The organism is Streptomyces sp. NPDC006610 (assembly GCF_040611575.1).
In the GTDB taxonomy this organism is placed as follows: domain Bacteria; phylum Actinomycetota; class Actinomycetes; order Streptomycetales; family Streptomycetaceae; genus Streptomyces.
This window is the reverse complement of record NZ_JBEXOP010000001.1, coordinates 169,569-281,724: the sequence shown is the minus strand read 5'-3', so window position 1 is coordinate 281,724 and position 112,156 is coordinate 169,569. Positions and strand designations below refer to the sequence as shown.

Here is a 112,156-nt window from a genome sequence, read left to right as displayed (position 1 = left end):
CGGCGTAGCGCAGCGGGATGTACGCGCCCGGCGGCTCCCAGCGCAGGGTCTCCTCGACGACGTCCTCCCAGCCGGCGCTCCCCTGCCTGACCAGGGCGAGCTGGTCGGGGTGGGTGAGCAGGGCGTGGATGGAGCGGTCGATGAGGTTGACGGTGGTCTCGTATCCCGCCGAGATCATCAGCAGCAGGGTGTCGACCAGTTCCTGGTGGCTCAGTCCGCGGTCCTCGTGGTCGTGGACGGAGATCAGGTCGCTGGCGAGGTCGTCGCCGGGCTCGGTCCGTTTGAGGGCGACGAGGTCGTTCAGGGCCGCGTACAGCCGTGCGCCGTTGGCCTGGGCCTGTTCCGGGGAGACGTTGGTGAGGAAGGTGACGTCGATGGTCCTGCGCAGCTCGCCCTGGAGTTCGCCGGGCACGCCCAGCAGTTCGCAGATGACCCGCACCGGCAGTTCGCCGGCGAACGCGGAGCGCAGGTCCACGGGACGGCCGGGACGTGCGGTCGTCTCGATGCGGGTCAGCAGGTCGTCGACGATCTCCCTGACGCGGGGCTCCAGCGCGGCGGTCCGGTGGGCGGTGAAGGCGCTGGAGACCAGTTTGCGCAGGCGGCGGTGCTCCTCTCCGTAGGCCGTGATCATGCTGCGCACGGAGACCCAGATGGCCAGCGGCCAGTCGCGCGGGACGCGGCCCTCGATCCAGTCGGGCCAGTGCAGTTCGGCGTCCTTGGACACCCTGGGGTCCGTCATCAGCCGTTTGACGAGCGCGGCGCCCGTCACGGTCCAGGCGCGTACGCCGCCCGGCAGCTCGACCGGCGCCACCTGTCCGTGCTCGCGCAGTCGGGTGTTCTCCCCGTGGATGTCGCGGCCTTCGGGATCAAGGGCGACGGGGCAGGAACGGTTCAGCACAAGACTCTCCCCCCGGTAGTCGGAGCCTGCGTGAAACCAACCGCGCGACCGGCCCCTTGTCAACGAACACCGGGTGAACGGGGCACTTCTCGGGAGACGCTCGCGGGCAAGAAACAGGCAACGCGGTCTTTATCCAGGGCCACCCTCGTGACTACCGTCACAGTAGGTACACGGTCAGGTTAACGCAACCGTCATTTGGGCCGCCAGAGGCCGAAAACAGCAGGTGATCCATCGCACAACTGATCGGTCACCTACGATTGAAAACCAGCAAGCCGGTATGCTTCTATGGCGCAAGTGCACACCGGGTGACGAAAAGTGCTCGCAGAGCCGCCACCGGCGGCCTTCCGCATCTCGTCGTCGCCCCCGTGCGCAACGGGGTGGACGCCGTGCCGACGCGCACCTACCCGCAACCGTCAGGCCGCAGCATCTACGCGGGCAGAGGGCGACCCGCGTGGACATCGATTCTTGGCACGGATGGGGGCTCGCGATGATCGACGCCTGGTTCGACTACAGGTTTCCACTGAGCATGTTGACCCGGCATCTCCTGACCAGAGAGCTGGGCGACACCGGACTGCAGGCGAGATGGCATCCCAGCGAGTGCGCGGACGACACCTGGGATCCCGCCTGGCTGGCGCGGGCCTGGGACCGCAGCGTGCGCCCGCTGGCCGAACGGCTGGGCGTGCGGGTGCACACGGCCCCCCCGCGGCCGGCCTCCACCCGTCTCGCCCTGCACGGCTACCAGTACGCACTGGACGAGGGCCGTGCGGACGCCTACAACGACCAGGTCTTCCACGCCCGCTTCGCCCAGCGCCTGGACATCGGCGACCCGCAGACGCTGCGGATGATCGCCTTCAGGGCCGGCCTCGAACCGGACCGGTTCATCGCCGCCGCCTCCTCGCCGCACTACGCCGAGCGGCATCGCGCGGCGGTCGGCAAGTGGCCGCCGGTCAAGGTGGCGCCGACCCTGGTGTGCCGCGGCTACCGGATAGAGGGCGTTCCCAGCCCGGCGCAGCTGGCGAGGCTGGTGGCCGCGTCCACGGCGCCGCACACGGAGAACGGCGCCCGCGGCGCCGACGGGGCGGGCGCGACGGCGGCCGCCCGGCCCGCCGAGGCGACGACGCCGGAACGCGGGGCGACCACGCCGGCGGGACGAGGGCCCGCCCGCGCGGCCGACCAGGCGAACGGCCCGGTCCGCGCGGCGGCCGTCCGGCGCACGCCGGCCGCGTTCGCGGGCTGATCCGCCGGGCCCTTCCCGCCCTTCCCGGGATGGCCGGATTTCGCGACTGCCGGTTGATGGCCGTCGCACGCTCGGTTATCGTCTCGCCGAAAAGCTTTACCAAAAGGTAAGTAGGGGAGGGGAGGGGCATGGCCACGTCGGAGGACCTTCGCCGGCTGGACGGGCACGCGCAGTCGGAGCTCTTACGCACCGGGCAGCTGTCGGAGAAGGAGCTTCTGCACGCGGCCGTCGAGCGCATCGAGGAGATCGACGCACGGCTGGGCGCCGTCGTCGTCACCGCCTTCGACCGGGCCCTGGCCGAGGCCGACCGGCCGGTTCCCGGGCCCGCCGAGCGCGGCCCCCTGTACGGGGTGCCGTTCCTGCTCAAGGACCTCGGGCCGACCGTCGCCGGCCTGGAGGCGACCATGGGCTCACGCTTCCTGGCCGGTTTCGTTCCCCGGCAGGGCAGTGAGCTGGGCGACCGGTTCCGGGCCGCGGGCCTGCGCGTGCTCGGCAAGGCCAAGACCGCCGAGTTCGGCGTCCTGCCCACCACCGAGCCGCGCTTCCGGGGACCGACCGTCAACCCGTGGGACCCCCGGCTCAGCGCCGGCGGCTCGAGCGGCGGCTCCGCAGCCGCCGTGGCGGCCGGACTGGTGCCCGTGGCGCACGCCAACGACGCCGGCGGTTCCATCCGCATCCCCGCCTCCCTCTGCGGCGTGTTCGGCCTCAAGCCCACCCGCGCCCGCACCCCGCTGGGACCCGCCGTCGGGGACCTGATGAACGGCCTGGCGTGCGAGCACGTCGTCAGCCGTTCCGTGCGGGACAGCGCGGCCGTGCTCGACGCCATCGCGGGGCCCGCGCCCGGCGACCCGTACTGGGCGCCGCCCTGTGCACCCGGCGCGTTCGCCCGGGCCGTACGGGAGGGCCCCGGACGGCCGCTGCGCATCGCCTTCACCGTCCGCCCCGGCGCCGGCGGCGCCCTCGACCCCGAGTGCGCCGAAGCGGTCCGCGACGCCGCCGCGCTCTGCGCCGACCTCGGGCACCACGTCACCGAGAACGCGCCCGCCGTCGACTTCGCCGGCCTGGCAGAACCGTTCCTGGTGCTGTGGGCCGCCGGAGTCTCCTCGGCGATCAGCTCGTACGCGCAGCTCAGCGGCAGGGTCCCGGAGCCCGGCGCGTTCGAGGAACTGACCTGGGACCTCTACGAGCGGGGGCGGACGCTCAGCGCCGCCGACTACCTGCTGGCCGTCTCCACCCTCCAGCGGGCCGCCCGCGAGATCGCCGCCTTCCACGAGCGGTACGACGTCCTGCTCGGCCCCGTCACCGCCCGCCCGGCGCCGCGGCTCGGCGCCTTCTCCACCGGCACCCCACGGCAGCAGATCACCCGGGCCGTGGAGTTCTGCCACGAGACACCCCTCGCGAACCTCACCGGACAGCCCGCCATGTCGGTCCCCCTGCACCGGACCGGCACGGGCGTCCCCGTCGGCGTGCACGCCACCGGACGCTTCGGCGAGGAGGCGACCCTGTTCGCCCTCGCCGCGCAGCTGGAACAAGCCCGCCCCTGGGCGCATCGCCTGCCCGACCTCGAGCACCTGCGATCGGAGACCCAGTCTTGCTGAAGATATCCCTGGCGCACCGGGGGACGGACGCCTGGCGCGAGGCCGGCGCCTTCGCCCGCGCCGCCTACGCGCACATCCACCGGGCGACCATCGACCCCCGCCCCGACGCCTTCATCGTCGCCACCGGTCCCGACGACCGGGGCGGCACCGCCGTGCGCGGCTGCGCCGGCTGCACCTACGCCTCGGACCGGCCGTTCTTCTCCGAGCGCTACCTCGACACGACCGTCGAGCAGGCCATCGGGGAACTCAACGGCCTGCCGGTGGACCGCAGCCGCATCGTGGAGATCGGCGCGCTGGCCGGTCCGGGCGGCGCCGGACAGGAGATGGTCCGGCTCATCCCGATCATCGCCTGGTGCATGGGCATGGAGTACATCCTGTGCACGGTCACGTCCCGGCTGCACGAGCTGCTGCAGCGACTCGACATCACCTTCACCCCGCTCGGCACCGCCACCGCGGAGCGCCTGGACCCGGCCGAGCGCGCGGCGTGGGGCACGTACTACGACCAGTCGCCCCAGGTCGGATTCATCGAACTGCGCGTCCTGGCCTCCCTGTTCGCCGGCGCGACCGGTCGCTACGCCTTCTTCGAGCCCGTGGTGGAGCTGCTCACCGGCACCGCCACCCCGCGGGAGGTGGCCGGCCGTGCGAGCCGTTGAGCGCGCCCTCGCCCGTCACGCGGAGTCCGACGCCACGCTCGTCCAGGTCCTGGACGCCGACGGCGGCCGGGCCGCCGCCTTCAGCTACCGCGAGATCACCCGGGCCGCGCAGGCGCTGGCCTCGCGGCTGGGCGCCGTCCCGGAGACGACGGACGGCAGCCGGCGCGTCGGCGTCCTGTGCGGCAACACCCCCGAGTTCGTCGTCGCGGACCTGGCGCTGCTCGCCGCGCGCCGCACCGAGGTGCCCGTCCCGCTGGCGTTCTCGCGCGACCAGGCCGCCGGCCTCCTGCTGGAGGCGGAGATCTGCCTGGTGGACGAGTTCGGCGCGGCGCGGCTGGACGAGTGGGGCCGCGACAACGTCCTGCCCGCGGGCTGCCGGGTCGTGGAGATCCGGCTGGCCGAACTCGTGCGGGGAACCGTCCCCTACGCCGTCCCCGCGGGCGACGAGGACTGGATCTGCAAGATCATCCACACCTCGGGGACCACGTCCCTCCCCAAGGGCGTGCGCATCCGCTCCCACGGCGTCGACGCGCTGATCGGCTCGCTGCACTCCGCGATGCCCGCCCGCGCCTTCACGCGCTACGTGTCCTTCGTGCCGTTCAGCCTCCTCATCGAGCAGGTGACGGGGCTGTACCTGGTGGTGCTGGACGGCGGCTGCGTGACGCTGCTGCCGCCGGACGCCCCGCTCGTGGGCACCAGCGGCGCCGCCGTGGAGACCGTGCTGCCGCTGCTGGCCGCCGCACGCCCGACCGCCGTCGTCGCCACCCCCGCCCCGGTCACCGCGCTGCTGGCGGCCGCGCGCCGGGCCTCGGCGGCGGGCGAGGACGTCAGCCGGGCCCTGTTCGGCACCGAACAAACGCCCCTGATCTGCTGCGGCGGCGCCCCGGTCCACCCGGACACCCTGCGCGAACTGGACACGTTCGGGATCGCCGTGCACGAGGGGTACGGCCTGTCCGAGAACAGCTCCGTGGTCAGCCTCAACACCCCCGGCGCCCGGCGCATCGGCACGGTCGGCCGCCCGCTGGACCATGTCAGCGTCCGGCTCGGCGAGGACGGCGAACTCCTCGTCCGCAGCGCCTCCCTGTTCGCCGGCTACACCCGCGAGGACCCCTCGAGCTGCGACGTGGTCGACGGCTGGCTCCACACCGGCGACCTCGCGTCCATCGACGAGGACGGCTACCTCACCATCACCGGGCGCAAGAAGAACGTCATCATCACCGCCGCCGGGCGCAACGTGGCGCCCGAGTGGGTGGAGGCCCAGTACACGCGGCTTCCGTTCGTCCGCGCCGTGGCGGTGGTGGGCAACGGACTGCCCGCCCTGAACGGCCTGTTCGTCATCGACCCGGACACCGACCCGGCCGAGGCGCAGCGCGCCATCGCCGCGTTCGGCGCCGAGCACCTCTCCGCCGTGGAGCGGGTCGAGAAGGTCCATCTCATGAGCACCGAGGACGCCGCGTACCGCCGGCTGTTCACCGTCACCGGCCGTCCCGTCCGCAAGGCCATCACCAAACAGCTCCTCTCCCAGTGACAAGAGGAACGAGGTCGAACATGTCCCTGAGCCAGCCCGAGATTCAGCCCTTCGGCACCGGAACCGGAAGGCTGGTCCTCGCCACCGCCGACTGCGCCGCCCTGAGCGACCTGGAGCCCCTGGACGTCGTACGGCTGCTGGCCGAGGCCGGCTTCCTGGTCCTGCGCGGCTTCCGGCCCTCCCTCGAGGACTTCTCCGGGTTCGTCAAGACGCACTCCGACCGGGTGACGCTGGACCCCGCCCGCTCCTTCCACGGCGGTGACGTGGCGCAGAAGGTGGACGCCGGCACCCAGGCGGTCGGCCTGCACCTGGAGAACGGCAACAGCCCGTTCGTCCCCGACCTGACCTGGTTCCTGTGCGAGCGGGCGGCGGCCGACGGCTCGCAGACCACGGTGTGCGACGGCTACCGCGTGTGGGACGCGGCGACCGAGGAGGACCGGGCGGCCTTCGCCCAGGACATCACCTACTCGCGCCGGGTCGAGGAGGACAAGTGGAAGCAGTTCGTGCTGCACCAGAGCGGCGGCGCGAAGCGGCTGGAGGACATCACCTTCGAGGACTTCCGCGCCCTGGTCGCCGGCTCGCGGGACACCACGCTCGTCCACCTGCCGGACGGCGCCGCGCACTACACGTACCGCACCCCGGCCGCCCGCACCACGCTGTTCGGCGAGCGGCTGTCCTGGGCCAACAGCATCTTCGGCCCCTCCTACAACTACGAGAAGCCGGTCATCGCCTTCGCCGACGGCACCCCCCTCTCCCCCGGCCTGACCGACCGCATGAAGCGCCTCACGGACGAGCTGACCGAGGACATCGACTGGCAGGACGGCGACGTCGCGCTCATCGACAACACCCGTGTGATGCACGGCCGCCGGGCGATCACCGACACCCGCCGGACCATCTACAACGCGCAGAGCTACCTCCGCCGCGACCTGCTGGAAGCCGTCACCGCCTGACCGTCCGCCCGCCCGTCCAGGGCCGGCCGTACGGCAGCTCGCACACCACGGGAGATCACCTTGTCCGTCCCGCCCGTCCGCCCCGGCGCCCCGGGGCTCGACGACCCCGCGGTCCGCTCCGTCCTCACCAGGCTGTACGCCCAGGCCGAGCGTGCGGACAAGGAGGTCATGGAGCGGGCCTACGCCCACGCCGCCGAACTCCCGGCGCCGCCCACCGCCGAGCAGGCGAGCGCGCTGTGCGCCGACGCCCTGCTGCCCGTCGACCCGCACATCGGCCGGCTGCTCTACACCCTGACCCGGATGCTCCGGCCGCGCGGCGTCGTGGAGTTCGGCACCTCGTTCGGCACCTCCGCCATCCAGATCGCCGCCGCCCTGCGGGACAACGGCGGCGGCCGTCTGATCACCTGCGAACTGGACGCCGGCAAGGTGCGCCGGGCCCGGGAGAACATCGCCGAGGCCGGGCTCGCCGACCTGGTCACCGTCCTGGAGGGCGACGCGCGCGACACGCTGGCCGGCCTGACGCAGCCCGTCGAGCTGATCCTGCTCGACGGCTGGAAGGAGCTGTACCTGCCGGTCCTCCAGGTGCTGGAGCCGGCCATGGCGGACGGCGCCGTGATCGTCGCCGACAACCTCTCGATGCTGCCGGAGGAGTACCTGCGGCACGTCCGCGACCCCGAGCGCGGCTACGTCTCGCTCGACCTTCCGCTGGGCGACGGCGTCGAGATCACGACCTGGACGCGGGGCACTGCGTGACGGACGCCCGGCCCCGGGTCCCGCAACCCGACCCCGTCCCGATCCGTCCCTCACCCGGAGATCCCATGTCATCCCTGTTCGACCCGCTCACCGCGGGCGCCCTGGCGCTGCCCCACCGTGTGGTCATGGCGCCCATGACCCGCAACCGCGCGGGCTCCGACGGCGTCCCCGGCCCGCTGATGGCCGAGTACTACGCGCAGCGGGCCTCCGCCGGTCTCATCGTCACCGAGGGATCGCGCGTCAGCGCCGCCGGGCACGGGCCGATCGGTCAGCCGGGGCTGCACACCCGGGCCCAGACCGAGGGCTGGGCCCGGGTGACCGACGCGGTGCACCGGGCGGGCGGCCGCATCGTGGCGCAGCTGACCCATCACGGGCGCATCGCCCATCCCGACCTGTTGCCGGAGGGCGTGCAGCCGGTGGCGCCGTCGGCCGTGACCGCGCTCAGCGACGCGCGGACGGCGAAGGGGCTGGTGCCGACGGTGCGTCCGCGCGCGATGGAGCCCGCCGACATCGCCGAGACCCTGGAGGACTTCAAGGCCGCCGCCCTGGCGTCGGTCGAGGCAGGCTTCGACGGCGTCGAGATCCAGGGCGGCAACGGGTACCTGATCCACCAGTTCCTGTCGGACGACTCCAACGTCCGCGACGACGGCTACGGCGGTGACGCCGCCGGGCGCATCCGGTTCGCCGTCGAGGCCGTCCGCGCGGTGGCCGGCGCGATCGGCCCGGACCGGGTGGGACTGCGGATCTCCCCCGGCAGCGGCTACAACGACACCGCCGAGTCCGACCCCGCGCTGGTCTACGGACTGCTCGCCGACGCCCTGAACGCGGAGAACCTCGCCTATCTGCACGTGGTCGAGGGCCCGGACGCGGAGCTGCCGCGGCTGCTGCGCCAACGCTGGACGGGCGTGATCGTCAGCAGCCCGTTCACCGGCGACGACCCCACCGACCCGGACACCGCGCGCGAGGTGCTCGCCTCCGGGCGCGCCGACGCGGTCAGCTTCGCCCGGTACTTCGCCGCCAACCCCGACCTGCCCGAGCGGATCCGCGCGGGCGCGCCGCTCACCGAGCCCGACCCGGACACGTTCCACGACGGGGACGCCGTGGGCTACACCGACTACGCCGTCCACGGGCACGCGATCGCCTGACGGCCCGCACGCAGGGAGTGCACGACCCATGACCACGCAGGACGACCAGTACGCCGCCATCGGCGACCGCTACTCCGACTTCAAGGACACGGCCCCGCTGGCCGGTCCCGAGCAGTACAACGTGCTCAAGCACCTGGGCGACCCGACCGGCGCCCGGGTGCTCGACCTGGCCTGCGGACACGGCCACTACAGCCGGCTCATCAAGCGCGCGGGCGCCGCCGAGGTGGTGGGCGTCGACCTGTCGCCCGTCATGGTGGAGCTGGCGCGCAAGACGGAGCGGGAGCAGCCGCTGGGCATCTCCTACGAGGTGGCCGACGCCGTACGGCTGCCCCGGCTCGGCGCCTTCGACCTGGTGAGCGCCGTATGGCTGCTCAACTACGCGACCACCGAGGACGAGCTGACCGCGATGCTGCGCGGCATCCACGACAACCTGGTCCCCGGCGGCCGGTTCGTGGCCGTCGCGGTCTGGCCGGACTTCGACCCGCACGGGCCCGAGTGGGACGCCTACGGGCTGCGGGTGGTCTCGGAGACTCCCGCCGAGCACCGGGGCGTCCTCGTGACCGATCTGATCGGCGGCACGGAGACGTCGACGATCACCACGTCCCGGTGGAGCCACGAGGCGTTCGCCCGGTGCCTGGCGGCGGCGGGCTTCACCTCGTACGACTGGCACAAGCCGGAGGTGCCGCAGGAGTCCGTGGCCCGGTTCGGGGACGCCTTCTGGGACAACTACCGCGCCAACCCGGTCCCCGGCCTCCTCGTCGGCGTCCGCACCGCATCCGTGACGGAGTCCGGCGGGGCGGCGGGGGTGCGCGCGGCGGCCGAGGCGCTCGGGCGGGACCTCGCGGCGGGCGCCTGGTCCCCCGTCGAGCTGGAGAAGGTGCTCGCCCGGCAGCTGCTCGACTCCGCTGCGGCGGGCGGGACGTTCACGCCGGCGGCGGTGCGGAGCGTGTTCCGGGAGGGCTCGGAGGCCTTCCCCAGGGACAACGGCGGCCGGCTGGCCGCCGTGCTCGCCGATCTGCTGCCGGTGCTGGAGGCCGGGGGCGAGGACGCCGCCGAGACCGGCCGGACGGTCTCGGCGCTGCTGCGCTCGATCGTCTGAGGAACGCGACAGCCGGTGGGCAACCGTGCGTCGCGCACGGTCGCCCACCGCGCGCTGTCGGGAAAGGTCGCAGGCCATGAAAACGGTCAGGTCCGTCATGCCGGCCGGGGGGACGAGCCACCCCGAGCCGCCGCCGGCGCGGCGGCTCACCGCGGTGCACCTGGTGCCCGTCGCGGCGCTGCGGGACGCCGACTCCCCGCGCGCCTGCCCGGAGAACCCCGAGCATCTCCAGTTGCTGGCCGCGGCGGAGAGTTCGCTGCCGCCGATCGTGGTGCACCGCGCCACCATGCGCGTCATCGACGGCACGCACCGCCTGAAGGCCGCGAAGCTGCGCGGCCGGACCGAGATCGAGGTGCAGTTCTTCGACGGCAGCGAGGCGGACGCGTTCGTCTACGCCGTGGAGACCAACACCCGGCACGGGCTGCCGCTGACGCTCGCCGAGCGCTCCGCCGCCGCCGAACGCATCCTGCGCTCGCACCCGCACTGGGCGGACCGGGCGATCGCCTCGGTGACGGGGCTCTCCGCCCACACGGTCACCGGTCTGCGCCGGGGGGCGGCCGCCGGCCGGGACGCCGTGTCACCGCCGGTGCGGCTCGGCCGGGACGGCAGGGTGCGGCCCCTGAGCACGGCGCAGGGCCGGCGTGAGGCGGAGCGGCTGCTGCTGTCCTCGCCGCAGGTGTCGCTGCGGGAGATCGCCCGGCGGACCGGCATCTCCCCGGCCACGGTGCGCGACGTCCGCGACCGGCTGCTGCGCGGCGACGACCCGGTGCCGGAGCGGATGCGGGCCGAGGAGCGCGGCGCGCGCCCCGCGCCCCGGCGATCGTCGCCCCCTGTGCGCAGGCCGGCCCCGGAGCGGGACGTGACGGCCGTCTACCAGAACCTGTGCCAGGACCCGGCGCTGCGGCACAGCGAGAAGGGCCGCCTGCTGCTGCGTCTGCTGAGCGCCCTCGCGCTGCCCGACACGGAGTGGCGCAGCATCGCCGACGAGATCCCCGCCCACCGGGCCGACGCGGTGGCCGAGCTGGCGACGGAGTACGCCAGGCTCTGGCGCGAGTTCGCGGACCGTGCCCGGGACAACGCGCCGGACGCGCCGGCCGACCGGTAACCGCGGGCCGTGCGGCGCGGCCACCACCGGCGGCCGGCGCGAGGGCTCGGCGCCGATCAGTACCCCACCGCCCGGATCCGCGGCCCGTACGGCGCCGTGTCCAGCCAGTGGCCGGCGCGGGGCCAGACGGGGGAGGCGGTGGCCGCGGCCCACTGGAGGCAGCGTCGGCCGGCGCCGGTGGCCAGCAGGTGGTCCAGGGCCGCGCCCGCCGCGCGGACGTTGGCCTCCGCCGCGGCGCGCCGGGACCGGGCGTAGTGGTCGACGCTGCCGGCGCGCACCGCGCGGGCGGCGGCGACGGCGTCGCCGATGCCGGAGTTCATGCCGCGGGCCCCGAACGGCGGCAGGAGGTGGGCGGCCTCGCCCGCCAGGAGGACGCGCCGGTGGGCGTCGGTGAAGCGGTCGGCGACGCGCTGCTGGAAGCGGTAGACCGACGACCAGGTGATCCGCGGGTCGGGCGCCTGGGGCAGCACCCGGGGCAGCCACTCGGGCGCCCGGGCGACCAGGTCCCGCGCGTCGTCCCCGGCCCGGCACTGGACGTCGACGCGCCAGCCGCCCCGGAACGGCACGAGGAGGACGTTGCGCCCTCCGGCGCCGGGGTGCCGGTAGTGGAACACCCGCTCGGCGTCGTCGGACCGGACGTCGGCGGCGACGTCGAGGACGACGAACTCGGTGGTGGAGGTGTCCCCCTGCAGGGCGATGCCCGCCTGCGCGCGCACCCGGGACCGGGCCCCGTCCGCGGCGATGACGTGGCCGGCGTCGTGGACCGCGCCGCCTTCCGTCCGCAGCCGGACGCCGGCCGGGGTGCTGTGGACCTCCTGGACGGGGTCGCCCCAGACCGACCGGATGCCCGCGGCGTCGCAGGCCCGCAGCAGCAGGTCCTCGACAGCGGTCTGGGGAAGGCTGGTGAACGGCACGGCGGCGGTGGGGGCGTAGGTGCGGACGTGGACCTGGCGGCCGGCCCACAGGGTGCGCTTGGTGCGCCACACCAGCCCCTGGGCGAAGACGCTCTCCCCCAGGCCGGGGCTGACACGGTCGAGGTGGTCGAGGGTGGCGCGGTGCACGAAGATCGCCCGGCTGCCGGGGCGCGCGGCGGTGCGCGGCCGGGCCTCCAGCAGGACGGGGTCGAGGCCGAGAGCATGGGCGGCGAGTGCGGCGGCCAGGCCGACGGGCCCGGCGCCGACCACGGCGACGGCGCTCATGACGCGGCCACCGCCGGCCGGCGCCCCGCGGCGGCGACGGGGCCGGAGGGGCCGGGCCGCTGTCCCGGTGAGACGACGGCGGGGTTGAAGGTCTCCTCGACGTGGAGCGGCAACGCGCCGTCCAGGTGCAGCAGATAGCTTCTGGCCACGGCGGGCAGCGTGCCGTGGGCGACGGGCCAGCCGGAGAGTCCGGCGGTCCGCGGGGTCCGCCGGTGCGGTGTCCCGCTCGCGGCGACGGCGCGGCCCAGCGGGGTGGTGCGGCTGGTGACGGCGGCGGCCAGTTCGTCGTCGTCCGGGAGCGGGCCGGTCACCGTGTTGCGGGAGACCACCGTGCCCTCGGGCGTCACCAGTTCGGTGCGGCGGACCAGGAACGGCGGCGCGGGACGGGGCGGCCGGTGGCCGCCCGCGGCGCGGGGTGCGAGGGTCTGGGCGCGCACCCGGACGCGCAGCGGGCGCCCGAGGTGCTGCTCCAGGAGGTCGGTCGTCATCCCGCGGTGGCCGAGCAGCCGGCGGGTGAAGGCGTCGGCGAAGTTCCGTACGGGGACGGCGCGCAGGGGCGCGGGGCCGGCCGGCTGTTCCGGGTGGGCGGGCATGGCGGCGGGTCTCTTCGGTCGGGGGGCAAAAGGAGCGAGGCCGCTGCGAGAGCGGCCTCGGCCGTGCCGCGTCCGGGGTGTGAGCCGGACGCAGGGACCTGGCCGGGCGGCGGGCCCGGTCAGGCGGAGGTACTGGTCAGGCGGAGGGCTTGTAGTTGCCCGGGGTGAGGCGCTGGGTGATCGCGAGCCGGTTGTAGCTGTTGATCGCGACGATGACGAACAGCAGGTGGGAGAGCTGCTCGTCGCCGAAGACCTTCTGGGCGCGCCGGTAGGCGTCGTCCGGGACGTGACCGTCGTGGACGAGGGTGACGGCCTCGGTGAACTCCAGCGCGGCGCGCTCCCGTTCGGTGAAGAACGGCGTCTCCTCCCACGCGTTGAGGGCGTAGATGCGCTGCTCGGTCTCGCCGGCGTTGCGGGCGTCGATGGTGTGCATGTCGATGCAGAAGGCGCAGCCGTTGATCTGCGACGCGCGGATGCGGACGAGTTCGAGCAGCGCGCTCTCCAGACCGGCCTCCTGGGCGGCCTGGGCGGCCGTGGAGGCGAGGCGGTGCATGGCGGAGTAGGTGCGCTCGGCGTGGGTGTTCAGGTCCAGGCGCTGGCTGTTCTCGGTGGTCATGGCCGGGATCGTAGGAGCGGGCGCGGGCGGGTGGCCAGTGCTCGCGTCCCGCAGTTGAACAGCCGATCGCGCACCGGATCGAACAGGTGACTGCGTGCCGGGGCGACCGGGCGAGTGCGCGCCGGGCCGAACAGGCGACTGCGCGCCGGGGCGGCGCTTGACAGTCAGGTGTCTCACGGAAAAGGTAAATCGGGAGCAGGGCGGTGAGGCCACCGCCGGCACGCCGCTCGCTGCCCTCTGGGTCCGCTGCGCCCTCTTCCGGGTCCGCCGCGCCCGCCGGCAGGGCGATTCGCCCGGACCACGGCTCGTACCTCCTGTGTTTCGGCGCCGCGCCGCGCCCAGTACCCGCACGTCCGGTGCCTTGCGGCACCGACCCGACGAAATGGCTGGACGTACATGACTGACCTGGCAAACGACACGCTGCGGGCCGGTGGCACCGGCACGGCGCCGGAACACCTGCGTGCCGTCCTGCGCTGGCACTTCGACCCCGCCACGGGTTCCCCGTTCTGGCTGCGCAAGGCCGCCGGTCTGGGCTTCGACCCGCTCACCGACATCGTCGACGTCGCCGACCTGCGCCGCTTCCCGGACGTCAGCGGCGAGTTGCGCACGGTCCCGGCCGAGGACCTCATCCCGGCGGGCAGTTCGGGCAGCGGCTTCGAGGTGTTCGAGTCGGGCGGCACGGTCGGCGCCCCCAAGCGGGTCGTCGACAGCACCTCGCGGACCCGCAACGTGGAGTGGGTGAGCGACGTCCTGGCCGAGCACGGCTTCCCCGCCACGGGGCACTGGCTGCACGTGGGCCCGACCGGCCCGCACGTCGTCGGCCGTACCGTCCGGCACCTGGCGCAGCTGCGCGGCTCCCTGTGCTTCACCCTCGACTTCGACCCGCGCTGGGTGAAGCGGCTGATCGCCTCCGGCCGCACCGAACTCGCCGCCGAGTACCGCGCGTACCTGCTCGACCAGATCGAACCGATCGTCAATTCCCAGAACATCAAGGTGCTGTTCGTCACGCCTCCCGTGCTGGAGGCGATCTGCGCCCGCCCTGACCTGTACGAGCGGCTCGCCGCGTCGCTCGAGGCCATCCTCTGGGCGGGCACCAGCATCAGCCCCGAGTCGCTGCGCCAGATCGAGGAGACCTTCTTCCCGCGGGCCAGGGTCGCGGCCATCTACGGCAACACCATCATGGGCATCGCCCCGCAGCGGCCGCGCGAGGCGGACGACCCGTACCCCTGCGTGTTCCGCCCGTACTTCCCGCAGTCGATCGTCGAGCTGGTGGACCCGGAGACCGGCGGCCCCGTGGCGTACGGGGAGCGCGGGCAGGTCCTGATGCACCAGCTCAGCCGGGACATGTTCCTGCCCAACGTGCTGGAGCGCGACACCGCGATCCGGGTCCGGCCGGCGAGCGGGGACGACGTCGACGGCCTGGCCGACATCGCCCCGCTGAAGGCCAAGGACGCCCCGGCCGTGATCGAGGGGGTCTACTGATGGCCGCGGCCCTGCCCGTCGTCAATCCCGTCCTCGGGGGCGCCGACGTCGACAGCCGCGACCGGGTGGAGCTCGCCGCGCTCGACGGTTCCCCGCTCGCCTCGGTCGGACTGGCCCCGCGTCTGCTCGCGCAGGCCGCCCTCAACCGGCTCCGGGCGGCGCCGGCCGGGCCCGCGCCCGCCGGAGAGGTGTTCGCCGAGGCCGGCCGGCTGTTCGCCGAGGCCGAGCTGGACGGGGAGTCCCCCGAGGAGTACCGGCGCCGTGTCGTGCTGGCCACCGGCACGCCGGGCGGCGCGATCACCCGGGCGATCCGCGGCATCCGCTCGCAGCTCGGCATGATCGAGCGGATCAACCAGGCCGAGTACCCGGAGCCGTTCGAGACCCCGGGCTACCGCACGGTCTGGGTGCCGCGCGGCGCGCTCCTGGCCGCGATCGTGCCCAACAACCACCCCGAGCCCAACGTCACCTGGGTGCGCGCCCTCGCCATGGGCGCGCGTGTCCTGGTGCGGCCGGGCAGCAGGGACCCCTTCACCCCGCGCAGGCTGTTCGCCGCCCTCCTCGCCGCCGGCGTGGACCCGCAGACCCTGGCGTTCCTGCCCGGCGACCACGACATGGGCGAACACCTGCTGGAACAGGCCGACCTGGGGCTGGTGTACGGCGGACCGGCGGCGGCGGAGCGCTTCGCCCGGCGCAGCGACGTCCTGGTGCGCGGGCCCGGCCGCAGCAAGGTCCTGGTCGGCGCGGGGGCCGAGAAGGACGAGGAGCTGCTCGACGACCTCGTCCAGTGGATCGCCGACGACGGCGGGGTGCGGTGCAACAACATCTCGCTGGTGCTGACCAGCGGCCCGGTGGAACCGCTCGCCGACGCGCTCGCCCACCGGCTCGCCGGACTCCCGGTCCGCCCCGCCCTGGAGGAGCAGGCCACCCTGCCCGCCGTCAGCCCGGACAACGCCGCCGCCCTGGCCGACCACCTCGCCGGGCTGACGAAGGACGCCACCGACCACAGCACGCACCGCTACGGCGGTTCGCTGCCGGCCGACCCGGGCGACGGCACCCGCGTGATGCGCCCGCTGGTCGTCTCCGTCGACCGCCCCGACCACCCCCTGGCCGGCACGGAGCTGGGCTTTCCCTTCGTCGTGGTCGCGCCGTGGCGGCCCGCCGACGGGGTGCGCCCGCTGCGCGAGTCCCTGGTGGTGAGCCTCCCCGGCGAACACGCCCCGCTCGCCGAGGCCGTACTGCGCGAACCCTCCGTCCGCAAGGTCGTCACCGGGCGCGTCAGGCCCTGGTCCGGCGTCCCCGAGACCCCGCACGACGGCAGCCTCGCCCAGTTCCTGCTCGAACCGAAGGGCCTGGTCACGGCTGAGACCGACAGCTGACCGGACACCCCGTGCCCCACTGCCCGCACCCGCCGCCATACGGACGGAAGGGATGAGCCGTGTCCTCGTTCGCCGATCATCCGCCGGTCGCCCCGGCTCCCCCCGCGCCGCCGCCCGCAACGGAGTGGCGCAATCTCCCCGCCGACCAGCAGCCCGCGTGGCCCGACCCCTCCCGGACCGCCCGGGTCCAGGACCAGCTGGCCCTCGCCCCCGCCCTCACCGCCCCCGGTGACGTGCGCCGCCTCGGCTCCGCCCTAGCGCACACGGGGGCGGGCCGCGCCTTCCTGCTCCAGGCGGGCGACTGCGCCGAGCCCGTCGGCGCCGCCGGCGTGGCCGCCGTCCGGGGCAAGCACCGCGTCATCGGGGAGATGGCCGAGATCATCAGCGAAGCCTCCGGTCTGCCGACCGTCACCGTCGGCCGGATCGCCGGCCAGTACGCCAAACCCCGCTCGCGGCCCCAGGAGACCGTCGGCGACCGGGTCCTGCCCGTCTACCGCGGCGACCTGGTCAACTCCCCCGACGCCGACGAGCGGGCCCGGATCCCCGACCCGCGCCGCATGCTGCTCGGGTACAGCACCGCCCGGGCCGTCCTGAACGAACTCCACCTCATCGCCCACGAGTCCGCCCTGACGCTCCATTCCTGGGACGGCTGGGACCAGTGGGACGGCTGGGACGGACGGCGGGTCACGGGCGGCCCGGGTCTGCCCACCCGGGCGTGGGACGGCAGCCTGCGCTCGGTGCTCAGGGACTACGGCCAGACGATCCTGCTCGACGGCGCCTGGCGGCGCACGGGCCTGTGGACCAGCCACGAGGCGCTCGTGCTGGACTACGAGCAGGCGCTGGTGCGCCGTGACGCCCACACCGGCGAGGAGTACCTGCTCTCCACCCATCTCCCCTGGGTGGGCGAGCGGACCCGCCGGCTCGACGGCGCCCACCTCGCCTTCCTCGCACGGATCGCGGGCCCGGTCGCCTGCAAGGTCGGTCCGGCCACCGATCCCGGGACGCTGCGCGAGATCTGCGCCCGCCTGGACCCGCACCGCAGGCCCGGCCGGCTCACCCTCATCGGCCGCTTCGGCGCCGGCCGGGTCCGGGAGGTGCTGCCCGGTCTGGTCGAGGCCGCCCGCTCGGCCGGGCACGAGGTGGTCTGGGTCTGCGACCCCATGCACGGCAACACCGTCACCACGTCCCGCGGTGTCAAGACACGGCGCCTGAGCGACGTCCTCGACGAGATCACCGGGTTCTTCGAGGTGCTGCGCCGGGCGGGCCAGTGGCCGGGCGGCGTCCACCTGGAGATCGCGGGGGACGACGTGACCGAGTGCCTCGGCGCCGGCGGACCCGACGGCGAGGACGGCCTCGGCCGCGCCTACCGCACCCTGTGCGACCCCCGCCTCAACGACGCCCAGGCACTCCTGGTCGCCCGGACCGTCTCCGAGCTGATCGCCAAGGGCTGATCCGGAGCGCAGCACGCCGAACGCCCGCGACCCCCACAGAGAGCCCGTGATGAGAACCCTGCTGATCGACAACTACGACTCGTACACCTACAACCTCTTCCAGCTCATAGCGGAGGTCAACGGCGCCGAGCCGGTCGTCGTGACCAACGACGACCGCGGCGCCGACGGCATCGACCTGGCCGCCTTCGACAACGTCGTCATCTCGCCCGGCCCCGGACACCCCGCCCGCCCCCGCGACTTCGGCGTCTCCGCCCGGGTCCTGGAGACCTCGCCCGTCCCCGTGCTCGGCGTCTGCCTGGGGCACCAGGGCATCGGGCACGGCGAGGGCGCCGCGATCGTGCCCGCCCCCGAGCCCCGGCACGGCTACCTCAGCCGGATCACCCACGACGGGCAGGACGTCTTCGCCGGCCTGCCGCAGGGCTTCACGGCGGTGCGCTACCACTCGCTGTGCGTGGCCGACCCGCTCCCCGACGCCCTGGAGGCCACCGCCTGGTCCGAGGACGGGGTCATCATGGGCCTGCGGCACCGCACCCGCCCGGTCTGGGGCGTGCAGTTCCACCCCGAGTCCGTCTCCACCGAGCACGGCCGCCGCATGATGGCGAACTTCCGCGACCTCACCCTGGCCCGCCGCACGACCGCTTCCCGCCCGGCGGCCGCCCCCCCGGCCGAGCGGGAAGCGGCGCCGGCGCCGGCCGGCCGCGCCGTCCCCGTCGAGCCGGCCGCCGGCTACCGGGTGCACGTGCGCACCATCGAGACCGCCGTCGACACCGAGTCCGCCTTCACCCACCTGTACGCGGGCTCCGACGTGCCCTCCTTCTGGCTGGACAGCGCCCATGTGGAGCCGGGCCGCTCCCGCTTCTCCTACCTGGGCGACGCCTCCGGCCCGCTCGCCGAGACCGTCCGCTACCGGCTCGCCGATCGCGAGGTCGAGGTCGTCCGCGCCGACGGCGAGCCGCGGTGCTTCCCCGGGACGGTGTTCGACTACCTCCAGACGCAGCTGCGCCGCCGCCGGCTGGACGTGTCCGACCTGCCGTTCGGCTTCACCGGCGGCTACGTCGGCTACTTCGGCTACGAGCTGAAGGGCGACCTCGGCTCGGTCAACAAGCACGTCTCGCCGACCCCGGACGCCGTCTGGATCTTCGCCGACCGGGTCGTCGTGGTCGACCACCAGGAGGACGCCACCTATCTGCTGGCGCTCAGCGACGCGGACCCCGCCACCGAGTCGGCCGCCGTCCGCTGGCTCGACACGACCGCCGCGGCCCTGCTCTCCCTGCCGCCGGCCGAGCCCGTGGAGGTCGGCGACGGCGTCGGCGCCGAGCCCTGGCTCACCCACGACCGCGCGGCCTACCGGGCCCGGATCGACGAGATCCAGAAGAACCTGCGGGCCGGGGAGAGCTACGAGGTCTGCCTCACCACCTCGGCGTGGCTGCCCGCCGAGGGCGACGGCTACACGTACTACCGCGCGCTGCGCCGGGCCAACCCCGCCCCCTACGCCGCCTACCTGCGGCTCGGCGACGTAGAGATCGCCAGCTCCTCGCCCGAGCGGTTCCTCACCATCGACCGCTCCGGCGTCGTGGAGACCAAGCCGATCAAGGGGACGGTGCCGCGCAGCGCGGACCCCGAGGAGGACGAGGCCCTGCGCGCGTCGCTGGCCGCCAGCGCCAAGACCCGCGCCGAGAACCTGATGATCGTCGACCTGCTCCGCAACGACCTCGGACGGGTCTGCGAGGTGGGCAGCGTCCATGTGCCGCGGCTGATGGCCACCGAGAGCTACACCACCGTGCACCAGCTGGTGTCCACCGTCCGCGGCAGGATCCGCACCGGACTCGACGCCGTCGACGTGGTGCGCGCCTGCTTCCCCGGCGGGTCGATGACCGGGGCGCCCAAGCTCCGCACCATGGAGATCATCGACGAGTTGGAGTCCGAGGCCCGCGGCGTGTACTCCGGCTCCATCGGTCTGCTGTCCACCAACGGCACCGCGGACCTGAACATCGTCATCCGCACCGCCGTCCGGGTCGGCGACCAGTGGCGGGTGGGGGCGGGCGGCGCGATCGTCCTGGACTCGGACGCCGACGACGAGTTCGACGAGATGGTGCTCAAGGCGTCCGCGCCGCTGCGCGCCTTCCGCGTCCCGGAGCAGCTCACCGCATGAGCCCGACCGCCTTTGTCCGCGCATCCGTCGACGACAGGAGCCGTACACCATGAACGTCGCCGCAGCGCTCGAACATGCGGCCGAGGAGCGGGGCTGGTCGGACCGGGCCGCCTTCCACGAGGGCGACCGGACCGTGACCCACCGGGAGGTGCACGCCCTGGCCGCCCGCGCCGCCTCGGTGCTCGCCCGGCACGGCGCCGCCCCGGGCCGCAGCGTCCTGATCGCCCTGCCCGACACCCTCGCCTGGGTCGTCGCCTTCCTCGCCACGGCCCGGCTCGGCGCCGTGGCGGTGGTCGCCAACCCGCAGCTGACCGAGGAGCGCCACGGCTACCTCGCCAAGGACTGCGACGCGGTCCTCGCCGTCGCCGACGAGTCGCTCGCCGGCCGCTTCCCGGGCGCCGCCCACCTGACGGGCGAGCGGTTGCTGGAGGAGGCCGCCGGCGCCGAGGCCGCCCCGGCGGCGCCGGTCGGCGCGGACCATCCGCTGTACATCCAGTACACGTCCGGGACGACCGGGCTGCCCAAGGGAGTCGTCCACCGCCACGCGGACCTGGAGCTGTACCACACCGGCGCGGGCGCGCAGGTGCTCGGCTTCGGCGCGGACGACGTCGCCCTGTCGGTGTCGAAGCTGTTCTTCGCGTACGGGCTCGGCAACACGCTGGCGTTCCCGCTGTGGTCGGGCGGCTCGGCGGTGCTGGAGCCGGGGCCGCCCCGGCCCGCCCGGATCGCGGAGCTGGTCGCCCGGCACCGGGTCACCCAGCTGTTCGCCGTGCCGTCCGCGTACGCCAACATCATCGCCGAGACCGACGCCGCCGACTTCGCCAGTGTGCGCTCGGCGGTCTCCGCGGGCGAGCGGCTGACCGACGAACTGCGCGAGCGGGCCGCCGCGTTCTTCCGCTGCCCGCTGTACGACCAGCTCGGTTCCACGGAGGCGGGGCACGCCATCGCCACCAACGGCGTCGCCTTCCACGCGCCGGGCACGGTGGGCCGGCCGGTGCCCGGCTTCGAGGCCGAGGTGCGCGACCGGGACGGGCGGCCGGTGCCCGACGGGACGCCCGGCGAGCTGTGGGTGCGCGGGCCGACGGTCACGCGCGGTTACCACCGTCTGCCGGAGGAGACGGCCCGTGTCCTGGTGGACGGCTGGCTGAACACCCGCGACCAGGTGGTCCGCCATCCCGACGGCACCCTGACCCACCGGGGCCGCACCGACGACCTGGAGATGGTCGGGGGCATCACCTTCTCGCCGGTCGAGATCGAGCAGCTGCTCGCCCGGCACCCCGACGTCCACGACATCGCCGTGACCTGTGTGCGCAACGAACGGGGCGCGTCCAAACTCCGCGCCTTCGTCGTGCCCCGGCGGCCCGCCTGCGACCCCGCGACGCTGGAGTCCGAGCTGGTCGCCCTCGCCAGGGCCCACCTCGAGCCCTACAAGGTGCCGCGTGCCGTGCAGGTCGTCGAGTCCCTGCCGCGCACCCCCACCGGGAAGCTCCAGCGCTTCCTCCTCCGCCAGGGCGGCTGACAGTCCACCGCCCTTCCCTCCGTCAAGAAAGCAGCCGCCTCATGTTCTCCAGGATCACCAAACCGCTGCCGGAGACGGCCTTCTACCTCGGCCTGCTCTGGGAGAAGGCCGCGGCCAAGTTCCCGGGCACGCCCGTCACCCTCGACCAGCCGCTCGCGACCCTGCCCCACCTGGGGACCAGCTTCAGCTACGCGGAACTGGCCGACGTGGTCGACGACCTCGCGGCCCGGCTGTGGGCGACGGGCATCCGGCCCACCGAGCGCGTCGCCGTCCACAAGTCGGACAACTTCGACATCTCGCTGCTGGCCTGCGCGGTGGCCCGGATCGGCGGCGTGCCGGTGATGATCTCCTCCGCGCTGCCCGGGGAGATCGTGGGCAAGCTGCTCGGCCGGCTGGACAAGCCCTGGCTGATCAGCGACGCCGCCAAGCTGACCGGCCCGCTGGACGGCGTGGACGTGCGGTCGCTGACCCACGAGACGGTGCTGGCCGGGACCGAGGCGCACGACGGACTGCGCCGGCTCGCGGACCTGGACGGGGCGCCCCGCCGCCCGGCCGTGCGCCTGCACTCCTCGCAGCCGGCGCTGATCACCCACACCTCGGGCACCACGGGCGTGTCCAAGCTGATGGTCCACAACGCGAAGGCGCTGTTCCACCGGCTGCTGCCGCAGCAGGTCATCGCCTGGCCGGTGCGCAGGAAGGAGACGGTGGCGCTGTGCATGTCGTTCGTGCACTCCCGCTTCTTCCACTCCCTCGGCGTCTTCCTCAACTACGGCAACCCGCTGCTCGTCCTGAACGACCCGGACCCGGACAAGATCGCGCCCATCTTCGTCAGGCACCGCCCCGGCCTGGTCGAGACGCACCCGAACAACTTCATCCAGTGGGAGGACCTGGCCGACGCCCCCGGCGCCCCGCTGTCCAGCGTCCGCTACTACAGCAGCACCTTCGACGCCATCCACCCCCGCACCATCCAGCGGCTGCTGCGCGCCTCCAAGCGCCCCCGCCCGCTGCTGATACAGCTGTACGGGCAGAGCGAGACCGGGCCCATCTCCGGCGCCTGGTACAGCGCGAAGACCGCCGACAAGACGGACGGGCGCGACGTCGGCTACGTCCTGCCCGGCTTCATCCGGCTGCGGGTGGTCGACGACAGCGGCAGGCCCGTCGCCAAGGGCAAGCCGGGCCATCTCGAACTGCGCGGCCGGGGCCGCATCATGACGTACCTCGGCGAGCACGAGCGCTATCTGAACAACTTCAACGACGGCTGGTGGCGGCTCGGCGACATGGGCTACCTCGGCCGGTTCGGGAAGCTGCACCTGATCGACCGCGAGATCGACCAGATCGACGAGATCGACAGCAACCTCGAACTCGAGGACATCCTGCTGTCCCGCCTGGAGGAACTCCTCGAGGTGATCATCGTCACCGGCCCCGAGGGCGACCCGGTGCCCGTCGTGTGCACCCGCCGGGACGCCCCGCTGGACCCCGAGCGCTGGGCCCGCGCCACCGCCGGTCTGCCGCCCCTCGCCCCGCCCCTGCACTGGCCGTTCAACGAGGTGCCCCGCACCTCGACGTGGAAGGTGCAGCGCGTGGAGATCAGCCGGATGCTCCGCGAGAACAAGGCGCCCGGCGGCGTGCGCGCTTCCGACTGACGACCGCGCCGGACGACCAGAGGGAGAGTTGTCATGTCCTCCAATCCCCCACCGCCCGAACGGGTCCCGGTCCTCGTCGTCGGAGCCGGCCCCGTGGGGCTCACCGCCGCTCTCGCCCTGCGCAGCCACGGCCTGCCCGTCACCGTCCTGGAGGCCGAGCCGGAGGACCGGGTGCGCCCGGGAAGCCGCGCCCTGTTCGTGCACCGGGAGTCGCTGAACGTGCTGGGCCGGATCAGCCCGGGCCTGGACCGCACCCTGATCCGCAACGGGGTGGTCTGGCCGACCCGCCGCACGGTCTACCGCACGAAGGAGGTCTTCGCCCGCACCTACCCGCCCCGGCCGAACGACGCGGGTCACACGCCGCCGTTCACCAGCCTGCGGCAGATCGAGACGGAACGTCACCTGATGGCGGCCTGCCGCGAGGCGGGCGTCGAGTTCCGCTGGGACAGCGAGGTCACCGGCGTGGAGACGTTCCCGGACATCGCCCGGCTCACCACCGGCAAGGGCGCGGTGTGGGAGGCCGAGTACGTCATCGGGGCCGACGGCGCGCGGTCCCGGGTGCGCCGGTCCCAGGGCATCGAGATGGAGGGCGAGCGGTCCGAGGCCTTCCACGTCGTGGTCGACATCGAGGAGGACCCCGACGATCCGCTGCCGCTGGAGCGGGTGTTCGTCTACGAGCATCCCGCGCTCGGCGGTCGCAGCGTGATGCGGGTGCCGTTCGCCGGCGGCTTCCAGCTGGACCTGCAGTGCAAGGACGGCGACGCGCCCGAGGAGTGGGCCGACGAGGCCGCGGCGGCCCGCTGGGTGGCCGCCGTGGTGGGCGAGAAGTACGCCGACCGGCTCCTGTGGGTGTCCAAGTACCGCTTCCTGCATGTGGTGGCCGCCGACTTCACCGACCGCTGCCACCGGGTGCTGCTGGTCGGCGAGGCCTCCCATCTGTTCCCGCCCTTCGGGGCGCGGGGCATGAACAGCGGCATCGCCGACTCGGCCGCGGCGGCCGACGCGGTGGCCAGGGCGCTCGCGCGGCCGGACGAACGGGTCCTCGCCATACGGGAGTTCGCCACCGAGCGCCGGCAGGCCGCCGTGTTCAACAGCGAGGCCGCGCGGACGGCCCTGGCCCATCTGCGGCCGAGCAGCAGGCTGACCCGGCTCAAGCAGGCCGCGGGCGCGGCGCTCTCCCCGCTGGTGCCCTCCTGCGGGGAGTGGCTGGAACGCGCCCCGTACGGGCCGCGCACCGGAGCACCGACCAACACCAAGGGACGGTATTGACACGATGGCCTGCACGGAGCGGTGGCTCGCCTGGGACGGCGAACGGGGGTTCGCCCCCGCGGCCGACCCGGCGGGCGATCTCCTGGTGGCCGACTCCTGGCTGGTCGCGGACGGCCGGGTGCGCGCCGTCGAACGCCACGGGGCGCGGTTCGCCGCGTCCTGTGTGCGGGCGGGCCTGCGGCAGCCGGCCGTGCGGCGGTTCTGGGACGCCGCCGTGGCCGAACTCCCGCGCGAGGGCCAGTGGTTCCCGCGCGTGGAACTGCATCCCGACGGGACGCTCGCCCTTAACCTGCGGCGCGCCCCGGACCTGGCCCCGGCCGTGCGCGTCCTGCCCTGGCCGTACGCGGACCCGCGCACCGCTCCCCTGGTCAAGGGGCCGGACATCGGCCGCCTCGCCCAGGTGCGGGCGCGGGCCCGGGCCGCCGGCGCGGACGAGGCGCTGTTCACCACCGAGGACGGCCGGGTCACGGAGTCGACCACGGCCAGTCTCCTGTGGTGGGAGGGGCCCGACCTGTGTCTGCCGGACGCCGAGGACCGGGTGCTGCCCGGCGTCACCAGCGCCCTGCTGTCCGGGCTGGCCCGGGACCGCGGCGTCGTGGTGCGCCGTGCGAGGGCGGCCTTCGAGGACCTGTACGACCGGGAGACCTGGCTGGTCAACGCGCTGCACGGGATCCGTCCGGTGACGGAGTGGATCAGCTCCGGGCGCCGGGCGGCGCCGGCCGAACGGGCACCCCGGTGGCAGCGGCTGCTGCGGGCGCAGGCCCGGCATCTGGACGACTCGCCCATCGCGAGCGAGCACGCACACCGCGTGCCGTGAACTCACAAAGGAAACTGGACATGATCAAGCGCAGGACCCTGCTCGCCGCCGGTGCGGGCCTGACCGCCGCCGGCGCGAGCCTCGCCGCCGTCGGCACCGCCGAGGCCCGCCCGAAGCGGCGCCGGTACGGCACCGCCCCGTGGGACCGGCTGCGCGCCTCGCTCACGGGCGACCTGGTCCTCCCCGGCGACGCCGACTACGACCGCGCCCGGCTGCTGGCCAACGCCCAGTTCGACGACATCCGTCCGCAGGCCGTGGTGTACGCCGAGACCTCCCAGGACGTCGCCACCGCGATGCTGTTCGCCCAGGACCACTCCCTGCACACCGCGGTGCGCAGCGGCGGCCACAGCTACGGCGGCTGGTCGACCACGGAGGGCCTGGTCATCAACCTGACCCGGCTCAACCGGGTGCACGCCGGGCCGGGCCAGGTCTGCCTCGGCCCCGGCGTCCAGGCCGTGGACGTGCTGCCGCGGCTGAGCCCGTACGGCATCAGCGTGCCGGCCGGCTTCTGTGCGACGGTCAGCCCCGGCGGCTTCCTCACCGGCGGCGGCACCGGCTGGCAGTACCGCAAGTACGGCCCCGCCTCCGACCGGCTGCTGTCGGCGCGGGTGGTGCTGGCCGACGGGCGGATCGTCACGGCCTCCAAGGACCGCAACGCCGACCTGCTGTGGGCGCTGCGCGGCGGGGGCGGCGGCAACTTCGGCGTGGTCACCGAGTTCCGGATGGCGCCCACCCCGATCACCCGGGTCGTCCACTACACGCTGACCTGGACGTGGGACCACGCCCAGCGGGCCGTGCCGGGCTACCTGGAGTGGTCGCGGCAGGCGTCCGCCGACCTGGCCTGCGGCGGTCTGGTGAGGCTGCCGGACGCGCGGCCGGGGGCGCTGCCGACGATCATCGTCTCGGGCGTGCACTTCGGCACCGTGGAGCAGCTGGAGGCCGAACTGGCCCTGCTCACCTCGCTGGTGGGCGTCGCGCCCGCCACGCGTGCGGTGCAGGAGATGACGTACGAGCGGGCGATGATGCGGGTGTTCGGCTGCGAGGACAAGACGGTCGACGCCTGCCACACGACCGGCAGCAACCCCGAGGCCACGATCCCCCGGCAGGCCTGGGTCAAGAACCGGGGCCGGATGTTCAGCCGGGTGCTGCCGCAGACGGGCGTGGACGAGTTCCTCGCCGCGTTCGACGCGGACCGGCGGGCCGGCCAGTCCCGGGTGGTCAGCCTGCTCGGCCTGGGCAAGAACGCCAACCTCCCGGCCGTCGACGCCACGGCGTGGCCGCACCGCGACGCGCTCTACAGCGCGACCCTCACCGTCAGCCTCGCCTCCTCCACTCCGCCCGCCGAGGAGCGGGCGGCGGCGGAGAGCTGGCTGAACGGCCTGTTCGACGCCATCGACGGCTACTCCAACGGGCGTTCGTACGTGAACTTCCCCGACACCGAGCTGAGCGACTACGCGCACGCCTACTACGGCCCCAACCTGCCGCGGCTGAGCGGGGTCAAGCGGAAGTACGACCCGTACGGCTTCTTCACCTTCCCGCAGGCGGTCCCGGCGTGACCGCCGCCCCGCCGGTCACGGCGACGGCCGTGGCCGGCGGGGCCCCGGCACGGGACGGCGGGCCCGGGGGGCGTCCTGGGCTCTCTAGCGCTGCTTCGCCAGCCATTCGTCGAAGGTGGTCGGCGCGATGCGGACCCGCTCGCCGGGCAGCAGCGCCTCGCCGGCCATCTCCGGCCCGAATCCGGCCCGCCAGGTCGGCACGAGCCTGATCTCACGGCCGCGCGCCTCGTTGGTGCGGCGGGCCATGTCCACCAGGTCGTGCTGTTCGGGCCCGGCGATGTCGGCGTACCGCCCCTGCGGCTCGCCCGTCGCGATCTCGGCGAGGATGTCGGCGACGTCCGCGGGCGCGATCGGCTGGACGAGCAGCGGGGCGAGGGTGGCGACGCCCTCGTGCTCGGTCCAGCTCGTCACCATGGCGGCGAAGTCGTGGAACTGCGTCGCCGGGACGATCGTCCACGGAACCGGCCCCTCGGCGACGAGGCGCTCCTGCTCCCGCTTGCCCGCGTAGTGCGCGTTCCCCTCGACCCGGTCGATCCCGACGATCGAGAGCAGCACGTGGTGGCGTACGCCCGCCCGCTCCTCGGCGGTGAGCAGGTTGCGGGTGGTGGCCGCGAAGTACGCCACCGTCTCCGCCCGGTCGCTCGCCGGACCGTTGGTCGCGTCGACGACCGCGTCCACCCCGGCGAGGGCGTCGTCGAGCCCCGCGCCGGTCGTCAGGTCCACGCCGGACGAGCGGCTGATGCGTACGACGTCGTGCCCGTCCCGCTCCAGTGCGGCGACGGTCAGGGCCCCGATGTTTCCGGTCGCGCCGGCGACAGCGATGCGCATGGTGACCTCCCCATTCCAGTTGACCGGAAAGTATCATGGACTAAATGACTCCACAATGTCTTCGATAGACTCGGGGCTGTGAAGCTGCCTGTGAGTACGGAGTGGGTCCTGCACTGCGCCGCGACGCTGGCGCAGCTCGACCCGGGAGTCAGCGCGTCGGCGACGCAGCTCGCGCAGTACTACGACCTCCCGGCGGCCTATCTGACCAAGCAGCTCAAGGCGCTGGTCCGGGCCGGCGTGCTGGCCGCGACCAGCGGACCGCGGGGCGGCTTCCGGCTCGCGCGGCCCGCCGCCGAGATCACGCTCCTGCACATCGTCGAGGCCGTCGACGGCACGTCGTCGCCGTACGAGTGCCGGGAGATCCGCCAGCAGGGGCGGGGGGCCCTGCCGCCCGAGGACTGCCGGCGCACGTGTGTGCTCGCGGAGAAGATGGCCGAGGCGCACGAGGCGTGGCGCGCCAGCCTCGCCGGGGTCACCCTCGCCGAGATCGTCGCCTCCCTGCCCCCGTCCGCGCCGTCCCGCACCCGGCTGCGCCTGACGGGGACGGCGTAGTCCTCGGGCGCGGTCTCGCGTCGGGGGCGGTCAGACGGGCGTGACCAGGCGGGCGACCAGGTTCCGCCAGCCCGCCTCGACCCGCTGGGGATCGAGGCCGCGGTGGTGGACCAGGTAGGAGTACAGGCCGACGTCGAGGAAGCCCAGCAGCGTCTCGGTCAGCAGTTCGGTGTCGGCTCCGGGGACGGCCTCGCGCAGCAGGGCGTGCAGGTGGTCGCGCTTGACCTGCTGCGGTGAGGTGCCGTGGCACAGGACGGAGTCCGGGCGGGCGGCCAGGTACAGCTCGCCGTGACCGGCCCAGTGGCGCAGCGTGGCGAGCCCGAAGGCCTCGATCCGCTCGACGGCGGGCGCGCCGGGCCCGAGCGGCGGCGGACCCTCGCGCAGCGCCCGCCGGTAGGTCTCCTCGGTCTCCTCCAGCAGTGCCATGACCAGGCCCGTGCGGTTGCCGAAACGGCGGAAGACGGTGCCCTTGCCGACCCGCGCGCGGACGGCGACCGCCTCCATGGTCAGGCCCCCCACCCCCCGCTCGGCCACCAGTTCGGCGGCGGCGTGGAGGAGCCGGGCGCGGTTGCGGGCGGCGTCGGCGCGCACCGTCCCGCGCCGGCCGGCCGGGCGGGCGCCGTCGAGGACGAGCGCGTCGGAGGTCGTACGGTCGCGCAGGCCGCCCGGGTCGGGAGCGCCGGGCGACTGCGGTAAGGAAGGCGTCATGGGATCTCATCCTAGGGAGGCGGCCCGGCCGCGTCCCCGGCCCGCTGGTTAGGGTGGCGGGACAGGGCGGTCAGGCCGAAGTCGCAGACCAGACAGGGGAAACCATGAGCACTCCACGCCTGAGCAGTACGCCGTTGCCGGGGATCGGGGTGCGCTACGACCTCACCACGCGGGAGCGGCGGCGGGTGTCGGTCGTGGCGCACCGGGACGGGTCGCGGACGCTGAACGCCTACCGGCAGGACGATCCGGACGCGTGCGCGCTGTCGGTGCGGCTGACCGCGGGCGAGACGGCGGCGCTGATCGACGCCATGATGCCGACGCACCACAGCCCCAACCTGCTGTCCACCACCTCGCTCGGGCTGGTCGCCGAACGGGTCGAGCTGGCGGCCTCCTCGCACTGGAACGGGCGGCTGCTCGGGGAGACGCGGATGCGCACCGCGACGGGCGCCTCGATCGTGGCCGTGCTGCGACGGGCGGAGGCGATCCCGTCGCCCGCGCCGGACTTCCGGCTCGCGGGCGGGGACACCCTCATCGTGATCGGCACCCGTGAGGGTGTGGAGGCGGCCGCGGCGATTCTCGGGCGGGAGTGAGCCGTGCACTCGTCCGCGGTCTTCCTGATCGAGTTCGGCGCGATCATCCTCGGCCTGGGGCTGCTGGGCCGGTTCGCCGCCCGGTTCCGGCTGTCGCCGATCCCGCTCTACCTGCTGGCCGGGCTCGCCTTCGGCGAGGGCGGGCTGCTGCCGCTGGGCACCAGCGAGGAGTTCGTCGCCATCGGCGCCGAGATCGGCGTCATCCTGCTGCTGCTCATGCTGGGCCTCGAGTACACGGCCAGCGACCTGGTCTCCAACCTGCGCACCCAGTACCCGGCCGGCCTCGTGGACGCCGTGCTGAACGCGCTGCCCGGGGCCGCCATGGCGCTGCTGCTGGGCTGGGGGCCCGTGGCGGCCGTGGTGCTGGCGGGGGTGACCTGGATCTCCTCGTCCGGCGTGATCGCCAAGGTGCTGGGGGACCTCGGGCGGCTCGGCAACCGGGAGACGCCCGTCGTGCTCAGCATCCTCGTCCTCGAGGACCTGTCCATGGCCGTCTACCTGCCCATCCTCACCGCCCTGCTCGCCGGGTCGGGGCTGGCGGCCGGCAGTGTGACGCTGGCGGTCGCGCTCGGCGTCGCCGGGGCGGTGCTGTTCGTCGCGGTGCGCTACGGGCGCCACATCTCCCGTTTCGTCTCCAGCGACGACCCCGAGAAGCTGCTGCTGGTCGTGCTCGGGCTGACCCTTCTCGTCGCCGGGCTCGCGCAGCAGTTGCAGGTGTCGGCCGCGGTGGGCGCGTTCCTCGTGGGGATCGCGCTGTCCGGCGAGGCCGCCGAGGGGGCGCACAGTCTGCTGGCGCCGCTGCGGGACCTCTTCGCCGCCGTCTTCTTCGTCTTCTTCGGCCTGCACACCGACCCCGCCAGCATCCCGCCGGTCCTGCTGCCCGCGCTCGCGCTGGCCGTGGTCACCGCGCTGACGAAGATCGCCACCGGATACTGGGCCGCGCGCCGCGCCGGGATCTCCGCCAAGGGCCGGTGGCGGGCGGGCGGGACGCTCGTCGCCCGCGGCGAGTTCTCCATCGTCATCGCCGGGCTCGCCGTCACGGCGGGCATCGAGCCGTCCCTCGGCCCGCTGGCCACGGCGTACGTCCTGATCCTGGTGATCGTCGGACCGCTCACGGCGCGGTTCACCGAGCCGGTGGCCCTCCGTGTGACGGGCCGCCGCCGCGGGAACGGCCCGGGAATCGGCCCCGACCCCCGGCCGGAGGCGGCGCCGGACTCGCTGGCGGGCTCGGAGAAGTAGCCCCCTGCCGTCGCCGCCCCCCGGCCGTCTCACCCACGAGGACGCCCCATGACCCGACTCCCCCTCGCCCACCTCACCGGGGCGGCCCGGCCATGACCGACGACCTGCCCTTCGTGGACGAGCACACCGTGCTGGTCGCCGCCTCCCCCACCGCCGTGTGGCGGTCCCTCGCCCACGCCTACGGCGGCGGCTCACCCTCGTGGGAGGCATACGGCCGCCTGGTCGCCGCCGACCCCGGCAGGACCACCGGCGCGCCACTCGCCGAGGGTTCCACGCTCCCCGGTTTCGAGGTGACCGAGTCGGCCCCCGCCCGCCTGCTCCGCCTCACCGGCCGCCACCGGTACTCCCGCTACGCCCTCACCCTCACCCTGACCCCCCGCCCCACCGGCACCCTCCTCACGGCCCGCACCCACGCCTCCTTCCCGGGCGCCGCCGGCCGGACCTACCGCCGCCTCGTCATCGCGTCCGGCGCCCACAGGATCCTCATGACCCGCCGGCTCGGGGGCATACGACGCCGGGCCGAGTCGGAGGCGGCGATGTGATCACGCCGAGCGCTTGCGGGACGCCGTCTTCTTCGCCGGGGTCTTCTTCTGCGCGGTCTTCGACGTCCCCGCGGTCTTGGACGTGCCCGCGGTCTTGGACGTCCCCGCGGTCTTCGACGTGCCCGCCGTCTTCTTCGCGGCCGACGCCGACTTCGACGCCGTCTTCTTCGTGGACGCCGTCTTCTTCGCCGGGGTCCTGCCCGTCGTGGACGTCGACTTCTTGCCCGCCGGCTCCTTCGGGGTCGTCTCGCGCGGCGGGAGTCGTCTGACCTCCGCCTGCTCCTCGCCGCGGGACTCCCGCGCCGCCCGGACGCTGTTCTCCAGGGCCGCCATCAGGTCGAGCACCTTGCCGCCCTTCGCCGGCTCGGGGGTCTCCGGGGGCGCCTCGCCCGCGGCCTTCGCGGCGATGACCTCCTCGACGGCCTCGCGGTACTCGTCGTGCAGGTCCTCCAGGTCCACCTCGCCCAGCGTGTCCATCAGGGCGTCCGCGAGGTCCAGTTCCTTGTCGCGGACGGTGACGTCCGTGTCGGGGGCGACGCCCTCGGGGGCGCGCACCTCGTCGGGCCAGAGCAGGCCGTGCATCGCGATCGCCTCGCCGACCACCCGCAGCATGCCCAGCCGCTCCCGCCCGCGCAGCGCGAACTTGGCGATCGCCACCTTGTTGCTGCGCTTCAGCGCCTCCCGCAGCAGGGTGTACGGCTTGGCGGCCGGCGCGCCGCTCGCCGCCAGGTAGTACGCCGCGTCCATCTGCAGCGGGTCGATCCGGTCGGCCGGCACGAACGCGACGATCTCGATCGTCCTGGCGGTCGGCAGCGGCAGCTGCGCCAGGTCCTCGTCCGTGATCGGGATGATCGACCCGTCCGCGTCCTCGTACCCCTTGCCGATCTCCGCCTGGCTGACCTCGCGGTCCTCCAGTTCGCAGACCTTGCGGTAGCGGATCCGGCCGCCGTCCTCCGTGTGGATCTGGCGGAACGAGATCGAGTGGCTCTCCGTGGCGTTCACCAGCTTGATCGGGATGCTGACGAGGCCGAACGAGATGGCGCCGTTCCAGATGGATCGCACGGGCGGCATCCTTTCGCGCTGACCGGGGAGTCGCTTTACGGCGATATGTGACGATTTCTGTGATTCTCATCGTATGACGCCGATCACAGAGGTGGAGGGGCGACGGGTCGCGCTCAGCAATCTGGACAAGGTGCTGCACCCGGCGACCGGCTTCACCAAGGCCGAGCTGCTGCACTACTACGCGACCACCGCCGAGGTGCTGCTCCCCCATCTGCGGGACCGGCCGGTGTCCTTCCTGCGCTACCCGGACGGTCCCGACGGCCAGGTGTTCTTCACCAAGAACGTGCCGCCCGGTACGCCCGACTGGGTCACCACCGCCGAGGTCCCCCGGTCGGAGGGACCCTCCCGGATGGTCCTGGTGCAGGACCTGCCGAGCCTGATGTGGGCCGCCAACCTGGTCGCCGAGTTCCACACGCACCAGTGGCTCGCCGGCGCCCCGGAGATCGCCGACCGGCTGGTGTTCGACCTCGACCCGGGCGCCCCCGCGACGGTCGTGCAGTGCTGCGAGGTCGCCCTCTGGCTGCGCGAACGCCTCGCCGCGGACGGCATCGAGGCCCACCCCAAGACCTCCGGGTCCAAGGGGCTGCACCTGCTCGCGGCGGTCCGGCCCGCGCCCTCCTCCGACGTGACCGAGTACGCCAAGGCCCTCGCCGTCGAGGCGGAGCGGGCCATGCCCCGGCTGGTCGTCCACCGGATGACCAGGAGCCTGCGGCCCGGCAAGGTCTTCGTCGACTGGAGCCAGAACGCCGCCCGCAAGACCACCGCCGCCCCCTACACCCTGCGCGCCCGCCCCGAGCCCACCGTCTCCGCCCCCGTCACCTGGGACGAGGTCACCGCCTGCGGCGCCCCCGAACAGCTCGTGTTCACCGCCGCCGACCTCGGACCCCGCGTGCAGGACTACGGCGACCTGCTGGCCCCCCTCTTCGACCCCGACCGCGCCGGGCCGCTGCCCTGACCTCGGCGCGGCCCTTTCGTACGACCGCCGACCACCCCATCCCGAAGGAGTCCCATGGACGCGTCCCCGCCCTCCCCCCGATCCCACCGCACCCCCCGCCGCACCCTCCTCGCCGCCCTCACCGCCCTCGCCCTCGCCGCCGCCCCCTGGTCCGCCACCGCCGCGCCCGAACGGCCACCGGCACCCGGGGCGGCCGGCCCGCAGGTGATCCTCGACTGGAACCGCACCGCCGTCGCCACCATCAACACCGACGCCCGGCTGTACTCGGCGGAGCAGTTCCTCTGGCACGGCTTCGTCTCCGCCGCCGTCTACAACGCGGTGGTCGGCATCGAGGGCCGCTACACCCCGTACAAGTGGGACGTACGACGCCCTCACGGCGCCTCCGCCGAGGCCGCCGCCGCTGCCGCCGCGCACGAGGTGCTGCGGACGTACTTCCCGTCCTCCCGCAAGCGCCTCGACGCCGCCTATGCCGAGTCGCTGGCGAAGATCCCCGACGGGCGCGCCGAGGAGCGCGGCGTCGCCTTCGGGCGGCGGGCCGCCGAGCACGTCGTGCGGCTGCGCGCGGACGACGGGCGCGGGGCCCGGGTGACGTACGCCAAGGCCCCCGCCCCCGGCGTCTGGCGGCCCACCCCGCCGACCGAGGCGCCCTTCCACGCGCCGTGGCTGGCGAAGACGCGCCCCCTGCTGCTGGACTCCGCCGAGCGGGTGCTGCCCGCGGCCCCGCCCGCGCCGGCCTCCCGCCGGTACGCGCGGGATTTCGCCGAGATCAAGGCGATGGGCGGCAGGAGCGGCTCACTGCGCACGGCGTGGCAGACGGAGACGGCCCGCTTCTACGCCGACGTCCTGCCGGTGCAGCTCCAGGACGCCTACCGCGGCCACGTCGAGCGGCGCGGGCTGGACCTGGTGGACGCGGCCCGGCTGTTCGCCGCCGCCAACACGGCGACCGCCGACGCGTCGATCGCGGCGTGGAACGCCAAGTACACGCACGGGCAGTGGCGTCCCGTCACGGCGATCCGGCTGGCCGGCACGGACGGCAACCCGGCCACCGAGGCGGACCCGGAGTGGACGCCGCTGCTGCGCACGCCGCCGTACCCGGACTACGTCAGCGGGCACTGCACGGTGGACGGCGCCGCGGTGACGGTCCTGGACCGGCTGAGCGGCGGCGACCTCGACCTGCGGATCTCCTCGGCGGTGACGGGGACGACGCGGACGTACACGCGGGCCGCCGACTTCCGGCGGGACGTGATCAACGCCCGGGTGTGGGGCGGGGTCCACTTCCGGACCAGCGATGTCGTCGGCGACCGGCTCGGCAGGGACATCGGGGCGTTCACACTCGATCACTACTTCACACCGGTCGACCAGGAGGCCGACTGAAAGCACCGCTCACAGCCGCCTGCCACCCGCCACCCGCCACCCGCCACCCGCAGTCGCCTGCGGCGCACGGACGGCCGCTCTCACAGCCGCGCCCAGGTGTTCCGGTCACGGGCCAGCGCGTACAGGCCCTCCACGTCCGCCGGCTTGAGCACGCCCCCGAGCCGGGCGAGCCCCGCGAGGTCCGCGTCCTCCAGGACCCGCACCTCCCTCAGCGGCCCGGCCACCTCCAGCCGGGCCGCGGGACCCGCCAGCGCCAGCACCGGACGGACCTCGGCGGTCAGCGCGTACGAGGCCCGGTCGGCGTCCGCCCGCACCCGTCGCAGCAGCGGCCGCTCCTCCCTCCGCCCCAGCGCGGTCAGGCGCACCACCGGATCGGCGATCCGCACCCTGCGCCTGCGCGCGTACACCGCGTGCACGGCGAAGACCCCGCCCGGCCCGATCACCAGGTGGTGGACGCGGTCGCCGCCGGGCAGCGGGACCGAGTGCAGCGTGCGCCAGCCCGCGCCCTCCAGCCCGTCCAGCGCCTCCCCGACCGTCCGCTCGGCCTCCAGCGCCCGCCGCCGCGGGTCGGCGCCCAACCGGCCCACGGAACCGGCCGCTCCCAGCCCCCCGGGGTCGCGGTCGAGGGCGATCAGCAGGGCCTCGCCGGGCCGGTTGGGAGCCAGGTCGTCGTCGGGGTGGAGGCTGAGCCGGGCCAGTTCGGCGGGGGTCGGCACGGGCGGCGGGCCCACCGTCACCGGGCCCGCGACGAAGGGGCGCAGGGCGGTGAGGACGTCGTCCCTGCGGTCCTCGGCGATCAGGTGGACGCGGGCCGTCCCACGGTCGTACCAGGCGATGCTCCTGCCGTCCGTGAGACAGACGTACAGCCGCTCCCGGCCGGGCCCGAGGGCCGGGACGACGCGCAGTCCGGTCATGCGCCATCACCTCATGACCATGGGAACAGGCCGGGTGCTCCCGGAGCAAGAACCCGGCTGCTGGTGAGGAGTTGGGCGTACGGTTGGGGAGGCGCCGGTGGCTGCCCGCGGGAAGCGGCCCGACGTCCCCTCGCCGGAGCGCCCGTGGGACGAGATCGCGCCCGGGCCGTGGAGGGGCGGGCACGAGTGCGCGAGCCGGTCGGGCGGCCCGGAGTCCGCGGTGTACGGGACGAGGTCGATCTCGTGCAGACCCTGCTGCGGCTGCCGGGGCACGGGCCCGGTCCCGGCGTGGAGCACCAGGTGCGGCCCATCCTGGACGGGCCGCTCGACGGCGCCCGGCTCGCGGGCGTGATCCGGCTCGCGGAGGCCGCGCGCGAGGCGGTGGCCGCCGGCCGCAAGGTGCCGGTGCGCGGCTACCACGGCTACAACCGCTCCGGCCCGGTCGCGGCGCACGCCCTGATGCGCCAGGGGCGGTCGGCGGAGGCGGCCGTCCGGCTGATCCGGTCCCGCCGCTCGCCGTGGGCGCTGCACGACGACCTGTTCGTCGAGTACCTGCGGGCGGGGCTGCCGACGGCCCGGCTGCTGGAGGAACTGGCGGAGTGAGGCCCCGGCCTGCGGCCGTCCGGCCCGGGCGGCCGTCTCGGCAAGCAGCCGCTCCTCCCCATAGGCCGCCTCTCCCTGATGGCCCAGTGTGGAAGGCGGCGCCGACACCACCCTCCTAATGTGGCGATTGACCCACTTCACCCCCATTCATGGAGGTACCCCATGTCCCTGCGCGCCTCGCTCACCCGCCTCGCCATAGCGACCGCCGCCGGCGCCCTCGCCACCGCCGCCGCCGTCGTCCCCGCAGGCGCCCTCGGCACCGCCCCCGCGAACGACGAGTGGGGCGGCGACGGCGCCTCCGTCGTGTCCGGCGAGTACCAGCCCCAGGGCGGCGGCTTCGGCGGCGGAGGAGTCGGCGGCGGCGGAGGAGCCGGAGGCGACGGCTTCGGCGGTGGCAGCGGCGGCGCCGGCGGGAACGGCCTCGGCGGCGACGGACGCGACCCGCACGGCGGCGGCCACCACGACTCCCGCTACTACAAGGGCGTCGTCACCGCCCAGCGGCTGCTGCTGCGCAGCGCGCCGAACCGCGGCAGCCAGGTCATCCGGGCCGTGCACCGCGGCGACGTCGTCTCCATCTACTGCAAGGCGCCCGGCGAGACCGTCGACGGCAACCCGCTGTGGTACCTCCTCACGGACGGCACCTGGGCCTGGGGCGCGGCCCGCTACATCGACAACATCGGCCCGGCCCCGCGCTGGTGCTGAGCACAAGAGGAGAGCAAGACGTCATATTCCGCTAGGTTCCGGACATGATCGAGGCCGGAACCGGAACCGCCGTCGCCGCGCGGACGCCCGCTCCCCCGGCGCGCCTCCCCCGGCGCCGCGGCATCGAACTCACCCTCGTCCTGGCGGCCGTCCTGCTGTCGGTGTGCGGCTACTGCGCCGTCGGGCTCGCGCACGACGGCTCCCTCCCGCCCGGCGCCGCCGCCCACGGCGCCGGGCTGGGCGCGTTCGCGCTCCTCGCCCACCTCGCGGTCCGGATGCGCGCCCCGTACGCCGACCCGCTGCCGCTGCCCATCGGCGTGCTGCTCAACGGGCTCGGCCTGGTGCTGATCCACCGGCTGGACCTGGAGACGCCGGGCGACCGCGCGGCCCCGGCGCAGCTGGTCTGGTCGGCGTCCGGCGTGGTGCTGTGCGCCCTGGTCGTGGCCGCGCTGCGGGACCACCGCCTGCTGCGCCGCTACGCCTACGTCAGCGGCGCCGCGGCCCTGGTGCTGCTCACGCTGCCGATCCTGTTCCCCCCGGTGAACGGCGCCCGGATCTGGGTCCGCTTCGCCGGCCTCTCCCTCCAGCCGGGCGAGTTCGCGAAGGTGCTGCTGGCGGTGTTCTTCGCCGCGTACCTGGCCGCGAACCGCGGCGCGCTCGCCCACGCCGGCCGTCGCGTCCCGCGCCTGCGCCGGCTCCAGCTGCCCACCGGACGGGTCCTCGGCCCGATCGTCACCGTGTGGCTGGCGAGCGTCGGCGTGCTGGTCCTGGAACGGGACCTCGGCACGTCGCTGCTGTTCTTCGGCCTGTTCGTGGTGATGCTGTACGTCGCCACGGGCCGCACCGGCTGGATCGCCGTCGGCCTCGCGCTGGCCGCCTCCGGAGCGTGGGCGGTGGGCCGGCTGGAGCCGCACGTGCACGCCCGCATCCAGGACTGGCTGCACCCCTTCGCGTCCGTCGACGCCGGCCAGGGCCCCGGCCAGCTCGCGCAGTCGCTGTTCGCCTTCGCCGCGGGCGGGCTGACCGGCACCGGGCTCGGGCTCGGCGACTCGGAGCTGATCGGCTTCGCCGCGAAGTCCGACTTCATCCTGGCCACCGCCGGCGAGGAGCTGGGCCTGGCCGGGCTGGCCGCGGTCCTCGTGCTCTACGCCCTGCTGGTGGAGCGCGGCTTCCGGGCGGGCCTCGCCCTGCGCGACCCGTTCGGGCGGCTGCTCGCGGTGGGGCTCGCCTCGCTCGTGGCGCTCCAGGTGTTCGTCATCGCGGGCGGGGTGACCGGGCTGATCCCGCTGACCGGGATGGCGATGCCGTTCCTGGCGCGGGGCGGCTCCTCGGTGGTCGCCAACTGGGTGATCGTGGCGCTGCTGATCCGGGTGAGCGACGCGGCGCGCCGGGAGTACGACGGGCGGCTCGCCCCGTGAGCCGGCACATCCGGCACGCCGCCGCCTTCTGCGCGCTGCTGCTGGCGGCGCTGCTGGTCAACGCCGCCCGCGTCCAGATCGTCCAGGCCCCCGCCCACGACGCCAACCCGGCCAACCGGCGGGACACGATGGCCCGCTACCGCGAGCCGCGCGGCGACATCCTGGTGGAGGGCCGCCCGGTCACCGGCTCCCGCGACACCCGCGAGCATCTTCGCCACGAACGCACCTACACGGACGGGCCGCTGTACGCGCCGGTGACCGGGTTCGCCTCGCAGCTGTACGGCACGGCGTTCCTGGAGCGCACCGAGGACGCCCTGCTGTCCGGGGCCGACCCGGCACTCAGGCCGCTGCCGCTGTGGAACGACCTCACCCGCGCGCGCCCCTCGGGCGGCGACGTCGTCACCACCCTGCACGCGGCGGCGCAGCGCGCGGCCTTCACGGGGCTCGGCGACCGCAAGGGCGCGGTGGCGGCGGTGGAACCGGCGACGGGACGCGTCCTGGCGCTGGTGTCCACCCCGTCGTACGACCCCGGCGAGCTGTCGGGGAACGGACGGGCGGCGATGCGGGCCTGGGCGCGGCTGAACCGGGACCCGGACCGGCCGATGCTGAACCGGGCGACGCACCGGACGTATCCGCCGGGCTCGACGTTCAAGGTGGTCACCGCGGCGGCGGCGCTGGACGCGGGCGTCGTCCGCGACCTGGACGCCCCCACCCGCACCCCCGTCCCGTACACCCTGCCCGGCACCGCCACGGCCCTGCGCGACAAGGCCCGGGAGTGCCGCGACGCCTCCCTGCGCGAGGCGTTCGAGCGGTCCTGCAACACGGTGTTCGCCAAGCTCGGCGTGGACGTCGGGGTGGAGCGGATGACCGCCGCCGCGCACGCCTTCGGCTTCAACGACCCCGATCCGCGCATCCCCTACCCGGTGGCGACGAGCACCTTCGACACCTCGGTGGACCGGGCCCAGCTGGCGCTGTCGTCGATCGGCCAGTTCAACACGCGGGCGACGCCCTTGCAGATGGCGACGGTCGCGGCCGCCGTCGCGGGCGGCGGGCTGGTGCGCGAGCCGTACCTGGTGGAGCGCCGTACGACGGCCCGCGGGGCCACCGTCTCCTCGGCGGGCGCCCTGCCCGCGCGGTGGGCGATGTCGCCGTCGACGGCGCTGCGGCTGCGGCAGCTGATGCGGGACGTGGTGGAGCGGGGCACCGGCCGGGGCGCGGCGATTCCCGGCGCGGTCGTCGGCGGCAAGACCGGCACCGCGCAGCACGGGGTCGGCAACTCCGGGACGCCGTACGCCTGGTTCGTGTCCTGGGCGCAGCGGGAGGGCGATCCGGAGCCGCGGGTGGCGGTCGCGGTGGTGGTGGAGGACGCTGCGGCGGACCGCGGCGACATCACCGGCGGCGGGGTGGCCGCGCCGGTCGCCCGGGCGGTGATGGCGGCGGTTCTCGGCCAGTGAGACGGGGGGTGCCGGGCGAGGGCGCGCCGACCTACCGTTCGGTCATGACCGATCCCACCGCGTACGAACTCGCCCAGGTCAACATCGCCCGTCTCAAGGCCCCGCTGGACTCACCGCAGTTGAAGGATTTCGTGGACGCGCTCGACCCGGTGAACGCCGACGCCGACGCGGCCGACGGCTTCGTGTGGCGGCTGAAGGGCGACTCCGGCAACGCGACCGACGTGCCCGTGTTCGGGGACTCCTGGCTGATCGTCAACCTGACGGTGTGGCGGGACCCCAACGCCCTGACGGCGTACATGTACCAGGGCCGGCACCGGGAGATGCTGGCCCGGCGCCGGGAGTGGTTCGAACGGCTGGAGGAGGCGGTGACCGCGCTGTGGTGGGTGCCGGCCGGTCACCGTCCGACCGTCGCCGAGGCCGAGGCGCGGCTGCTGCACCTGCGCACCAACGGGCCGACGCCGTACGCCTTCACGCTGCGCACCTCCTTCCCGCCCGAGGGGACCGCGCCGGTGACCGGCGAGGTGGCGGAGGACCTGGGCTGCCCGGTCTGACCGGCGCGCCCTACCCCTGCCCGCCGCCCGCACCGTCCTCGCTCGCCGCTCCGTCCTCGCCCGCCGCTCCGTCCTCGATCGCCCGGCTCACCTCGGCGACGCGGTCGCGCTCCTCGGCGGCGAAGCGTTCGGCGTCCAGCCGCTCGGCGACCTCCTCGTCCTGCGCCATCAGCAGGTCGAGGCTCGCGTCGCCGAGCTCGAGGACGCCCATGTCGACGTAGGCCTGCTGGAGGCGCGGCCCCCACAGGCCGATGTCCCTGACGCAGGGGACGATGCGGCTGAAGAGCAGCTTGCGGAACAGGGCGAGGAACTCGGAGCGCTCGGTGAACTCCACCGCCTCGGCCCGCGGCACGCCGAAGTTCTCCAGCACCGCGACGTCGCGCAGCCGGTCGCGCATCAGGTGGCAGCCCTCGATGACGAACTCCTCGCGCTCGCGCAGTTCGGCGTCGGTGAGCTGCCGGTAGTAGTCGCGCAGGGCCATCCGCCCGAAGGCGACGTGGCGGGCCTCGTCCTGCATGACGTAGGCGAGGATCTGCTTGGGCAGGGGCTTGTTCGTGGTGTCCCGGATCATGCCGAAGGCGGCGAGCGCCAGGCCCTCGATCAGCACCTGCATGCCGAGGTAGGGCATGTCCCAGCGGCTGTCGCGGAGGGTGTCGCCCAGCAGGGCCCGAAGGTTGTCGTCGACCGGGTAGAGCATCCCGAGCTTCTCGTGCAGGAAGCGGCCGTAGATCTCGGCGTGCCGGGCCTCGTCCATGGTCTGGGTGGCCGAGTAGAACTTGGCGTCGAGGTCGGGCACGGACTCCACGATGCGGGCGGCGCAGACCATGGCGCCCTGCTCGCCGTGCAGGAACTGGCTGAACTGCCAGGCGGCGAGGTGCCGGCGCAGCTCGCCCCGGTCACGCTCGCCGAGCTTCGCCCAGTACTTGGTGCCGTACAGGGAGAGGTACTCGTCGGGGGTGCCGAGCGGGTCGTGCGGATCGACCTCGAGGTCCCAGTCGATCCGTCTGCGCCCGTCCCACTGCTTGTCCTTGCCCTTCTGGTACAGGGCCAGCAGACGGTCGCGGCCGTCGTCGTACTCCCAGGAGAACCGGGCCGCGCCGGACGCGGGCACCTGCCAGTCGGGACCGTCCGGATCCATCGCGTACAGGTCGAAGGTCGGCATGTTTCGCAGATTCACATGTGGTAGACGGCGGGTCAACAAGTTGCGCACGGGGGATTGACGGGCTTGCTGACAGGCAGTCTCATAAGGAGTGACCGCGGGTAACCCGAACGCGTCCCGCACCGCCCCCGAAAGCCCCCGCACGACGAGGTGGACAGCCCATGACGACCCTGACGGATGCCGACGCGCTCTCCGGCCTGCGTGACGCGCTCGGTCTGCTCAAGGACCGCGAGCAGGTGGCCGAGCGACTGCTCGACTCGTCCGCCAAGCACTCCTTCGACCCCGACAAGGAACTGGACTGGGACGCGCCCTTCGAGGAGGGCAAGTGGTTCTGGCCGCCGGAGCTGGTGTCGCTGTACGACACCCCGATGTGGAAGAAGATGAGCGAGGAGCAGCGGATCCTGCTCTCCCGGCACGAGGCCGCCGCGCTCGCCTCGCTCGGCATCTGGTTCGAGCTGATCCTGATGCAGCTGCTGGTCCGGCACGTCTACGACAAGTCGGCGACCAGCGCCCACGTCAGGTACGCGCTGACCGAGATCGAGGACGAGTGCCGGCACTCCAAGATGTTCGCGCGGCTGATCTCGCGCAGCGAAACGCCCTGGTACCCGGTGAGCCGCACCCATCAGCAGCTCGGCCGGCTGTTCAAGACCATCTCCACCACGCCCGGCTCCTTCACCGCCACGCTCCTCGGCGAGGAGGTGCTCGACTGGATGCAGCGGCTGACCTTCCCGGACGAGCGGGTCCAGACGCTGATCCGCGGGGTCACCCGCATCCACGTCGTGGAGGAGGCCCGCCACGTCCGGTACGCCCGTGAGGAGCTGCGCCGTCAGATGCTGACGGCGCCGAGGTGGTCGCAGGAGTTCACCCGCGTCACCTCCGGGGAGTTCGCGCGCGTCTTCTCGGTCGCGTTCGTCAACCCCGAGGTGTACACGAACGTCGGCCTGGACAAGCGCGAGGCGATGGCCCAGGTCAAGGCCAGCGGCCACCGCCGGGAGGTCATGCAGACCGGGTCCAAGCGCCTGACCGACTTCCTGGACGACATCGGCGTGCTGCGCGGGGTCGGGCGACGGCTGTGGAAGTCGTCGGGGCTGCTGGCCTGAACGCGCCGCACGGGGGCGTCCTGTGGACGGCCGGTGGAGGACCTGCGGACGGACGTGCGGTTACGCTGCCGCCCATGACCCCGCAGGTCCCCACCCCCGCCTACCGCCGGCTCAGCGTCGAGGAGCGGCGCAGCCAGCTGCTCGACGCGGCACTCGGCCTCTTCGCGCACCGCGCGCCCGAGGAGGTCTCGCTGGACGACGTGGCGGAGGCGGCCGGGGTGTCCCGGCCGCTGGTGTACCGGTACTTCCCGGGCGGCAAGCAGCAGCTGTACGAGGCCGCGCTGCGCTCGGCGGCCGAGGAGCTGCGGCAGTGCTTCGACGAGCCCCGGATCGGGCCGCTGCTGCCCCGGCTGCACCGGGCGCTGGACCGCTATCTCGCCTTCGTCGACGGGCACGACACCGGTTTCGCCGCGCTGCTCCAGGGCGGCAGCGTGGTGGAGACGTCCCGGACGACCGCCATCGTGGACGGCGTGCGGCGGGCCGCCGCCGACCACATCATGAGCCACCTCGGCGTCGCCGACCCCGGCCCCCGGCTGCGGATGACGGTCAGGATGTGGATCACGGCGGTGGAGGCCGCCTCGCTGATCTGGCTGGACGAGAACAAACAACCGCCGCTGGAGGAGCTGCGGGACTGGCTGGTGGAGCAGTTCGTCGCGGTCCTGTCGGTGACGGCCCGCCGGGACCCCGCGACGGCGGCGGTGGTGCACGCCCTCGCCACGGAGGATGGCTGAGACTGGAGGGGTGAAGAGCGAAGACACCCCGTTCGAGGGCGGCCCGATGGACGGCCGGGTGCTGCCCGTGCTGCTGGGCATCACCGGGCACCCTCCCAAGACGTACCGCATCCCCGTCCCCGACCCGGCCGGCGGTCCGCCCACGGTCCTGGTCTACCGCCGCGTCTCCCTCGGCCAGGGCCGGCTGACCCGCCGCTGGAAGTACGTCCACGACCCGGAGGGCGAGACGGGCCGCCGCCGGAACCGGCCCTGGCGTTAGATCCCCGGGCGCGGGGCGCGCGGGCCACGGCGACCCGCCCCGCTGCGAGGTTCCCCACGCGGGGACACCGCCCTCGGCCGGATCGGCCCGTGCCCACCCGTCCGTCTCGTCCCGCCGCCACGCCGCCCGGCAAGTCGGACGACGCCCACGGGTGACCCCCTTACGCCATCCCGCGCACACCCGCCGCGCGGACCCGCCCGGGCGGCCGCATGCTCGCGGTGCGGAGCGGACCGTCCGCGTCGCACCGGAGGTGATGTCGTGTCAGGAAGGCTTCTGCGACTGGCCTGTACGGCGACCCTGGCCGCCCAGGCCGTGCTCGTGCCGCTGCCCGCCGCAGCCGCCCCCGAACCGGGCGGGCGGCCGGTCGCCGCGCTGCTGACGGACCTTCAGCGGCTGTACCGGGACGCCGAGAAGGCGACCGAGACGTTCAACGCCACCGAGGAGCGGCTGAAGCGGCAGCGCGCCGAGGTCGCCCGGCTCGACCGCGCGCTGGCCCGCGCCCGGCTCGCCCTGCACGACAGCCGGGGGGCTGCGGGCCGGCTCGCCCGCCAGCAGTACCAGGGCAGCACCGACATCTCCCCGTACGTCCGCCTGCTGCTCGCCCGCGATCCGCAGCACGCCCTCGACCAGGGCCATGTCATCGGGCGGCTGGCGCGGGGGCGGGCCGCGACGGTGCGGGAGCTGTCCGACGGTGAGCGCCGCGCCGACGCCCTGGCCCGCCGCGCCCGCGCCGCCCTCGACCGGCAGCTCACCCTCGCCGAACGGCACCGCAGGGCGAAGGACGACGTGCGCGACCGGCTGAACGCCGTCCAGCGCACGCTCGCCTCCCTGAGCGCCGAACAGCTCACCGCGCTGGCCGAGTTCGAGCGCAAGGGCATCGCGAGGGCGCAGCGCCGGTTCATGGCGTCCGGCGCGGTCGGCCGTACCGCCCGCACGCCCTCGCGGGCCGGGGAGCGGGCGCTGCGGCACGCGGTGCGCCAGCTGGGGAAGCCGTACGCCTGGGGCGCGGAGGGTCCGGCGTCGTACGACTGCTCGGGGCTCACCCAGCGGGCCTGGGAGCGGGCCGGGACGCCGATCCCGCGTACCAGCCAGGAGCAGTGGGCCCGGCTGACGCGCGTCCCGCTGGAAGAGCTGCGCCCCGGCGACCTGGTCGTGTACTTCCCCGAGGCCACCCATGTCGCCCTCTACCTCGGCGACGGCCTGGTGGTGCACGCCCCGCGCCCGGGCGCCCGCGTCAAGGTCTCCCCCGTCGCCGCCAACCCGGTCCTCGGCGCCGTGCGCCCGGACCCGGACGCCGCACCGCTGCCGCGCTACACGCCGCCGGAGCTGCCCGAGGGCGCCCGGGCCGGCTCGGACGAGGGGTACGCCGCTCCCGCGGCGGACGCCCCGGGCGAGGGCCGGACGGCGGACGCCCCGCGCGCGGATCAGGCGCCGGACGCGCCCGAGACCTCCATGAGGTAGGCCTCGGTCTTCTGCGGGTCGTAGAAGTACTCCTCGAAGTCCGCGGGGTTGTTGAACCCGTTGGCGAAACGGTCCGCCACCGGCTGGAGCTGCCCGGCCGCGCCGATCAGGTTCAGCACGTGCTCGGGCGGCGGCGCGAGCATGGCGTTGGTCCACTTGGTGACGTGCTGGGCCGTCTGCCAGTAGCGGTCGAAGGTCTGCTGCATCCATGCCTCGTCGAACGGCTTGTCACCGTGCTCCAGGATCGAGGCGAGGTAGGTGGCGGCGCACTTGGACGCCGAGTTGGAGCCCTGCCCGGTGATCGGGTCGTTGGCGACGACCACGTCGGCGACGCCGAGGACCAGGCCGCCGCCGGGCAGCCGGCCGATGGGGTTGCGCACGGTCGGGGCGTAGCGGCCGGACAACGTGCCGCCCGCGTCGGTCAGTTCGACCTTGGTGGCCCGCGCGTACTCCCAGGGGAGGAACTTCTCCATGAGTTCCAGGGTCAGGGAGAGGTGTTCGGCGGGGTCCTTGACGCCGTTGAAGACGTCCAGCGGGCCGCCGGGTATGCCCTCCCAGAACAGGATGTCGGCGCGTCCCGAGGTGGTGAACGTCGGCATGATGAACATCTCGCCGACGCCCGGCACCAGGTTGCAGCGGACCGCCTCCATGTCCGGGTGCTCCGGACGCGGGCCCAGCCCGTGGACGTAGGCCACCGCGAGGGCGCGCTGCGGCTCGCTGTACGGGGAGCGGGAGGCGTCCCGGCCGAACATCTGCACGAGCTCGCCCTTGCCCGCGGAGACGAGCACCAGGTCGTACGCGCGGGAGAAGTAGTCCAGGTCGCCGACCGCCGCGCCGTGGATGACCAACTGGCCGCCGCGCTGCGCGAACGTCTCCATCCAGCCGGCCATCTTCACCCGCTGGTCCACGGACTGGGCGAACCCGTCGAGCCGCCCCACCCAGTCGATCGCGCGCTGCGTCGGCCCGGGGTCGTGCGAGCCGGGCGCGGCGACCGAGACGCCGAGGCCCTCGATCTTCGGGGCCTGCGACTCCCAGAAGTTGAGCTGGAGGTCGCGCTCGTGCTGCAGCGCCGTGTGGAACATGCACTGCGTCGACATGACCCGGCCCGAGCGGATCTCGTCCGCGGTCCGGTTCGACATCAGGGTGACCTCGTACCCGTGCGACTGGAGGCCGAGGGCGAGCTGGAGACCGGACTGGCCGGCTCCGACGACGAGTATCTTCCGCATGACGGGCTGTCTCCTACTCGGGGGTTTCGTCGAGCGCGTGGCCCACCAGGGCCAGGAGGGTCTCGATCACGGAGATCCGGCGGCGCGCATCCATGATCATTACAGGTATGTGCTTCGGGATCGTCAACGCCTCCCGCACATCCTCCGGCTCGAACAGCTCACTGCCGTCGAAGTGGTTGACCGCCACGACGTACGGCAGGCCGCAGCTCTCGAAGTAGTCGAGCGCCGGGAAGCAGTCCTTCAGCCGCCGGGTGTCGGCCATCACGACGGCGCCGATCGCGCCGCGCACCAGGTCGTCCCACATGAACCAGAACCGCTGCTGGCCCGGCGTGCCGAACAGGTACAGCACCAGGTCGTCGTCGAGCGTGATGCGGCCGAAGTCCATGGCCACCGTGGTGGTCAGTTTCTCCGGCGTGGCGCTCAGGTCGTCGGTCTCCTCGCTCGCCTCGGTCATCAGCGCCTCGGTCTGCAGGGGCGTGATCTCCGAGACGGCGGTGACCAGCGTGGTCTTGCCGACGCCGAAGCCGCCCGCCACCACGACCTTGGTGGCGATCGGCGCCCGGGTGCGGTCCGTCTGCCAGGACTTGAGATCCTCGTCGGGCTCGGCGACGAGGGGGGAGACGCCCCGAGCGGCGTCAGAGACGACGGAGTCCACTCAGCACCCTTTCCAGCAGCGCGCGGTCGGGCCGGCCCGTGCCGTGCCCGGTTCCCGTGCCGTACACACGGATCTTTCCCTGGTCCGCCAGGTCGCTCAGCAGCACCCGGACCACGCCGAGCGGCATCTTCAGCAGCGCGGCGATCTCGGCCACCGTGCGCATACGGCGGCACAGTTCGACGATGGCCCGCATCTCCGGCATCACCCGGCTGGAGAGCGAGCCGTTGGTCAGCTCCTTGCGCTCCTCGGGCGCCTCCAGCTCGGCCGTGGTCGCCACGAAGGTCTCCACCAGCAGGACGTGCCCGAAGCGGGTACGGCCCCCGGTGAGCGAGTAGGGGCGCACCCGGGCGGCCCTGCGGTCGCCGCCGCGCACCGGCAGCTGCTGTTTCGGCTTTCCGGGCCTGCTGCTGCTCATCGGGCACTCCCCGCCGAGTCGGACTCCAGTGATTTCCGCAGCTCACTGCGGAGTTCGGGCGTCAGCACATGCCCGGCGCGGCCCACGAACAGCGCCATGTGGTACGCGACCACACTCATGTCGCAGTCGGCGGAGCCGTACACGCCGAGCAGCGAGCCGTCGCTGATCGACATCACGAACAGGCTGCCCTCGTCCATCGCGACCATGGTGTGCTTCACGCCGCCGAACTCCAGCAGCTTGGCGGCGCCGATGGTCAGGCTGCCGATGCCGGAGACGAGCGTGGCGAGGTCCGCGGAGGAGCCGCGCGGGCCGGCGTTCCTGCCGTCCCGGGCCCGGCGTGCCTCCTCGTGCCGCCCTGGGTCGGACGAGAGGAGCAGCAGCCCGTCGGAGGAGACGACGGCGACCGAGAGGATGCCGGGCACCTCCTCGACGAGGTTGGTCAGCAGCCAGTGCAGATTGCGGGCCTCACTGCTCAGTCCGAAGGTACTGGGCGCGGTCAACTGCTTGCCTCCTCGACTGTGCCCCCCGTGGCTTCTTCGCTCCGTGCTGGTCGTGCGTGCGGCGCCCGGTCCGTGCGCCGCTCGGCGAATTCCGCCTCGACGTCCCGGCGGCCGGCCTGCGCCCCCTGGTGGAATCCCCCCAGCCGGCGGCGCAGCGCCTCGGCGTCGACGCCCCCGCCGTGCGCACGGGGCGCCGCGGCGGGCGCGGTGATCTTCGGGGTGCGCTTGGGCAGCCCCTTGTCGGTGACGCGTTCCTCCCCCTCGTCGGGGGTGCGCTCGTGGGCGTCGGGACCGATGGCGTAGGGGTCCTGCCCGTCGCCGGGCGCGGCGGCCGGGGCGTGCGCTGCCGCCGGGGCGGGCTCCGGGTCCGGCTCGGTCGCGGGCGGCGCGGAGTCCGTCCCGGAGGCGCGCTCCGGCGCGGACGCGGTGTCCCGCTCGGCGGCCGGCTCCGGACCGGTTCCGGGGTCCGACGCCACCTCCGGGAGCAGCAGCTCCATCGTCGTCTCGGCGGGGCGTTCGGCGGGCTCGGCCGCCGTGTCCTCGGCGGACTTCGCCGTCACGGCCTCGGCGGATTCCCCGTCCTGCGCCTCCGCGTTCCCGGCCGCCTCAGCCGCCGCGGACTCCGGTGCTGCGGAGTCCCGGGCCGACCGCTCGCGTACGGCCTTCTCCGCCAGCGCGACCAGCGGGTCGCCGTCCTTCGGCCGCCCCGTCAGCACGTTGGAGTTGGCCTCCGCGTCGGCGCCGGGCAGCGAGAAGGACTGCGTGCCGGAGGACGGCTGCGAGGCCGACGGGACCGCGGCGGGCGTCCCCTCGGTGAGCAGGGAGCGCGGCAGGACGACGACGGCCGCGACCCCGCCCTGCTTCTGCTCGCGCAGCTGCACCCGCACCCCGTGCCGGTGGGCGAGCCGCGCGACGACGTAGAGGCCGAGCCCGAGCCCGTCCTCGGCCTCGTGGTCGTAGGGCGCGTCGGGGTCGAAGTCGGCGAGGCGGGCGTTGAGCCGGGTCATCCGCTCGTCGGTCATGCCGATGCCCTCGTCCTGGACGGAGAGCATGACCTCGCCGTTCTCCAGCAGCCAGCCGGAGACCTCGACGGGCAGGTCGGGCGGGGAGAAGGAGGTGGCGTTCTCCAGCAGCTCGGCCAGCAGGTGGCTGAGGTCGTCGGCGGCGAACCCGGCGATGTGCGCGTGCGGCGGCAGCGCTGCGATCCGCACCCGCTCGTACCGCTCGATCTCGCTGACGGCGGCCCGCACGACGTCGACCAGCGGGACGGGCCCGGCGTGGTGCTGACCGTGCTCGGTGCCGGCCAGCACGAGCAGGTTCTCGCTGTGCCGGCGCATGACGGTGGCGAAGTGGTCCAGCTTGAACAGCGTGGCGAGCCGCTCGGGGTCCTGCTCGCGCTCCTCCAGGCCCTCGATGACGGCGAGCTGCCGTTCGACCAGGCCCAGGGTGCGCAGGGCGAGGTTGACGAAGGTGCCGCCGATGCTCTCCCGCAGCCGTTCCAGGTGGGCGGTGGCTTCGGCGAGTTCGTCGCGCAGCTCCTCGCGGGCGTCGGCCATCTTCTGCCGCTGGCCGACCAGGTGCTTGCGGTCGGCCTCCAGCGTGTTGACCCGCTCCTGGAGGGCGACGGCCTGCGCGTGCAGGGCGTTGACGGAGCGGACGACCTGGGCGAACTCGTCGTTGCGGCCGGTGAAGCGGACCGGTTCCTCGGCGGCCGGGTGTTCGGCGCCGGCCAGCCGGGCGGAGCCCAGGCGCAGCACCGCGAGCGGGCGGGTGAGGCTGCGGGCCATGCCGGTGGCGACGCCGACGGCGAGCAGCATCAGGGCGCCGAGGACGGCGATGCGGATCTCCAGCGCGGTGACGTCGTCGTCGCGCAGCTGCTCCAGGGCGTCGGTGCGGCGCTCGTACAGGGAGGACTCCGCGCCGCGCATGAGGTCGACGCGGGCGGAGAGGGCGGCGTCCAGCTTGCCGGTGTCGGTGCCGAGTTCGTCGTCGGTGAGGGCGGGCTGGTCGGTGAGGGCGGCGAGGTACTTCTCGGCGCTGTTGACCTCGGGGCCGGTGACCGTGGAGTCGTAGGTGGTGCGGGCGGCCTTGGTCGCGGTGTCGGCGAAGCCGGCGAGGGCCGCGTCGGACCGCAGCCGGGCCTGCTGGGCGGCGGCGGTGAGCAGGGCGCGCTGCTTGGCGTCGGCGTCCGAGGTGGAGGCGACCTCGGTGGGCAGGCCGGTGACCGGGTCGATGACCGTCTCGGTGCCGCGCGGGACGCCGAGGGCGGCCAGCAGCAGGCCCCGGGCCGCGGCGGCCTGCTGGACGGCCGTGTCCAGCTCGGCGAGGGCGTACGCGCCGGCGCCGGCGCGGGGCGGCAGCCGCTCGGCGAGGTCCTCCGCGAGGCGGTGCAGCTCGGCGATGGCGTCCGAGTAGGCCTCGTGCGCCTCCAGAGCACTGCTCTTGCCGGTGAGCGCCGCTCTGCGCACGGCCGCGATGCCGTCGAGGTCGGAGCGCAGCGCGGCGGGCGTGTCGGTGTCGGCGCGCAGCTCCTCGACCTGCCGGTCCACCCGGGCGCTGCGCTCCTCGGAGGGCGCCTTGTCCTTGGGGCGGCCGGCGGCGATGTACGGGGTGACCTCGTCGCGCTCGTCGGCGAGGGAGTGCGCGAGGACGAGGGCGTCCTGCGTCTGCTCCGCCAGCGTCACCAGGTCCTGGCTGTCGCTCAGCTGCCCGGAGGCGGCGATCACCGAGGGCGCTCCCGCCCCGGCGATGGCGGCGGCCACGACGGCGACGGCCACGATCAGCCGGTTGCGTACGTGGGTCGGACGGCCCTTGCCGACCGGGGTGCTCTCGGCGCCCCCTTCGGAGGCCGCCTGCTTGCCTGTGCGCCGAGGCCGCGTCTTCTGCACCGGTGCTCGCATTCCTGACTCGTGTACCCATGGGCCCGGGTGACGTTCCGTCAACTGGTGTGCGCACCCGGTGCGGTTCCGGTCCCCGACCCTCCCAGTGCCGGTGGTCAGGGGTCGCACATCGCCCGACCCGCCACCCGAAGGAGTGAACATCCTCGGGGAGTTGGCGGGCAAGTTCCTCCGGCGTGTGCCAGGGCGCGGCGCGGCGAGCCGGTTGGACGTGGGCGGCGGGCTTTGGCAGTATTCGCCGCCACGCTTTCCCGGAGTGCTCCATTCCGACCCAAAACCGGCGACTGACCTGCGGGTGTGCAGCGTTTCCGTGACGACCGGCACCTGTTCGCGGGCGGTGTGAAGGGCTCGTGCAGACTGGCCGGATGCGCACGGAACTTGTCTCGGAGCCCGGCGACCCGCAGTACCCCAACGAGGACTTCGCCGGTGTCGGACTGCCCGCCTCCGGGCAGGGCGGTTCCCTGGTACTGCTGGACGGGGTGACCCCGCCGAGTGGCGGGACGGGCTGTCTGCATTCCGTTCCCTGGTACACGGCCAGGCTCGGCGGAGCGCTGACCGAACTGACCGTTTCCCTCCCGGATGTTCCGCTGGCCGAGGCCCTGGCGCGGGCGATCGCCCGTACCGCGGCGGCGCACGCGGACGACTGTGACCTTTCTCACCCCCGCACTCCGCAGGCAACCGTCGCCGTGGCCCGCTGGTCCCCGGCGGCCGTCGAGTACCTGGTCCTGTCCGACTCCGTCCTGCTGGTCCGCGCCCCCGACGGCACGGTCACCCCGTACCTCGACGACCGGCTGGCCCGGCTGCCGCGCGCCGCCCTGGCCACCGACGCCCTGGTCGACGCCACCCTGCGCAACAGGGAGGGCGGCTTCTTCACGGCGGCGGCGGATCCGGCCGTGGCGGCGCGGGCGGTGACGGGAACCCTGCCGCGCGCGGAGGTGACGGCGCTGGCGGCGCTCACGGACGGGGCGGCGCGGTGGACGGAGACGTTCGGGGAGGGCGACTGGACGGACCTGTTCGCCTTCCTGGAGAAGCGGGGCGCGCAGGCGCTGGTGGACCGGGTCCGCGCGCTGGAGCGGGCCGACCGCGGGACCCGCGTGCGCCTCGGGCGCGGCAAGACCCACGACGACGCGACGGCGGCGCTGGTCCACCTGTGAGGCGCACCCTCCGGTGAGCCCCGCCTCCCGGTGAGCCCCCGCGCCCCGACGGGTCCCGCCGCCCGGTGCGTCCCGCCTCCGGGTCGCCCCCTATGTCCCCTGCGTCACTTCTCCATGCCCACGTTCAGCTGGTGGAGCAGCCGGGCCAGCTCGGCGACCTCGCGGCGGTCCCAGTCGGCGAGCTGGCTGACGTACCGGGCACGGCGGGCCTCGCGGACGCGCTGGACGCGGGTGCGGCCCTCGTCGGTGAGGCGCACCAGGGACGCGCGCCCGTCGGCGGGGTCGGGTTCGCGCGCCACCAGGCCCAGCTCCTCCAGGGCGCGCAGCTGCCGGGACATGGTGGCCTTGCCGATGCCGATGTAGGCGGCCAGTTCGGTGGCCCGCTGCCGGCCGCACTCGTCCAGCCGCACCAGCAGCCCGTACGCGGCGCTCTCCAGGTCCGGGTGGACCGCGCGGGCCATCTCGCCCTGGTTGGCCCGCACCCGGCGCATGAAGACGGTCAGTTCCCGCTCCAGGGAGAGGAACTCCGGGTCCACACCGCCCGGCAGGCCGCCGTTCTGGTCCTCGCGCACGTCAGCACCCCTGCTCCGGTTTTCCCGCTGCTGAAAGTTCTCGTCAATGCCCCGCGTCGCCGCAGCTCCGCCAGTATTTCGCAGGCGTAGACCAACGGCGGCCACCGGCGCCCCTTCCCGGCGGCCCTCTCCGCGCGTAGCGTCACGACCGGGCCGCATAGGCATGTACACGACACTAATCGAGTACGGACGGCCGTACGCGCACGACCGTCACCCCAACGGCCCGCACTCCCCTGCTCCCCCCACCGCGCACCACCGAGTCCACGGAGGCACGCTGATGCCCGTGCACAGACCCGGAACCACCCGCTCCCGCCGCCTCGCCCTCGCCGGGGCCCTGCTCGCCGCCCTCTGCCTCGTCCCCGCCGTCCTGTCCGCCCCGGCAGCGGCCGACGCCGACGACGTCCCCGCCCGCGGCACCGCGTACATGGGCATGGGCGTGCTCGCCCACGACGGAAGGCACGGTCTCCCCACCACCAGGGCCGTCCAGACCGAGGGCGTCGACGTCAGCGGCCACCAGGGCAACGTCGCCTGGACGACCCTGTGGAACAGCGGCGTCCGCTGGGCCTACGTCAAGGCCACCGAGGGGACGTACTTCAAGAACGGGTACTTCGCCCAGCAGTACAACGGCTCCTACAACGTCGGCATGATCCGGGGCTCGTACCACTTCGCCACCCCCGACACCACGACCGGCGCCGCCCAGGCCCACTACTTCGTCGACAACGGCGGCGGCTGGTCCCGCGACGGCCGCACCCTGCCCGGCGCGCTCGACATCGAGTGGAACCCGTACGGCGCCGCCTGCTACGGCAAGACCCAGGCGCAGATGGTCGCCTGGATCCGTGACTTCCTGAACACCTACAAGGCCCGCACCGGCCGCGACGCGGTGATCTACACCGCCACGAGCTGGTGGACCCAGTGCACCGGCAACTACTCGGGATTCGGCGCCACCAACCCCCTGTGGATCGCCCGCTACGCCTCCACCGTGGGCACGCTGCCGGCCGGATGGGCGTACTACACGATGTGGCAGTACACCTCGACCGGGCCGACGGTGGGCGACCACGACAAGTTCAACGGCGCCCTGGACCGGGTGCAGGCGCTCGCCTACGGCTGATGCCCGGGAGGTGAGCGGGGCCCGGTTCTCCCGCGCGGGAGAACCGGGCCCCGCAGCCGTCACGCCGCGACCGGCACCTCGGTGGTCGTGGTCGCCGGGGTCAGTGCCAGGTCCAGGACCTGGCGGACGTCGGTGACCGTGTGGACGTCGAGCTTCTCCAGGACCTCCGCGGGCACGTCGTCCAGGTCGGGCTCGTTGCGCTTGGGGATGATCACCGTGGTGACGCCCGCCCGGTGCGCGGCGAGCAGCTTCTGCTTGACGCCGCCGATGGGCAGCACCCGCCCGGTCAGCGAGACCTCGCCGGTCATGGCCACGTCCGTGCGGACCAGGCGGCCGGAGAGCAGGGACGCCAGGGCCGTCGTCATCGTGATGCCGGCGCTCGGGCCGTCCTTGGGGACCGCGCCCGCCGGGAAGTGGATGTGGACGCCCCGCTCCTTCAGGTCGCCGACCGGCAGTTCCAGCTCGGCGCCGTGGGAGCGCAGGAAGCTCAGCGCGATCCGCGCGGACTCCTTCATCACGTCGCCGAGCTGGCCCGTCAGGGTCAGGCCCGCCGCACCCGTCTCCGCGTCGGCGAGGGACGCCTCGACGTAGAGGACGTCACCGCCCGCGCCGGTCACCGCGAGGCCCGTGGCCACGCCGGGCACCGCCGTGCGCCGCTCGGCCGGGTCCTGGGCGGACTCGGGAACGTGGTGCGGCCGGCCGATCAGGTCGCGCAGATCGGCGTCGGTGACGGTGAACGGCAGCTTCCGCTCGCCCAGTTCGTGCTGCGCGGCGATCTTGCGCAGCAGCCGGGCGACCGAGCGCTCCAGATTGCGCACGCCCGCCTCACGGGTGTACTCGCCGGCGAGCTTGCGCAGCGCGCTCTCGTCCAGGGTCACCTCGTCCTTGCCGAGCCCGGCGCGCTCCAGCTGGCGCGGCACCAGGTGGTCACGGGCGATGACGACCTTCTCGTCCTCGGTGTAGCCGTCGAGACGGACGATCTCCATGCGGTCGGCGAGCGCCTCGGGGATGGCCTCCAGGACGTTGGCGGTGGCCAGGAAGACGACGTCGGAGAGGTCGAGTTCGACCTCCAGGTAGTGGTCGCGGAAGGTGTGGTTCTGGGCCGGGTCGAGGACTTCCAGGAGGGCCGCCGCGGGGTCGCCGCGGAAGTCGGAGCCGACCTTGTCGATCTCGTCCAGCAGCACGACCGGGTTCATCGAGCCGGCCTCCTTGACCGCGCGCACGATCCGGCCGGGCAGCGCGCCGACGTAGGTGCGGCGGTGGCCGCGGATCTCCGCCTCGTCGCGGACCCCGCCGAGGGCGACGCGGACGAACCTGCGGCCCATGGCGTGCGCGACGGACTCGCCGAGGCTGGTCTTGCCGACGCCGGGCGGGCCGACCAGGGCGAGCACCGCGCCGCCGCGCCGTCCGCCGACGACGCCGAGGCCCCGCTCGGCACGCCGCTTGCGCACCGCGAGGTACTCGGTGATGCGTTCCTTCACGTCCTCCAGGCCCGCGTGCTCGGCGTCGAGGACGGCCTTGGCGCCCCGGATGTCGTAGGCGTCCTCGGTGCGCTCGTTCCACGGCAGTTCGAGGACGGTGTCGAGCCAGGTGCGGATCCAGGAGCCCTCGGGCGACTGGTCGCTGGCCCGCTCCAGCTTGTCGACCTCCTTGAGGGCGGCCTCGCGGACCTTCTCGGGCAGGCCGGCGGCCTCGACGCGGGCGCGGTAGTCGTCGGACTCCTCCCCCTCCTTCTCGCCGTTCAGCTCCCGCAGCTCCTTGCGGACGGCCTCCAGCTGGCGGCGCAGCAGGAACTCGCGCTGCTGCTTGTCGACGCCTTCCTGGACGTCCTTGGCGATGGTCTCGGCGACGTCCTGCTCGGCGAGGTGGTCGCGCAACTGCTGGGTGGCGAGCCGGAGGCGGGCCACCGGGTCGGCGGTCTCCAGCAGCTCGATCTTCTGGTCGGCGGTCAGGAACGGCGAGTAGCCGGAGTTGTCGGCGAGCGCGGAGACGTCGTCGATGGCCTGGACGCGGTCCACGACCTGCCAGGCGCCGCGCTTCTTCAGCCAGGCCGTGGCGAGGGCCTTGTACTCCTTGACGAGTTCGGTGACCTGTCCGGGCAGCGGGTCGGGCAGGGTCTCGTCGACGCGCGTGCCCTCGACCCACAGGGCGGCGCCCGGACCGGTGGTGCCGGCGCCGATGCGCACCCGTCCGCGCCCGCGGATCAGCGCGCCGGGGTCACCGTCGGCGAGCCGTCCGACCTGCTCGACGGTGCCGAGCACGCCGGTGTTGGCGTAGGTGCCGTCGATCCTCGGGACGAGCAGCACCTTGGGCTTTCCGGGCTCCGACCGGGCGGCGGCCTGCGCGGCCTCCACCGCGGCCCTGACCTCGGCGTCGCTCAGGTCCAGCGGAACCACCATCCCTGGCAGGACGACCTCGCCGTCGAGCGGCAGCACGGGCAGGGTGAGCGGTGTGAACGGCGCGGACTCAGCAGCCATGATCTCCCCTTCGGCAGTCAAGTTGAGCTATGCCGACTCAATGCTCGACGGCGGCCCGATGTTCCCGGTCCGGCGTTCGCTCTCAGCGATCAGCCCGTCGGCCCCGCGCCGTCACACCCCGTCAACTCCGGCTCCGCCCCTCGGTCGTCGTTCGGTCAACAGGCCACCGCGAAAGTGCCAGGATGGGCGGATGCCCACCGTCTACGACATCCCCGAAGTCCTGGACCGTCGCGAGGGGCCCTACGGCGAGGTCGTGCTGCGCCGTCACGGCGAGCTGCTGCAGATCATCGCCAACGGCTGCTTCCTGATGGACACCTCCGACGGCCGCTCGGAACGCCTGCTGGTCGACGCCGCGCTGGACGCCCTCGACGACCGCGCCGCACCCCGCGTCCTGATCGGCGGGCTCGGCGTCGGATTCTCGCTCGCACATGCCGCGGGCAACCCCCGCTGGGGCCGGATCACGGTGGTGGAGCGCGAGCCCGCGGTCATCGACTGGCACCGCGACGGACCCCTGGCCGCCCTCTCCCGCGACGCCCTCGCCGACCCGCGCGCCGAGGTGGTCGCAGCGGACCTCGTCGCGTACGTCAATGAGACTTCCGCCACGTTCGACGCGCTGTGTCTCGACATCGACAACGGGCCGGGATGGACCGTCACGGACGGCAACTCGGGGCTGTACTCCCCGGCCGGACTCGCAGGCTGCGCACGGGTGTTGAGGCCGGGCGGGGTGCTCGCCGTATGGTCGGCGCAGCCCTCCCCGGAATTCGAAGAAACCTTGCGGAATGCCGGATTCCGGCATGTGCGTACCGAAGAGATCCCCGTTGCCCGGGGCGTTCCCGACGTCGTGCACCTCGGCGTCCGACCTGGATAGCCGAGGTGCGGCGACTCCCCGTACGCTGCTTCCCTGACGCCGATCATTCAAGCGTCAAGCGCAGTCATGGGATCACCCCACGGATTCCGGAAAGCACACTTCAGGGGCGGGCGATGGAGCAGACACACACCTCCCACAGCGGCACGGCGGCGACCCCGGGCGCACAGCGCCGGGTGCTGGTGGTCGAGGACGACCCGACGATCGTCGACGCCATCGCGGCCCGTCTGCGCGCCGAGGGATTCCTCGTGCAAACGGCCGGCGACGGCCCGGCCGCGGTCGACACGGCCGAGGCATGGCAGCCCGACCTGCTGATCCTCGACATCATGCTGCCCGGCTTCGACGGCCTGGAGGTGTGCCGCCGGGTGCAGGCCGCGCGGCCGGTGCCGGTGCTGATGCTCACCGCGCGCGACGACGAGACGGACATGCTGGTCGGGCTCGGCGTCGGCGCGGACGACTACATGACCAAGCCGTTCTCCATGCGGGAGCTGGCCGCCCGCGTGCACGTACTGCTGCGCCGCGTGGAGCGGGCCGCGCTGGCCGCCGCCACCCCGCGCAGCGGCATCCTGCGCCTGGGCGAGCTGGAGATCGACCACGCGCAGCGCAGGGTGCGGGTGCGCAGCGAGGACGTCCACCTCACGCCCACCGAGTTCGACCTGCTGGTGTGCCTGGCGAACACCCCGCGCGCGGTGCTCTCCCGCGAGCAGCTGCTCGCCGAGGTGTGGGACTGGGCGGACGCCTCCGGCACCCGGACCGTCGACAGCCACATCAAGGCCCTGCGGCGGAAGATCGGCGCCGAGCGGATCCGCACGGTGCACGGCGTCGGCTACGCCCTGGAGACGCCGACGCCATGAGCCCGGACCGGGATGCCGCCCGCCGCAGCGCCCAGGGACCCTGGGGCGGCATCCGCCCGTTCTCGATCAAGACCAAGCTGGGCGCGCTGGTCGTCATCGCGGTGCTCATCACCACCGGCCTGCTGATGATCGCCGTGCGCACCGAGACCGAGCTGCGCTTCATCACCGTCTTCTCGATGATCGCCACGCTGCTGATCACCCAGTTCGTCGCGCACTCGCTGACCGCGCCGCTGGACGAGATGAACGCGGTCGCCCGGTCCATCTCCCAGGGCGACTACACCCGCCGGGCCAGCGAGAACCGCCGCGACGAACTGGGCGACCTGGCCGTGCGGATCAACCGCATGGCCGACGACCTGGAGGCCCAGGACCGGCACCGCAAGGAGCTGGTCGCCAACGTCTCGCACGAGCTGCGCACGCCGATCGCGGGGCTGCGGGCGGTGCTGGAGAACGTGGTCGACGGCATCGCCGAGGCCGACCCCGAGACCATGCGGACCGCCCTGAAGCAGACCGAGCGGCTGGGCCGGCTGGTGGAGACGCTGCTGGACCTGTCCCGGCTGGACAACGGCGTCGTCCCGCTCAAGCAGCGGCGGTTCGAGGTGTGGCCGTACCTGTCGGGGGTGTTGAAGGAGGCCAACATGGTCGCGTCGGCCCGCGCGGGCATCGCCTCCGGGTCCGGCAGCCACACCCGCACCGACGTCCACCTGCACCTCGACGTCTTCCCGCCCGACCTCACCGCGCACGCCGACCCCGAGCGCATCCACCAGGTCGTCGCCAACCTGGTGGACAACGCCGTCAAGCACAGCCCGCCGCACGGCCGGGTCACCATCAAGGCGCGGCGCGGAGCGCGGCAGGACTCGCTGGAGCTGGAGGTCCTCGACGAGGGACCGGGGATTCCGCGCTCCGAGTGGCACCGGGTCTTCGAGCGGTTCAACCGCGGCGCGGTGACCCGCCCGCACGGACCGGGCAGCGACGGCGGCACCGGGCTCGGGCTGGCGATCGCCCGGTGGGCGGTGGATCTGCACGGCGGCCGGATCCGAGTGGCCGAATCCGAACGGGGCTGCCGGATTCTTGTCACACTCCCGGGCCTGCCGTCCGTGCCAAGTTGACGTAAAGTTCGAAGCGGAGCCACATGATCCATGAACGTCCGCGCTGACGGACACGTGTGATCAGGCAGGGGCCCGCGTCTCGTGCGCGCGCGGCCGGGGCCGTCGTACCCGTTTTCCCCGGGATCCCACCGGAACCGCGTTTGTTTCCCGCCATATTCAGCCCCGAAACACGGTTTCCGATGTGACTTACGCGACGATGAACGGGCCGGGCCTGACCTTCGCGGTCTTGGAGGCGTAGCCTTAATTCCCGCTGTCCATCACCTTGTGAAGCGGAAGAGGGCGGTTGCCGCCGTGTCGCCACAGTCCCCCAGTAACGCATCGAGTGTCTCGACCGAAGCCGACCAAGCGGGCAAGAACCCCGCCGCGGCCTTCGGACCCAACGAGTGGCTCGTCGACGAGATCTATCAGCAGTACCTCCAGGACCCGAATTCGGTAGACCGCGCCTGGTGGGACTTCTTCGCCGACTACAAGCCGGGGGCCCCCGCGGCCTCGGCTCCGGCGGGCACCGCGGCCTCGGGGGCCGCGGAGACCACCACGGCTCAGCCCCAGGCCGCCCCCGCGGCCCCGGCCCCCCAGGCCGCCCCCGCTGCCCCGCAGCAGCAGACCGCCGCTCCGGCGCCGGCGCCCGCCAAGGCCGCGCCGGCCGCGGCCCCCGCTCGGGCCCAGGCTCCGGCCCCGGCGAAGCCCGCCGCCGCGAAGCCCAAGGCCGAGCCCGCCGCCGAGGCCCCCGAGGGCCCCGAGCTGGTGACGCTGCGCGGCCCCGCCGCCGCGGTCGCGAAGAACATGAACGCCTCGCTGGAGCTGCCGACCGCCACCTCGGTCCGCGCGGTCCCGGTGAAGCTGCTGTTCGACAACCGCATCGTCATCAACAACCACCTCAAGCGGGCCCGGGGCGGGAAGATCTCCTTCACGCACCTGATCGGCTACGCGATGGTGCAGGCCATCAAGGCCATGCCGTCGATGAACTGGTCGTTCGGCGAGAAGGACGGCAAGCCGACGCTGGTCAAGCCGCCGCACGTCAACCTCGGCCTGGCCATCGACCTGGTCAAGCCCAACGGCGACCGCCAGCTCGTCGTGGCCGCCATCAAGAAGGCCGAGACGCTGAACTTCTTCGAGTTCTGGCAGGCCTACGAGGACATCGTCCGCCGCGCCCGCGAGGGCAAGCTGACGATGGACGACTTCACCGGCGTCACGGTCTCGCTGACCAACCCCGGCGGCCTCGGCACCGTCCACTCCGTGCCGCGCCTGATGCCCGGCCAGTCCGTGATCATGGGCGTCGGCTCCATGGACTACCCGGCGGAGTTCCAGGGCACCTCCCAGGACACCCTGAACAAGCTCGGCATCTCCAAGGTCATGACGCTCACGTCGACCTACGACCACCGGGTCATCCAGGGCGCCGCCTCCGGCGAGTTCCTGCGCGTCGTCGCCAACCTCCTGCTCGGCGAGAACGGCTTCTACGACGACATCTTCGAGGCGCTGCGCATCCCCTACGAGCCGGTCCGCTGGCTCAAGGACATCGACGCCAGCCACGACGACGACGTCACCAAGGCCGCCCGCGTCTTCGAGCTGATCCACTCCTACCGGGTCCGCGGCCACGTCATGGCCGACACCGACCCGCTGGAGTACCGCCAGCGCAAGCACCCCGACCTGGACGTCACCGAGCACGGCCTCACCCTGTGGGACCTGGAGCGCGAGTTCGCCGTCGGCGGCTTCTCCGGCAAGTCGATGATGAAGCTGCGCGACATCCTCGGCGTGCTGCGCGACTCGTACTGCCGCACCACCGGCATCGAGTTCATGCACATCCAGGACCCCAAGCAGCGCAAGTGGATCCAGGACCGCGTGGAGCGCCCGCACGCCAAGCCGGAGCGCGAGGAGCAGCTGCGCATCCTGCGCCGGTTGAACGCCGCGGAAGCCTTCGAGACCTTCCTGCAGACGAAGTACGTCGGCCAGAAGCGCTTCTCGCTGGAGGGCGGCGAGTCCGTCATCCCGCTGCTGGACGCGGTGCTGGACTCGGCCGCCGAGTCCCGCCTCGACGAGGTCGTCATCGGCATGGCCCACCGCGGCCGGCTCAACGTCCTCGCCAACATCGTCGGCAAGTCGTACGCGCAGATCTTCCGCGAGTTCGAGGGCAACCTCGACCCGAAGTCGATGCACGGCTCCGGCGACGTGAAGTACCACCTGGGCGCCGAGGGCACCTTCACCGGACTGGACGGCGAGCAGATCAAGGTCTCGCTCGCCGCGAACCCCTCGCACCTGGAGGCGGTCGACCCGGTCCTGGAGGGCATCGTCCGCGCCAAGCAGGACATCATCAACAAGGGCGGCACGGACTTCACCGTCCTGCCGGTGGCCATCCACGGCGACGCGGCCTTCGCGGGCCAGGGCGTGGTGGCCGAGACCCTGAACATGTCGCAGCTGCGCGGCTACCGCACCGGCGGCACGGTCCACATCGTCATCAACAACCAGGTCGGCTTCACCGCCGCCCCGGAGTCGTCCCGCTCGTCGATGTACGCGACGGACGTGGCGAGGATGATCGAGGCCCCGATCTTCCACGTCAACGGCGACGACCCCGAGGCCGTCGTCCGCGTCGCCCGGCTGGCCTTCGAGTTCCGCCAGGCGTTCAACAAGGACGTGGTGATCGACCTCATCTGCTACCGCCGTCGCGGTCACAACGAGTCGGACAACCCGGCCTTCACCCAGCCGCTGATGTACGACCTGATCGACAAGAAGCGCTCGGTGCGCAAGCTCTACACCGAGTCCCTCATCGGTCGCGGCGACATCACCCTGGAGGAGGCCGAGCAGGCGCTCCAGGACTACCAGGGCCAGCTGGAGAAGGTCTTCACCGAGGTCCGCGAGGCCACCTCGCAGCCGGCCGCCGCGGTGACCTCCGACCCGCAGGCCGAGTTCCCGGTCGCCGTCAACACCGCGGTGACCACGGAGATCGTCAAGCGGATCGCCGAGTCCCAGGTCAACATCCCCGACCACATCACCGTCCACCCGCGGCTGCTGCCGCAGCTGCAGCGCCGGGCGGCCATGGTCGAGGACGGCACGATCGACTGGGGCATGGGCGAGACGCTCGCCTTCGGCTCGCTGCTGCTGGAGGGCGTGCCGGTGCGGCTGGCCGGCCAGGACTCCCAGCGCGGCACCTTCGGCCAGCGCCACGCGGTGATCATCGACCGCAGCACCGGCGAGGAGTACACGCCGCTCCAGTACCTCTCCGAGGACCAGGCGCGGCTGAACGTCTACAACTCGCTGCTGTCCGAGTACGCGGCGATGGGCTTCGAGTACGGCTACTCGCTGGCCCGCCCCGACGCGCTCGTGCTGTGGGAGGCGCAGTTCGGCGACTTCGTCAACGGCGCCCAGACGGTGGTGGACGAGTTCATCTCCTCGGCGGAGCAGAAGTGGGGCCAGACGTCCGGCGTCGTCCTGCTGCTGCCGCACGGCTACGAGGGCCAGGGCCCGGACCACTCGTCCGCCCGCCCGGAGCGGTTCCTCCAGCTGTGCGCCCAGAACAACATGACGGTCGCCATGCCGACGTCGCCGTCGAACTACTTCCACCTCCTGCGGTGGCAGGTGCACAACCCGCACCACAAGCCGCTGGTCGTCTTCACCCCGAAGTCGATGCTGCGCCTGAAGGCCGCCGCGTCGAAGGCGGAGGAGTTCACCACGGGCCAGTTCCGCCCGGTCATCGGCGACGCCTCGGTGGACCCGGCGGCCGTCCGCAGGGTCGTCTTCTGCGCCGGCAAGGTCTACTACGACCTGGACGCCGAGCGTCAGAAGCGCGGCGTGACGGACACGGCCATCATCCGCATCGAGCGCCTGTACCCGCTGCCGGGCGCGGAGCTCCAGGCGGAGATCGCCAAGTACCCGAACGCCGAGAAGTACCTGTGGGCCCAGGAGGAGCCGGCGAACCAGGGCGCGTGGCCGTTCATCGCGCTCAACCTCATCGACCACCTGGACCTGGCGGTCGGCGCGGACATCCCGGCCGGCGAGCGCCTGCGCCGCATCTCCCGCCCGCACTCGTCGTCCCCGGCGGTGGGTTCGGCGAAGCGGCACCAGGCGGAGCAGGAGCAGCTGGTGCGCGAGGTGTTCGAGGCCTGAGCCGCCACTGGGCACGGCTGAACCGACGGGCGGGGCCCGTCCCCCGGCAGGGGGGCGGGCCCCGCCCGTTCGGGTGAACGCCGCATAACCTGGAGGCGTACGACCGCAGGCCGACCGGCCCAGCCCCAGGAGAACAGGCGTGTACTTCACCGACCGAGGCATCGAAGAGCTCGAGAAGCGGCGCGGCGAGGAGGAGGTCACCTTCGAGTGGCTCGCCGAGCAGCTGCGGACCTTCGTCGATCTGAACCCGGACTTCGAGGTGCCGGTGGAGCGGCTCGCGACCTGGCTGGCGCGGCTGGACGACGAGGACGACGAGTAGGCGGGGCCGCCCCGCGTCCCCTGGGGGAGACGGTGCCGCTCCGGGGACGGGTATCGCGTCACCCTCGCGAGTGTCTTGACTTTCCATGACCGCGATATATCGTGAAGAGTGAATGACGCGATATGGCGTGTCTAGGAGGTCTGCACCATGTCCGAATGGTCCGTCGCGGAGCCGACCAGGCTCACTTTCGACGAGCCCGTGCGCGAGCTTCAGGTACGGATCGTGAACGGCGCGGTGAACGTGGTCGGGACGGCTGAAGCCACCGCCCGCCTGGAGGTCGGCGACATCGAGGGCCCGCCCCTGGTGATCACCCAGCGGGACGGCACGCTGACCGTGGCCTACGAGGACCTGCCCTGGAAGGGCTTCCTCAAGTGGCTCGACGGGAGGGGCTGGCGGCGCAGCGCCGTCGTCTCCGTGGCGGTGCCGGCCGGCACGCGCGTCGAGGTGGGGGTGGTCGGCGCCTCGGCGGTGGTCTCCGGCATCGAGGGGCGCGCCGAGCTGAAGGGCGTCTCCGGCGACTCGACCCTGGTGGGCCTGGCGGGTCCGGTCCGCGCGGACACCGTCTCGGGGAACGTGGAGGCGCAGGGCCTCAGCGGCGACCTGCGCTTCAACTCCGTCTCCGGGGACCTGACCGTGGTCGAGGGCGCGGGACCGGCCGTGCGGGCCGACTCGGTGAGCGGCTCGATGATCGTCGACCTCGATGCGGCGAGCGGCGCGACCGACGTCAGCCTGACCAGCGTCTCCGGCGAGATCGCGATCCGGCTTCCGCACCCGGCCGACGCGGAGGTGGACGCCAACACCGCGAGCGGGACCGTCTCCAACGCCTTCGAGGACCTCCGGGTGACCGGCCAGTGGGGCGCCAAGCGCATCACCGGCCGGCTCGGGGCGGGCACCGGCCGGCTGAAGGCCACGACCGTCTCCGGCTCCATCGCCCTGCTGCGCCGCCCGGAGGGCAGCCCGAACGACAAGAAGGTGCTCTGACATGCCCCCCGTCTTCGCGCACGGCCGCCTGCGCCTCTACCTGCTCAAGCTGCTCGACGAGGCCCCGCGCCACGGCTACGAGGTCATCCGCCTCCTGGAGGAGCGCTTCCAGGGCCTCTACGCCCCCTCCGCGGGCACGGTCTATCCGCGCCTGGCCAAGCTGGAGGCCGAGGGCCTGGTCACCCACACCACCGAGGGCGGCCGCAAGGTGTACGCCATCACGGACGCCGGCCGCGCCGAGCTGGCCGACCGCAGCGGGGAACTGGCCGACCTGGAGCTGGAGATCCGCGAGTCGGTGGCGGAGCTGGCCGCCGAGATCCGGGCCGACGTACGGGGCGCCGCGGGCGACCTGCGCCGCGAGATGCGGGCGGCGGCGAGCAAGGCCCGCGCGGAGGGGGGCGCCGCGGAGCCGGGGGAGAACGACGCGTGGCGCGCCGCCAAGGAGGAGCTGCGCCGCGTCAAGCAGGAGTGGAAGGACCAGGCCCGGCGCGCCAAGGACGAGAGCCGCCGAGCCCGTGAGGAGGCCGAGCGGGCCCGCCGCCAGGCCCAGGAGGCCCAGGACCGCATGCAGCGCATAGCCCAGCGGGTCCAGCAGCAGGTCCAGGACGGCTTCACCCGCGGCGACTGGCCGACGGGCCTGCGCGAGGGACTGTCCGAACTGGCGAAGGAGTTCGGCGACTTCGGCAGGACGCACGGCAAGGACTGGGGCAAGGACTTCGGCTTCGGCCGGCCGGCCACCGCCACGGACGACGTCCGCGCCGCCACGGAGGACGTCCGCGCCGGTGAGAAGGACGTCCCCGTCGGCGAGGAGCCGTCGTGGGCCCACGAGGCCCCGACCGACGACCCGGCCCGTGACCTGGAGCGCCTCCTGGACCGCTTCCGCGACGACATCCGCGACGCGGCCCGCGACCACGGCGTCACCCAGGCCCAGCTCCGCGAGGCCCGCCGCCACCTCTCCACGACGGCGGCCCACATCGGGGCACTGCTGCGCACGGAGAAGCGGTAACGACGGCCGCGGGAACCGCCCCGTGCGCGCCCGCCACGGGGTCGGCCCCAGGGGGTGTCTGGTAAATGAGCGCGGGAGAAGGAGCGGCTTCTGGTGCGTGGGATCGCAAGGCGCCGAACCGCCCTCGTAGCGGAGCTACCAGGGCGGTTCGGCAACGCGGCTGGGGGTGCCCCCTGTGGGAGAGTGCGTGCCAGGAGCCGCGACGCCGCGGACATTTGTCAGACACCCCCTAGGCGGGCCCCACGCGGCGGGGGGCATCGGGCGGGCGTCGCCGGGGACGCGCGGCCGGACACGCGCCGGCCGCTCGTGCCGCCGGGCGGCACGGCCGCCGGACAGGCAGCCGCGCGTCGCCCTCGCCGGGCACGTTCACCCCGCGCGACCGGCCCACCGGCAGACGCCCGAGTACAGCCGGCCGCGGTCGCCAGCCGGGTCGCGTCGGCGTCGAGCAGGGCGCAGACGGTGCGCAGCGGGCCTGCCGCGCACCGGTAGAGGCCGTCGACGCCGTGCGGCCGGCCCCGCCCACCGCCCCCCGCCAGGCTCGCCCACCGGGCTCGTCCATCGGCCCACCAGGCCCGTCGCGGCCTTGACGCGACCGGGCCCCCGCATCTCACCCGGCGCGCCCGGCCCCGCCTCATCTCACCCCGCCTTGGCCGCGCTCCCCGCTCCCCCCTCCCCCAGCACCCGCGTCACCGACTCGTACGTCACCCCGTGGTCCGCGAGGACCTCAGCGGCGACGCCGGGGAGGGTCGTGAGGGCGAGCAGGATGTGCTCGTCGCCGATGTAGCGCTCGCGGCGGGCGAGGGCGACGCGCAGGGACTTCTCCAGCACGTCCTTCGCGTCCCGGCCGAAGGAAGGGCGACGGCGCCCCGGCCGCCACGCCCCCGACAGGGCCCCGACGCCGTGCGTCTCCTCCACCCGCGCGACGACCTCCGTGACGTCGATCCCCAGCCCGGCCAGCGCGTCCGCCTCCGCCTGCGTCAACCCCGCCCGCCGCCGCGCCTCCTCCAGCGCCCGCGTCACCGAGTCCGTGCGCTCGGCGAGCCCCAGCGCGGCCAGCGCGAACGCCCCCTTCCCCGCCCCGTGGTCCAGCAGCGCGAGCAGCAGATGCCCGGCGCCCACGGTCCCCGCCCCCGACCGCTCGCAGTGCTCCAGGGCGCCCTTCACCACGTTGCGGGCGTCCTTGGTGAACCGTTCGAACATCATCGCCTCCCGTACTTCTTGTGCACGGCCTGCCTGCTCACTCCCAGCTCCGCGGCGATCTCCTGCCACGACCAGCCCTGTTGGCGCGCACTGCGCACCTGCACGGCCTCCAACTGCTCCAGCAGCCGGCGCAGCGCGGCGACCGCCCGCAGACCGACCCTCGGGTCACGATCACCGGCCCGCTCGGCGAGATCCGTCGCATCCGTCATGGTGTCAACATAGGTTGACACCAGGGGTCGCGTCAACCGAAGTTGACAGCGCGGGCGGGAAAAACGGCGGGCACGCAAACGGCGGGCCCGGAACCCCGGACCCGCCGTACGTCGACCCGCCGCTCAGGACGCCGTCAGGGCACCCTGACGGCCGTCAGAACACCCTCACGACCCCGTCAGCACGATCTTCCCGAACTGTTCGCCCGCCGCCAGCCGCTCGAACCCCTCACGGGCCCGGTCCAGCGGCAGCACCTCGTCGATGACGGGACGCACCCCCGTGGCGGCGCAGAAGGACAGCAGGTCCTCCAGTTCGTCCTTCGTCCCCATCGTCGACCCGACGACCTTCAGCTCCAGGAAGAAGATCCGCGTCAGCTCGGCGTGCGACGGCCGGTCCCCGCTGGTCGCACCGGAGATCACCAGCGTGCCTCCGGGCCGCAGCGACTTCACCGAGTGCGACCACGTCGCCGCGCCCACCGTCTCGATCACGGCGTCCACCCGCTGCGGCAGCCGCGCGCCCGGCTCCAGCGCCTCCACGGCCCCCAGTTCGAGCGCCCGCTTCCGCTTGGCCTCGTCCCGGCTGGTGGCGAACACCCGCAGCCCGGCGGCCCGGCCGAGCACGATCGCGGCCGTGGCGACACCACCGCCGGCGCCCTGCACGAGCACCGAGTCCCCGGGCCGCACCCCGGCGTTGGTGAACAGCATCCGGTACGCCGTCAGCCACGCCGTCGGCAGGCAGGCGGCCTCCTCGAAGGACAGTTCCTTCGGCTTGGGCAGGATGTTCCACGTCGGCACGGCGACGCGCTCGGCGAACGTGCCCTGGTAGCGCTCGGTGAGGATGGACCGCGGCTCCTTCGGCCCGACGCCGTGTCCGGTCTGGCCGATGACGGAGTGCAGGACGACCTCGTTGCCGTCCGCGTCGATTCCGGCGGCGTCGCAGCCGAGGATCATCGGCAGCCGATCCTCGGTGAGGCCCACACCGCGCAGGGACCAGAGGTCGTGGTGGTTGAGGGAGGCGGCCCTGACGTCGACCGCGCTCCAGCCGGGCGGGGGCTCGGGAGCCGGTCGCTCCCCCAACTCCAGGCCGGTGAGCGGCTGGTCGCGGTCGATTCGGGCGGCGTAGACAGCGAACATGGGAGCGACGATAGGGTTCCGCCCCGCCGCAGGGAACCGCGTGGCCCTGTGACACATGCCCTCTTGCCACCCGGACGGCCGTACGCCCCGGTAAAAACCCGCACAGGCCGGGCTCCGACTCCCCTCGACACCTGCTCGACCTGCTCGACGCACACACGAAGAGGCCCCGCCCGTTCTCGGGCGGGGCCTCCTCCAGGCCGGTTCGGCGGCTCGCCTCACGGCCTCACGGCCGTGCCGTCACCGTGTCACCGCCGCGCCACGCCCTCCGCCCGGGCCGCCGCGGCCACCGCCGCGGTGACCGCGGGGGCGACCCGCTCGTCGAACGGCGAGGGGATGACGTAGTCGGCCGCCAGATCGTCGCCCACGACGCCCGCCAGCGCCTCGGCCGCCGCGAGCTTCATGCCCTCGGTGATCCGCGACGCCCGCACCTGGAGCGCGCCCGCGAAGATGCCGGGGAACGCCAGCACGTTGTTGATCTGGTTCGGGAAGTCCGACCGCCCGGTCGCCACGACCGCCGCGTACTTGTGCGCCACCTCGGGGTGCACCTCGGGGTTCGGGTTCGCCATGGCGAAGACGAACGCGCCCTCGGCCATCGAGGCCACCGCCGCCTCCGGGACCGTACCGCCGGAGACGCCGATGAAGACGTCGGCGCCGGCCAGCGCGGCCTCCAGGGACCCGGTCAGCCCCGCCCTGTTGGTGAAGGAGGCGAGTTCCCGCTTGACCGGCGTGAGGTCGTCCCGGTCGGCCGAGACCACGCCCTTGCGGTCGGCCACCGCGACGTCCCCGACGCCGGCCTCGACCAGCATCCTGGCGATCGCGACGCCCGCCGCACCGGCGCCCGAGATGACCGCCCGCAGATCGGCGAGACCGCGCCCGCTGAGCCGCGCGGCGTTGCGCAGCGCGGCCAGCGTGACGACGGCCGTGCCGTGCTGGTCGTCGTGGAAGACCGGGATGTCCAGCCGCTCCTGGAGCCGGCGCTCGATCTCGAAGCACCGGGGCGCCGAGATGTCCTCCAGGTTCACGCCGCCGAAGGACGGGGCGAGGCGGACCACGGTCTCGATGATCTCGTCGACGTCCGTGCAGGCCAGGGCGATGGGGACGGCGTCGACGCCGCCGAACTGCTTGAAGAGGATGGCCTTGCCCTCCATCACGGGGAGGGAGGCCTCGGGCCCGATGTCACCGAGCCCCAGCACGGCCGTGCCGTCGGTCACGACGGCGACGACGGACGACTTCCACGTGTAGTCGTGGACCAGGTCCGGCTGCTCGGCGATCGCGGTGCACACCTTCGCGACCCCGGGCGTGTATGCGAGGGACAGGTCGTCCTTGTCGCGGACCGGCACGGTGGCCTGCACGGCCATCTTGCCGCCGCGGTGCAGCGCGAACGCCGGATCGAAGGAATCGAGGGGCTCCGCCCCGCCCTCCTGCTCCGTACTGCTGTCGCTGCGAGGATTGACGATCTCCGCTGCCACTTTGTCGTACCCCTTAAATCTTCATCGGTTGAGGGTGGGACCACTCCTGGTGAGGGGTGGGCGGGGACGCGCAGAGCCCTGTCGTTGATGCAGGTGGACGTCTGCGCGACGGGCGCGCCGCACACGCGCCCTGAGCCCCGGATGAGGGGTGTGAAGAACCTTCTTACCGGACCGAGGGTGCCGCCGACGAGTCCATAACGTGAAGGTCACCTCCCGGTGACATGACTCATACCCGGGCGACTGGACAGGTCCATATTCCAAGACGCCACCGAAGATTCTCCGGCCGGAAGCACGGATTCCCGTAGATGGTCCGGTCGTGATGTACCGGATGGTGTGGTTCGGGGATCACCCGTTATCCGATTTTGACATGGGCGGTCACCTGAATGGTTCCGTCCGAATGGCAAGATGCCCTAATCACACGGGGTCGCGACACTCGAAGGCGTGTGTTCTTGTCGACCCACGGCATCTGCCGAACCCATCGGCCGGTGCCGGCCCCCATCGGCACACCACCCATCCGCCGGAGGAACCCACAATGACCGCAAGCACCACCCGTCGTCCGACCGCCGCGCGTTCCCGGCTAGCAGCGGTCGGTGCGATCGCGGTCGCAGGCACCCTGCTTCTCACCGGCTGCGGTGACCAGACGGAGGACGGCGGCTCGGACAGCGCGGACACCGCGTCCGCCGCCGCGGCCCCGCTGGCCGACAAGCTGCCCAAGGAGATCCGCGACAAGGGCGTCGTGAAGGTCGGCTCGGACATCGCGTACGCGCCGGTCGAGTTCAAGGACGAATCCGGCAAGACGGTGGGCATCGACCCCGACCTCGCCGCGGCGATGGGCAAGCAGCTCGGCGTGACGTTCGAGTTCGAGAACGGCACCTTCGACACCCTTCTCGGCGGTCTGCGCTCCGACCGCTACGACATGGCCATGTCGGCCATGACGGACTCGAAGGAGCGGCAGCAGGGCATCGACCCCGAGACCGGCAAGCAGGTCGGCGAGGGCGTCGACTTCGTCGACTACTTCATCGCCGGCGTGTCGATCTACACCAAGAAGGGCGACACCCAGGGCATCGAGACCTGGGCCGACCTGTGCGGCAAGAAGCTGGTCGTCCAGCGCGGCACGACCTCCCACGACCTCGCCAAGGCCGAGGCGAAGAAGTGCCCCGCGGGCAAGAAGCTTGCCATCGAGGCCTTCGACAACGACCAGCAGGCCCAGACCCGCCTGCGCTCGGGCGGCGCGGACGCCGGTTCCTCCGACTTCCCGGTCGCCGCGTACGCGGTGAAGACCTCCGGCGGCGGCAAGGACTTCGAGCTGGTCGGCGAGCAGGTCGAGGCCGCCCCGTACGGCATCGCCGTCGCCAAGAACGACACGCAGCTGCGGGACGCGCTGCAGGCCGCGATGAACGCGATCATCGAGAACGGCGAGTACCAGAAGATCCTCGAGAAGTGGGGCGCCGAGGACGGCGCCATCGAGGAAGCCACCATCAACGGAGGCAAGTGACCGACGGCTCGGCCGGCGGCACTGAAAGGCAACACCCGTGACTGTTGACATCGACAAGTCGGACGGCCCGGCGGGCACCCCGCCGGCCGGCCCGGAGGCCATCAGGGCCGTCCCGGTCCGGCACTACGGCCGCTACGCCTCCGCGGCGATCGCCCTCGCCATCTTCGCCTCGCTCATCTGGGCGTTCGCGAACGGCGACATCAACTGGGGCGCGATCCCCGACTACTTCTTCAACGACCGCATCCTCACCGGCGTCCGCGAGACCCTCTGGCTGACGTTCCTGTCCATGGTCATCGGCATCGCCGGCGGCCTGCTGCTGGCCGTGATGCGGCTGTCGAAGAACCCGGTGACGTCGTCGATCGCCTGGTTCTACATCTGGTTCTTCCGCGGCACCCCGGTCCTGGTCCAGCTGTTCGTCTGGTTCAACCTGGGCTTCGTCTTCGAGTACGTGAACCTCGGCCCGTTCTACAAGGACGAGTGGTCGGACTTCATGACGCCGTTCCTGACGGCGCTGCTCGGCCTCGGCCTCAACGAGGCCGCGTACATGGCGGAGATCTGCCGCGCCGGTCTGCTGGCGGTCGACGAGGGCCAGACCGAGGCGGCGCACGCGCTCGGCATGAGCCACTCCAAGACGCTGCGCCGGATCGTGGTCCCGCAGGCGATGCGCGTGATCGTGCCGCCGACGGGCAACGAGGTCATCAACATGCTGAAGACCACCTCGCTCGTCGCGGCGGTCCAGTACTACGAGCTCCTGCGCTACGCCCAGGACATCGGCACGACCTCGGGCGCCACCGTCGAGATGCTGTTCCTCGCGGCGGCCTGGTACCTGATCCTCACCTCCGTCCTCAGCGTCGGCCAGTACTACGTGGAGCGCTACTACGCCCGCGGCTCCAGCCGCCAGCTGCCGCCCACCCCGTGGCAGCGGGTCCGTGCCCACCTGACGTCCTTCTCCAGCCGCAAGGGGGTCACGGCATGACGAACGCGATGGTCAAGGCCGAGGGCGTCCACAAGTCCTTCGGCCAGGTCGAGGTCCTCAAGGGCATCGACCTGGAGGTGAAGGCCGGCGAGGTGTTCTGCCTCATCGGCCCCTCCGGCTCCGGCAAGTCGACCTTCCTGCGGTGCATCAACCACCTGGAGAAGATCAACGCCGGGCGGCTGTACGTCGACGGCGAGCTGGTCGGCTACCGCCAGAAGGGCGACAAGCTCTACGAGCTGAAGGACAACGAGGTCGCGCTCAAGCGCCGGGACATCGGCATGGTCTTCCAGCGCTTCAACCTGTTCCCGCACATGACGGCCGTCGAGAACATCATGGAGGCGCCGGTCCAGGTCAAGGGCGTCGGCCGGCAGCAGGCCAGGGACCGCGCGATGCAGCTGCTGGAGCGCGTGGGGCTGGCCGACAAGGCCGGGAACTACCCCTCGCAGCTCTCCGGCGGCCAGCAGCAGCGCGTGGCCATCGCCCGGGCGCTGGCCATGGAGCCGAAGCTGATGCTGTTCGACGAGCCGACCTCGGCCCTGGACCCGGAGCTGGTCGGCGACGTCCTCGACGTCATGCGCGACCTGGCCGAGTCCGGCATGACCATGGTCGTCGTCACCCACGAGATGGGCTTCGCCCGCGAGGTGGGCGACAGCCTGGTCTTCATGGACGGCGGCGTGGTCGTCGAGTCCGGCGACCCGCGCCAGGTCCTGACCGACCCGCAGCACGAGCGGACGAAGGCGTTCCTGTCCAAGGTGCTGTGACGGCGAGCGCCACCGAGGGGCGGTACGGAGCCGGTCTCCGTGCCGCCCCTCGCGCGTACTCCGCGGACCACCCGCCGACCGGGTAATACGCTGGAATCAGCACCGCCCATTACGCCCACCGACCGTTACGTTGAGGACCGAAGTGGAACTGGCCTACTACTCGGACTACGCCGTGCGCCTCGTCAACAGCGAGGAGCCGGCCCGGGGCAAGGACGCGCTGACCTCGGTGGAGGCCGTCCGGGAGCTGTTCGTCAACCAGTCGGCGGCCCGCCGGGCGACCGAGGCGGACGTCACCCGGTTCCGGTCGGTGCGGGCGCGGCTGCGGGCGGTCTTCGAGGCGGCGGACGCCGGAGACGAGACCCTGGCGGTGGATCTGCTGAACTCGCTGCTGCTGGAGTTCCCGGTGAGCCCCCAGATCTCCGGCCACGACCTGCGCGACGACGACGGCCGCCCGCTGTGGCACATGCACCTGGCGGACCACCCGTCGAACGCGACCGCCGGCTACGCGGCCATCGCCGCGATGGGCCTGGCCTTCCACCTCACCGAGCACGGCGTGGACCGGCTGGGCCTGTGCGAGGCGGCCCCGTGCCGCAACGCCTACCTGGACACGTCCACCAACCGCTCCCGGCGCTACTGCTCCGACCGCTGCGCGACCCGCGCCAACGTCGCCGCCTACCGCGCCCGCAAACGCCTGGAGGCCGACCGGTCCGGCCGCACCGGCCTGACCGCCGAGAGCGCCCAGCGCGCCACCGCGAGCGGCGACCGCTGATCGGCCCGGCGCGGCCGGTACCGCAGCAGCACCCGCCCGAGGACCAGTTCCTCCGGTACGACGCCGTAGTCCCTGCTGTCGCCCCCCGCGTACGCGTTGTCCCCCAGCACCCACCAGCCGGCCTCCCGGCGCTCGGCGGCCCGCTTGACGACGAGCAGGTCCTGCTGGAAGGGATGGCGGAGCACGATCACGTCCCCCGGCCTGACCCGGGCGCCGTAGCGCACCACGAGCTGGTCGCCGTGGTACAGCGTGGGCACCATGGACGGCCCGGTCACCTCGGCCGGCCCATAGCGCGGCCCGCCCCGGCGCTCGCTCTCCTGCGACAGTTCCGGCATGCCCGGCACCTCCCCGGTCCGTTACTCCACCAGTCCCAGTCTCACCCCGGACTTTTGTCCTAAGCCCAAGGGGGCACCCGCGAAAACCCGTGGCGCAGGGAGTAATGTCCCACCTGAGAAGACGATCACGAGGAAGGAATGCTCCATGCTTTCCCGCCTGTTTGCCCCCAAGGTCAAGGTCAGCGCGCACTGCGACCTGCCCTGCGGCGTGTACGACCCGGCCCAGGCCCGCATCGAGGCGGAGTCGGTGAAGGCCGTGCAGGAGAAGATGGCCGCCAACGACGACCCGCACTTCCAGGCGCGTGCCACCGTCATCAAGGAGCAGCGCGCCGAGCTGGCGAAGCACCACGTCTCCGTGCTGTGGAGCGACTACTTCAAGGCCCCGCACTTCGAGAAGTACCCCGAGCTGCACCAGCTGGTCAACGACGCCCTGAAGGCCCTCTCGGCCGCCAAGGCGTCCACCGACCCGGCGACGGGCCAGAAGGCCCTGGACTACATCGCCCAGATCGACAAGATCTTCTGGGAGACGAAGAAGGCCTGACCCGAGGCCCTGTCCGCACGACCCGCGATCGGTGCACCATTGCAGGTCGCAGCGGCGACAACCGGGACGGCCCGACCGCGACAGGCGGTCGGGCCGTTCTGCGTTCCGGGTTCGTTCGTCGAGGTCCCGGCGCGGCCCTACGCTTGCCGCCGTGAACAGACGCAGGCGGAAGAAGCTGGCGCGCCGGCTGGTCGGGGCGGCGGTGTTCGAGGACGTCCGTGCCGTGGGCGCGCTGGTGCGGGCGGGGGCCGATCCCGACGGGGCCGACGCCGACGGCACCACGCCGCTCTACGCCGCCGCGGTCGGGGGAGCGGCCGAGGCCGTCGCCCGGCTGCTGGAGGCGGGGGCGTCACCGAACCGGGAGAGCCGTGGGGAGACGGACGGCACCCCGCTGTGCGCGGCCGCCGCGTGGGGGCACGTCGACGTGGTGCGGCTGCTCCTCGCCCACGGCGCCGACCCGTTGCTGCGCGAGGACGACGGGGAGGGCCTGTCTCCCCTGGAGTGGGCCGAGCGCGGTGGTCACGCCGAGACGGCCGCGGTGATCCGCGCGGCCGGCGCCTGATCGTCGTACGGCTGCCTCACGGCCGGGCATCGGCGCCACCGGGTTCCCCGTCCCCCAGGCGGGCCGCCCGCGCGTACAGGTAGCGCTGTTCCGGCAGGCTGAGGGTGTGGCGCGCCGCCGACTCGTAGGCGGCGCGTGCGGCGTCGTACGCGCCCGTGCGCTCCAGCAGGTGGGCCCGGACGGCGTCCAGGCGGTGGGAGACCGGGGTCGTGTCGCCCGCCAGGGCGTCGAGTTCGGCCAGGCCCGCTTCGGGGCCGTGGGCCATGGCGACCGCCACCGCGCGGTTCAGGCGCTCCACCGGGCCCGGCACGAGGCGGACCAGGACGTCGTACAGGCCCAGGATCTCCGCCCAGTCGGTCTCCTCGGCCGAGGGCGCCTCGTCGTGGACGGCGGCGATGGCGGCCCGCAGCTGGTACGGGCCCGGGCGGCCCGCCGACAGGGCGTGCGTGACCAGGGCGACGCCCTCCTCGATCGCCGCCCGGTCCCAGCGGTGCCGGTCCTGCTCGTCGAGCGGGACGAGTTCGCCGTGCGGGCCGGTGCGGGCGTCGCGGCGGGCGTCGGTGAGCAGCATCAGCGCCAGCAGACCGGCCACCTCGCCGTCGCCGGGCAGCAGCCGGTGCACGGCGCGGGTCAGCCGGATCGCCTCACGGGCCAGCTCCCGCCGCTGGAGGGCGGCGCCCGAGGTGGCCGTGTACCCCTCGTTGAAGATCAGATAGAGGGTGTGGAGCACGGCCGGCAGCCGCTGGGGCCAGTTCTCCGGCCGGCCGAAGCGCACCCCGCGCAGTTTCTGCTTGGCCCGGCTGATGCGCTGCGCCATCGTCGCCTCGGGGACCAGGTGGGCGCGGGCGATCTCCGCCGTCGTCAGGCCGCCGACCGCGCGCAGGGTGAGGGCGATCTGCGCGGGCTGGGTCAGGCCGGGATGGCAGCACAGGAAGAGCAGGGAGAGGGTGTCGTCCTCGCGCGGGGCCCGGTCCGCGCCGGGCGGCGGGACCGTGAACGCGTCCCTCGGGACGAGGGCCGCCGCCCGCTCCTCCCGCTGCCGGCGCGCCTCCTCGCTGCGCAGGGCGTCCGTCAGCCGCCGCGAGGCGACCCTGATCAGCCAGCCGCGCGGATTGTCGGGGACCCCGTGCGCGGGCCACTGCCCGGCCGCCGCGAGCGACGCCTCCTGTACGGCGTCCTCCGCGGCGTCGAAATGGCCGTACCGCCGCACGAGCGCCCCGAGGACCTGCGGCGCGTGACGGCGCAGCAGGTCCTCGATGCCGTACGGCACTCCCACGACGGTCGGCGGCCCGTGCTCAGCACAGGTCGCCGGAGCCGTCCTGGATGGGCCGGATCACCACCGGGTAGTCCTTGGTGCCCTCCGGGACGGGGCACCGGGTGATGCGGTCGGCGATCTCCGTGACCCGCTCCAGGCTCGCGCAGTCCAGGACCCAGTAACCGGCCAGCAGTTCCTTGGTCTCGCCGTACGGCCCGTCCGTGACCACCGTCCTGCCGTCCTCGCCGCGCGTGACGAACCGGGTCCGCTCGGGGTCGGTCAGGCCCTGGGCGTCGACGAGTTCGCCGGTCTCGGAGAGGTCGTCGTTGATCGCGCCCATGAAGGCGTACATGGCCTGCAGCTGTTCCTCGCTCCAGGCCGGCGCCTCCGGGGAGCCCTTGCCGCGCATCGCGTCGTAGTCCGCCTGCGATCCCTGCACCATGACCAGGTACTTCATGATTCCGCTCCTTCGGCCGGGCCGCCTCCGTCAGGCGGCTCTCACAGGGGACGTCGGAGCCGGTCCCGGATTCTCGACACGCAGCCGGGTTCCTTCGGGCTCTTTTTCCGTGGCGTGTCCCGCGGCGTGCTCGTGCTGTGGGGCGCCGGGACGGTCAGCCGGCGGTGGGGCCGGGCATGCGGTCGGCCTTGTTCCCGGCCGGCTCCGTGGTCCCGGCGCTCTCGGCGGATGCCGCGGGTTCCGCGGGTTCCGTGGTGTGCGGGTGCTGGTGTTCGTGCTCGCCGCCCTCGGCGTACGCCGCGCACTCCGGGTTCCGGCATGGGCCGGGGACCCACTTCGGCACCCATGCGCCCGGCGTCCTGTGACGCCGGACCACACTTTCGACGGGCTGCCCGCAGTCGGGACAGACGTGCTTTCCTCTGTCCATGTCCTCAGAGTAGGGCCGGGCGGGGCTCAGCGCTCCCTGCTGTACGTCCGCACCACCACACCGGGGCCGACCGTGCGCACCGAGTCCAGGGCGAACGCGTCCACCGCGAACCCGGAGCCGAACATCGGCATGCCGCTGCCCAGCACGATCGGGTACGTCTTGATCACCAGCTCGTCGATCTCGCCGATCAGCTCACCGGCGAGCCGTGAGCCGCCGCAGAGGTAGATGCCGAGCGGGCCGTCCTCGGCCTTGAGCTCCCGGACCCTGCCGACCAGGTCGTCGGAGATGATCTCGACGTTCGGGTCGGGCGACCGGGTCAGGGTGCGCGAGGCGACGTACTCGCGCAGGTGGGCGTACGGACTGGTGACGCCCTCGTCGAGCGCGAGGTCGTAGCTGGCGCGGCCCTGGACGATGGTGTCGAACCGCTTGTTCGGCAGGTCGTCGACGCCGAGCGCCCGGCGGCTCCGGGTGGGCAGCGTCTCCGGGTACTCCGCCTTGACGTACTCCAGGAACTCCGCGTCCACGTAACGGAACATGGCGGAGGCGTCGCCGCCCGGGTCGCCGATGAACCCGTCGATCGAGCAGGCGATGTAGTAGGTGAGCTTTCGCAAGCTGTTCTCTTCTCGTAGGCTGCGGGCGTCCAACCACTTCGGTTGTCGTGCTTCAGTTGTAGTACTTCGACTGTAGTGGTGGCAAGGGGTTTCACGCCGGCAGTGCTCGGCCGAGGAAAGTGGGAGAGGGGATTCCGTATGGCGGGTAATCCGGAGCGCCGGGCGGCGCTCGTCGACGCCGGGATCGAGGTGCTCGCACGGGAGGGGGCGCGGGGGCTGACCTTCCGCGCGGTGGACGCCGAGGCCGGGGTGCCCGTGGGCACGGCCTCCAACTACTTCGCCTCCCGCGACGACCTGCTGCGCCAGATCGACGGGCGGCTGCACCGGCGTCTCGCGCCCGACCCGGAGGTGCTCGGCGACCTGATGACGGCGCCGAGGGACCGCTCCCTCGTCGCCGCCCTCATGCACGACCTGATGTCCCGCGCGACCGGCGACCGCACGGGCTATCTGGCGCTGCTCGAACTGCGGCTGGAGGCGACCCGGCGTCCGGAGCTGCGCGCCTCGTACACCGAGTCGGTGCGCGGGGACCTGGAGTTCGGCATGCGCTTCCACCGCGAGGCCGGGCTGCCGGGCGGCGACGAGACCGTGGCCGTCCTCTATCTGGCGATGCTCGGCCTGTGGGTCGACCACTTGACGCTGCCGGGCGTGCTGGACGGGGCGCTGCCCGGCGTTTCGGTGCCGGAAGGGCTGGTGGAGCTGATCGTGGGGGCGGTGGTGCCCGAGGGGTAGGGGGCGGTGGCGGCCGGGAGGTGGGGCGGTGGTTGCCCAGGTACGGGGAGGAGGGCTCCGCTTCGGGGGGGGTGTGGGTGTCAGGTGCGGGGCTCGCGCCACATCGGCTACGTCGGAGCCGTCGGGCAACCGCAAGGGCTGCCCGGGAGTGCGAAGCCGCGGCGCTCATACAGGCGGCGGCTGCCCCTGTCCGCCGGCCGACGTCTGCGCATGGCGGTTGAGCCCGGCTGCCGACGGCTGACACGGGTGGGGGCGGGGGACGGGGCCCGCACACCGTGGGGATGTGCGGGACCCGTCGGGGCCGGAGCCGTCGGCGGGCGTGCGGGGTCAGGAACCGCACGGTCCCGGTGGCTCCGGGGTCTGTCGGGTGCTCTCGGCTCTCAGGTGCTGCGCCGGGTCACGAGCTGTGCTCAGGTGGTGCGCCGGGTCACGAACGCCGCCAGGGAGAGCAGGCCGGCCGCCCGCTCCGGGTCCGGGAGCGCCCGGGCCAGCTCCCGCGTCGCCCGCGCCATGTGCGTGGCCGCCCGCTCCTGCGCCCAGGTCCGTCCGCCCGCCCGCTCCACGGCGCGGATCGCGGGGTCCAGGTCGCCGCCGTCGTACGGGAGCGCGTACAGCTCGGCGAGTTCGGCCGCCGCCGGGGTGCCCGACGTGAGCGCCGCGACCACCGGGAGGGACTTCTTGCGGGCGGCCAGGTCCGCTCCGGCCGGCTTGCCGGTGCGCAGCGGGTCACCCCATATGCCCATGATGTCGTCGATGAGCTGGAAGGCCAGCCCGGCCTCCCGGCCGAACCCGTCCAGCGCCTCGACGTCCGCGGCCGGCGCCCCGGCGTAGAGGCCGCCGATCGCGCATGCGCACCCCAGCAGCGCCCCGGTCTTCGCCTCGGCCATGGCGAACACCTCGTCGAGGGCGACCTCCGTGGGCTGCCGCCGCTCCAGTGCCGTGTCGGCCTGCTGACCGGCGCACAGTTCGACGACGCAGTCCGCGATCCGGGCCGTCGCGGTCAGGGACGCCGGGTGCGGGTCGCGGGCCAGGATGCGCTGTGCCAGCGCGTGGAGCGCGTCCCCGGTGAGGACGGCGTCGGCGTCGCCGAACACCGTCCAGGCCGTGGGGCGGTGGCGACGGGTGGTGTCCCGGTCCATCAGGTCGTCGTGGAGCAGGGTGAAGTTGTGCACCACTTCCACCGCCGCGGCGGCCGGTACCGAGGCCGCCTCGGCCTTTTCCCCGCCGAAGGCGCGGGCCGCGGCGAGGACGAGGGCGGGGCGTATCGCCTTGCCGGCGCCGCCCGGACCGCCCGCACGCCCCCGGGCGTCGTCCGCGGGCCCCGGACCGCCCGGGCTGCCGTCCGCGGCGCCGCCGGGGTGCTCCCAGCCGAAATGGTGGAGCGCGACCCTGCGCAGCGGGGCGGGCAGCGACTCCAGGGCCGAGCGCAACGCGGGATCGACGGCCGCCCGTGCCCGCGCCAGGAGCGTCCTCGCCTCGTGCCCGTCGGCCGGCCCCGGACCCGGACCGCCGTCCGGGTGCGGCGCTGCGACGGCGCCCGGGCCCGCGGGCGCCGTCAAGGAGTCGGTCATCGGATCGAGTTCTCCCCTCGGAGAGTCCCCGGACGGCGGCCGTCCCACCGGGCGCACACTCCCGAGGTCTACCCGTCTGAAGGGCCTGGGACACGCCGGCACGGGACGCGTCACCTCCAGCGGCCGATCTCGACGTTCTCCAGGACCCCGAGCGCGTCCGGGACGAGGACCGCGGCCGAGTAGTAGGCGGTCACCAGGTAGTTGATGATCGCCTGCTCGTTGATGCCCATGAAGCGCACCGACAGGCCCGGCTCGATCTCGTCCGGGATGCCGGACTGCCTCAGTCCGATGACGCCCTGGTCCTCCTCGCCGAGGCGCATGGCGATGACGGAGGTGGTGCGGGCCTCGGTGACGGGAATCTTGTTGCACGGGTAGATCGGGACGCCGCGCCAGGTGGGGATGCGGGTGCCGCCGACGTCGATCGTCTCCGGGACCAGTCCCCGCCGGTTCAGCTCCCGGCCGAACGCGGCGATCGCGCGCGGGTGGGCGAGCAGCAGCCCGGTCCCGCGCCGGCGGCTGAGCAGTTCGTCCATGTCGTCGGGGCCCGGCACGCCGTCGTGCGGCTGAATGCGCTGGTCGTACTCGCAGTTGTGCAGGAGACCGAACTCGCGGTTGTTGACCAGCTCGTGTTCCTGGCGTTCCCTCAACGCCTCGACGGTGAGCCGAAGTTGCTGTTCGGTCTGGTCCATGGGCTGGTTGTAGAGGTCGGCCACGCGCGTGTGGATGCGCAGCACGGTCTGGGCGATGCTCAGTTCGTACTCGCGCGGCCGGGCCTCGTAGTCGACGAAGGTGTGCGGGATCCGCGGCTCGCCGGTGTGGCCCGCGGCGAGGTCGATCTCCTTCTCGCCGTACGGGTTGGTGCGCTGGGCGGGGATGGACCGCTGCCGCCGCAGGTGCGCGCGCAGCGAGTCTGAGCGCGCCGCGACCCGCTCGACCTCCTGCCGGCTCAGCACCAGGACCGTGCAGGGGGTGACCGCCCGCACGGTGTACTCCCAGATGGCGCCCGGGTCGAGCAGGGCCTGCTCGCCGAGGTAGGCGCCGTCGGCGAGGACGCCGAGGCTCTCGTCCTCGCCGTAGGGACCCGTGCCGATCTTCTCGACGCGGCCGTGGGCCAGCAGGTACACCTCGTCGGCCCGGCTGCCGAAGCCGGTGATCACCTCCCCGGGGGCGATCTCGCGCTGTTCGCAGCGCCGGGCCAGTTCGGTCAGCACGTCGTCGTCCGCGTACGCGCGCAGCGCGGGCAGCTCGGCCAGTTCGGCGGGGACGACCTCGACGCGGTCGCCGGTCTTGACGAAGGTGACGCGTCCGTCGCCCACGGCGTAGGTCAGTCGTCGGTTCACCCGGTACGTGCCGCCCTGCACCTCCACCCAGGGCAGCATGCGCAGCAGCCAGCGGGAGCTGATCTCCTGCATCTGGGGTACGGACTTGGTGGTCGTGGCCAGGTTCCGTGCGGCCGCCGTGCCAAGGCTCTGCTGCGGCCCGTCCTGCTCCGCGCGGACCTCTTCGCCTACCGACATAAGGAATTGCCCTCCCGTCATGCCCTGGCGGCGGTCTGCCGCCGGGCATCGATCTCACGGGCAACCCTTCCATCACCCAGTGTGTTCGTTCCATTACCCGAAAGAGCGGGAATGGATCATCGCGGGCTGGGCATGCCCGCGAAACCGCCGCCTCCGGCCGTGACCGACAATGGAGCCGTGACCAGCCCCGACGCCCTCGCCGCCCTGGGTCCCCAGCTGCCCTCGCCGGTCCTGGAGGTGCGCGACGAACGGTTCGACCGGCGCGGGATCCGGCTGCTCCTCAAGCGCGACGACCTGATCCACCCCGACCTCGTCGGCAACAAGTGGCGCAAGCTGGCTCCCAACCTCGCCGCGGCGGACGGTCGTCCGGTGCTGACCTTCGGCGGCGCCTACTCCAACCACCTGCGGGCCACCGCCGCGGCGGGCCGCCTCCTGGGCCTGCCCACGATCGGTGTGGTGCGCGGCGACGAACTGGCCGGCCGGCCGCTCAACCCCTCTCTCGCTCGGTGCGCGGCCGACGGAATGCGCCTGCATTTCGTCGACAGATCGATGTATCGATGCAAGACCGAGCCGGACACGCTCGCGTCGGTGCTGCGCGCGGCCTCCGCCGAGGACGCCCTCGTCCTGCCCGAGGGCGGCAGCAACGCGTCCGCCGTGCGCGGCTGCCGGGCCCTCGGCGAGGAGCTGCGCCCGCTCGCCGACGTCGTCGCGGTCGCCTGCGGCACCGGCGGCACGCTGGCGGGCCTTGCAGCGGGCCTCGCACCCGACCGGAGGGCCCTCGGCATACCGGTCCTCAAGGGCGGCTTCCTCGCCGACGGCATCCGGGCCCTTCAGCAGCGGGCCTTCGGCGGGCCGCGCGGCGACTGGCGCCTCGACGGCCGCTTCCACTTCGGCGGCTACGCCCGCACGACCCCCGAACTGCACGTCTTCGCCGACGACTTCGAGCAGCGCCACGGCGTGCCCGTCGAACGTCTCTATGTCGCCAAAATGCTGTACGCGCTGGCCGTCCTGGCCGAGGAAGGCGCCTTCGCCCGCGGGACGACGGTCGCGGCCGTCGTCACCGGCCGCCCGTTTCCCTGAGCACACCGCTTCCGCCCGCACGCGGCGCGCCGCTCCCCGCCCGCGCGCCGCCTTCCCGACGCCGCCGATGGTCCCGGGCGCTCCGCTTCACGTCGTCGTCTCCCGGTACGCCGCCGCCTCCTCCAGGTCGAGCCTGCGCAGCAGGGAGCGGAGCATCTCGTCGTCGATGTGTCGCAGGTCGCGCAGCTTGACGAAGACCTCGCGCTCGGCGCCGATCATCTCGCGCGCGAGCCGGCGGTAGGTGTCGTCGGCGGTCTCGCCCGTTACGGGATTGGCCTGGCCGAGACGTTCCCAGACGGCGTTGCGGCGGCGTTCCAGAACCGAGCGCAGCCGGTCGGCGAGGGGCTCGGGCAGGGCGTTGCGCTCGTCGGCGAGGAGGGCGTCGAGGCGCTGCTCTGCGGCGCGGGAGGCCTGCGCCTGGGCGTTGGCCTCGGCGAGGGTCTCGGCCTGCCGGTCCCGGCCGGGCAGTTCGAGCAGCCGGATCAGCGGCGGCAGCGTCAGTCCCTGGACGACGAGCGTGCCGATGACGGTCGTGAAGGTGAGGAACAGGATCAGGTTGCGGCCGGGGAAGGGCTCGCCGCCGTGGACGGTCACGGGGATGGAGAACGCGATCGCGAGCGACACCACGCCCCGCATCCCCGCCCACGAGATGACGAACGCGCCCTTCCAGGTGGGGTTCTCCTCCCTCTCGCGGATGCGCGCCGACAGCATCCGGGGCAGGAAGGTCCCCGGGAACACCCACACGAACCGGGCCACGACGACCACCAGGAGCAGCGCCACCGCGTACCAGGCGGCGTCCAGGCCCTCGTACTCCCCGAGTCCCTTGAGGACCACCGGCAGTTGCAGTCCGATCAGCGCGAACACCGCCGACTCCAGGACGAACGCGACCATCTTCCACACCGCCTCCTCCTGGAGGCGGGTCGCGAAGTCGACCTCCCACGCGCGGTGCCCGAGATAGAGGGCGACGACGACCACCGCGAGGACGCCGGAGGCGTGGAACTGCTCGGCGACGCCGTAGGCGACGAACGGGATCAGCAGGGAGAGGGTGTTCTGGAACAGCGCCTCCTTCACATGGGTGCGCAGCCAGTGCAGCGGGATCATCAGGACCAGCCCGACGCCCACACCGCCGATCGCCGCCAGCAGGAACTCGCCGATCCCGTCGGCCCAGGTGGCGCCCTCGCCGACGGCCGCCGCGAGGGCCACGCGGTAGGCGGTGATGGCGGTGGCGTCGTTCACCAGGGACTCGCCCTGGAGGATCGTGGTGATCCTCGACGGCAGGCCGACGCGGCGGGCGATCGCCGTCGCCGCGACCGCGTCCGGCGGGGCCACCACCGCGCCCAGCACGAGGGCGGCGGTCAGCGGCAGCCCCGGCACGAGCAGATAGGCCGCCCAGCCGACGGCGAAGGTCGCGAACAGCACGTACCCGACGGACAACAGCGCCACGGGCCGCAGTTGGGCCCGCAGATCGAGGTAGGAGCTGTCGACGGCGGCCGTGTGCAGCAGCGGCGGCAGCAGCAGGGGCAGCACGATGTGCGGGTCGAGCTCGTAGCCGGGGACGCCGGGGATGTACGAGACCACCAGTCCGGCCGCCACCAGCAGCAGCGGCGCGGGCACCGGGGTGCGCCGGCCCGCCGCGGCGATCGCCGCACTGCCCGCCACCAGCAGCAGCAGTGGCATCACGTCCATGATCTCGCCCGCCCTCGTATTCCGCGCGGCACCGCGCGCAGCCGTCGTAACCTGGCAATCATGAAACAGTGCACGCACGCCGACGCGCTGCCGCACCCGGAACCCGCTCCGCTCACCGACACCTGCCCGGAGTGCCTGGCCTCGGGCATGCATCCGGTGCAGTTGCGGCTCTGCCTCTCCTGCGGTCACGTCGGCTGCTGCGACTCCTCGCCGGGCCGGCACGCGACGGAACACCACAAGGAGTCCGGCCACCCGGTGATGCGGACGTTCGAACCGGGGGAGAATTGGCGTTGGTGCTTCGTCGATCACGTGCTCGTGTGAGCGGTCCGGTGTGAGTAGGGTGCGAGTCCGTCCCCTGCGGCCGGTATGCGGCACCGATCCGACGGTTCGCGCGTCTGACGTGTGGGTACGTCAATGCGGCGCGCGCTGTTCCCAATTGGGGCCGCCCACCCTCTAGCCACTGTGTGTATTCATGTGTTTACTATGAGTGACAGCAGGGGTTGGGGTCCCGGGGACAGGAATGTCGAGAGCGCGGTAGCGTCACCGCTGCACCACACGCGCGTTACCCCCGGGGGGCGACCCTCGGCCCTGTAGAGCTTGTACCACCTTGGAGGTGAGGGTGTCCCAGATCGCAGGCGAGCCCGCGACCCAGGACTTCGTGGAAGTCCGGCTGCCGGCCGCGGGTGCCTACCTGTCGGTGCTGCGGACGGCCACGGCCGGCCTCGCGGCCCGTTTGGACTTCACCCTCGACGAGATCGAGGACCTGCGCATCGCGGTGGACGAGGCCTGCGCGATCCTGCTGCAGCAGGCCGTGCCCGGCTCGGTGCTCAGCTGTGTCTTCCGGCTCGTCGACGACTCCCTGGAGGTCACCGTCTCGGCGCCGACCACGGACGGCCACGCGCCCTCGCGGGACACCTTCGCCTGGACCGTCCTGTCCGCCCTCGCGGGCAAGGTCTCCTCCGCCGTGGACGACGACAGAACCGTTTCGATCAGCCTCTACAAACAGCGCGGCGCGGGACCCGGGCCGGCGTGAGGGACGGGGACGGGCCGGTGCGGGACGAAGAGCGCGACACACGGGAGCTGCCTGCCGAGGACACCGGCGGCGCGGGCGGTGCGAGCGGTTTCCGGCGCATGGTGGACGGCATCGACGGCATCCCCGAGCAGGCCCGGCCGCATCCCGAGGACGACGCCGACGACACCGCGAGGGCCGGTCTCCCGGGCGACGGGCCCCTGGATCGGGAAGGCGCCGCACGGGGCGCGTCCGACGAGGAGCGGCGGATCGGGGGCACCCCTGTCCGGGCCGAGACGAGGCCCTGGGGAAGGGCGACGGGCGGGACGATGAGCGAGCACGAGCGATACTCCGAGGACGAGGCGCCGGCCGCGCCGAGCGCGCAGGCGGTCACCCAGGTCACCCAGCCCGTCACCCAGACCTCACCGGCCGCGCATCCCGCTCCCCAGGACCGCAGCGGAGCGCGCGCCATGTTCGTCGAGCTGCGCGCGCTCCCGGCCGGCAGTCCGGAGTACGCCGAGCTGCGCAACCAGCTGGTCCGGATGCACCTGCCGCTCGTCGAGCACCTCGCCCGCCGGTTCCGCAACCGGGGCGAGCCGCTGGACGACCTCACCCAGGTCGCCACCATCGGGCTGATCAAGTCGGTGGACCGGTTCGACCCGGACCGCGGCGTGGAGTTCTCGACGTACGCCACCCCGACGGTCGTCGGCGAGATCAAGCGGCACTTCCGCGACAAGGGCTGGGCGGTGCGCGTCCCGCGCCGGCTCCAGGAGCTGCGCCTGTCGCTGACCACGGCGACGGCCGAGCTGTCCCAGCTGCACGGCCGTTCCCCCACGGTCCACGAGCTCGCCGAGAAGCTGGCCATCTCGGAGGAGGAGGTCCTGGAGGGCCTGGAGTCGGCCAATGCCTACTCCACGCTGTCCCTGGACGTCCCCGACACCGACGACGAGTCCCCGGCGGTCGCCGACACCCTCGGCGCGGAGGACGAGGCGCTGGAGGGCGTGGAGTACCGGGAGTCGCTCAAGCCGCTGCTGGAGGACCTCCCGCCGCGCGAGAAGCGGATCCTGCTGCTGCGCTTCTTCGGCAACATGACGCAGTCGCAGATCGCGCAGGAGGTCGGCATCTCCCAGATGCACGTCTCCCGTCTGCTGGCCCGCACGCTGGCCCAGCTCCGGGAGAAGCTGCTGGTGGAGGAGTAGGCCGGGACGACGTCCGGGTCCGCCGCCCGGGCAGCCTCCAGGTCCGCCTCCCCGAGCCGCGGCCGGCCGGCGCGCCCTACCGGCGCCTCCGACCCGGCCGCCCGCACCCGCGTCCACGCCCGACCGCGCCGGGCGTCCGCGCCGGGCGTCCCTCTACTACCGGGACCGCTTCTTACGCTGCTGCTTCCCGCCTGGCCTGCCGGTGTTCCCGGCGGGCCCGCCGCTCTTCGGGCCGGAAGCGCCGGAACCACCGGCTGCGCCGGATCCGCCAACCCCGCCGGAAGCACTGGCCCCTCCGCGTGCCTCCGTCGCGGGCGGCTGGGCCGCCTCGCCCGGGCCTCGGATGCCGAGGGCCCGGTTCGTCTCGGGGTTGACCAGGAGCAGCAGGCCCGCGACGGCCACGGCCGCCAGGGCGATTCCCGCGGGGATGGCGATGCTGTCGGCCTGGAGCAGGTTGTAGGCGACGGGCAGCGCGATGATCTGCATGAAGACCGCCGGGCCCCGGCTCCAGCGGCGTCGGCGCAGCAGCCCGCGGGCGGCGAGCAGCGGCAGCAGCGCCAGCACGAGCAGGGTGAGGCCCCCGGTCACGGCCTGCTGCCGATTGTCCGCGCCGTCCGTCAGACCGAGCACGGCGATCCAGACGCCGCCGACCAGCAGGACGAGCCCTTCGAGCGCGACCAGCGCGGCGGCCGCGGTCAGCCGCACGGGACGGGGGCCCGCCTCTTCGGCGGCTTCGGGGCTGGGGTTGGCTTGAGAGCTCACGCCAGAAGGGTAGCCGTCGCGCCCCGGCCGCCCGTGTCGAGGTTCACGGCCCGATCCGGTCCCGAACCCCGGTCCGGCCTGTGCCCGGTACCACCCAGTAGGTACCCTGCCAGTCATGCGTGCACTTCTCGTGGTCAATCCGGCGGCAACCACTACGAGCGCACGTACGCGCGACGTCCTGATCCACGCCCTCGCCAGCGAGATGAAGCTGGAGGCGGTCACCACCGAGTACCGGGGGCACGCGCGTGACCTCGGCCGGCAGGCGGCGGAGAGCGACGAGATCGACCTGGTCGTGGCCCTCGGCGGCGACGGCACCGTCAACGAGGTCGTGAACGGACTGCTGCACGCCGGACCCGACCCGGACCGCCTCCCCGGCCTCGCCGTGGTCCCCGGCGGCTCCACCAACGTCTTCGCCCGTGCGCTGGGCCTGCCGAACGACGCCGTGGAGGCCACCGGCGCGCTGCTGGACGCGCTGCGCGAGGGTCGCGAGCGTACGGTCGGCCTCGGCCTGACCTCCGGCACGCCGGGCACCGAGGACGAGGCCGTGCCGTCGCGGTGGTTCACCTTCAACGCGGGGCTCGGCTTCGACGCCGGCGTGGTCGGCCGGGTCGAGCAGCAGCGCGAGCGCGGAAAGAAGTCGACGCACGCCCTGTATGTGCGCCAGGTGCTGCGCCAGTTGCTGGGCGAGCCGAGCCGGCGGCAGGGCCTGATCACTTTGGAACGCGCGGGTGAAGACCCGGTGACGAATCTCCTGCTGTGCATAGCGTCGAACACGGCTCCGTGGACCTTCCTCGGCAACCGGCCGATGTACGCCTCGCCCAGGGCGTCGTTCGACACGGGGCTGGACGTGTTCGGTCTCAGCCGGATGTCGACGGCCTCGGTTGCCCGGTATGGGACGCAGTTGCTCACTTCGTCCCCCGAGCGCGGACCCCATGGCAAGCACGCGGTCTCCCTGCACGACCTGACCGAGTTCACCTTGCATTCGAAGGCGCCGCTGCCCCTTCAGATGGACGGCGACCACCTGGGACTGCGCACCAGCGTGACGTTCACAGGCGTACGCCGTGCACTGCGTGTGATTGTGTGAGCGGAAAACGCCAAAGTCCTTTCACTCGAACGTTTAGGCCAGGATCCACCCCATGGAAGTACGGCTGTGACCTAGTCGACACCGAGGAATCAAAAAAAACTTTCCGGAAGGGGTTGTATCCGCCGCCGAGGTTTGCGAGTCTCTACATGGCGATCGGGACGGCCCGCAACACCGGCCTCCAGAGATCACCGGAACCCCTCACAAACCACGGACCACGCCGGGAAGATCCGGCGGGCGGCCCTTCACTTGTTGAGGGATTCGTGAAAGCGTTCACATTCACAAGCACTAGCACGTAATACCCAAGGAGAGGTAGCAGCCATGGACTGGCGTCACAACGCCGTTTGCCGCGAGGAAGACCCCGAGCTCTTCTTCCCCATCGGCAACACCGGTCCTGCGCTGCTGCAGATCGAGGAAGCCAAGGCCGTCTGCCGCCGCTGCCCGGTGATCGAGCAGTGTCTGCAGTGGGCGCTCGAGTCCGGTCAGGACTCCGGCGTCTGGGGTGGTCTCAGCGAGGACGAGCGCCGTGCGATGAAGCGCCGCGCCGCCCGCAACCGGGCCCGTCAGGCCTCCGCCTGACACAAGCCACCCCGCTGACAGCCTGAGCTTGGCGGCGCGTACAGCGAGTACGCACTCCCCCGCCTCCGAGTCGCAGCGCGCAGTACCCTGATTGCGCTTACGCTTCAACGAGCACGGCGAGCACTGGCCTCGGACCGACAAGGTCCGGGGCTTTTTGCTGTGCCGGCACTTCCGTACCGGCGCTCCCGGCGCGCCCCACGTCTCCGGGCGCCACCGGCGCCGGAAACCACCGGCCTGCCGGACCACCGGCGTGCGCGGCTCACTTCTGCGGGCGCACCGGGATGTCCAGGACGACCTGCGTGCCCCGCTCCGGCGCCGGGACCATGTCGAACGTGCCGCCCAACTCGCCCTCCACCAGCGTCCGTACGATCTGCAGGCCCAGGTTGCCGGAGGTGTGCGGGTCGAAGCCGTCGGGCAGGCCGACGCCGTCGTCCTGGACGGTGACCAGCAGACGGGCCTCCTTGGTGGTGCCGCCGCGGACGGCCGAGACCTCGACGGTGCCGGTGTCGCCCTCGCGGAAGCCGTGCTCCAGCGCGTTCTGCAGCACCTCGGTGAGGACCATCGACAGCGGGGTGGCGACCTCGGCGTCCAGGATGCCGAAGCGGCCGGTGCGCCGGCCGGTCACCTTGCCGGGGGAGATCTCGGCGACCATCGCCAGGACGCGGTCGGCGATCTCGTCGAACTCCACGCGCTCGTCCAGGTTCTGCGAGAGCGTCTCGTGCACGATGGCGATGGAGCCGACGCGGCGGACCGCCTCCTCCAGGGCCGCCCGGCCGCGTTCGGACTCGATGCGGCGGGCCTGGAGGCGCAGCAGGGCGGCGACGGTCTGGAGGTTGTTCTTCACCCGGTGGTGGATCTCCCGGATGGTGGCGTCCTTGGTGATCAACTCCCGTTCGCGCCGCCGCAGTTCCGTGACGTCGCGCAGGAGCACCAGCGAACCGATGCGGGTGCCCTTGGGTTTGAGGGGGATCGCCCGGACCTGGATCACGCCCTCGGAGGACTCGATCTCGAACTCGCGCGGGGCCCAGCCGCTGGCCACCTTGGCCAGCGCCTCGTCCACCGGACCGCGGGAGGGGGCGAGTTCGGCGGTCGTACGGCCGAGGTGGTGGCCGACGAGGTCGGCGGCGAGGCCGAGGCGGTGGTAGGCGGAGAGGGCGTTCGGGGAGGCGTACTGGACGATGCCGTCCGCGTCGAGCCGGATCAGGCCGTCGCCGACGCGGGGCGAGGCGTCCATGTCGACCTGCTGGTTGGCGAAGGGGAAGGCGCCGGCCGCGATCATCTGGGCGAGGTCGGAGGCGCTCTGGAGGTAGGTCAGCTCCAGGCGGCTCGGGGTGCGTACGGTGAGCAGGTTGGTGTTGCGGGCGATGACGCCGAGGACGCGGCCCTCGCGCCGGACCGGGATGGACTCGACGCGGACGGGGACCTCCTCGCGCCACTCCGGGTCGCCCTCGCGCACGATCCTGCCCTCGTCGAGCGCGGCGTCCAGCATGGGGCGGCGGCCGCGCGGGACGAGGTGGCCGACCATGTCGTCCTGGTAGGAGGTGGGGCCGGTGTTGGGCCGCATCTGGGCGACGGAGACGTAGCGGGTGCCGTCGCGGGTGGGGACCCACAGGACCAGGTCGGCGAAGGAGAGGTCGGAGAGCAGCTGCCACTCCGAGACCAGCAGATGGAGCCACTCGAGGTCGGAGTCGTCGAGGGCGGTGTGCTGGCGGACCAGTTCGTTCATGGAGGGCACGTCTGTGAGCGTACCCGTGCGGTTGTACGACGCTGAACCGTACGGCCCGGGAGACACCCGCGGGCCGCGGCGCCTGGGAGGGACCCTCAACCCTCCCGGCACCGCAGCCCGGAGCAATCATCGGCCGTGGGGTGTGCGGTCCCGATCGGCCGAAGGATGAGGAGCCGGGGCAGTCAGGGCAGAGAGCTCCGGTTCCTCGGTCCGCCTTCCTGTGCGGGGAAGACGGAGGCTGTGCGTCCCGCTGCGATTCCCTACGATTGTGGACTAGACCAGTGTCCGTGTCCATGCGCCGGGAGCCGCTTGTTGCCGGGGCCGTGCGTCGGAGGCTGTGCGGTTGTTCGCGCTTGGAAGCGTAACCCGGCCGGGTGGCCAGCGGGGCCACTTGGCGAGGGGAATTTTGCTCGCGATCCCCACTTCTTCCGGACGCTCCCGAGCCCACGCCCGCAATGTCCGATCGACGCCGCTCACCTGATCGAAGCCCTGCTCAGAGGGGGTGCGCACGGGTGGGTCGTATACAGCCGGCGGACAGTTCGAGGGGCCCACGCGGCCGGTCCGGACGGCCGCCCCTCTCCCCCGCTCCGACCCCTGCTCTCCGCAGCCCCGTTCTGTTAGATTGGTCTAAACCACACGCCCCCTTTCGGGTGCCCCGAGCCCTCTCTCAGATCGGTAGGACCAGCGTGGAAGTTGTCATCGTCCCGGACGCCGAGGCCGGCGGCGAGCTGATTGCCGAGGCCATGGCGCAGCTGATCCGGCGCAAGCCCGACGCCCTGCTCGGTGTGGCCACGGGGTCGACGCCGCTGCCCGTCTACCGGGCGCTGGAGGCCAGGGTGCGGTCCGGCGCCGTGGACCCCGCGCGCGTGCGGGTGGCGCAGCTGGACGAGTACGTGGGGCTGCCGGCCGAGCACCCGGAGTCGTACCGCTCGGTGCTGCGGCGCGAGGTGCTGGAGCCCCTCGGCATCGGGACGGAGGCGTTCCTCGGGCCGGACGGCACCGCCGAGGACGTCGCGGCGGCCTGCGCGGCGTACGACCGCGCGCTCGCGGAGGCCGGCGGGGTGGATCTCCAGCTGCTCGGGATCGGGACCGACGGGCACATCGGGTTCAACGAGCCCTGCTCGTCGCTCGCCTCGCGCACCCGGATCAAGACGCTCACGGAGCAGACCCGCGTCGACAACGCCCGCTTCTTCGACGGTGACATCGACCAGGTCCCGCACCACGTCATCACCCAGGGCATCGGCACCATCCTGGAGGCGCGGCACCTCGTGCTGCTGGCCACCGGCGAGGGCAAGGCCGACGCGGTCGCCGCGACCGTGGAGGGACCGGTCGCCGCGGTGTGCCCGGCCTCGGCGCTCCAGCTCCACCCGCACGCGACGGTCGTCGTCGACGAGGCCGCCGCCTCGAAGCTGAAGCTCGCCGACTACTTCCGGCAGACGTACGCGAACAAGCCGGCCTGGCAGGGCATCTGAGCCGGTCGGCGGCTCACGCGCCGGCGATCTCGTCCTCCGCGGGCTCGTCCCGGGCCGTGAGGCCGGCCACCCACAGCGGCATCAGCCAGTGGACCACCAGGACGGCGACGAGGACGGGCGCGGCGTAGGCCCTGGGGGCGTGGCCGTCAATCGCGCCCGCGGTCAGCAGGGCGGCCACGGCCACCAGGAGGAGCAGCATCGTCACCCGGTGGGCGCGGGCCAGGACTCGGCGGCGCTCGGCGGCCTGCCGCTCGTCGAGGATGCGCTCGCGCAGTTCCAGCAGGCCGCGCGTGGCGCTGTTGATGATTCCCGTCGCGACCATCCAGGGCAGCAGGAGCAGCCCCGCCGCGACGAGGGCCCACACCGGCTCGCCCGGCGCGAGGAAGAGGTGGACGAGCAGCGCCCCGATGGCCGCGGTGAGCACGGCGTGGACGGCGACGACCAGGCGCCGGCGGGTTGCCGTGGCGTGGATCCGCCGCCCGCGGGGGTTGTTCATCAGCCGCAGCATGGTGCGGTCGTAGCCGGTCAGGCGCGTGGTCGTCATCGCTGGTTCCTCCCGTAGACCTCGTCCGTGAGCGGCGGGAACGGTTCGAGGGAGAACAGCGCCTCGACCGGCAGGGAGAAGAACCTCGCGATCCTCAGCGCCAGGTCGAGGCTGGGGTTGTACTGGCCCCGCTCGATGTAGCCGATGGTCTGGTAGTGGGCGCCCACCGCCTCGGCCAGGCTCTGGCGCGACACCTTCCGTTCCGCGCGCACCATCGCCAACCTGTTGTGCACCTGCTCACTCATGTATAAGAAGTACTACATGTGTGAGCAGGTGTGCAACGTGCTGTCCGGGTGAACGGGGGGAGAGGGCCGGCCGTCAGGCTCCCGCGATGACCTCTGCCGCCGCCCGGCCGCAGACCTCGGCCGCGCCGTGGGTGGCAATGTGCAGGGCGCCGCGCGGCGGGGCCTGGGGGACGCCCATCTCGACCACGATCGTGTCGGGGCGGGCCGCCAGCAGGGCGTCGAGGGCGTCGGCCATCCAGGGATGGCGGTGCTCGTCGCGGACCACCGCCACGATCCGGCGGGCGCCCGCCTCCGCGAGGGCCCCGGTCGCCGCGTCCGCGCCGGAGAAGGCGCCGGCCCCGGTGCCGGGCAGCAGCGCGGCCAGCGCCGCTCCCAGGCCCCACGGCGTCTCGTCGCCGACGGCGATGTTCGCGACCGGCGTCAGCACGGCGACGTACGGCGCGGCGGTGAGCGGCGTGAAGCCGTCCGCGCCGGTGACGCGCAGGGCGCGGCGGGCGGCGCGCAGGCCGACCTCGGTGTCGGCGGTCGGGCCCGCGGCGGCGGCCGAGGAGGTCGCCGTCCAACGGGCCAGGTCGCGCACCCGCTGGGCCGCGTCGGCCAGCCGTTCCTCGGGCAGCTCGCCGGAGCGCACCGCGGTGACCAGGGCGTCGCGCAGTCGCCGTACCGTCTCGTCGTCCGCTAGCCCGCCGCCCACGCAGATGGCGTCGGCGCCGGCCGCGACCGCGAGGACGCTGCCCCGCTCGATGCCGTAGGTGCCGGCGATGGCCTGCATCTCCATGCCGTCGGTGACGATCAGGCCGTCGTAGCCGAGTTCACCGCGCAGCAGGTCGGTCAGGATGCGCCGGGACAGGGTCGCCGGGCGGTCCGGGTCGAGGGCGGGAACGAGGATGTGGGCGCTCATCACGGCCCGGGTGCCGGCGGCGATGGCCGCGCGGAAGGGGGCCAGCTCGCGCTCCCCCAGCACCGCCGGGTCCACGTCGATGCGCGGCAGCGCGTGGTGGGAGTCCACGGCCGTGTCGCCGTGGCCGGGGAAGTGCTTGGTGCAGGCCGCCACGCCCGCGGACTGCAGACCGGTGACGTACGCGGCGGTGTGCCGGGCGACCAGGGCGGGGTCGGCGCCGAAGGAGCGCACGCCGATCACCGGGTTGTCCGGGTTGGAGTTGACGTCGGCGTCGGGGGCCCAGTTGAAGTTGACCCCGCAGGCGGCCAGCCGGCGGCCCAGTTCGGCGGCCACCGCGCGGGTCAGCTCGACGTCGTCCACGGCGCCGAGCGCGTGGTTGCCGGGGAAGGAGGAGCCGGTGCGCACCTCCAGGCGGGTGACGTCGCCGCCCTCCTCGTCGATCGCGACCAGCACGTCGTCCCGCTCGGCGCGCAGCTGCGCAGTGAGCGCGGCGAGCTGCTCGGGCGTGGCGATGTTGCGGCCGAACAGGCCGACGGAGGCGAGGCCCTCGCCGAGCCGGCGCAGCACCCAGTCGGGCGCGGTGGTGCCGGTGAAGCCGGGCTGCAGGACCGTCAGCGCGTCCCGTGTGAGGGTGTCGGTGTCGCTGGCGAATGTCGTCATCGCGGGCGTTATCCCTTCACGGCGCCGGCGGTCAGGCCGCTGACGGCCCTGCGCTGCAGGAAGACGAAGAGGATCAGGACGGGTACGGCGAACAGGGACGACGCCGCCATGGTCGCGCCCCAGTCGTTGCCGAACACGGACTGGAAGCTGGTCAGCCACAGCGGCAGCGTCTGGGCCTCGGCCTCCTTGTTCAGCACCAGGACCAGGGGCAGCTCGTTCCAGGCGGTGATGAAGCCGAACATCGACGTGGACATCAGACCGGGCGCGAGCAGCGGCAGGATGACCCGGCGGAAGGCCTGGGCGCGGGTGCAGCCGTCGACCATCGCGGCCTCCTCCAGCTCCCGGGGCACGGCGGCGACGAAGCCGCGCAGCGTCAGGATGGTGAAGGGGAGGACCATCATCATGTAGAAGAGCGTCAGCGGGACGAGGCTGTTGAGCATCGACGCGTCCCGGACGATCATGTACATCGCGATGATCATGACTTCCCAGGGCGCCATCTGGGCGAGCATGAAGCCGACGACGAAGCCGCGCCGGCCCCGGAACCGCATCCGCGCCAGGGCGAAGGACCCGGCCAGCGCGATGACGAGGGAGAAGAGCACGGCGAGGACGGTGACGGTCAGCGAGTTGCGGACGAACGTCCAGAAGTGGTCGGCGCCGGTCGCCGTCTCGAAGTGGTCGAAGGTGACGTCGGTCGGGAACCAGACGGGCGTCTCCGAGATGATGTCGCCGGTCGGCTTGAACGCCGTGGCGAACATCCAGTACACGGGGAAGACGAAGCCGACGAACAGGACGACGGCCGTGACGTTGGGCCACACGCGGCCGAAGAGTGAGCGCTTCACAGCTCGTCCTCCTCTTGCTTGAGCACGATCCGCAGGTAGTAGGCGGTGAGGGCGAGCAGGATCAGGATGGTCAGCACGGCGATCGCCGCGCCCATGCCGTAGTGCTGGTTGCCGACGCCCTCGACGTAGGCGTAGACGGGCAGGATCTCGGTGAGCCGGTCGGGGCCGCCGCCGTTGATGGTGAAGACCTGCACGAACGCCTTGAAGATCCAGATGATCTCCAGGAACGTCGTCGCGTAGAGGAACGGGCGCAGGAACGGCAGGGTGACGGTGGTGAAGCTCCGCCAGGCGCCGGCGCCGTCCAGGGACGCGGCCTCGTACAGCTCCGAGGGGATCGTGGTGGTCGCCGCGTAGAGGTTGATCGCGACGAACGGGACGGACATCCAGACGATCAGCACGGTGACGACGAAGAACGTCGACATCTGGCTGCTGGTCCAGCTGTAGTCGGCCATCGAGTGCCAGCCGAGCTTGTCCAGCACCCAGTTGACGACGCCGAAGCGCTGGGCGAACAGCCACTGGTAGACGGTGGACGCGGCGACCACGGGCATCGCCCAGGCCAGCACGAGGCCGATCAGCAGGGTGACCCGCATCCGCGGTCCGAGCCGGGCCAGCAGCAGTCCGACCAGGGAGCCGATGACCATGGTCAGGACGACGTTGACGGCGGTGAACACGATCGACCGGACGGTTACCCGCCAGAAGTCCTCGCTGGTGAGGACCTCCCGGTAGTTGTCGACGCCGTTCCACTCGGTGACGCGCTGGATCAGCTGCGTCATGTTGAGGTTCTGGAAGGACAGCAGGATGTCCTTCAGCAGCGGCCAGCCCAGCAGCAGCACGGTGGCCGCGAGGGCGGGCAGCAGCAACAGGTACGGGGCGAGCGCGCCGGTGCGCGAGGCGGCTCGCTGGGCTGGCTTGCCGGATCCGGAGTCGTCGGCCTTGACGACGTCCGCGGGGCCGGAGGGCGGCCGTTCGGTCTGCACGGTCATGCTCGCCATCTCTTCTCTCGACCTGCGGTGTCACGGGAGCGGGGGCCGTACGGAAACGTGCGGCCCCCGCTCCCCGTTGATCACCCGCGCCGTCAGCTCTCCTGGGACAGACGCTTGTTGAACTCGTCCTCGACCTGCTTGGCGGCCTCGGCCGGCGACTTTCCGTTGAGCACGGCGGTCATGTAGGTCTTGACCGGGTTGGGCGCGTTCTCCACGGCGGCCCACTCCGGGATCAGCGGCGTGGTGCCACCGCCCGCGGCGGCCGGCGCCATGGCCTCGGCGGCGGGGTTGCCCTTGACGTTGGCCTGCAGCGACTCCTTGTTCGGGATGACGCCGTTGAGCTTGGCCAGCTGGCCCTCGTACTCGTCGGACAGGGCGATCTTCAGGAATTCCTTGGCGAGTTCCTGCTTCTGGCTGCCCGCGGCGACGGCGAGGTTGGAGCCGCCGAGGAAGACGCCCTCGGGCTTGTCGGCCGTCGCACCGGGGATGGTGAAGTAGCCGATCTCCTTCTCGATCTTCGGGTTGGCCTCGATCGCGATGCCGGCTTCCCAGCCCATGCCGATGAACGCGCCGACGTCGCCCTTGCCGAAGACCTCGCCCTGCTGCGGGGTGGCCTCGTCCTTGTCCTTGGGCGCCTTGGAGAGGGACTGGAACTTCTTGTAGGTCTCCATGGCGGCGGCGACCTTCGGGTCGGCCAGGTTGGAGACGTACTTGTCACCCTCCTTCTTGACCAGTTCGCCACCCTCGCCGACCACCAGGCCGACGAAGTGGTACCAGTTCTGGCCGGGCAGGTAGATCGGCTCGGCGTCGGTCTTCTCGCCGATCGTCTTCAGGGCGTCGTAGAACTCGTCACGGGTCTTGGGCGTCTCGGTGATGCCCGCGTCCTTCCACACCTTCTTGTTGTAGATGACCACGCGGTTGGCGAAGTACCAGGGCGCCGCGTACTGCTTGCCCTCGTAGACGGAGGAGTTGTTCAGCGCCTCGGTCCACTCGCCGCCGATCTCGGCCTTCAGGTCGGCCAGGTCGGCCAGGCCGCCGGTCTTGGCGTAGGCCGGCGTCTGGGTGTTGCCGATCTCGAAGACGTCCGGCGGGTTCTCCTCGGACAGGGCGGTGGTCAGCTTCTGCTGGATGCCGTTCCACTGCTGGATCTCGAACTTGACCTTCGCCTTGGTCTTCTTCTCGAAGGCGGCGGCGACGTCCTTCTGCCACTGGTCGGGGGACGAACCGTCCATCACCCAGACCGTGAGCGTCTGGCCGGCGTAGCCGTCCGCTCCCGACTTGCCCTCGCTGCCGCCGTCGTCGCCACCGCACGCCGCGATGGACATCAGCATGCCCGCGACACCGATCGCGGATATCAGCTTGCGCTTCACGCCACCCTCCTCAGGGATGCTGCAAACCCCCCTCGTCCCCGCGATGTGACGTGGGCGCCGTGCGCACCGTCCGTGGGGCCGGGACCTGGACCAATGGTGTAGACCAGTACCGGGAGCTTGGCCCAGACCATATGGCGTGTCAAGGGTCACGGAACGCCTCTCACCAGCCGTTATGGGACCTACATATGCAGGAACCTTTAAGTAACAACCCGTCGAAAACAGCGCCCCGACACGACACACTGCGGGTAGACCACTTACCGTGAGATGGACTAGACCAACGAAGCGCGCCGACGGTATACAGAGGGGATCACGGAGCGTGCGGAGGACCTTTCCGCGCCGAGGCCGTGCCACGATGTGAGCCGTGACCGACGGATATGTCGGTCGTTTCGGCACCCGGAGCCGGGAAGGCAGAGCATGAGCACCGACGTCAGCAGTGCGGAGAACGAGGGTGGGGCGACCGTCCGTACCGCGCGCGTGCCCAAGTACTACCGCCTGAAGAAGCACCTGCTCGAGATGACCGAGACGCAGGCCCCCGGCACGCCGGTGCCCCCGGAGCGCACGCTCGCCGCCGAGTTCGACACCTCGCGCACGACGGTCCGCCAGGCCCTCCAGGAGCTGGTGGTCGAGGGCCGGCTGGAGCGCATCCAGGGCAAGGGCACGTTCGTCGCCAAGCCGAAGGTGTCGCAGGCGCTGCAACTGACCTCGTACACCGAGGACATGCGCGCCCAGGGCCTGGAGCCCACCTCCCAGCTGCTGGACGTCGGCTACATCACGGCCGACGACACCCTCGCCGGGCTGCTCGACATCACGGCCGGCGGCCGGGTGCTGCGCATCGAGCGGCTGCGCATGGCCAACGGCGAGCCCATGGCCATAGAGACGACCCACCTGAGCGCCAAGCGCTTCCCGGCGCTGCGCCGCAGCCTGGCCAAGTACACGTCCCTCTACACCGCGCTGGCCGAGGTGTACGACGTCCATCTCGCCGAGGCCGAGGAGACCATCGAGACCTCGCTGGCCACCCCGCGCGAGGCCGGTCTGCTGGGCACCGACGTGGGCCTGCCGATGCTGATGCTCTCCCGCCACTCCCTGGACCGCGAGGGGCGGCCGGTGGAGTGGGTGCGCTCGGTCTACCGCGGGGACCGGTACAAGTTCGTGGCCCGCCTGAAGCGGCCGCAGGACTGACCCCGGCCCCAGGAACGGGGGCGGCCCTCGGGCTCACGACCGCACCTCCGGAACGGACCTCGGAAAACCGCACGTCGAGTGCGTCGAGGGGTTCCGTTTGCGCCGGTCGCTGACCTAGATTGCCTGCGCATTGCAAACAGGTGATCAGTGAGGGGACGGGAGCCGCCATGTCGCAAGCCCCAGAAACCGGCAGAGGGCCGGTGGTGACGCCCGCGCGCGTCGTCATCGCCCTCTGCCTCACAGCGCCGTTCGTCGCCATGCTGTGGGTCGGGTCGTACGCCAGAACCGAACCGCAGTTCATCGGCATCCCGTTCTTCTACTGGTACCAGATGGCGTGGGTGCTCATCTCCACGGCGCTGACGATGGTCGCCTTCAAGCTCTGGCAGCGTGACCAGCGCGCCCGCGGCGGCCGGAAGGGCGGTGCCGCGCGATGAACGAGGGCGTCAACGGCGTCGCGCTCGCCGTCTTCATCTTCTTCTTCCTGGCCGTCACGGTCATGGGCTTCCTCGCCTCGCGCTGGCGCAAGGCGGAGAACGAGCACAGCCTCGACGAATGGGGCCTGGGCGGCCGGTCGTTCGGCACCTGGGTCACGTGGTTCCTGCTCGGCGGCGACCTCTACACGGCGTACACCTTCGTGGCGGTCCCGGCGGCGATCTACGCGGCGGGCGCGGCCGGGTTCTTCGCCGTGCCGTACACCATCCTGGTCTACCCGCTGATCTTCACCTTCCTGCCCCGCCTGTGGTCGGTCTCGCACAAGCACGGCTATGTGACGACGTCCGACTTCGTGCGCGGCCGGTTCGGCTCCAAGGGCCTGTCGCTGGCGGTGGCGCTCACCGGCATCCTGGCGACGATGCCGTACATCGCGCTCCAACTGGTCGGCATCCAGGCCGTGCTGGACGTCATGGGCGTCGGCGGCGGCGAGGACACCAACTGGTTCATCAAGGACCTGCCGCTGCTGATCGCCTTCGGCGTGCTGGCCGCGTACACCTACTCGTCGGGGCTGCGGGCGCCGGCGCTGATCGCGTTCGTGAAGGACACGCTGATCTACATCGTCATCGCGGTGGCGATCATCTACATCCCGATCAAGCTGGGCGGCTTCGACGACGTCTTCGCCAAGGCGGGCGAGGCGTTCGGCGAGACCAACCCGGCGACGGGCGCTCCGCGCGGGGCGCTGGTGCCGGGCGACGCGGGCCAGTGGACGTACGCCACGCTGGCGCTGGGCTCCGCGCTCGCGCTGTTCATGTACCCGCACTCGATCACCGCGACGCTGTCCTCGCGCAGCCGTGAGGTGATCCGCCGCAACACCACGATCCTGCCGCTGTACTCGCTGATGCTCGGCCTGCTGGCGCTGCTCGGCTTCATGGCCATCGCGGCCGGGGTCAAGGTGTCCAACGGGCAGCTGGCGATCCCGCAGCTGTTCGAGAACATGTTCCCGGACTGGTTCGCGGGCGTCGCCTTCGCGGCCATCGGCATCGGCGCGCTGGTCCCGGCGGCGATCATGTCGATCGCGGCGGCGAACCTGTTCACCCGCAACATCTACAAGGACTTCCTCAAGCCGGACGCCACGCCGGAGCAGGAGACCCGGGTCTCCAAGCTGGTGTCGCTGCTGGTGAAGGTGGGCGCGCTCGCCTTCGTCCTGACCATGGACAAGACGGTGGCCATCAACTTCCAGCTGCTGGGCGGCATCTGGATCCTCCAGACGTTCCCGGCGCTGGTGGGCGGCCTGTTCACGCGCTGGTTCCACCGCTGGGCGCTGCTGGCCGGCTGGGCGGTCGGCATGCTCTACGGCACGGTCGCCGCGTACGGCGTCGCCTCGCCCACGCAGAAGCACTTCGGCGGCTCGTCGAAGGAGATCCCCGGCATCGGCGAGATCGGCTACATCGGCCTCACGGCGTTCGTGATCAACCTGGCGGTGACGGTGGTCCTGACCTTCGTGCTGCGGGCGGTGAAGGCCCCCGACGGCGTCGACGAGACGCGCCCCGAGGACTACACCGCGGACGCCGGCGACCCGGGCGTCCAGGTGGAACTCCCGCCGGCCACGGCGGGATCGGCCCACTGACCGACGCACACCCCGGCGGGCCGTCGCAGGCAGGACCTGCGGCGGCCCGCCGTCGTGCACACTCCCCCCATGGACATCGTCATCCGCCCGGCGGAACCCGCCGAGTACGCGCCCCTCGGAGAGATCACCGCGCAGGCCTATCTCCAGGACGGCCTCCTCGACTTCGGTGAGAGCGACGCGTACCTGGGCGAGTTGCGGGACGTGGCGAAGCGCGCCGCCCACGCCGAGGTACTGGTCGCCGTGCGCGACGGCGAGGTGCTCGGCGGCGTCACCTTCGTGCCCTCCGGCGGTCCCATGGCCGACATCGCGGAGCCCGGCGAAGCCGAGATACGGATGCTCGCGGTCGCGCACGCCGCACGCGGCCGGGGCGTCGGCGAGGCGCTGGCCCGCGCCTGCGTCGAGCGGGCGCGGAGCCTGACCGGCTGCAACGGCGTCGTGCTGTCCAGTCAGCGCACGATGCACGCCGCCCACCGCATCTACGAGCGGCTGGGTTTCGTCCGCACCCCGGAGCGCGACTGGAACCCCCTCCCGGACGTGGACGACGTCCTGCTGATCACCTACGCGCTCGCCCTGCGCTGACGCTCCTCCGACCCGACCCGACCCGACCCGACCGCGGCCCGCCCCGACGCTTCGCCGTCCCCGCCTCCGGCACTCCCGCGCTCCGACGCGACACGGCGGGGCACAACATCTGGGGGGTGCTTTCCGCGACCGACACAAGATGTATGCTCATGCTCGCTGCCGCCGCAGGGGAATCCGGTGCGAATCCGGAACTGTCCCGCAACGGTGTACACGCGTGTTCACGCACGCCTGTCGAGTCCGACGACCTGCCGGCAGCGCGCCCGGCCGACCGGCCCGGCGCATGACGTCCGGGCCTCGTGGAATGGGTCGGTGGACGCGACGCCGCGTGCGCTCGTGAGCTGCCCCGCCCTCGCAGGCCCCGTGCCCGAGCGAGGGAGAGCCCCCACGTGACCATCGCGCCAGCGGATCCCGCTTCAGCGACCCAGGCGACACACACGACGCAGGCGACTCGGGCGTCGCAGTGGGCCCAGCCCGCCGACGACGCCCCCGGAGCCGCCCTGCTGCGGACCCTGACCGAGCTGACCGCCGACCTCCCCGGCGCCGACCCCGGACGGGTCGCCGCCGCCGCGCTGCGCGGCCGATCGGCGCACGCGGACGAGGCCGAACTGCGCGAACTGGCCACGGAGGCCGCCGCCGGCCTGATCTCCGAGGACCCCGCCCACTCGAAGCTCGCCGCCCGGCTGCTCACCCAGACCCTCCGCGCCGAGGCCGCCTCCCAGGGCGTCACCACGTTCACCGAGTCGGTCGCGACCGGTCACCGCGAGGGCCTCGTCGCGGACCGCACCGCGCAGTTCGTGCGCCTCCACGCCGACCGCCTCGACGCCCTGGTCGACCCGGCCGCCGACGACCGCTTCGGCTACTTCGGCCTGCGCACCCTGCACAGCCGCTACCTGCTGTGCCACCCGGTCACCCGCAAGGTCGTCGAGACGCCCCAGCACTTCCTGCTCCGCGTCGCCGCCGGCCTCGCCGAGGACGACACCGCGCGCGCGGTCGACGAGGTCGCCGCCCTCTACCGGCTGATGAGCCGCCTCGACTACCTCCCCTCCTCCCCCACCCTCTTCAACTCCGGCACCCGCCACCCCCAGATGTCGTCCTGCTACCTCCTCGACTCCCCGCAGGACGAGCTGGACTCGATCTACGACCGCTACCACCAGGTCGCCCGCCTGTCGAAGCACGCGGGCGGCATCGGCATCGCCTACTCCCGCGTCCGTGCCCGGGGTTCGCTGATCCGCGGCACCAACGGGCACTCGGGCGGCATCGTCCCGTTCCTGAAGACCCTCGACGCCTCGGTGGCCGCCGTGAACCAGGGAGGCCGGCGCAAGGGAGCCGCGGCGGTGTACCTGGAGACCTGGCACGCGGATATCGAGGAGTTCCTGGAGCTGCGCGACAACACCGGTGAGGACGCCCGCCGCACCCACAACCTGAACCTCGCGCACTGGGTCCCGGACGAGTTCATGCGCCGCGTCGACGCCGACGGCGCGTGGTCGCTGTTCTCCCCGTCCGACGTGCCGGAGCTGACCGACCTGTGGGGCGCGGAGTTCGACGCCGCCTACCGCGCGGCCGAGGAGAAGGGCCTCGCCCGCAAGGTCCTGCCCGCGCGGGAGCTGTACGGCCGGATGATGCGCACCCTCGCGCAGACCGGCAACGGCTGGATGACCTTCAAGGACGCCGCCAACCGCACCGCCAACCAGACCGCCGAGCCCGGTCACGTCGTCCACTCCTCCAACCTCTGCACGGAGATCCTGGAGGTCACCGACGACGGCGAGACGGCGGTCTGCAACCTGGGCTCGGTCAACCTCGGCGCCTTCGTGAGCGGCTCGGACATGGACTGGGAGCGGCTGGACGACACCGTCCGCACCGCCGTCGTCTTCCTCGACCGGGTCGTGGACGTCAACTTCTACCCGACCGAGGAGGCCGGCCGCTCCAACGCCCGCTGGCGTCCGGTCGGCCTCGGCGTGATGGGCCTCCAGGACGTCTTCTTCAAGCTGCGGCTGCCCTTCGACTCCCCCGAGGCACGCGCCCTGTCCACCAGGATCGCCGAGCGGATCATGCTGGCCGCGTACGAGGCCTCCGCCGGCCTGGCCGAGCGCAGCGGCCCGCTGCCGGCGTGGGAGAAGACCCGTACCGCCCGCGGCGTCCTGCACCCCGACCACTACGGCGTCGAGCCCGCCTGGCCCGAGCGGTGGGCGGCGCTGCGCGAGCGGATCGCCGCCACCGGCCTGCGCAACTGTCTGCTGCTGGCCGTCGCGCCGACCGCCACCATCGCCTCCATCGCGGGCGTCTACGAGTGCATCGAGCCGCAGGTGTCCAACCTGTTCAAGCGCGAGACCCTCTCCGGCGAGTTCCTCCAGGTCAACCCGTACCTGGTGGAGGACCTCAAGCGGCTCGGCGTCTGGGACGCCCGCAGCCGTGAGGCGCTGCGCGAGTCGAACGGCTCGGTGCGGGACTTCGCCCGGATCCCCGAGGACGTACGGCGCCTGTACCGCACGGCGTGGGAGATCCCGCAGCGCGCCCTGATCGACATGGCCGCCGACCGCACGCCGTACCTGGACCAGTCGCAGTCGCTGAACCTGTTCCTGGAGACGCCGACCATCGGCAAGCTCTCCTCGATGTACGCGTACGCCTGGAAGCGGGGCCTGAAGACGACGTACTACCTGCGCTCCCGCCCGGCGACCCGGATCGCCCGCGCGGCACGGGCGGCCGTCCCCGCGCCGCCGGTCTCCTCCGACGAGGCCGTCGCCTGCTCCCTGGAAAACCCCGAGTCCTGCGAGGCCTGCCAGTGAAGACCAGCCAGAACCTGCTCGACCCCGGCTTCGAGCTGACCCTGCGCCCCATGCGCTACCCGGACTTCTACGAGCGCTACCGGGACGCCATCAAGAACACCTGGACCGTGGAGGAGGTCGACCTCCACTCGGACGTCGCCGACCTCGCGAGGCTGACGCCCGGCGAGCGGCATCTGATCGGCCGGCTGGTCGCCTTCTTCGCGACCGGCGACTCGATCGTCGCGAACAACCTGGTGCTGACGCTCTACAAGCACATCAACTCCCCCGAGGCGCGGCTGTATCTGTCGCGACAGCTGTTCGAGGAGGCCGTCCACGTCCAGTTCTATCTGACGCTGCTCGACACCTATCTGCCCGACCCGGAGGACCGCGCCGCCGCGTTCGCCGCCGTGGAGAACATCCCGTCCATCCGGGAGAAGGCCGAATTCTGCTTCCGGTGGATGGACTCGGTGGAGAAGCTGGACCGGCTCGAGACGCGGGCGGACCGGCGCCGCTTCCTGCTGAACCTGATCTGCTTCGCCGCGTGCATCGAGGGCCTGTTCTTCTACGGGGCCTTCGCGTACGTCTACTGGTTCCGCGGCCGGGGGCTCCTTCACGGCCTGGCCACCGGCACCAACTGGGTGTTCCGGGACGAGACGATGCACATGTCGTTCGCCTTCGACGTGGTCGACACCGTCCGTGCGGAGGAGCCGGAGCTGTTCGACGAGGAGCTGCGGGACGAGGTCACCGCCATGCTGCGGGAGGCCGTCAAGGCCGAGCTGCAGTTCGCGCGCGACCTGTGCGGCGACGGCCTCCCGGGGATGAACACCGAGTCGATGCGGCAGTACCTGGAGTGCGTCGCCGACCAGCGGCTGACCCGCCTCGGCTTCGCCCCGGTGTACGGCTCCGAGAACCCCTTCTCGTTCATGGAGCTGCAGGGGGTTCAGGAGCTGACCAACTTCTTCGAGCGGCGGCCCTCGGCGTACCAGGTCGCGGTGGAGGGCACGGTGGACCTGGACGAGGACTTCTGAGCCTTCGGCCGGGGATTCAGCTGCCGGTCGATCCGGCGCTCGTGGAACAGGCCCACGAGCGCCGGAGCGGCGAGGACGGCGGCGATGATCAGGACGGTCGCGTAGTCGCGGAATGCGTTCATGCGGTAAGTCTCGTCAGCGTGAGACGCTCCTGACAGTGGCAGGACTGACCGAGAACCTCGAATTCCTGCCAGCCGTACGGCACACTGGGGCGCATGCTCCAGAACGTGGCCGCCGTCCTCGTCGACGGTGTGAACCCCTTCGAACTCGGCGTCGTCTGCGAGGTCTTCGGCATCGACCGCAGCGACGACGGGCTGCCGGTGTACGACTTCGCGGTCGTCTCGGCCGAGGGACCGACGCTGCGTTCCAACGCCGGTTTCTCGGTGCAGGTCGAACACGGTCTCGACCGGCTGGAGTCGGCCGACCTGATCGCCGTGCCGGCCGGGTCCGCCTACGACACCCGGATCTTCCCGCCCGAGCTGCTGGCCGCGCTGCGCCGGGGCGTGGACCGGGGCGCGCGGGTGCTCAGCGTGTGCTCCGGCGCCTTCGTGCTGGGCGCCGCCGGGTTGCTGGACGGCCGGCGCTGCGCGGTCCACTGGCGGCACGCCGGCGAACTGTCCCGGCAGTACCCGAGAGCCGTGGTGGAGCCGGACGTGCTGTACGTCGACGCGGACCCGGTGATCACCTCGGCGGGCACCGCGGCCGGCATCGACGCCTGTCTGCACATCGTGCGCAAGGAACAGGGCCCCGAGGTCGCCAACCGGATCGCCCGGCGGATGGTGGTGCCGCCGCACCGGGACGGCGGCCAGGCCCAGTACATCGAGCGCCCGCTGCCCCGCTCGGAGGCCGACTCCGTCGCCGACGTGCTGGTGTGGATGGAGCGCAACCTCGACCGCGAGGTGACCGTCGAACAGCTCGCCGCCCGTGCCCTGATGTCGCCGCGCACCTTCGCCCGCCGCTTCCAGCAGGAGACGGGGACGACCCCGTACCGCTGGATCCTGCGCCAGCGCGTGCTGCTGGCCCAGCGGCTGCTGGAGGCGACGGACGAGACGGTGGACGCGATCGCCGGGCGGGCCGGGTTCGGCAACCCGGCGGCGCTGCGACACCAGTTCGTGCGGTCGCTGGGCACCACGCCGAACGCCTACCGGCGCACGTTCAGGGGCCCCGACTGCGATCCGCAGGCCGCCCGGCCGGGCGCCGGCAGGCGGCGGCTCACCGCTCCACCGGCCGCAGCAGCAGCCTGTGGGGACGGAGCGTGATGCCCACGCGGGTCGTGTCGTCGGAGCCAGGCACCTGTTCGAAGCGGTACCTGGTGGCCAGGGCCGCCGTCAGCAGGGTCAGCTGTGCCATGGAGAAATGGTCGCTCGGGCACTTCCGGTTACCCACGCTGAACGGGCTCATGGCATATTTGGGCACTTCCTTGGCACGTTCCGGAAGCCAGCGATCGGGATCGAACTCGAGGTGGTGCGCGTACGAACGCGGATCGCGCTGGATCGCATACGGGCTGTACACGATGTCGGCCCCGGCCGGAATGCGATAGCCGCCGAGTTCGGTGTCCCTGACCGCCCGCCGGGTCAATATCCAGACGGCCGGGCGCAAACGCATCGACTCGACGACGACATTGTTGGTGTGGGTGAGCCGGCGGACGTCGTCGAATGCGACGGGCCGGCCGCCGGTCACGGATTGGACCTCGTCCCGGATCCGGTCGGCCTGTTCCGGATGGACGGCGAGCACCTGGAGCAGCCACATCACCGTGGAAGCGACGGTTTCGCTTCCGGGGGTGAGTATCGCGACGACCTGGTCGTGGATCTCCTGTTCCCCGATCGGGTCGCCGTTGTCGTCCTTCGCTTCCAGCAATGCCGTCAGCAGATCGTCCGGCCTTTGACCGGATGCGCGGCGCTCGGCGACGATCTCGTCCACGAGGAGATGCAAATCGGCCAGTGCCCGGTTGAATTCCCGGTTGGCCGGAAGGGGCAGCCGGTACAGCGGGCCGAGCGGGATCACCATCCGGCGGTACATGCCGCGGAAGACGGTGGCGAGGGCGGTGCACAGCCGCTCGGCGCGCTCGTCCATGTACTGGCCCCGCAGCAGGCAGCGGGCGGCGATGCGGACGGCGACCCGGAAGGACTCCGCGGTGCAGTCGACGGTCTCGCCGGGCCGCCAGCGGGTGGTGAGGGCGTGCGCCTCCTCCTCCATGACCGAGGCGTAGGCCGGGATGGCGTCGAGCCGGAACGCGGGCTGGACGGTGCGGCGCTGGCGGCGGTGGCGGGGACCGTTGGCCGTGGCCACGCCCTCCTTGCCGAGCAGGCCCTCCAGCGACTCCCACAGCGGCCCGTCGATCTTGTAGTCGGGGCTCAGCGCCAGGGCGCCGGTCAGCTCCGGGGTGGTGACGGCGTACACCGTCTTGGGGCCGAGCCGCAGCCGGACCACGTCGCCGTGGTCGCGCAGCCGGGACATGAAGCGCAGCGGGTCGCGGACCAGCCGCAGCCCGTGCCCGAGGAGCGGCACCGCGCCGCCCGCGAGGGGAGGTGCGCCCAGCTCGGATTTCACGGCTTCGACGGTCATTTCTCACCTGCCGTTTCGTTGTCGACGTACGGGGGTGTGGACCGGTCGTCCCAGTTGTCGACCATGTAGCGGCCGGACTCGTGGTGGAACCAGTAGACGGAACTGAACCAGTTCCGCATGTTCCCGAGGCAGGTGCGTACGGCCTCGCTCAGTTCGGCGCCCCGGGCCGTTCCGTCGGCGAGCGAGTCGGCGAACGCGAGTGCTTTCCGCTCGGCCGCCCGGAATTCGCTCACGCAGTTCTCGACGCGTCGCCGCACTTCGGCGATCGCCTCTTCCAGATTCATTCCCTCATGCGCGATGAGGCTGATTCCGAGATTGTGCACCTCGTCCCCCGCGATTTCCTTGGGGAGCGAGCAGAGGTCGTTGTACCACGCGGCGAATTCCTGGCTGAGGAGCGCCGCCCGCCGGAATGCCGGATGTTTTCGCACCTGGTCCGGGAGTTCACGGCCGGCACTCGGCTCCAACAGGTCGGTCCAGATCCAGTGGGCGAAGGTGAGCCGGCGCAGGGCGAGGTACTCCTCGACGGTCGGGACGATCCTTTCGGTGCGGTTTCTGAATTCCCGGTCGTATGCCTCTATCACCTCGTGGAAGTGACGGGTGAAGCGGGCGTTCCAGGACCCGGGCAGGAACGAGAACAGCCTGAGCGCGCTGTCGGCCAGCCCGGCGACCAGCGGGTCCCGGTGGTGCAGGTGTTCCCGCGGGGAGTCCAGGGCCTGGTGCAGCCCCTTGCGCAGCCTGCCCCAGGCGGCCGGCCTGCGGTGGACGATGTACCGGTCGTGGCGGTCGTCCCAGACGAAGAACCACGCGCTGTAGTCGGCTATCGCCTGCAGGACCGGGTCGGGCGCGCCGAGGTAGTACCCGGCCATGAGATCCGTGTAGCACAGGCCATCGGCATATTCCTCGACCTTGTCCGCGGGCATGAGCCGCTTTTCCAGGAGCCAGGTGCGGGTCCTCTCCTGGAGCCTGGGCCAATACGGGTGCAGTTGCCGGGTAAACGCCGCCTCGATCTCCGGAAGGCGGAGCGACGGTGGAACGGCGATCGCTGTCGCGGTCGCTGTGGTGCTGTGTGAGAAAGCAGGCACGGACATACCCCTCTCAGCCGCCAGTCGCGCACTCCCTCGGATGAGCCGGGCGTGCGCCGTTGCGTATCACCGCACTCCCCATTCAGCACCACAACTGACCTTCCTGGGAACGGATTTGCTCCCTTCACTACCCCCCGGCGCCGAAATTCCCCTCTTGACAGACGAACGGCGCCTGTCCAGGACGATTCCCGGACAGGCGCCGTGCGGTGCGCGCGTGCTCAGTCGTTGGGGACGACGGGGTAGCGGGGCTCGTTCTCGGCCATCTGCCGCAGCGCGTCCTTGCGTTCACGCTTGGACAGCCGGTCGATGTAGAGGTAGCCGTAGAGATGGTCCGTCTCGTGCTGCAAACACCGTGCGAAGTATCCGGTGCCGCGGACCTTGATCGGGTTGCCCCGCTCGTCCTGCCCGGTCACCTCGGCGTAGTCCGGCCGGGCGAGCGGCGCGTAGGCGGTCGGCACGGACAGGCAGCCCTCGTTGCTGTCGTCCAGCCGGCGCCGGTCGGCGGGCAGTTCGACGAGCTTCGGGTTGCACACCACGCCGACGTGCCGCACGCCCTCGTCGTCCGGGCAGTCGTAGACGAAGACCTTCAGGTCGACGCCGATCTGGTTGGCGGCCAGGCCCACGCCCTCGGCGGTGCGCTGGCTGGCGAACATGTCGTCCACCAGCTTCCGCAGCTCGTCGTCGAAGGTGGTGACGTCCTTGCACTCCTTGTGGAGCACGGGGTTGCCCACGACCGTGATCGGGCGGGAGGTGCCGCGCTCGCGGTACGCCTGCTCGCGCTCGTCGCAGTCCTCCGTGTCGATGACGAAGCCCTCGTCGTCCACGGGGAGCACGCCCGCGTGCTGCTGATCGGTGTCCTGCTGCGCCATGACCGACGTACGCCTTCCTGCGTTCCTGGAAATTCTGCGAGAGACAGCCTACGGGGGCCGGTCGGCGTCCCGGGCCGAGCAGGACGCTTCCGGCCGTCGCGGACGGGCGGAGAGGCCGATGGGCAGCCAAGCGGGGCGGCGGCCGACAGGCGCTAGCAGACCTCTTCCAGGTCCCGCCAGTCGCGCGAGTCCGGACTGTCCGCTACCCACCCGTCCAGCAGCCCCCGCACCAAAGACGCCGGCGCGGCCACCCCGCACTCGCGCTCCGGCACCCATGACTGCCCGTCGGTACGGTGCCCGAGCGGCCCCGGATGGCCGGGCTCGCTGTGGTCGTGCGGGTCGAGGTGCTCGCCGTCGCCCTCGTCGGACGGCATCCGCGACTCGGAGCACATCCGGCACAGCAGCCGCACGGAGGACGACCAGTCCTCGGCGGCGAACCCGGCGTCGGCGGCGAGCTGTTCCAGCGCGTCCCGGTCGGCCTCGGTCGCGGCCTCCAGCAGCACGACCCAGGTCGGCACGGGCGAGGGCGCCCACAGCTCGATCTCGTCGAAGACCGGGTAGGTGTGCCCGGCGGCCGTGGTGCGCTCGCCGTGCGGCACGCCGTCGTGCAGCACGACCTCGCCCCAGCGGCGCCCTGAGGACGGCAGCGGGATGGACAGCACCTCGATGCGGGCGGGGTCGAGCCGCCGCCCCCACACCACCTCGGCCTCGCCCTCGGGCGACAGCCGTACGGCCGCGCTGCCGAGGTCCATGCCGACGGGCTCGCCGGAGTCGGCGGCGCCTCCCCCGGCCTTCGGCCGGGAGGTGCCCCCAGGCACGTGCAGCCCGTAGGCCTGCCAGGCGCGGCGGGCCAGCGGCCAGTCCTGGAGGGCGGTGGCGGCGATGCCGACGTTCCACCAGTCGGGTGCGCCGGTCTCCCGGTCGAGCAGCGCGACGGCTCTGAGGCCCGCGGCGCGCGCCTGCTCCCAGTCGTGCCGGAACTTGTGCAGCAGGGCGAGGTTGAACCAGGACTCCGACAGCCACGGCTCCAGGTCGGCGGCCCGCGTCAGCAGCGCGCCCGCGTCCTCGTACCGGCCGTCGCCGATCAGCGTGAACGCGCGGTCGGTGGCCTGCCGCCAGGAGGCGGAGGGCCGGTGCCGTCCCTTGCCGAAGATCCTCACGATTCCCGCCTGCCGTTTTCGTGGGAGGGGCCGGCTGTGCCCCCGGACAGCCTCTCGAGACCCTCTCCCTTCGCATCCAACCACGTACGGCTGGAGGGGCGCTCATTACCCATGGGTTACCCAGCCGGGGGCGGGGTCAGACAACCGCGCGCGAGCACCCGGGCCAGCGCTTCGACGACCTCCGGGGCGTAGTCGCCCGCCGTCGCCAGGCGCAGTTCCTCCAGCGCCGTCAGGGGTCCGCCGGGGCCCGCGTCGCGTGCCTTCTCCTCGTAGGCGTTCACGGCACGGACGATGCGGGCGGCGAGCGGCTGCTCCGGGCAGGGGTCGGCCTGCCGTTCGACGATCACCGCGACCTGCGGGTCCACCCCGGTCTGCCGTACGACCGCGCCGCCGAGCAGGGCGATCCGGCGCTGCTCGGCGCCGGGCAGGGCGGCCGTGGCGCCGGAGGGCACCGGGTCGACCAGGCTGAGCTGACCGATGTCGTGCATCAGGGCCGCGTACTCCAGCACGGTCAGCTCGGGCTCGGTCAGGCCCAGGTCCCGGCCCACGGCCCGGCTGAGCGCGGCGACCCGGTGGGCGTGCCCGGACGGGGTGTACCCGGCGATCTCGGTGGCCCGGGCCAGGGAGGCGATGGTCTGCCGGTAGGTGGTGCGCACGGCGGCGTACCGGCGGAAGGCGACCTGGGCCAGCAGCAGGGGCAGACAGAACACGGGCAGCGCCCACAGCCCGACGACGCCGACCGCGAGCGCCATCACGGCGCCCGTCGCGCAGACCGCCGACCCGATGCCGAGCAGCCCGCGCAGCTCGTCGCGCAGCAGCGGGCCGAAGGGCCAGCGGGTGCGGGCGTGCGCGATCGCGGCGGCGAGGACGGCGTCGCACAGCGCGGTGAGCGCGAGCAGCGCGATCAGCAGCAGCGCGTAGGCGGAGCCGCTCCAGTCGTCGAAGACGCCCTGGTTGTACAGCGGCTGGAAGCACACGGCGGCGAACCCGACGGTGAGCGCCCGCCGGGCCAGGTGGTCGGGCGTGGGTCCGCGCCCGCGGGCGATGTGCGGCACGCTGCCGAGCAGCGCCGCGACGAGCACGACGGTGACGACCTGGGCGACGCCGTGCTCGGTGGCCCGCCCGCCGTCCGTCCCGAGCAGCGCGTACGCCAGCGCCCCGGCTGCCCCGAGCGGCGCGGGCTCCCTGCCCTCCGCGTCGGCCCGCCGGGCCAGTTCCCCGACGGCCACGAGCACCCCGAAGGCGAGGGCGGCGCCGCGGTCTTCGAGACCGGACCAGAGGGTGCTCAGGAAGCAGGTCAGGGCGAGGAGGGCGGCGCAGGCGCGGATGGCCCGGAGGGCGGGAGCGGCACGGCAGGCGGTCACGGCTCACGCCCCGAGCGGTGCGGGCACGCCGGGCGCGGCCTGCGGCACCGCTGAGCCGACGCGGGCGGGCGGTGCCGGCGGCGGACACTGGCCGAGGGTTGCGACGAGCGGACACGGGCCGACGCTGCCGACGAGCCGACGCAGGCCGGCGCTGCCGGTGACCGGACACGGGCCCGGGGGTGCCGACAGGCGGACACGAGCCCACGCGGCCTACGGACGGACACAGGCCCACGACGGCCCTGCCGACGGACGGACACAGGCCCACGCGGCCGGCGAGCCGACGC

Annotated in this window: 103 protein-coding genes, 2 pseudogenes and 1 riboswitch (1 of these 106 running past the window's edge); of the genes and pseudogenes, 63 read left to right on the top strand and 42 right to left on the bottom strand. The window is 72.8% G+C overall.

Annotated elements, in window-relative coordinates; all coding sequences use genetic code 11:
- Positions 1-898, bottom strand: the 5' portion of a protein-coding gene (locus ABZY13_RS01295; protein ID WP_356626658.1) for a cytochrome P450. 335 nt of this gene lie to the left of the window's left edge; the window shows 898 of its 1,233 coding nt (coding positions 1-898); its start codon is at positions 896-898; its stop codon lies off the left edge, out of view.
- A gap of 451 nt (positions 899-1,349) precedes the next feature.
- Between ABZY13_RS01295 and ABZY13_RS01290 the strand changes: the two genes are divergently transcribed.
- The 9 genes from ABZY13_RS01290 to ABZY13_RS01250 all read left to right on the top strand — a co-directional run bounded on the left by ABZY13_RS01290 (position 1,350) and on the right by ABZY13_RS01250 (position 10,966).
- Complete coding sequence (locus ABZY13_RS01290; RefSeq protein ID WP_356626656.1) at positions 1,350-2,135, top strand: DsbA family protein; 786 nt, start codon at positions 1,350-1,352, stop codon at positions 2,133-2,135.
- A gap of 128 nt (positions 2,136-2,263) precedes the next feature.
- Complete coding sequence (locus tag ABZY13_RS01285) at positions 2,264-3,733, top strand: amidase (protein WP_356626655.1); 1,470 nt, start codon at positions 2,264-2,266, stop codon at positions 3,731-3,733.
- Positions 3,727-4,386, top strand: coding sequence for a thermostable hemolysin (locus ABZY13_RS01280; protein ID WP_356626653.1), 660 nt, complete (start codon positions 3,727-3,729; stop codon positions 4,384-4,386). Before ABZY13_RS01285 ends, ABZY13_RS01280 begins: the two co-directional genes overlap by 7 nt.
- Positions 4,373-5,914: an AMP-binding protein gene (locus ABZY13_RS01275; protein WP_356626652.1), complete on the top strand. Its 1,542-nt coding sequence runs from the start codon at positions 4,373-4,375 to the stop codon at positions 5,912-5,914. The genes ABZY13_RS01280 and ABZY13_RS01275 overlap by 14 nt, the downstream gene beginning before the upstream one ends.
- Before the next feature lie 20 nt (positions 5,915-5,934).
- Positions 5,935-6,864 carry a TauD/TfdA family dioxygenase gene (locus ABZY13_RS01270; RefSeq protein WP_356626650.1) on the top strand — a complete coding sequence of 310 codons (930 nt, stop codon included), beginning with the start codon at positions 5,935-5,937 and terminating at the stop codon, positions 6,862-6,864.
- Positions 6,865-6,924: 60 nt separating this feature from the next.
- Positions 6,925-7,617: a class I SAM-dependent methyltransferase gene (locus ABZY13_RS01265; protein ID WP_356626648.1), complete on the top strand. Its 693-nt coding sequence runs from the start codon at positions 6,925-6,927 to the stop codon at positions 7,615-7,617.
- Positions 7,618-7,682: 65 nt separating this feature from the next.
- Positions 7,683-8,762: an alkene reductase gene (locus ABZY13_RS01260; protein WP_356626647.1), complete on the top strand. Its 1,080-nt coding sequence runs from the start codon at positions 7,683-7,685 to the stop codon at positions 8,760-8,762.
- A 28-nt stretch (positions 8,763-8,790) separates the two neighbouring features.
- Positions 8,791-9,861, top strand: a complete 1,071-nt coding sequence (locus tag ABZY13_RS01255; protein ID WP_356626645.1) for a class I SAM-dependent methyltransferase — start codon at positions 8,791-8,793, stop codon at positions 9,859-9,861.
- A gap of 76 nt (positions 9,862-9,937) precedes the next feature.
- Complete coding sequence (locus ABZY13_RS01250; RefSeq protein WP_356626643.1) at positions 9,938-10,966, top strand: ParB N-terminal domain-containing protein; 1,029 nt, start codon at positions 9,938-9,940, stop codon at positions 10,964-10,966.
- A gap of 56 nt (positions 10,967-11,022) precedes the next feature.
- On the opposite strand, the gene ABZY13_RS01245 is transcribed toward ABZY13_RS01250, so the two are convergent.
- From ABZY13_RS01245 to ABZY13_RS01235, 3 genes are all read right to left on the bottom strand, one after another.
- Entirely contained in the window at positions 11,023-12,165 is a 1,143-nt protein-coding gene (locus tag ABZY13_RS01245) for an FAD-dependent monooxygenase (protein ID WP_356626642.1), read from the bottom strand.
- Positions 12,162-12,758 carry a hypothetical protein gene (locus ABZY13_RS01240; RefSeq protein WP_356626641.1) on the bottom strand — a complete coding sequence of 199 codons (597 nt, stop codon included), beginning with the start codon at positions 12,756-12,758 and terminating at the stop codon, positions 12,162-12,164. The genes ABZY13_RS01245 and ABZY13_RS01240 overlap by 4 nt, the downstream gene beginning before the upstream one ends.
- A 136-nt stretch (positions 12,759-12,894) precedes the next feature.
- Complete coding sequence (locus tag ABZY13_RS01235; RefSeq protein ID WP_356626639.1) at positions 12,895-13,374, bottom strand: carboxymuconolactone decarboxylase family protein; 480 nt, start codon at positions 13,372-13,374, stop codon at positions 12,895-12,897.
- Between the two features lie 396 nt (positions 13,375-13,770).
- On the opposite strand from ABZY13_RS01235, the gene ABZY13_RS01230 reads away from it, so the two are divergent.
- The 9 genes from ABZY13_RS01230 to ABZY13_RS01190 are packed head-to-tail and all read left to right on the top strand — an operon-like array spanning position 13,771 to position 26,639.
- A complete protein-coding gene (locus ABZY13_RS01230) occupies positions 13,771-14,856 on the top strand; it encodes an AMP-binding protein (protein ID WP_356626637.1) in 1,086 nt (361 codons plus the stop codon).
- Positions 14,856-16,232 carry an aldehyde dehydrogenase family protein gene (locus tag ABZY13_RS01225; RefSeq protein ID WP_356626636.1) on the top strand — a complete coding sequence of 459 codons (1,377 nt, stop codon included), beginning with the start codon at positions 14,856-14,858 and terminating at the stop codon, positions 16,230-16,232. The genes ABZY13_RS01230 and ABZY13_RS01225 overlap by 1 nt, the downstream gene beginning before the upstream one ends.
- A gap of 59 nt (positions 16,233-16,291) precedes the next feature.
- Entirely contained in the window at positions 16,292-17,683 is a 1,392-nt protein-coding gene (locus tag ABZY13_RS01220) for a 3-deoxy-7-phosphoheptulonate synthase class II (protein WP_356626634.1), read from the top strand.
- Between the two features lie 49 nt (positions 17,684-17,732).
- A complete protein-coding gene (gene pabB, locus ABZY13_RS01215) occupies positions 17,733-19,835 on the top strand; it encodes an aminodeoxychorismate synthase component I (protein WP_356626632.1) in 2,103 nt (700 codons plus the stop codon).
- 49 nt (positions 19,836-19,884) lie between these two features.
- Entirely contained in the window at positions 19,885-21,354 is a 1,470-nt protein-coding gene (locus ABZY13_RS01210; RefSeq protein ID WP_356626630.1) for an AMP-binding protein, read from the top strand.
- Between the two features lie 41 nt (positions 21,355-21,395).
- On the top strand, positions 21,396-22,997 hold the full coding sequence (locus ABZY13_RS01205) for an AMP-binding protein (RefSeq protein WP_356626629.1): 1,602 nt from the start codon (positions 21,396-21,398) through the stop codon (positions 22,995-22,997).
- A gap of 33 nt (positions 22,998-23,030) precedes the next feature.
- On the top strand, positions 23,031-24,266 hold the full coding sequence (locus tag ABZY13_RS01200) for an FAD-dependent monooxygenase (protein WP_356626627.1): 1,236 nt from the start codon (positions 23,031-23,033) through the stop codon (positions 24,264-24,266).
- Between the two features lie 4 nt (positions 24,267-24,270).
- The gene (locus tag ABZY13_RS01195; protein WP_356626625.1) at positions 24,271-25,083 is read left to right on the top strand and encodes an aminotransferase class IV; all 813 of its coding nucleotides are present in this window, start codon (positions 24,271-24,273) and stop codon (positions 25,081-25,083) included.
- A gap of 20 nt (positions 25,084-25,103) precedes the next feature.
- Entirely contained in the window at positions 25,104-26,639 is a 1,536-nt protein-coding gene (locus ABZY13_RS01190; protein WP_356626623.1) for an FAD-binding oxidoreductase, read from the top strand.
- 84 nt (positions 26,640-26,723) lie between these two features.
- Here the strand turns inward: ABZY13_RS01190 and ABZY13_RS01185 are convergent, their stop codons facing one another.
- Positions 26,724-27,467, bottom strand: coding sequence for an NAD(P)H-binding protein (locus tag ABZY13_RS01185; RefSeq protein ID WP_356626621.1), 744 nt, complete (start codon positions 27,465-27,467; stop codon positions 26,724-26,726).
- Between the two features lie 78 nt (positions 27,468-27,545).
- Here ABZY13_RS01185 and ABZY13_RS01180 point away from each other — a divergent pair, with 78 nt between their 5' ends.
- The gene (locus tag ABZY13_RS01180) at positions 27,546-28,019 is read left to right on the top strand and encodes an Rrf2 family transcriptional regulator (RefSeq protein ID WP_356626620.1); all 474 of its coding nucleotides are present in this window, start codon (positions 27,546-27,548) and stop codon (positions 28,017-28,019) included.
- Positions 28,020-28,049: 30 nt separating this feature from the next.
- On the opposite strand, the gene ABZY13_RS01175 is transcribed toward ABZY13_RS01180, so the two are convergent.
- Positions 28,050-28,727: a TetR/AcrR family transcriptional regulator gene (locus ABZY13_RS01175; protein WP_356626619.1), complete on the bottom strand. Its 678-nt coding sequence runs from the start codon at positions 28,725-28,727 to the stop codon at positions 28,050-28,052.
- Positions 28,728-28,831: 104 nt separating this feature from the next.
- On the opposite strand from ABZY13_RS01175, the gene ABZY13_RS01170 reads away from it, so the two are divergent.
- The 3 genes from ABZY13_RS01170 to ABZY13_RS01160 all read left to right on the top strand — a co-directional run bounded on the left by ABZY13_RS01170 (position 28,832) and on the right by ABZY13_RS01160 (position 31,098).
- The gene (locus tag ABZY13_RS01170; RefSeq protein ID WP_356626617.1) at positions 28,832-29,317 is read left to right on the top strand and encodes a TrkA C-terminal domain-containing protein; all 486 of its coding nucleotides are present in this window, start codon (positions 28,832-28,834) and stop codon (positions 29,315-29,317) included.
- Between the two features lie 3 nt (positions 29,318-29,320).
- Positions 29,321-30,556, top strand: coding sequence for a cation:proton antiporter (locus ABZY13_RS01165; protein ID WP_356626615.1), 1,236 nt, complete (start codon positions 29,321-29,323; stop codon positions 30,554-30,556).
- A gap of 92 nt (positions 30,557-30,648) precedes the next feature.
- Entirely contained in the window at positions 30,649-31,098 is a 450-nt protein-coding gene (locus tag ABZY13_RS01160) for an SRPBCC family protein (RefSeq protein ID WP_356626613.1), read from the top strand.
- On the opposite strand, the gene ABZY13_RS01155 is transcribed toward ABZY13_RS01160, so the two are convergent.
- Positions 31,099-32,169, bottom strand: a complete 1,071-nt coding sequence (locus ABZY13_RS01155) for a Ku protein (RefSeq protein WP_356626612.1) — start codon at positions 32,167-32,169, stop codon at positions 31,099-31,101.
- A 64-nt stretch (positions 32,170-32,233) separates the two neighbouring features.
- Between ABZY13_RS01155 and ligD the strand changes: the two genes are divergently transcribed.
- Entirely contained in the window at positions 32,234-33,115 is an 882-nt protein-coding gene (gene ligD / locus ABZY13_RS01150; protein WP_356626610.1) for a non-homologous end-joining DNA ligase, read from the top strand.
- Between the two features lie 54 nt (positions 33,116-33,169).
- The gene (locus ABZY13_RS01145; RefSeq protein WP_356626608.1) at positions 33,170-34,489 is read left to right on the top strand and encodes a vanadium-dependent haloperoxidase; all 1,320 of its coding nucleotides are present in this window, start codon (positions 33,170-33,172) and stop codon (positions 34,487-34,489) included.
- 80 nt (positions 34,490-34,569) lie between these two features.
- Here the strand turns inward: ABZY13_RS01145 and ABZY13_RS01140 are convergent, their stop codons facing one another.
- The gene (locus ABZY13_RS01140) at positions 34,570-35,403 is read right to left on the bottom strand and encodes a nuclease-related domain-containing protein (protein ID WP_356626607.1); all 834 of its coding nucleotides are present in this window, start codon (positions 35,401-35,403) and stop codon (positions 34,570-34,572) included.
- 97 nt (positions 35,404-35,500) lie between these two features.
- On the opposite strand from ABZY13_RS01140, the pseudogene ABZY13_RS01135 reads away from it, so the two are divergent.
- From ABZY13_RS01135 to ABZY13_RS01115, 5 genes and pseudogenes are all read left to right on the top strand, one after another.
- Positions 35,501-36,006, top strand: a pseudogene (locus tag ABZY13_RS01135) (protein phosphatase).
- 162 nt (positions 36,007-36,168) lie between these two features.
- Positions 36,169-36,708: an SH3 domain-containing protein gene (locus tag ABZY13_RS01130; RefSeq protein WP_356626605.1), complete on the top strand. Its 540-nt coding sequence runs from the start codon at positions 36,169-36,171 to the stop codon at positions 36,706-36,708.
- A gap of 44 nt (positions 36,709-36,752) precedes the next feature.
- The gene (locus ABZY13_RS01125) at positions 36,753-38,126 is read left to right on the top strand and encodes an FtsW/RodA/SpoVE family cell cycle protein (RefSeq protein ID WP_356626603.1); all 1,374 of its coding nucleotides are present in this window, start codon (positions 36,753-36,755) and stop codon (positions 38,124-38,126) included.
- Positions 38,123-39,580 carry a penicillin-binding transpeptidase domain-containing protein gene (locus ABZY13_RS01120; RefSeq protein ID WP_356626601.1) on the top strand — a complete coding sequence of 486 codons (1,458 nt, stop codon included), beginning with the start codon at positions 38,123-38,125 and terminating at the stop codon, positions 39,578-39,580. Before ABZY13_RS01125 ends, ABZY13_RS01120 begins: the two co-directional genes overlap by 4 nt.
- A 44-nt stretch (positions 39,581-39,624) precedes the next feature.
- Positions 39,625-40,131 (top strand): DUF3291 domain-containing protein, encoded by a 507-nt coding sequence (locus ABZY13_RS01115; RefSeq protein WP_356626599.1) that lies wholly within the window; start codon positions 39,625-39,627, stop codon positions 40,129-40,131.
- 10 nt (positions 40,132-40,141) lie between these two features.
- Here ABZY13_RS01115 and ABZY13_RS01110 read toward each other — a convergent pair whose 3' ends face one another.
- Complete coding sequence (locus ABZY13_RS01110; RefSeq protein ID WP_356626598.1) at positions 40,142-41,293, bottom strand: ferritin-like domain-containing protein; 1,152 nt, start codon at positions 41,291-41,293, stop codon at positions 40,142-40,144.
- Positions 41,294-41,451: 158 nt separating this feature from the next.
- Here ABZY13_RS01110 and ABZY13_RS01105 point away from each other — a divergent pair, with 158 nt between their 5' ends.
- The 4 genes from ABZY13_RS01105 (at position 41,452) to ABZY13_RS01090 (ending at position 44,841) form a co-directional block, all read left to right on the top strand.
- Complete coding sequence (locus ABZY13_RS01105) at positions 41,452-42,390, top strand: diiron oxygenase (protein ID WP_356626596.1); 939 nt, start codon at positions 41,452-41,454, stop codon at positions 42,388-42,390.
- A 74-nt stretch (positions 42,391-42,464) separates the two neighbouring features.
- A complete protein-coding gene (locus ABZY13_RS01100; RefSeq protein WP_356626594.1) occupies positions 42,465-43,121 on the top strand; it encodes a helix-turn-helix domain-containing protein in 657 nt (218 codons plus the stop codon).
- Entirely contained in the window at positions 43,114-43,380 is a 267-nt protein-coding gene (locus ABZY13_RS01095; protein WP_356626592.1) for a hypothetical protein, read from the top strand. Before ABZY13_RS01100 ends, ABZY13_RS01095 begins: the two co-directional genes overlap by 8 nt.
- A 258-nt stretch (positions 43,381-43,638) precedes the next feature.
- Entirely contained in the window at positions 43,639-44,841 is a 1,203-nt protein-coding gene (locus ABZY13_RS01090) for an NlpC/P60 family protein (RefSeq protein WP_356626590.1), read from the top strand.
- Here ABZY13_RS01090 and ABZY13_RS01085 read toward each other — a convergent pair.
- The 5 genes from ABZY13_RS01085 to ABZY13_RS01065 are packed head-to-tail and all read right to left on the bottom strand — an operon-like array spanning position 44,805 to position 50,525.
- Positions 44,805-46,067 carry a styrene monooxygenase/indole monooxygenase family protein gene (locus ABZY13_RS01085; protein WP_356626588.1) on the bottom strand — a complete coding sequence of 421 codons (1,263 nt, stop codon included), beginning with the start codon at positions 46,065-46,067 and terminating at the stop codon, positions 44,805-44,807. The two genes, ABZY13_RS01090 and ABZY13_RS01085, sit on opposite strands and share 37 nt — an antisense overlap.
- Positions 46,068-46,080: 13 nt before the next feature.
- A complete protein-coding gene (locus ABZY13_RS01080; protein ID WP_356626586.1) occupies positions 46,081-46,722 on the bottom strand; it encodes an ATP/GTP-binding protein in 642 nt (213 codons plus the stop codon).
- On the bottom strand, positions 46,703-47,137 hold the full coding sequence (locus ABZY13_RS01075) for a DUF742 domain-containing protein (protein WP_356626584.1): 435 nt from the start codon (positions 47,135-47,137) through the stop codon (positions 46,703-46,705). Before ABZY13_RS01075 ends, ABZY13_RS01080 begins: the two co-directional genes overlap by 20 nt.
- Complete coding sequence (locus tag ABZY13_RS01070; RefSeq protein WP_356626582.1) at positions 47,134-47,637, bottom strand: roadblock/LC7 domain-containing protein; 504 nt, start codon at positions 47,635-47,637, stop codon at positions 47,134-47,136. Before ABZY13_RS01070 ends, ABZY13_RS01075 begins: the two co-directional genes overlap by 4 nt.
- On the bottom strand, positions 47,634-50,525 hold the full coding sequence (locus ABZY13_RS01065) for a nitrate- and nitrite sensing domain-containing protein (RefSeq protein ID WP_356626581.1): 2,892 nt from the start codon (positions 50,523-50,525) through the stop codon (positions 47,634-47,636). The genes ABZY13_RS01070 and ABZY13_RS01065 overlap by 4 nt, the downstream gene beginning before the upstream one ends.
- 374 nt (positions 50,526-50,899) lie before the next feature.
- On the opposite strand from ABZY13_RS01065, the gene ABZY13_RS01060 reads away from it, so the two are divergent.
- Positions 50,900-51,688 carry a protein phosphatase 2C domain-containing protein gene (locus tag ABZY13_RS01060; RefSeq protein ID WP_356626579.1) on the top strand — a complete coding sequence of 263 codons (789 nt, stop codon included), beginning with the start codon at positions 50,900-50,902 and terminating at the stop codon, positions 51,686-51,688.
- A gap of 104 nt (positions 51,689-51,792) precedes the next feature.
- Here the strand turns inward: ABZY13_RS01060 and ABZY13_RS01055 are convergent, their stop codons facing one another.
- The gene (locus tag ABZY13_RS01055; protein ID WP_356626577.1) at positions 51,793-52,260 is read right to left on the bottom strand and encodes a MarR family transcriptional regulator; all 468 of its coding nucleotides are present in this window, start codon (positions 52,258-52,260) and stop codon (positions 51,793-51,795) included.
- Between the two features lie 277 nt (positions 52,261-52,537).
- Here ABZY13_RS01055 and ABZY13_RS01050 point away from each other — a divergent pair, with 277 nt between their 5' ends.
- Complete coding sequence (locus ABZY13_RS01050; protein WP_356626576.1) at positions 52,538-53,368, top strand: lysozyme; 831 nt, start codon at positions 52,538-52,540, stop codon at positions 53,366-53,368.
- Positions 53,369-53,427: 59 nt separating this feature from the next.
- Here the strand turns inward: ABZY13_RS01050 and lon are convergent, their stop codons facing one another.
- Positions 53,428-55,845, bottom strand: a complete 2,418-nt coding sequence (lon, locus tag ABZY13_RS01045; protein WP_356626574.1) for an endopeptidase La — start codon at positions 55,843-55,845, stop codon at positions 53,428-53,430.
- A gap of 190 nt (positions 55,846-56,035) precedes the next feature.
- On the opposite strand from lon, the gene ABZY13_RS01040 reads away from it, so the two are divergent.
- The 7 genes from ABZY13_RS01040 (at position 56,036) to ABZY13_RS01010 (ending at position 65,074) form a co-directional block, all read left to right on the top strand.
- The gene (locus ABZY13_RS01040) at positions 56,036-56,713 is read left to right on the top strand and encodes a spermidine synthase (RefSeq protein ID WP_356626572.1); all 678 of its coding nucleotides are present in this window, start codon (positions 56,036-56,038) and stop codon (positions 56,711-56,713) included.
- 113 nt (positions 56,714-56,826) lie between these two features.
- A complete protein-coding gene (locus ABZY13_RS01035) occupies positions 56,827-57,564 on the top strand; it encodes a response regulator transcription factor (protein WP_356626571.1) in 738 nt (245 codons plus the stop codon).
- Positions 57,561-58,670, top strand: coding sequence for an ATP-binding protein (locus ABZY13_RS01030; RefSeq protein ID WP_356626569.1), 1,110 nt, complete (start codon positions 57,561-57,563; stop codon positions 58,668-58,670). The genes ABZY13_RS01035 and ABZY13_RS01030 overlap by 4 nt, the downstream gene beginning before the upstream one ends.
- Before the next feature lie 291 nt (positions 58,671-58,961).
- Positions 58,962-62,768: a multifunctional oxoglutarate decarboxylase/oxoglutarate dehydrogenase thiamine pyrophosphate-binding subunit/dihydrolipoyllysine-residue succinyltransferase subunit gene (locus ABZY13_RS01025; protein WP_356626568.1), complete on the top strand. Its 3,807-nt coding sequence runs from the start codon at positions 58,962-58,964 to the stop codon at positions 62,766-62,768.
- Between the two features lie 139 nt (positions 62,769-62,907).
- Entirely contained in the window at positions 62,908-63,087 is a 180-nt protein-coding gene (locus tag ABZY13_RS01020) for a DUF6104 family protein (protein ID WP_003992906.1), read from the top strand.
- 147 nt (positions 63,088-63,234) lie between these two features.
- Positions 63,235-64,068 carry a DUF4097 family beta strand repeat-containing protein gene (locus ABZY13_RS01015; RefSeq protein ID WP_356626567.1) on the top strand — a complete coding sequence of 278 codons (834 nt, stop codon included), beginning with the start codon at positions 63,235-63,237 and terminating at the stop codon, positions 64,066-64,068.
- Between the two features lies 1 nt (position 64,069).
- Positions 64,070-65,074: a PadR family transcriptional regulator gene (locus ABZY13_RS01010; RefSeq protein ID WP_356626565.1), complete on the top strand. Its 1,005-nt coding sequence runs from the start codon at positions 64,070-64,072 to the stop codon at positions 65,072-65,074.
- Positions 65,075-65,710: 636 nt separating this feature from the next.
- On the opposite strand, the gene ABZY13_RS01005 is transcribed toward ABZY13_RS01010, so the two are convergent.
- The 4 genes from ABZY13_RS01005 to ABZY13_RS00990 all read right to left on the bottom strand — a co-directional run bounded on the left by ABZY13_RS01005 (position 65,711) and on the right by ABZY13_RS00990 (position 69,083).
- Complete coding sequence (locus ABZY13_RS01005) at positions 65,711-66,274, bottom strand: Clp protease N-terminal domain-containing protein (protein WP_356626812.1); 564 nt, start codon at positions 66,272-66,274, stop codon at positions 65,711-65,713.
- Complete coding sequence (locus tag ABZY13_RS01000; protein WP_356626564.1) at positions 66,274-66,483, bottom strand: helix-turn-helix domain-containing protein; 210 nt, start codon at positions 66,481-66,483, stop codon at positions 66,274-66,276. The genes ABZY13_RS01005 and ABZY13_RS01000 overlap by 1 nt, the downstream gene beginning before the upstream one ends.
- A gap of 165 nt (positions 66,484-66,648) precedes the next feature.
- On the bottom strand, positions 66,649-67,614 hold the full coding sequence (locus ABZY13_RS00995) for a zinc-binding dehydrogenase (RefSeq protein ID WP_356626562.1): 966 nt from the start codon (positions 67,612-67,614) through the stop codon (positions 66,649-66,651).
- Positions 67,615-67,859: 245 nt separating this feature from the next.
- The gene (locus ABZY13_RS00990) at positions 67,860-69,083 is read right to left on the bottom strand and encodes an NADP-dependent malic enzyme (RefSeq protein WP_356626560.1); all 1,224 of its coding nucleotides are present in this window, start codon (positions 69,081-69,083) and stop codon (positions 67,860-67,862) included.
- A gap of 532 nt (positions 69,084-69,615) precedes the next feature.
- Between ABZY13_RS00990 and ABZY13_RS00985 the strand changes: the two genes are divergently transcribed.
- The 4 genes from ABZY13_RS00985 to ABZY13_RS00970 all read left to right on the top strand — a co-directional run bounded on the left by ABZY13_RS00985 (position 69,616) and on the right by ABZY13_RS00970 (position 73,084).
- Positions 69,616-70,578 carry an ABC transporter substrate-binding protein gene (locus ABZY13_RS00985; RefSeq protein ID WP_356626559.1) on the top strand — a complete coding sequence of 321 codons (963 nt, stop codon included), beginning with the start codon at positions 69,616-69,618 and terminating at the stop codon, positions 70,576-70,578.
- A gap of 37 nt (positions 70,579-70,615) precedes the next feature.
- The gene (locus tag ABZY13_RS00980) at positions 70,616-71,554 is read left to right on the top strand and encodes an amino acid ABC transporter permease (RefSeq protein ID WP_356626557.1); all 939 of its coding nucleotides are present in this window, start codon (positions 70,616-70,618) and stop codon (positions 71,552-71,554) included.
- Entirely contained in the window at positions 71,551-72,315 is a 765-nt protein-coding gene (locus ABZY13_RS00975; RefSeq protein ID WP_356626555.1) for an amino acid ABC transporter ATP-binding protein, read from the top strand. The genes ABZY13_RS00980 and ABZY13_RS00975 overlap by 4 nt, the downstream gene beginning before the upstream one ends.
- 142 nt (positions 72,316-72,457) lie before the next feature.
- Positions 72,458-73,084, top strand: a complete 627-nt coding sequence (locus ABZY13_RS00970; RefSeq protein ID WP_356626810.1) for a CGNR zinc finger domain-containing protein — start codon at positions 72,458-72,460, stop codon at positions 73,082-73,084.
- Here the strand turns inward: ABZY13_RS00970 and sodX are convergent.
- A complete protein-coding gene (gene sodX / locus ABZY13_RS00965) occupies positions 72,988-73,419 on the bottom strand; it encodes a nickel-type superoxide dismutase maturation protease (RefSeq protein ID WP_356626554.1) in 432 nt (143 codons plus the stop codon). The genes ABZY13_RS00970 and sodX overlap by 97 nt on opposite strands.
- 145 nt (positions 73,420-73,564) lie before the next feature.
- On the opposite strand from sodX, the gene sodN reads away from it, so the two are divergent.
- The gene (sodN, locus tag ABZY13_RS00960; RefSeq protein WP_067129094.1) at positions 73,565-73,960 is read left to right on the top strand and encodes a superoxide dismutase, Ni; all 396 of its coding nucleotides are present in this window, start codon (positions 73,565-73,567) and stop codon (positions 73,958-73,960) included.
- A gap of 151 nt (positions 73,961-74,111) precedes the next feature.
- Positions 74,112-74,522, top strand: a complete 411-nt coding sequence (locus tag ABZY13_RS00955) for an ankyrin repeat domain-containing protein (protein WP_356626552.1) — start codon at positions 74,112-74,114, stop codon at positions 74,520-74,522.
- A 16-nt stretch (positions 74,523-74,538) separates the two neighbouring features.
- Here ABZY13_RS00955 and ABZY13_RS00950 read toward each other — a convergent pair whose 3' ends face one another.
- From ABZY13_RS00950 to ABZY13_RS00935, 4 genes are all read right to left on the bottom strand, one after another.
- On the bottom strand, positions 74,539-75,792 hold the full coding sequence (locus tag ABZY13_RS00950) for a sigma-70 family RNA polymerase sigma factor (RefSeq protein WP_356626550.1): 1,254 nt from the start codon (positions 75,790-75,792) through the stop codon (positions 74,539-74,541).
- A gap of 25 nt (positions 75,793-75,817) precedes the next feature.
- Positions 75,818-76,234 (bottom strand): YciI family protein, encoded by a 417-nt coding sequence (locus tag ABZY13_RS00945; RefSeq protein WP_356626548.1) that lies wholly within the window; start codon positions 76,232-76,234, stop codon positions 75,818-75,820.
- Positions 76,235-76,388: 154 nt separating this feature from the next.
- Positions 76,389-76,661: a hypothetical protein gene (locus ABZY13_RS00940; RefSeq protein WP_356626546.1), complete on the bottom strand. Its 273-nt coding sequence runs from the start codon at positions 76,659-76,661 to the stop codon at positions 76,389-76,391.
- Between the two features lie 26 nt (positions 76,662-76,687).
- Positions 76,688-77,272, bottom strand: coding sequence for a dihydrofolate reductase family protein (locus tag ABZY13_RS00935; RefSeq protein WP_356626545.1), 585 nt, complete (start codon positions 77,270-77,272; stop codon positions 76,688-76,690).
- 138 nt (positions 77,273-77,410) lie between these two features.
- Between ABZY13_RS00935 and ABZY13_RS00930 the strand changes: the two genes are divergently transcribed.
- Complete coding sequence (locus tag ABZY13_RS00930; RefSeq protein ID WP_356626543.1) at positions 77,411-78,001, top strand: TetR family transcriptional regulator; 591 nt, start codon at positions 77,411-77,413, stop codon at positions 77,999-78,001.
- Positions 78,002-78,411: 410 nt separating this feature from the next.
- On the opposite strand, the gene ABZY13_RS00925 is transcribed toward ABZY13_RS00930, so the two are convergent.
- Together ABZY13_RS00925 and ABZY13_RS00920 are read right to left on the bottom strand one after the other, a co-directional pair.
- Positions 78,412-79,572, bottom strand: coding sequence for a polyprenyl synthetase family protein (locus ABZY13_RS00925; protein WP_356626541.1), 1,161 nt, complete (start codon positions 79,570-79,572; stop codon positions 78,412-78,414).
- Positions 79,573-79,682: 110 nt separating this feature from the next.
- Entirely contained in the window at positions 79,683-81,089 is a 1,407-nt protein-coding gene (locus ABZY13_RS00920) for a family 2B encapsulin nanocompartment shell protein (protein WP_356626540.1), read from the bottom strand.
- A gap of 177 nt (positions 81,090-81,266) precedes the next feature.
- Between ABZY13_RS00920 and ABZY13_RS00915 the strand changes: the two genes are divergently transcribed.
- Positions 81,267-82,169, top strand: a complete 903-nt coding sequence (locus ABZY13_RS00915; protein ID WP_356626539.1) for a pyridoxal-phosphate dependent enzyme — start codon at positions 81,267-81,269, stop codon at positions 82,167-82,169.
- 87 nt (positions 82,170-82,256) lie between these two features.
- Here ABZY13_RS00915 and ABZY13_RS00910 read toward each other — a convergent pair whose 3' ends face one another.
- Positions 82,257-83,855 carry a Na+/H+ antiporter gene (locus ABZY13_RS00910; RefSeq protein ID WP_356626538.1) on the bottom strand — a complete coding sequence of 533 codons (1,599 nt, stop codon included), beginning with the start codon at positions 83,853-83,855 and terminating at the stop codon, positions 82,257-82,259.
- A 60-nt stretch (positions 83,856-83,915) separates the two neighbouring features.
- Between ABZY13_RS00910 and ABZY13_RS00905 the strand changes: the two genes are divergently transcribed.
- From ABZY13_RS00905 to ABZY13_RS00895, 3 genes are all read left to right on the top strand, one after another.
- A complete protein-coding gene (locus tag ABZY13_RS00905; protein ID WP_356626536.1) occupies positions 83,916-84,176 on the top strand; it encodes a UBP-type zinc finger domain-containing protein in 261 nt (86 codons plus the stop codon).
- A 298-nt stretch (positions 84,177-84,474) separates the two neighbouring features.
- A complete protein-coding gene (locus tag ABZY13_RS00900) occupies positions 84,475-84,888 on the top strand; it encodes an anti-sigma regulatory factor (RefSeq protein WP_351923228.1) in 414 nt (137 codons plus the stop codon).
- The gene (locus ABZY13_RS00895) at positions 84,885-86,063 is read left to right on the top strand and encodes an RNA polymerase sigma factor SigF (protein ID WP_356626535.1); all 1,179 of its coding nucleotides are present in this window, start codon (positions 84,885-84,887) and stop codon (positions 86,061-86,063) included. Before ABZY13_RS00900 ends, ABZY13_RS00895 begins: the two co-directional genes overlap by 4 nt.
- Positions 86,064-86,393: 330 nt before the next feature.
- Here the strand turns inward: ABZY13_RS00895 and ABZY13_RS00890 are convergent.
- Positions 86,394-86,825, bottom strand: a pseudogene (locus ABZY13_RS00890) (hypothetical protein); the annotation flags it as partial.
- A 115-nt stretch (positions 86,826-86,940) separates the two neighbouring features.
- Here ABZY13_RS00890 and ABZY13_RS00885 point away from each other — a divergent pair.
- On the top strand, positions 86,941-87,909 hold the full coding sequence (locus ABZY13_RS00885) for a diacylglycerol kinase family protein (protein ID WP_356626533.1): 969 nt from the start codon (positions 86,941-86,943) through the stop codon (positions 87,907-87,909).
- A 318-nt stretch (positions 87,910-88,227) separates the two neighbouring features.
- Positions 88,228-88,485 (top strand): WhiB family transcriptional regulator, encoded by a 258-nt coding sequence (locus ABZY13_RS00880; protein WP_003992873.1) that lies wholly within the window; start codon positions 88,228-88,230, stop codon positions 88,483-88,485.
- A gap of 259 nt (positions 88,486-88,744) precedes the next feature.
- Here ABZY13_RS00880 and ABZY13_RS00875 read toward each other — a convergent pair whose 3' ends face one another.
- Complete coding sequence (locus ABZY13_RS00875) at positions 88,745-90,211, bottom strand: PAS domain-containing sensor histidine kinase (RefSeq protein ID WP_356626809.1); 1,467 nt, start codon at positions 90,209-90,211, stop codon at positions 88,745-88,747.
- A gap of 686 nt (positions 90,212-90,897) precedes the next feature.
- Here ABZY13_RS00875 and nagB point away from each other — a divergent pair.
- Positions 90,898-91,683, top strand: coding sequence for a glucosamine-6-phosphate deaminase (gene nagB / locus ABZY13_RS00870; protein WP_356626531.1), 786 nt, complete (start codon positions 90,898-90,900; stop codon positions 91,681-91,683).
- Positions 91,684-91,696: 13 nt separating this feature from the next.
- Here the strand turns inward: nagB and ABZY13_RS00865 are convergent, their stop codons facing one another.
- From ABZY13_RS00865 to ABZY13_RS00840, 6 genes are all read right to left on the bottom strand, one after another.
- Positions 91,697-92,227: a hypothetical protein gene (locus ABZY13_RS00865; RefSeq protein WP_356626530.1), complete on the bottom strand. Its 531-nt coding sequence runs from the start codon at positions 92,225-92,227 to the stop codon at positions 91,697-91,699.
- Positions 92,224-92,472, bottom strand: coding sequence for a helix-turn-helix transcriptional regulator (locus ABZY13_RS00860; protein WP_356626529.1), 249 nt, complete (start codon positions 92,470-92,472; stop codon positions 92,224-92,226). Before ABZY13_RS00860 ends, ABZY13_RS00865 begins: the two co-directional genes overlap by 4 nt.
- Positions 92,473-92,545: 73 nt before the next feature.
- Positions 92,546-94,033, bottom strand: a complete 1,488-nt coding sequence (locus tag ABZY13_RS00855; protein WP_356626528.1) for a glycoside hydrolase family 3 protein — start codon at positions 94,031-94,033, stop codon at positions 92,546-92,548.
- An 8-nt stretch (positions 94,034-94,041) separates the two neighbouring features.
- Positions 94,042-94,872: a carbohydrate ABC transporter permease gene (locus ABZY13_RS00850; protein ID WP_356626527.1), complete on the bottom strand. Its 831-nt coding sequence runs from the start codon at positions 94,870-94,872 to the stop codon at positions 94,042-94,044.
- Positions 94,869-95,855 carry a sugar ABC transporter permease gene (locus tag ABZY13_RS00845; RefSeq protein ID WP_356626525.1) on the bottom strand — a complete coding sequence of 329 codons (987 nt, stop codon included), beginning with the start codon at positions 95,853-95,855 and terminating at the stop codon, positions 94,869-94,871. Before ABZY13_RS00845 ends, ABZY13_RS00850 begins: the two co-directional genes overlap by 4 nt.
- Positions 95,856-95,947: 92 nt before the next feature.
- Positions 95,948-97,225 (bottom strand): extracellular solute-binding protein, encoded by a 1,278-nt coding sequence (locus tag ABZY13_RS00840; protein ID WP_356626524.1) that lies wholly within the window; start codon positions 97,223-97,225, stop codon positions 95,948-95,950.
- 414 nt (positions 97,226-97,639) lie between these two features.
- Here ABZY13_RS00840 and ABZY13_RS00835 point away from each other — a divergent pair, with 414 nt between their 5' ends.
- The 6 genes from ABZY13_RS00835 (at position 97,640) to ABZY13_RS00810 (ending at position 104,832) form a co-directional block, all read left to right on the top strand.
- Complete coding sequence (locus ABZY13_RS00835) at positions 97,640-98,404, top strand: GntR family transcriptional regulator (RefSeq protein ID WP_356626523.1); 765 nt, start codon at positions 97,640-97,642, stop codon at positions 98,402-98,404.
- Between the two features lie 167 nt (positions 98,405-98,571).
- On the top strand, positions 98,572-98,838 hold the full coding sequence (locus ABZY13_RS00830) for a DUF3311 domain-containing protein (RefSeq protein WP_356626521.1): 267 nt from the start codon (positions 98,572-98,574) through the stop codon (positions 98,836-98,838).
- Positions 98,835-100,463: a monocarboxylate uptake permease MctP gene (gene mctP, locus ABZY13_RS00825; RefSeq protein WP_356626520.1), complete on the top strand. Its 1,629-nt coding sequence runs from the start codon at positions 98,835-98,837 to the stop codon at positions 100,461-100,463. Before ABZY13_RS00830 ends, mctP begins: the two co-directional genes overlap by 4 nt.
- A gap of 69 nt (positions 100,464-100,532) precedes the next feature.
- Complete coding sequence (locus ABZY13_RS00820) at positions 100,533-101,042, top strand: GNAT family N-acetyltransferase (RefSeq protein ID WP_356626518.1); 510 nt, start codon at positions 100,533-100,535, stop codon at positions 101,040-101,042.
- A gap of 136 nt (positions 101,043-101,178) precedes the next feature.
- Positions 101,179-101,310, top strand: a riboswitch (cobalamin riboswitch).
- A gap of 118 nt (positions 101,311-101,428) precedes the next feature.
- Positions 101,429-103,825 carry a ribonucleoside-diphosphate reductase subunit alpha gene (locus tag ABZY13_RS00815; RefSeq protein WP_356626517.1) on the top strand — a complete coding sequence of 799 codons (2,397 nt, stop codon included), beginning with the start codon at positions 101,429-101,431 and terminating at the stop codon, positions 103,823-103,825.
- Positions 103,826-103,875: 50 nt separating this feature from the next.
- Positions 103,876-104,832: a ribonucleotide-diphosphate reductase subunit beta gene (locus ABZY13_RS00810; protein WP_356626807.1), complete on the top strand. Its 957-nt coding sequence runs from the start codon at positions 103,876-103,878 to the stop codon at positions 104,830-104,832.
- On the opposite strand, the gene ABZY13_RS00805 is transcribed toward ABZY13_RS00810, so the two are convergent.
- Complete coding sequence (locus tag ABZY13_RS00805) at positions 104,745-104,954, bottom strand: hypothetical protein (RefSeq protein ID WP_356626516.1); 210 nt, start codon at positions 104,952-104,954, stop codon at positions 104,745-104,747. The genes ABZY13_RS00810 and ABZY13_RS00805 overlap by 88 nt on opposite strands.
- A 93-nt stretch (positions 104,955-105,047) precedes the next feature.
- Here ABZY13_RS00805 and ABZY13_RS00800 point away from each other — a divergent pair, with 93 nt between their 5' ends.
- On the top strand, positions 105,048-106,091 hold the full coding sequence (locus ABZY13_RS00800; RefSeq protein WP_356626515.1) for a helix-turn-helix domain-containing protein: 1,044 nt from the start codon (positions 105,048-105,050) through the stop codon (positions 106,089-106,091).
- Here ABZY13_RS00800 and ABZY13_RS00795 read toward each other — a convergent pair.
- The 5 genes from ABZY13_RS00795 to ABZY13_RS00775 all read right to left on the bottom strand — a co-directional run bounded on the left by ABZY13_RS00795 (position 106,045) and on the right by ABZY13_RS00775 (position 111,872).
- The gene (locus ABZY13_RS00795) at positions 106,045-107,397 is read right to left on the bottom strand and encodes a cytochrome P450 (protein ID WP_356626514.1); all 1,353 of its coding nucleotides are present in this window, start codon (positions 107,395-107,397) and stop codon (positions 106,045-106,047) included. The genes ABZY13_RS00800 and ABZY13_RS00795 overlap by 47 nt on opposite strands.
- Positions 107,394-108,479 carry an epi-isozizaene synthase gene (cyc1, locus tag ABZY13_RS00790; protein ID WP_356626512.1) on the bottom strand — a complete coding sequence of 362 codons (1,086 nt, stop codon included), beginning with the start codon at positions 108,477-108,479 and terminating at the stop codon, positions 107,394-107,396. The genes ABZY13_RS00795 and cyc1 overlap by 4 nt, the downstream gene beginning before the upstream one ends.
- Positions 108,480-108,697: 218 nt before the next feature.
- Positions 108,698-109,348, bottom strand: coding sequence for a peptide deformylase (gene def / locus ABZY13_RS00785; protein ID WP_356626511.1), 651 nt, complete (start codon positions 109,346-109,348; stop codon positions 108,698-108,700).
- Positions 109,349-109,500: 152 nt separating this feature from the next.
- Positions 109,501-110,508 carry a hypothetical protein gene (locus ABZY13_RS00780; protein ID WP_356626510.1) on the bottom strand — a complete coding sequence of 336 codons (1,008 nt, stop codon included), beginning with the start codon at positions 110,506-110,508 and terminating at the stop codon, positions 109,501-109,503.
- A 116-nt stretch (positions 110,509-110,624) separates the two neighbouring features.
- Complete coding sequence (locus ABZY13_RS00775; RefSeq protein ID WP_356626508.1) at positions 110,625-111,872, bottom strand: HD domain-containing protein; 1,248 nt, start codon at positions 111,870-111,872, stop codon at positions 110,625-110,627.
- Positions 111,873-112,156: the final 284 nt, after the last annotated feature.

Bases quoted from the DNA above. Each gene is read 5' to 3' on its own strand.
- ABZY13_RS01240 (WP_356626641.1), bottom strand. From the start codon at position 12,758: ATGCCCGCCCACCCGGAACAGCCGGCCGGCCCCGCGCCCCTGCGCGCC.
- ABZY13_RS00885 (WP_356626533.1), top strand. From the start codon at position 86,941: ATGCGTGCACTTCTCGTGGTCAATCCGGCGGCAACCACTACGAGCGCA.
- ABZY13_RS01200 (WP_356626627.1), top strand. From the start codon at position 23,031: ATGTCCTCCAATCCCCCACCGCCCGAACGGGTCCCGGTCCTCGTCGTC.
- ABZY13_RS00855 (WP_356626528.1), bottom strand. From the start codon at position 94,033: ATGACGACATTCGCCAGCGACACCGACACCCTCACACGGGACGCGCTG.
- ABZY13_RS00945 (WP_356626548.1), bottom strand. From the start codon at position 76,234: ATGAAGTACCTGGTCATGGTGCAGGGATCGCAGGCGGACTACGACGCG.
- ABZY13_RS01160 (WP_356626613.1), top strand. From the start codon at position 30,649: ATGACCGACGACCTGCCCTTCGTGGACGAGCACACCGTGCTGGTCGCC.
- lon (WP_356626574.1), bottom strand. From the start codon at position 55,845: ATGGCTGCTGAGTCCGCGCCGTTCACACCGCTCACCCTGCCCGTGCTG.
- ABZY13_RS01130 (WP_356626605.1), top strand. From the start codon at position 36,169: ATGTCCCTGCGCGCCTCGCTCACCCGCCTCGCCATAGCGACCGCCGCC.
- ABZY13_RS01175 (WP_356626619.1), bottom strand. From the start codon at position 28,727: ATGACGCCTTCCTTACCGCAGTCGCCCGGCGCTCCCGACCCGGGCGGC.
- ABZY13_RS01050 (WP_356626576.1), top strand. From the start codon at position 52,538: ATGCCCGTGCACAGACCCGGAACCACCCGCTCCCGCCGCCTCGCCCTC.
- ABZY13_RS00940 (WP_356626546.1), bottom strand. From the start codon at position 76,661: ATGGACAGAGGAAAGCACGTCTGTCCCGACTGCGGGCAGCCCGTCGAA.
- ABZY13_RS00810 (WP_356626807.1), top strand. From the start codon at position 103,876: ATGCGCTACCCGGACTTCTACGAGCGCTACCGGGACGCCATCAAGAAC.
- ABZY13_RS00820 (WP_356626518.1), top strand. From the start codon at position 100,533: ATGGACATCGTCATCCGCCCGGCGGAACCCGCCGAGTACGCGCCCCTC.
- ABZY13_RS01035 (WP_356626571.1), top strand. From the start codon at position 56,827: ATGGAGCAGACACACACCTCCCACAGCGGCACGGCGGCGACCCCGGGC.
- ABZY13_RS01235 (WP_356626639.1), bottom strand. From the start codon at position 13,374: ATGACCACCGAGAACAGCCAGCGCCTGGACCTGAACACCCACGCCGAG.
- ligD (WP_356626610.1), top strand. From the start codon at position 32,234: ATGACGCCGATCACAGAGGTGGAGGGGCGACGGGTCGCGCTCAGCAAT.
- ABZY13_RS01095 (WP_356626592.1), top strand. From the start codon at position 43,114: ATGGCTGAGACTGGAGGGGTGAAGAGCGAAGACACCCCGTTCGAGGGC.
- ABZY13_RS00800 (WP_356626515.1), top strand. From the start codon at position 105,048: ATGCTCCAGAACGTGGCCGCCGTCCTCGTCGACGGTGTGAACCCCTTC.
- ABZY13_RS00975 (WP_356626555.1), top strand. From the start codon at position 71,551: ATGACGAACGCGATGGTCAAGGCCGAGGGCGTCCACAAGTCCTTCGGC.
- ABZY13_RS01015 (WP_356626567.1), top strand. From the start codon at position 63,235: ATGTCCGAATGGTCCGTCGCGGAGCCGACCAGGCTCACTTTCGACGAG.
- ABZY13_RS01195 (WP_356626625.1), top strand. From the start codon at position 24,271: ATGGCCTGCACGGAGCGGTGGCTCGCCTGGGACGGCGAACGGGGGTTC.
- ABZY13_RS00930 (WP_356626543.1), top strand. From the start codon at position 77,411: ATGGCGGGTAATCCGGAGCGCCGGGCGGCGCTCGTCGACGCCGGGATC.
- ABZY13_RS01000 (WP_356626564.1), bottom strand. From the start codon at position 66,483: ATGACGGATGCGACGGATCTCGCCGAGCGGGCCGGTGATCGTGACCCG.
- ABZY13_RS01105 (WP_356626596.1), top strand. From the start codon at position 41,452: ATGACGACCCTGACGGATGCCGACGCGCTCTCCGGCCTGCGTGACGCG.
- ABZY13_RS01100 (WP_356626594.1), top strand. From the start codon at position 42,465: ATGACCCCGCAGGTCCCCACCCCCGCCTACCGCCGGCTCAGCGTCGAG.
- ABZY13_RS01270 (WP_356626650.1), top strand. From the start codon at position 5,935: ATGTCCCTGAGCCAGCCCGAGATTCAGCCCTTCGGCACCGGAACCGGA.
- pabB (WP_356626632.1), top strand. From the start codon at position 17,733: ATGAGAACCCTGCTGATCGACAACTACGACTCGTACACCTACAACCTC.
- ABZY13_RS01010 (WP_356626565.1), top strand. From the start codon at position 64,070: ATGCCCCCCGTCTTCGCGCACGGCCGCCTGCGCCTCTACCTGCTCAAG.
- ABZY13_RS01225 (WP_356626636.1), top strand. From the start codon at position 14,856: ATGGCCGCGGCCCTGCCCGTCGTCAATCCCGTCCTCGGGGGCGCCGAC.
- ABZY13_RS00835 (WP_356626523.1), top strand. From the start codon at position 97,640: ATGAGCACCGACGTCAGCAGTGCGGAGAACGAGGGTGGGGCGACCGTC.
- sodN (WP_067129094.1), top strand. From the start codon at position 73,565: ATGCTTTCCCGCCTGTTTGCCCCCAAGGTCAAGGTCAGCGCGCACTGC.
- ABZY13_RS01085 (WP_356626588.1), bottom strand. From the start codon at position 46,067: ATGCGGAAGATACTCGTCGTCGGAGCCGGCCAGTCCGGTCTCCAGCTC.
- ABZY13_RS01210 (WP_356626630.1), top strand. From the start codon at position 19,885: ATGAACGTCGCCGCAGCGCTCGAACATGCGGCCGAGGAGCGGGGCTGG.
- ABZY13_RS00925 (WP_356626541.1), bottom strand. From the start codon at position 79,572: ATGACCGACTCCTTGACGGCGCCCGCGGGCCCGGGCGCCGTCGCAGCG.
- ABZY13_RS00880 (WP_003992873.1), top strand. From the start codon at position 88,228: ATGGACTGGCGTCACAACGCCGTTTGCCGCGAGGAAGACCCCGAGCTC.
- ABZY13_RS00910 (WP_356626538.1), bottom strand. From the start codon at position 83,855: ATGGACGTGATGCCACTGCTGCTGCTGGTGGCGGGCAGTGCGGCGATC.
- ABZY13_RS01185 (WP_356626621.1), bottom strand. From the start codon at position 27,467: ATGCGCATCGCTGTCGCCGGCGCGACCGGAAACATCGGGGCCCTGACC.
- mctP (WP_356626520.1), top strand. From the start codon at position 98,835: ATGAACGAGGGCGTCAACGGCGTCGCGCTCGCCGTCTTCATCTTCTTC.
- ABZY13_RS01115 (WP_356626599.1), top strand. From the start codon at position 39,625: ATGACCGATCCCACCGCGTACGAACTCGCCCAGGTCAACATCGCCCGT.
- ABZY13_RS00865 (WP_356626530.1), bottom strand. From the start codon at position 92,227: ATGACGACCACGCGCCTGACCGGCTACGACCGCACCATGCTGCGGCTG.
- ABZY13_RS00920 (WP_356626540.1), bottom strand. From the start codon at position 81,089: ATGTCGGTAGGCGAAGAGGTCCGCGCGGAGCAGGACGGGCCGCAGCAG.
- ABZY13_RS01255 (WP_356626645.1), top strand. From the start codon at position 8,791: ATGACCACGCAGGACGACCAGTACGCCGCCATCGGCGACCGCTACTCC.
- ABZY13_RS01060 (WP_356626579.1), top strand. From the start codon at position 50,900: ATGCGCACGGAACTTGTCTCGGAGCCCGGCGACCCGCAGTACCCCAAC.
- ABZY13_RS00860 (WP_356626529.1), bottom strand. From the start codon at position 92,472: ATGAGTGAGCAGGTGCACAACAGGTTGGCGATGGTGCGCGCGGAACGG.
- ABZY13_RS00830 (WP_356626521.1), top strand. From the start codon at position 98,572: ATGTCGCAAGCCCCAGAAACCGGCAGAGGGCCGGTGGTGACGCCCGCG.
- ABZY13_RS01110 (WP_356626598.1), bottom strand. From the start codon at position 41,293: ATGCCGACCTTCGACCTGTACGCGATGGATCCGGACGGTCCCGACTGG.
- ABZY13_RS01145 (WP_356626608.1), top strand. From the start codon at position 33,170: ATGGACGCGTCCCCGCCCTCCCCCCGATCCCACCGCACCCCCCGCCGC.
- ABZY13_RS00875 (WP_356626809.1), bottom strand. From the start codon at position 90,211: ATGAACGAACTGGTCCGCCAGCACACCGCCCTCGACGACTCCGACCTC.
- ABZY13_RS01245 (WP_356626642.1), bottom strand. From the start codon at position 12,165: ATGAGCGCCGTCGCCGTGGTCGGCGCCGGGCCCGTCGGCCTGGCCGCC.
- ABZY13_RS01170 (WP_356626617.1), top strand. From the start codon at position 28,832: ATGAGCACTCCACGCCTGAGCAGTACGCCGTTGCCGGGGATCGGGGTG.
- ABZY13_RS00985 (WP_356626559.1), top strand. From the start codon at position 69,616: ATGACCGCAAGCACCACCCGTCGTCCGACCGCCGCGCGTTCCCGGCTA.
- ABZY13_RS01030 (WP_356626569.1), top strand. From the start codon at position 57,561: ATGAGCCCGGACCGGGATGCCGCCCGCCGCAGCGCCCAGGGACCCTGG.
- def (WP_356626511.1), bottom strand. From the start codon at position 109,348: ATGGCGCAGCAGGACACCGATCAGCAGCACGCGGGCGTGCTCCCCGTG.
- ABZY13_RS01125 (WP_356626603.1), top strand. From the start codon at position 36,753: ATGATCGAGGCCGGAACCGGAACCGCCGTCGCCGCGCGGACGCCCGCT.
- ABZY13_RS01075 (WP_356626584.1), bottom strand. From the start codon at position 47,137: ATGAGCAGCAGCAGGCCCGGAAAGCCGAAACAGCAGCTGCCGGTGCGC.
- ABZY13_RS01230 (WP_356626637.1), top strand. From the start codon at position 13,771: ATGACTGACCTGGCAAACGACACGCTGCGGGCCGGTGGCACCGGCACG.
- ABZY13_RS00845 (WP_356626525.1), bottom strand. From the start codon at position 95,855: ATGACCGTGCAGACCGAACGGCCGCCCTCCGGCCCCGCGGACGTCGTC.
- ABZY13_RS01140 (WP_356626607.1), bottom strand. From the start codon at position 35,403: ATGACCGGACTGCGCGTCGTCCCGGCCCTCGGGCCCGGCCGGGAGCGG.
- ABZY13_RS00995 (WP_356626562.1), bottom strand. From the start codon at position 67,614: ATGTTCGCTGTCTACGCCGCCCGAATCGACCGCGACCAGCCGCTCACC.
- ABZY13_RS01205 (WP_356626629.1), top strand. From the start codon at position 21,396: ATGTTCTCCAGGATCACCAAACCGCTGCCGGAGACGGCCTTCTACCTC.
- ABZY13_RS01250 (WP_356626643.1), top strand. From the start codon at position 9,938: ATGAAAACGGTCAGGTCCGTCATGCCGGCCGGGGGGACGAGCCACCCC.
- sodX (WP_356626554.1), bottom strand. From the start codon at position 73,419: ATGCCGGAACTGTCGCAGGAGAGCGAGCGCCGGGGCGGGCCGCGCTAT.
- ABZY13_RS00795 (WP_356626514.1), bottom strand. From the start codon at position 107,397: ATGACCGTCGAAGCCGTGAAATCCGAGCTGGGCGCACCTCCCCTCGCG.
- ABZY13_RS00905 (WP_356626536.1), top strand. From the start codon at position 83,916: ATGAAACAGTGCACGCACGCCGACGCGCTGCCGCACCCGGAACCCGCT.
- ABZY13_RS01285 (WP_356626655.1), top strand. From the start codon at position 2,264: ATGGCCACGTCGGAGGACCTTCGCCGGCTGGACGGGCACGCGCAGTCG.
- ABZY13_RS01040 (WP_356626572.1), top strand. From the start codon at position 56,036: ATGCCCACCGTCTACGACATCCCCGAAGTCCTGGACCGTCGCGAGGGG.
- ABZY13_RS01190 (WP_356626623.1), top strand. From the start codon at position 25,104: ATGATCAAGCGCAGGACCCTGCTCGCCGCCGGTGCGGGCCTGACCGCC.
- ABZY13_RS01260 (WP_356626647.1), top strand. From the start codon at position 7,683: ATGTCATCCCTGTTCGACCCGCTCACCGCGGGCGCCCTGGCGCTGCCC.
- ABZY13_RS00805 (WP_356626516.1), bottom strand. From the start codon at position 104,954: ATGAACGCATTCCGCGACTACGCGACCGTCCTGATCATCGCCGCCGTC.
- ABZY13_RS01155 (WP_356626612.1), bottom strand. From the start codon at position 32,169: ATGCCGCCCGTGCGATCCATCTGGAACGGCGCCATCTCGTTCGGCCTC.
- ABZY13_RS01005 (WP_356626812.1), bottom strand. From the start codon at position 66,274: ATGTTCGAACGGTTCACCAAGGACGCCCGCAACGTGGTGAAGGGCGCC.